This window comes from Shinella sp. HZN7 (assembly GCF_001652565.1).
Lineage (GTDB): Bacteria > Pseudomonadota > Alphaproteobacteria > Rhizobiales > Rhizobiaceae > Shinella > Shinella granuli.
Window position 1 is genome coordinate 1007821 of the sequence record NZ_CP015736.1, and the last position, 112882, is coordinate 1120702.

A 112882-nucleotide genomic window follows, 5' to 3' on the forward strand; every position below is an offset into this window, starting at 1 on the left:
GGACTATGCCGTCATTGGCGGCGAGCGCACAAAGCTGCAGGTCGCGCATATCAAGCTATCGCACAGTCGCGCGTTTTTGGTCAGGGCGTATCTGCTGCAGACGCACGAGATGCTGTTTGACGCCCATTGGCACGGCTTCCGTGTGTTCGGCGGCGTCCCTGCTCGCGGCATTTACGATAACATGAAAACCGCGGTCGATCGCGTCGGTCGTGGCAAGGAGCGACAGGTCAATATCCGTTTCCTCGCGATGACGAACCACTACGTCTTTGCGCCTGAGTTTTGCAATCCTGCCGCGGGCTGGGAGAAGGGCCAGGTCGAGAAGAATGTCCAGGATGCCCGGCCGCGACTGTGGCAACAGATGCCGGACTTTCCTGATCTGGCGGCATTGAATGCCTGGCTGGAACAGCATTGCCAGGACCTGTGGCGCGACACAGCACACGGCACCTTGCCCGGCACGATCGCGGACGTCTGGTCCGCGGAACAGCCAGCATTGATGGCGCTCCCCGCTGCGTTTGACGGCTTCGTCGAGCAGGGCAAACGTGTCTCTCCGACATGCCTGATCACCTTCGAGCGGAACCGCTATAGCGTGCCTGCATCGTTTGCGAACCGGCCTGTCAGCTTGCGAATCTATCCCGAGCGACTGGTCGTTGCGGCCGAGGGTAATGTCCTATGCGAACATCCGAGGGTGATTGAGCGCAGCCACGACAAACCGCCGCGGACGATTTACGACTGGCGACACTACCTTGCCGTCATTCAGCGCAAGCCCGGTGCCTTGCGCAATGGTGCGCCTTTCCTGGAATTGCCGCTGGCCTTTCGACAGTTGCAGGACCAGATGCTGCGTCGCCTGGGCGGCGATCGTGAGATGGCCGATATCCTTGCTCTGGTGCTTCATCACGACGAACAGGTCGTCGTCAGGGCTGTGGAGCTGGCTCTGGATCAAGGCGTCGCGACCAAGACGCATGTGCTGAACCTGCTGCATCGTCTGATCGATGGGAAGACGACTGACGGCCCCGACATCGACACGCCACAGGCGCTGACCTTGTTGCGTGAACCCAAGGCCAACGTCGAACGCTACGATGGCTTGCGTGTCCGGATCGTGGGAGGTCGCCATGCGTCATGATCCCGCAAGTGCCGCCGTCGTCATCATGCTGCGGAGCCTGAAGATGTATGGCATGGCCCAAGCCGTCACAGACCTGATTGAGCAAGGGGCTCCAGCTTTTGATGCGGCCGTGCCGATCCTGTCCCAGTTGCTGAAAGCCGAGATGGCCGAACGTGAGGTTCGCTCGATTGCCTATCACATGAAGGCTGCTCGCTTCCCAGCCTATAAGGACATCTCCGGGTTCGACTTCGCCGCCAGCGAAATCAACGAAGCGACGGTGCGCCAACTGCACCGATGCGAGTTCATGGACGGGGCGCAGAATATCGTGCTCGTCGGTGGGCCGGGCACAGGAAAAACACATGTCGCGACTGCCCTTGGGGTCCAGGCGATCGAGCATCACCGCCGGAAGGTCCGCTTCTTCTCGACCATCGAATTGGTCAATGCGCTCGAGCAGGAGAAGGCAAAGGGCAAGGCAGGTCAGATCGCCGAGACGCTGGTCCGTCTCGATCTGCTGATCCTCGATGAACTAGGATACCTTCCGTTCAGTGCTTCCGGCGGAGCGCTGCTCTTCCACCTGTTGAGCAAGCTCTATGAGCGCACCAGCGTCGTCATCACCACCAACCTCAGCTTCAGCGAATGGGCAACCGTCTTCGGCGACGCCAAGATGACGACAGCTTTGCTCGATCGCCTGACCCACCGTTGCCACATCCTGGAAACCGGTAACGACAGCTTCCGCTTCAAGGCCAGCTCGGCCGCAGCAGCACAGAAGAGAGGAGAAAAGGCCAATCCCTTGACCAAACCCTGATCAGAAAACCATACTCAGAGGTGGCTCACTTCTCGGTGGAAAAACCGGCTCAGTTCTGCGTGGAAACCAACAGTGGAAGGCCAACCAGCGGCCATTAGCTTCAGGTGTGGCCGCGCTACTTCTTCAGAACCCGATCGCGCAGAATGCTGTGTCCTTGCTCGTGCTTACTAAAACCAGCCATCATCATCTTCATCAATGCTCGGTTGTCGAAGATATCGAGATTGGAAGGCCGTACCACGGTGGCACCCCGGCGGAGCAGCGCTGGATCTTGTCGACGCAGTAGACTCAATCGCGGGATGAAGATTTCAAAGAGGAAACCGATCATGGCGAACTGCCACGAGTGCTTTCCATTCGGGTGACGCTGGAACACAGGGGCAAGAACGAGGCTGGAAAGCGAGTGCCCATCGAACCCATCTGAACCAGAACCGTCAACGAGATTTCGGACGCTGAAGGAGGCGATGTCAAATAAACCGACGGCATCCTCAGTCAGTATCCTGCGGATCATCTCTTTGGTCCTCGGGGTCAATGCCACATTGGCGTACATCGGATCGGATGACAGGGCCGCGCGCCATATCACCGACATCAGGAAGGCAGCCAGCACATTATTGTCGAAGTGGCCAATGACTTTGCTCCGGGCCGTATTCAACTCTGAACGGAAGGAACGAAGGAAATTTATGGTTGGCGCGTCGAATGCGATGTTCAGTCGGCCATCACATTCACCGCACAAAATACGATCTTGGCCACTCTTGCCGGATCGGTGAAGCTTTCGGTGGTCATCGGAAATGACGACGGCACTTCCGCCATTATCCCGATGAATATCGCGGAATACGGCATGGGGGATCGCATGAGCCTGAATAAGCGGCTTGCCCTCGTTGCACATCCCGCAAGTGCCGATCATTTTATTCATGCCATCCCACCTACCGTGAACGGACATTTGTAAGCTGAGAGTCATGATGAATTCTGTATGCGGCGTCCACGCCCCATGGATTTTTCGGTTGCAGCGATCTGACGACGATATCGGCCGTCAAATGAGCTCACCGAATAGTACCTGGCGAGCTCATTGTGAGGCCTTGCCGCGGGCGGCGTAAGCCCAAGGCATCAGAGCATCGATGTCTTTGGCGAGGTGGCCGTTCGCGAGGCGGGTGAAGAGGTCGCACAGGTAGGCGTAGGGCTCGACGCCGTTTATTTTACAAGTGCCGATGAGGCTGGCAAACCGAGCCCAATTGCGGCCCCCTTCATCGTGCCCGGCAAAGAGCGCATTGCGGCGATTCATGGCCGGTCGGCGGATCGCGTTTTCCACGAGGTTGGAGTCGATATCGACGTGGCCATCGTCCAGGAACAGCCGGAAGCCGTCCTGCCGCGTCAGCATATAGGCCAAGGCTTTTCCAAGGTCAGATTTGCGTGAGATGCGCTTGGCTTGCGCTGCCAGCCAGGCGAAGAACGCGTCCACCAGCGGGAGGGACAGGTCCTGTCGAACTGCCCGGCGATATTCGGGATCTGAGCCCCGGATACTGTCTTCGATCTTGTAGAGCGCGGCGATGCGAACCAGCGCCTCGTCGACGATGGGCGATCCGCTCTTCGGTGTGGCCTTGATCAGCTTCCTGCGCCCGTGTGCCCAACAGAAAGCCAGCTTCAAGGGCTTGCCACCGATGCGGTCCGATGTGGCGAGGTGAGAGTAGCCACCGTAGGCATCGACCTGGATCGTGCCGTTGAACCCGTTGAGGATTTCAGCGGCATATTCGCCTTTACGCCCGGGCCGGTAATGGAACACCACGCCCGGCGGCGCCGAACCATTCCAGCCGCGGTCGTCACGCAACACGGCCCAGAGATAGCCGGTTTTTGTCTTGCCTCGCCCCGGATCCAACACCGGAGCCGTTGTCTCGTCGACATAGAGGCGCGTGCTTTCCCACAGCAGTCGTTTGGCCATGTGGTCGACCACCGGTGCGATTTCGCGACCCGTACGCCCCATCCAGTCGGAAAGGACCGTGCGGTCGATCGGCACCCCGTGTCGCGCCATGACCTCAGCTTGCCGGTTGAGCGGCATATGTTCGGAATGCTTGGAGACGGCAATCTCAGCCAGAAGGGCTTCCGTCGGCCAGCTCCCTTCCAAAAGATGTGCCGGCGCTCTGGCCTGGACGACGCCCGTTCGACCCTTGGGACAGGCGTATTTCGGGCGGATCGTGACGATCACCTGATAGCGTGCCGGAATCCGGTCGAGCCGTTCCGTCCGGTCTTCGCCGATCCGGACCATGTTGCCACAACCGCAGGGACAAACGATGTTCTCGGGCTCGATCACTCTCTCGACCCGCGGCAGGTGTTCGGGAAGTGCACGGACCTTACGCTCCTTGCGAGGAGCAGCCTTGCCCGGATCGGGTGCGCTGGCTTCGATCTTTTTCTCAACGGCGGCGATCCGCGCCTGTGTCTCGGCAATCGCCGTTTCAAGGTCTTCCAGCGCCAGTTCCATCTGCGCCGGATCGAGCTTTTCCGATTTCGGCCCGAACTTCGTGCGCCGATAGTCGTGAACCTGACCTTCAAGCTTCTCGACCAGTTCCTTCAGCTCTGCGATGAACGCATCCTTTTCGGCCACCACAGCCTGCTCATGCTGACGGGCAGCACGCTCGACCGACAGCTCGAACTGCATCGCATCGAACGCCTTCACCACCTCTGGCGGAAGGTCCGGGAACAGGCTGAGATCAAGCGGCGATGACATGCTATCTTATAGCAAGACAGCACAAAAAAACCAAACAAAACAATGCAAAGACAACCGGATGCTCACCCTGCCGCCAACGGCGCCGTCACCCGTTGCGCCATGACCCGTCGCCAGTCGAGACCTTCGAACAAAGCTTCATACTGAGCCCTGGAAAGACGCATTGTTCCATCCTGCACCTTGGGCCAGGCAAAGCTTCCCTGTTCAAGGATTTTGTAGATCAGCACCATTCCGGTGCCATCCCATACCAGGATCTTCAAGCGATCCCCGCGCTTCGACCGGAAGATAACCGTCACCCCGGAATGCGGGTCGAGCTTCAATTCGGTCTGCACCATCAAAGCCAGCGCCTGATGCCCACAGCGGAAGTCCACCGGACGCGTTGCGATCAGGATTGGCAGTCGCTGGCCAGCGACGATCATGTCGTCCCTCGTACTGCCTGCACCAGAGCCGCTACGCGCTCAACCGGCACATCGCCAGGAACCCGCATCACAACGTCCGGGCCGATCTCCAGCGTCAAGACCGGCAAAACCGCCGCCGGCAGCGGCGGCGCCAAAACATTCACAGTCTCGCTCGGCTCCACCGCAATCGCCAAAGGTACAAAGGCAGGCTCGCCATCCCCGATCTCCGACGGGCCCGACATAGCCTCAAAAGGCAGGGCCAGAATGCCCTCACGCGCTTGCCGGCGCCAGAAGGAAAGCTGGTGCGGAACAACGTCGTGACGGCGTGCGACATCAGCAACTCGAACACCAGGCTCAAAGCTTTCCGCGACAATCCGCGCCTTCATATCATCCGGCCAACGCCGGTTCCCACGACGCGGCTCGACAACCTCGTAGCGCCCAACAAATCCATCATCTGCCATGCCAATCTCCAGATAGTCCTGGAAACCTTCTCGCACACGCAGAAAGCCTCAAAATATAGCCAACCCAATGGGACGCAGACGGCGCTTACTGAATTCTCAGCTTACGCGATCAAAGATGCCGTGCGTTACCCATAAAATGCTGCTATTTCTTACATGATAGCGCAAGCCGCCGCTCGGCCTCTGGTGCCATTGTCGGCTGGAAAGGGCGGCAAGCGGACGCGACTTTGTTGTGAAATCTGCCCCTCAGAACTTCCGCTGACGCATATTGTCCAACTCCTCGACTATGAAATTCACTGGTATCTCGTAGAACTCAAACAGTTCATAAAGTGGCTTAAGCAGAGGGTGCAGCACCTCAACAGTGTTCTCGGCGATTTCTCTGGCCGTTGCCTCGCCTTGGAGCACGATTTTGTCGGTGTGGCAGACACGGGGGTCCATGCCCCAGCGCGTACCGAGGTAGGCTCCCAGAACACGATCTTCGAGGCCCGAGTATTCGATACGGATTGAGATGCGCGGATTGTCTGCCCATTCGCTGGCGAGCCGAGAGACAAACAGGATCGTCTCCCCCACTCGCCATATCGGCAGCGTAATGTCGAGGGCTTTTCCCTGCTTGAGCTTGGAGTGGTAGTCTTCATCAATTGCCCGGAGGACGTAGAGGCGACCGTCCGGTGATACCCGCCAAAAGTCCGCGTGGCGAGGATCGCTCACGCCATCTTTCGGATTTCCAAGCCAGGCCTCAATTACCCCGTTTGCCGGGACTGGCGCGATCGGCGCACGCGATAAACTCACGAACGGCCCCCATCCGGTCAATTTCTCGGAATTGGCCTTTCCGAGTTTCCTGCTCAACTCTGCCAGACCAATGCCTGACACATCCTGGATTTCAAATGCGCACTCGTAACTGCCTATCAAATGCCGTTCCGGCGCGTCCGGCGGCAGGACCGCCACGCGCTCCTGAAACCGTGCCCGCGACTCTTCGACGAACTCCAGGAGTTTGTCTGGCATAGCAGCCGGCGTAAGAGCGTTGCCAGACAAAATAATGCGGATGTTGTCGAGCAATGCATCCCGGCCATTCTGTACGCAACGATTCATCAGGGCGCGCCATTCGTCCGCGGTAAAAGGTTCCTCGCTTTTTGGCCCGGCCTTTCGGATATAGACCTTTTGGCTTTGTATCTCGCCGTCGGTCCCACGGGAGGCCATGACCGGAATAGCATGTCCGCCAGGAACCACGATAAAGGCGTGCTCATTGCCCGTCACGGGATGTACCAGGTGGACAACATCGCAATGAAGGTGCGGGTCCGCGTAACGATTGACTGCGGCGTTCACGTCGTCGACCGTGTACCGCTTCATGCTGTCTGGCCGCACATGGGAGCCTATCGGCCCGTTTGCCGCTTCGCGCATGCCCATCACTATGGTGCCGCCGCCGTGGTTCGCGAGGGCGATGGCAGCTTTGGCGAGGGGCGCGCGACCGGCGGGAGCGTTTAGGTCGAGCCAGAACTTGAACTCAGTCGCAAGCGTCTCAGCCTGAAGCTCAAACAGTTCTTGCAGATCATCTATCGTCGCCATGTGAGTTGCCCCTATTGGCGTAGTGGGATTGTTGAGCAAACAACCTTGTTGCCAGCATCTGGCACACCGGCCTCTATTAAGAGAGCCATCGTTGCCTTGCGCAGTTCAGCGGGGAACTCGGTTGGTCCTATGATAACGCGATTGATGAGCTTTGGCAGCTCAGCTCCCATAAAGCCCTCTTCCGGGAAATCCTGAAACGGGATGCTGTGCACAATTTGTGGTGTGCCTCGGATAATCTCTACACTCTCTTCGATGCGCTCCGAACGGTTAATGTGCGGCGCATAGACAATTCGCCATTCCCGCTCCTCTCTAAAACCTGGATGCTTGGTGCAGAGCATGGCGAGGCGAAGCGCATGAAATAGCGAGTCGACGAGTTCTTGCCGTCCATTTTCCTTTAGAAATTCGAGGTTTGCAGCCACGTTATCCGTGACCCGTCCAAACTCACGCTCAAAGTCGGCTTCTGAGAGATAGGCCACTGGCGATGTAAATGCGGGCAGCGCGTCAGCCTGAGTAAGGAACACACTGGGGTTCAGTACTATTGCGACGCCGGACGTTCCTCCGTACGCCCGCCACATCGATAAACGACCTAGCTCGTCCTCATCATCGTCGTGTTCAGAAAGGCAGGTGATGAAGGTGTCGGAGCGGAAGGATGGCACCCAGCCGTCTATGAGCTTTGCGACCTCTTTGCTGACGTCAGGGAACAACCCGTCAATCAGCCCGATCAGACGCCTTCCTGTTTCGCTATGCCACGCATGAGCGAGGCAGGCAGAACCGTGCTCAATCTCCATAAAATCGTTCATCACCGCGGCATTACGTAAACGCATGCGCCTCGACTTGATAATGTGAAACGCAGCCTCCGCGCTGCAATAATGGACGAACCGCCCGCCTTTGGCGACCATCTGCTGGTATTTTTCGAGGGCGACGGGGTGGAAGATGGCAAAATTTCGTAGAGCTTCAGGCGATATATTCATTCAATCCCCCATCGCGATTCGCTGAGCCGCCTATTTTATAAGGAATTCATCCCTGCCGCGACCCAGTGGAAGTAGTAGCCCGATGAAGTCGGCTCGTTAGGTGGCCTTGTTCATCGCATTGCTAATGGTTTCGACTGTATGCTTGCTGGGTGACTATCCAGGATTGAAGGTTGATTTCCGGGAATTCGCTCAGTAACAGCGGCTTCTGAAAGCCGTTGGTAGCCTTGGACGACTGACATGAGGTGGCGGCGGAGTGGCAACTATATGCTAGGTCTGATTGACAGCGGAATGGCAGCTATCGGCCCCTTTGGAGACCTTATTGCCGAGGTCCGAGCAATGGCAGTGCTGCCTACGAGGCAGGCCGATTGAACAGGAAGGGCCTCTTTGGAGGGTCTTTTCGGTTCGACCGTCACGGACCGGCGAGGGGGTTTCTGTCAGAGTTTCTGTCAGTTTTCATATCGGGAAGTTTTTGTCAGCCCTCGGCATGGCTGTAAATCCTTGTTTTAAAAGGATTTTCGCTGGTCGGAGTGGAGTGATTCGAACACTCGACCCCCACGTCCCGAACGTGGTGCGCTACCAGACTGCGCTACACTCCGTGACCAGCGGCGCCTCTATAGAACAGGCTTTTCGTTTCGACAAGCGTAAAATATCAAAAAAAATCGTGCTGTTGGGGAAAGTGCCGGAAAGCCGGGCGATTTTTGCTTGCGGGGCGCGCGCGGCGGGAACCGGTGTGTGGTTTTCGCGTTTGCGCGCCATGGAACAGATCATCGCCGACCTCTTTCCACGCACCGCGGTGCCCTATCCCGTGCTCCTCGCCCGCATGACGGGCGCGATCCTGCTCGGGGCGGTGATCGGGGCGGAACGGGAATACCGCGCCCATGCGGCGGGGCTGCGCACCCATATCCTCGTCGCGCTCGCGGCCTGCGTCTTCGCCATCCTGTCCATCGAGAGCGTGCACATGGCGGACTTTTCCGACGAGCAGGTGCGCATCGATCCGCTGCGCGTCATCGAGGCGGTCACGTCGGGCGTGGCGTTCCTCGCCGCGGGCATGATCGTCTTCTCGCGCGGCGAGGTGAAGGGGCTGACGACGGGGGCGGGCATGTGGCTTGCCGGCGCCGTCGGGCTTTCGATCGGCCTCGGCTACTGGTTCGTCGCAGCCGTCGCGACCGGTGCGTGTTTCCTCGTGCTCTTCATTCTCGCCAAGATCGAGATCAAAAGCGACGGGCAGGAAGCGCCGACGCGCGACAAGAAAACATGACTGTTTGGGTTATGTTTTGATCGCTTCGTCGGAATTCTGTTGATTTGTGAATAAATCGGGCCCTATACCGTCTTCAAACGAGGACGCGCGCAGCCATGCGGGCGGCCCCCGCATCCGGCCGGTCGCGGCGGGGTGGTCGAGTGGCCCTTCGCCGCCCGGATGACGGTCGTCCCATCGGCCGGCTTCCGGCGTCGATCTTTAAAGAGACATTGTCATGCTTCCATCGGGCAAGGCCGGTGTAGAGGAACTCAGGACGGCGCTGAAATCGAGCGCCGCGGGCTTTCTCGCCATAGGGCTCTTCAGCTTCTTCGTGAACCTGCTCGTGCTGACCGGGCCGCTCTTCATGCTGCAGATCTACGACCGGGTGCTCTCCTCCCGCTCGGAGGCGACGCTGGTGGCGCTGACCGGCCTCATCATCGGCCTCTATTTCGTCATGGGCGTGCTCGACCATATCCGCAGCCGCGTCGCCGCGCGCATCGGCGCCCGCTTCCAGGCCCGCTTCGACAAGCGCGTCTTCAACGCCGTGCTCGACCGCACGAACCTGCATGCCCAGGGCATCTCCACCGTCACCGGCATGCGCGATCTCGACGCGATCCAGAAGGTGCTGTCCTCGCCCGCGCTCTTCACGGTCTTCGACATTCCGTGGACGCCCTTCTTCCTCTTCGTCATCTTCACCTTCCATCCCTGGATGGGCGTGCTCGGCATCGTCGGCGGCCTCATCCTCGTCGGGCTCACCTGGCTCAACCAGAACGGCACGAAGGAAGATCAGGAGCGGGCGATGATCGCCGGCCGGCTCAGCGACGAGATGACCCAGACGCTGCAGAAGGAGAGCGACACGGTGCGCGCGCTCGGCATGCGCCGCGCCGTCGCCGGCCGCTGGCAGCTTTTGCGCGACAAGGCGCTCGAGGCCAATATCCGCTATTCCGACAGCAACGGCTTCTATTCGATCAGTTCGAAGACCTTCCGCGTCTTCCTGCAGTCGGCGATCCTGGCGCTCGGCGCCTATCTGGTGCTGCAGAACGAGATCACCGCCGGCGCGATGATCGCCAGCTCCATCATCATCGGCCGGGCGCTGGCGCCCATCGAGGGCGCGATCGGCCAGTGGTCGCTCATCCAGCGCGCCGGGCAGGGCTGGCGCAACCTCGCCCAATTGCTGTCGCGCGTGCCGGAGGAGGATCCGCGCACCGCGCTGCCGAAGCCGCGCGCGATCCTGGAGGTCGAGCAGGTCACGGTCGTGCCGCCCGGCGAACAGGTCGCCACGCTGCGCATGCTGAATCTGGAGCTGCATCCCGGCCAGGCGCTCGGCGTCATCGGCCAGAGCGCTTCCGGCAAGTCGACGCTCGCCCGCGTGCTGACGGGCATCTGGCCGCCGGCGGCCGGCAAGGTGCGCCTCGACGGCGCCTCGCTGGAGCAGTACGGCACGGACGGCCTTGCCGAACATGTCGGCTACCTGCCGCAGGATGTCGTGCTGTTCGAGGGCACGGTGGCGGAGAACATCGCCCGCATGGCGCTCGATCCCGACCCGGTGAAGGTGGTGGAAGCGGCCAGGAAGGCCGGCGCGCACGACATGATCCTGCGCCTGCCGGACGGCTACGACACGAAGCTGCCGGCCATGGGCGGGCGGCTGTCCGGCGGCCAGAAGCAGCGCGTCGGCCTTGCCCGCGCGCTCTATGGCGATCCGGTGCTGATCGTGCTCGACGAGCCGAACTCCAACCTCGACGCCGAGGGCTCGATGGCGCTCAACCTTGCCATCCGCAACCTGAAGGCGGAGGGCAAGTCCGTCGTCATCATGGCGCACCGCCCGGCGGCGATCGAGGAATGCGAGCTCATCCTCATCATGGAAAACGGCCAGCGCCTGGCCTTCGGCCCGCGCGACGACGTGCTGCGCGCGCATCTGCGCAACCACACGCAGGTCGTCGCCGGCACGGGCGGCAGCAACAAGTAAGGGTTTACAGCCATGGTTCGCGAAACGGGCGCCAAGGACAAGAAGTGGACCAGCCGGGGCTATGCGATCGCCGGCTATGCGACGGTCTTCGTGCTGCTCGGCGGCATGGGCGCCTGGGCGGCGCTGACGCGCATCAACGGCGCGGTCGTCGCCGGCGGCATCATCGAGGTCGCCAGCAACCGCCAGATCGTGCAGCACCTGACGGGCGGCGTGGTCGGCCAGATCCGCGTCAAGGAGGGCGACACGGTGAAGGCGGGCGATGTGCTGATGCGCCTCGACGACACCTTCGACCGCTCCGAGCTCGCCGTCATCGAGGGCCAGCTCTTCAGCCTGCTCGGCACCGCCGCGCGCCTCCAGGCCGAGCAGGACGAGACGGCCGAGATCAGCTTCGATCCCGAACTGCTGAAAGCCGTCGCCACCGACCCGGGAGCGGCCGAGATCGTCGCCGGCCAGAAGCGGCTGATGGCGGCGCGCGCCGAAACGCGCGGCAAGCAGGTCGCCCAGCTCCAGGAGAAGAAGGCGCAGATCGCCAAGCAGAACGAGGGCCTGGAAAGCCGCATCAAGGCGCTGGAAACCCAGCTCGGCCTGATCGGCAAGGAACTGGAGGCCCAGAACAAGCTGCTCGCCCAGTCGCTGACCAATGCCAGCCGCGTGCTGGCGCTGCAGCGCGAGGAGGCGGAAATCCTCGGCACGATCAGCCAGGCCCGTGCCAACATCGCGGAAAATGCCGGCCGCGTCGCCGAAATCGAGATCGCCATCCTCAACATCCATTCGACGGTGCGCGAGGAGGCGACGACGGCGCTGCGCGAGATCGAGGCGAAGGTCGCCGAGCTCAAGGAGAACCGCAACGCCAAGCTGGAGACGCTGAGCCGCATGGACATCACCGCGCCGATGGCCGGCGTCGTGCTCGGCATGCAGGTCCACGCGCTGCGCTCGGTCATCCGCCCGGCCGATCCGCTGCTCTACATCATCCCGCAGGAGCAGGACCTCGTCATCACCACGCAGATCCCGCCGACGCAGATCGACCAGGTCCATGTCGGCCAGATGGCGCATATCCGCTTCGCCGCCTTCGACCACCGCTCGACGCCGGAAATCTTCGGCCATGTGACAAAGGTCGCCGCCGACGTGCTCGCTGACCAGCGCACCGGCGCCACCTACTACAAGGCCGAGATCAAGCCGGATGCCGGCGAGATGATCAAGCTCGGCGACAAGCATGTCATGCCCGGCATGCCCGTCGAGACCTTCATCCAGACCTCCGAGCGCTCGCCGCTGGAATATCTGGTCAAGCCGCTCGCCGACTATTTCGCCAAGGCGTTCCGCGAGCGGTGAGGCGGCCTTTCACCAACTGCTGATGGAACAATTTGGCGCCCCGGCCATTTCCCGATCGACACAACGGTTTGGGAAAGGAAATTTCGATGGCTCGGGCTTTGATCCTCTGGCTGATGGGCGTTCCGCTCTTCGTCGTTCTCCTGCTCTGGTACTTCTTCTTCTGAGCGCACGACACATGAAAAAAGGGGCCGCGTGGCCCCTTTTTTGTTCTCGAAGCTGACGCGGCCCCTTATCCGCCAGCGGGATGAGGGGGCAACCTTGCGTCGAAGCCCTATTCGTCCAGATCCGCCAATATCTCCGCCGCCCGGCCCGCGCTGGTGTGGCGCACGTCCACGTCCTGGCGGCGGTTGGCGAAGAGTTCGGTCGCCATGATCTTTTCGGCGAGGTCGGCCGGCAGGGAGAGCAGCACGCGCTGATCGTCCTTGTGGATGCCGCCGATCTCCGAGCGGCGGCCGGTGATCATGCCGCCGGCCACCGTGTTGTTGGTGTCGGGATCGATCAGGATGAAGGCGCCGGTCGTGCGGTTCTGCTCGTAGCTGTCGAAGATCGCCTGCTCGTCGAAGGTGAGGTGCACCTTGCCGATGGCGTTCATGCCGAGCTTGTCCGTGGCGCTCCACTTGGAGCTTTTCAGGTCGAGCTGGCTCACCGGCTCGACGCTGACGCGCTGGCGGCGCGAGCCGCTTTTCAGCCAGTAGCGCTTTCCGGGCTCGATGCCGTCCGGCTGGAGGGCGACGAGCTGGGCGTCGAAGCCGCGGCCGGTCATCGGCTGGCTGTCGATGGCAACGATCATGTCGCCGCGCGCCACGTCCACCTGGCGGTCGAGCACCAGCGTGATCGCATCGCCCGCGACGGCGGCGTTGCGCACGAGGTCGAAGGTGACGATCTTGCTGACATTCGCCACCATGCCGGAGGGCAGGATGACGACGCTGTCGCCCGGCTTCACCGAGCCGCCGGCGACGGTGCCCTGATAGCCGCGGAAGCTCTCGCCGGGGCGCGAGACGCGCTGCACCGGCAGGCGGAAGCCGACCGTCTGGTTGGAGCGCGTGGTGGCCTTCTCCAGCGTCTCGACAAGCGTCGGGCCGTCATACCAGGGCATGGCGGCGCGCCCGTCATAGACGACATTCTCCCCCTTCAGCGCCGACATCGGGATGGCGACGATCTGCTTGACGCCGAGCGTCAGGGCGAATTCCTTGAAGTCGTGCGTGATCTGCTCGAAGCCGGCGCGGTCGTAGTTCGTCAGGTCGATCTTGTTGACCGCCAGCACGAACTGGCGGATGCCCATCAGCGAGGCGATGGTGGCGTGGCGGCGCGTCTGTTCGAGAATGCCGGCGCGGGCATCGACCAGCAGCACGGCAAGGTCCGCCGTCGAGGCGCCGGTCGCCATGTTGCGGGTATACTGCTCGTGGCCGGGCGTGTCGGCGACGATGAAGGAGCGGCGGTCCGTCGAGAAGTAGCGATAGGCGACGTCGATGGTGATACCCTGTTCGCGCTCGGCCTGCAGGCCGTCGAGAAGGAGGGCGAAATCGGGCAGGCCGAGATCGTTCTGCTTGCCGCTGTCGCGGTGGAGGGTCGCGGCCTGGTCTTCCTTGACGGCCTTGGTGTCCCAGAGCAGGCGGCCGATCAGCGTCGACTTGCCGTCGTCGACCGAGCCGCAGGTGATGAGGCGAAGCGGGCGGGAATCGCGGATGGCGCGGGCGTGTTCAGGGGCCGTTTCTTCCAAGGAAAATACCTCGGCGGTTGCAGTGGCGGAAACGGTCATCTCAGAAATACCCTTCGCGTTTCTTCTTTTCCATGGAGCCGGACTGGTCGCGGTCGATCGCGCGGCCCTGGCGTTCGGAGACGGTGGCCGTCTCCAGCTCGGCGATGATGTCGTCGAGCGTCGTGGCGTTGGAGCGGATGGCGCCGGTCAGCGGGAAGCAGCCGAGCGTGCGGAAGCGGATGACGCCTTCCTGCTTCACTTCGCCGGGAAGCAGTTCGAGCCGCGGGTCCTCGGCGAGGATCATCATGCCGTCGCGCTCCACATAGGGGCGTTTTTCCGCGAAATAGAGCGGCACGATCGGGATATCCTCGGCCTGGATGTAGCGCCAGATGTCGACCTCGGTCCAGTTGGACAGCGGGAAGGCGCGCACGCTCTCGCCGTTGCGGATCATGCCGTTGTAGATGTTCCACAGTTCTGGGCGCTGGTTGCGCGGGTCCCAGCGGTGGTCGGGCGTGCGGAAGGAATAGATGCGCTCCTTGGCGCGCGAGGCTTCCTCGTCACGCCGCGCGCCGCCGAAGGCCGCGTCGAACTTGCCGGCGTCGAGCGCCTGGCGCAGCGCCTCGGTCTTCATGATGTCGGTATAGAGCGCCGAGCCGTGCGTGAAGGGCGTGACGTTCTCCGCCGCGCCGCGCGGGTTGATGTGCTCGATCAGGTCGAGATCGTAGTCCTTCACGACCTTGTCGCGGAAGGCGATCATCTCGGCGAACTTCCAGCCCGTGTTGACGTGCAGCAGCGGGAAGGGCACGCGGCCGGGATAGAAGGCCTTGCGCGCAAGATGCAGCAGGACGGAAGAGTCCTTGCCGATCGAATAGAGCATGACCGGCCGCTCGAATTCGGCGGCGACCTCGCGGAAGATGTGGATCGCCTCGTTTTCCAGCGCCTTCAGATGCGGATCGAGCGGCGGCTTCTGCGTTGCACTGTGCTTCGCTTCCGCTTCGGGACGGATATCGGACATGAAAGGGGTAACTCCGGAGTACTGCGCCCCTCGGGGCGGATGAACTTTAAAGGGCGCTCGATTCGAGGGAGGGGATCGCCGATTCCGGCACATGCAGGCCGCATTCGCGTTTCTCGTCGTTCTCCCACCACCAGCGGCCGGCGCGCTCGGGCTCGCCGGGCTTGATGGCGCGCGTACAGGGCTCGCAGCCGATCGAGGGATAGCCGCGCCGGTGCATCGGGTTCACCGGAACCGCATTGTCGGCGACATAGGCCTTGATGCGCTCGATGTCCCAGTCGGCCAGCGGATTGATCTTGATCAGGTTCCGCTCGGCGTCGAACTCCGCGAACGGCGTGTCGGCGCGGTTGCCGGACTGGCCGCGGCGCAGGCCGGTGATCCAGAAGGATGCCCCTTCGAGCGCGCGCGCAAGCGGCTTCAGCTTGCGCACGCCACAACAGGCGTGGCGCGCCTCGACGCTTTCATAAAAGCCGTTGAGGCCATATTGCGCGGCATAGGCGTCGATATCCTCCTGGCGGGGATGATAGCGCGTGATGGTGATGCCGTACTGGTCCTCGGTCTCGCCGATGAGGTCGACGGTCTCCTGGAAGAGACGGCCGGTCTCCAGCGTCACGACGTCGACGCCGAGGCGCTCCGTGCCGATGGCCGCCGTGATCACCTGGTCCTCGATGCCGAGGCTGGTGGTGAAGACGGAACGCCCGCCAAGCCCAGCCACCAGCGCCAGCCGGCCGGCGAGGTCGAGTTCGGCGAGTTTGTCATTCAGGGCCTGCGCGGTCCCGTTTCCGGTGAGAGCAGTCATTCCATTTCATGCCTTTGCGAGAAGTTGCCGGATTATCGCAGCCTTGTCCGGCGCGAGACAGCAAAACGGATTTCGGAAATGTCGGCACGGGAGCAAATATCTCTCCAACTCGCGCCACGGGCAGAAATCCTGCCGCCTTGGATGAGCGCGCAGGGGCGCTCAAAAAACTTGACACCAAAAATCAGATTTAATAGCTGAGTATTGAATTCAAGTATCAGGGCGCGTGGGCGCCTGTCAGGAAGGAACGAGAAATGGCGATCAAGATTGCGGTCAAGGATGCGAACAAGGATGGCAAGGGCATCAATTTCGGCGCTTACCTTGCCAGCTTCGACAAGACCTATCTTCGCGACGGCTACGGCTCCTTCAACAGCACCGACCCGATGGCCATGAGCGGCACGCAATATGCCAGCACCAATGTCAAGGACTTCGGCGTCGTGCTGACCTCCGGCAAGGCGAAGTGGGAATACGACCTTGCGACTCACAAGATCAGCGGCTCGCTGAACGTCGTCACCTTCGGCAACAAGGTCGAGCTCGTCGGCTCCCGCTTCAAGTCGGTTTCCGACATCGACATCACCGGCCTCAACGTGACGGACAAGACCCTTGCCAGCAAGATACTGAGCGACATCATGGGCGGCAAGAACACCGATGGCGGCGCGACGACCAGCCTCCAGAAACTCCTCAAGGCCAACGCCATCGAGTTTTCGGGAAGCACCGGCAACGACACGTTCACCGGCTTCGGCAAGGCCGACAAGATCTCCGGCAACAACGGCAACGACACGCTGAAGGGCGGCGGCGGCAACGACACGGTTTCCGGCGGCGCGGGCAATGACAAGCTCTACGGCGATGCCGGAAACGACAAGCTTTCGGGCGGAACCGGCAACGACACGCTCGACGGCGGGGCCGGCAACGACAAGCTGACCGGCGGCTCCGGGAACGACGTGTTCATCTTCAAGAAGGGCCAGGGCAACGACACGATCACCGACTTCCAGGCCGGCAGCGCCAAGGGCGACGTGATCCGCCTCGACAAGTCGGTGCTGAAGAATTTCAACGGCGTGCTCTCGCACGCCACGGAAAAGTCCGGCGATCTCATCATCGACTACGGCAAGAACACCATCAAGCTCGAAGGCATCGACAAGGCGGACCTGCACGCCAACGATTTCTTCTTCTTCTGAGCCTCCGGTCGGAAGCAGACAGGAAGGCCGGGCGATTGCCCGGCCTTTTCATTTGGGCGTGCCGTTCAACTATCCTTGAACGGCCTCGCCGGCGCGGGCGCGTATCCTATCTGTCGGGGCAGAAGAGACAGAGGAGAACGCCATGCAGGCCGCAACAACACGAATGACCGTCCTCGCCGCCGCCGCGTCGATGACCGCTTTCGCCGCCTTCGCGCATCACGGCTGGACCTGGGCCGAGGAAGAGCAGACCGAACTCACCGGCACGATCCGCACCGTCTCGATCGCGCCGCCGCACCCTTCGCTGGAGGTCGAAACGGCGTCGGACGGCGTGTGGAACATAGAGCTCGGCAATCCGCGCCAGACGCAGCGGTCCGGCTTCGTCGAGGGCTCGGCCAAGCCGGGCGACACGATCGTCGTTCTCGGCAACCGCTCGCTCGATCAGAACGAGAAGCGCATGAAGGCCGTGCGCATCACCGTCGCCGGAAACGTCTTCGACATCTATCCCGAGCGCATCGAGACGAATTGACGGGGCGGGGATGGAGGCGCTTGCCTGGCTCTCGACGACGCCGGTCGCCGCCGCGCTGAAGGCGTCCGGCACGCTCTATCTCGTCGTCAACGCCGCCCATGTCCTGGCGATCGGCCTCATCGTCGGGGCCATCCTGCCGCTCGACCTGCGGCTCGCCGGCCTCGTCCGCGCCGCGCCGATCGCCGCCGTCGGCCCGCTGCTCTCGCGCACGGCGGCGATCGGCGTCGTCGCCGCGCTCGCGACCGGCCTCTGCCTCTTTTCCGTGCGGCCGCAGGAATATGCGGCGAACCCCGCCTTCCTCGTCAAGGTCGCGCTCGTCGCCCTCGGCATCGTCAATGCGCTTGTCCTGCATGCGCGCGGCGCCTGGCAGGCGGCGATGGCGACGGACAGCGCGCCGCCCGCCTTGCGCATGCAGGCGCTGCTTTCGATGGTTATCTGGCTCGGTGCGCTGCTGGCGGGGCGCTGGATCGCCTTCATCTGACGTTTCGTTCGGGATGCGGCGCGAGCGTGCCCCAGCGCTCGTCCCACAGGTCGTCCTCATCGACGATGACGATGTCGCGCGGCCTGGGCTCGCCGGCGATCACCTGCCTTGCGCCGGCGAGCGCCTCCTCCACGGGAATGGGGATCGTGTCGCGGCCCTGCGCCGGATCGGTGATGAAGGCGCAAGGACCGCCGATGCCCTCGATCAGCGTGACGACGAGGTCGGTCTCCTTGCGGATATGACGATGCGAAACCTTTTTGTACGTTGCCACAGGGTCCCCCTTTGAGGCGAATGCCCGCCTCAATTCCGTGCAGCCGTCAAGGTTCCAAACTTTTCAGCGGTCGCTGATCGCCGCGCGCGGGTTCGTCCACGGTTCCTGGTTGGAGCGGGCGAGGGGCTGCCTGCCCAGAATGTGATCGGCCGCCTTCTCGCCGGTCATGATCGACGGCGCGTTGAGGTTGCCGTAGGTCACGTGCGGGAAGATCGACGAGTCGGCGACGCGCAGGGCCTCGACGCCGATGACGCGGGTCTGGGGATCGACGACCGCCATCGGGTCGCTGGCCGCGCCCATGCGGCAGGTGCCGCAGGGATGGTAGGCGCTTTCCAGGTGCTCGCGCAGGAAGGCGTCGATCTGATCGTCCGTCTCGACGGCGGCGCCCGGCTGGATTTCCGGCCCGCGGAACTCGTCGAAGGCCTTCTGGCCGAAGATCTCGCGGGTGAGGCGCACGCAATGGCGGAACTTCACCCAGTCCTCCTCATGGCTCATGTAGTTGAAGCGGATGACGGGATCGGCCATCGGATCGGCGGACCGCAACGTCACGTTGCCGCGCGATTTCGACAGGTTGTAGCCGACATGCACCTGGAAACCGTGGCTCTTGGCCGCCGCCCGGCCGTCATAGGAGATCGCAACGGGCAGGAAGTGGTATTGAATGTCCGGCTGCCTCAGCCCCGGTCCCGAGCGCAGGAAGGCGCAGGCCTCGAACTGGTTGGAGGCGCCGAGCCCGCCCTTGGAGACAAGCCACTGCGCGCCCGCCACCCCCTGCCAGAACCACGGCAGCCAGGAATAGAGCGAGACGGGCTTCGTCGAGATCTGCTGGAAGTAGAACTCCATGTGGTCCTGCAGGTTGGCGCCGACGCCCGGCCGGTCGACCTTCACCTCGATCCCCATGTCCTTCAGGTGCTGCCCCGGACCGATGCCGGAGAGCATCAGGAGCTTCGGCGAGTTGAAGGAGGAGGCGGAGACGATGACCTCGCGGTTCGCCTTCACCACCTCGATCCTGCCGCCCCGCTCGATCTCGACGCCGACGGCCCGGCCGTTCTCGATGACGATCTTCCGCGCGAAGCAGCGCACGAGCGAGACGTTCGGCCGCTTCATGGCGGGGCGCAGATAGGCGTTCGCCGCCGACCAGCGCCGGCCGTTGTGGATCGTCTGCTCCATCAGGCCGAAGCCTTCCTGCTTGGAGCCATTGTAATCGTCCGTCAGCTCGAAACCCGCCTGCTGCCCGGCCTGGATGAAGGCGTGGAAGAGCGGGTTGGTCACCGGCCCGCGCCGCACGTGCAGCGGCCCGTCGGTGCCGCGCCAGCCGGTTTCCCCGCCATGCGAGGTCTCCATGCGCTTGTAGTAGGGCAGCACGTCCGCATAGGCCCAGCCCTGCGCGCCGAGTTCCTCCCAGCGGTTGAAGTCTTCCGCGTGCCCGCGCACATAGACGAGGCCGTTGATGGAGGACGACCCGCCGATCACTTTTCCACGCGGCGCCGTGATTCTGCGATTGTTGAGGTTCGGCTCGGGCTCGGAGAGATAGCCCCAGTTGTAGCGCTTCATGCTCATCGGCCAGGCGAGCGCGGCCGGCATCTGGATGAACGGCCCGATATCCGACCCGCCATATTCCAGCACCATGACCGTATGCCTGCCGTCCTCCGAGAGGCGATAGGCGAGCGCCGATCCGGCGGAGCCGGAACCGATGATGATGTAGTCTGCGTTCTGCATGACCGTTTCTTTCCCTGGGTGGGGTTTGCCCCTCATCCGCCTGCCGGCACCTTCTCCCCGCAGGCGGGGAGAAGGTGCCGGCAGGCGGATGAGGGGCATTCACCATCAAATCAATACGGCGCCTCGACCTTGCCCATCGACACGTACACCGTCTTCAGCTCGGAATAGTGCTCCAGCGCGGCCAGCGAGTTTTCGCGGCCGAAGCCGGATTGCTTGGAGCCGCCGAAGGGGATTTCCACGGGGCAGAGGTTGTAGGTGTTGATCCAGAGCGTGCCGGCTTCGAGCTGGTCGACGACGCGGTGGGCGCGGGTGATGTCTGCCGTGAAGACGCCGCCGGAGAGGCCGAATTCGGTGGCGTTGCCGCGGGCGATCACCTCGTCTTCGCCGTCGAAGTCGAGCACGCACATGACGGGGCCGAAGATCTCTTCGCGGGCGATGGTCATGTCGTCGGTGACGTCGGCAAAGACGGTCGGCTGGATGTAGGTGCCTTCGCCCGACACGTCGTTCGGAATGCCGCCGCCGGTCAGAAGCCTCGCGCCCTCCGCCTTGCCCTTCTCGATATAGTCGAGAACCTTGTCGCGCTGGGCCCTGGAGACCATCGGGCCGAGCTGCGTCGCCTCGTCCATCGGGTCGCCGATGACGATCCTTTCCGTCCGCTCCTTCAGGCGCGACAGGAACCTGTCCTTGATGCCCTTCTGCACGAAGACGCGTGTGCCGTTCGAGCAGACCTGCCCCGTCGAATAGAAGTTGCCGAGCATCGCCCCGCCGATGGCGCTTTCGAGGTCGGCGTCGTCGAAGACGATGAGCGGCGACTTGCCGCCGAGCTCCATCGTGACGTGCTTGAGGTCGGCGGCGGCGGCGCCCGCCACTTGTCTGCCCGTCGGCACCGAGCCGGTCAGCGAGACCTTGGCGACATCGGGATGGTTGACGAGCAGCGGGCCGGTCGACCGGTCGCCCTGGATGACGTTGTAGAGCCCCTTCGGCAGGCCGGCTTCCACGAGGATTTCCGCGATCTTCAGCGCGCCGAGCGGCGTGTTTTCCGAGGGCTTGAAGACCATGGCGTTGCCGCAGACGAGCGCCGGCGCGCCCTTCCAGCAGGCGATCTGCTGCGGATAGTTCCACGCGCCGATGCCGACGCACACGCCGAGCGGCACGCGCTTGGTGAAGGCGAAATCCTGGCCGAGCGGGATATAGTCGCCGTTGAGGCCGGCGGCCGCGATGCCGCCGAAGAATTCGAAGGCGTCGGCGCCCGAGGTCGGATCGGCGACGATGGTCTCCTGGATCGGCTTGCCCGTGTCGAGCGTCTCCAGCTTGGACAGCTCGCGGTTCCTCTCGCGCATGATCTCGGCCGCCCGCTTCAGGATGCGGCCGCGCGCCGTGGGGCTCATCGCCGCCCATTCCTTCTGGGCGCGCTTGGCCGAGGCGATGGCCTTTTCGACGATGGCGGGCGTTGCGGCGTGGAGGCGCGCGATCACCTCGCCGGTGGCGGGGTAGATGCTGTCGAAGGGCGTGCCGGCGGCGTCTTCCACATAGTCGCCGTCGATGAAGTGCGAGGCTTTCGGTTGGGCTTTCATCTCATTCTCCCCGCGGATAGCGTTTGGATTCTTCCAGATTGTCGAGGTTCATGTGGTTGCGCATGTAGCGCTCGGAGGCCTTCTGCAGCGGCTGGTGGTCCCAGGGATAATAGGCCCCGTTGCGCAAAGCCTCGTAGACCACCCAGCGCCGCGCCTGGCTCTCGCGTACGCTCGCGTCGAAGGCGGCCATGTCCCAGCGCGCCTCGCGCATCTGCCGGAAGCCTTCCAGCGTCGCCTTGATGACAGGATCGTCCGAGGCCGCAAGGTTGGTGAGTTCGAGCGGATCTGCCTCCAGATCGTAAAGCTGCTCCGGATCGAGTTCGCAATGGATGTATTTCCACTTGCCCTCGCGAATGCCGACGAGCGGCGCATAGGAGGCCTCGGCCGCATATTCCATCAGCACCGGCGCCGTCCGCTCCGCGCCGTTGATGACGGGCAGCAGGCTTTCGCCGTCCGTCCAGGGCATCACCTCTTCCATGGAGATGCCGGCGAGGTCGCAGAGCGTCGGCGTCACGTCGAGGTTCGACGTCGGTGCGAGATGCAGGCCGGGGGTGACGCCCGGGCCTGATATCATCAGCGGCACGCGGGCCGAACCCTCGAAGAAGTTCATCTTGAACCACAGGCCGCGCTCACCGAGCATGTCGCCATGGTCCGAGCAGAACAGGATCAGCGTGTCGTCCAGCATGCGGGTGCGCTTGAGCGTGTCGACGAGGTCGCCGACCTTCTCGTCGAGATAGGAGATGTTGGCGAAATAGGCCTGGCGCGAGCGGCGCACGTCCTCGCCGCTGATGGCGAACTTGGCGTAGTCGCAGGAATGCAGGATGCGGGCGGAGTGCGGATCCTGTTCCTCCAGCATGCCGACCTCGGGCAGCAGGTGCTCGCAGTCCTCGTAGAGGTCCCAGAACTTCCGCCGCGCCACATAGGGGTCGTGCGGATGGGTGAAGGAGACGGTGAGGCACCACGGGCGCCGCGCCGCGTCGTCGTTCTCGCGCGAGAGCTGGTAGAGCTTCTGACCCGCGAGGAAGGCGACCTCGTCGTCATATTCCATCTGGTTGGTGATCTCGGCGACGCCCGCGCCCGTCACGGACCCCATGTTGTGATACCACCAGTCGATGCGCTCGCCCGGCTTGCGGTAATCCGGCGTCCAGCCGAAATCGGCGGGATAGATGTCCGTCGTCAGCCGCTCCTCGAAACCGTGGAGCTGGTCCGGCCCGACGAAGTGCATCTTGCCCGACAGCGCCGTGTAGTAGCCGGCGCGGCGCAGGTGATGCGCGAAGGTCGGGATCGAGGAAATGTATTCGGCGGCATTGTCGTAGACCCGCGTGCGGCTCGGCAGTTGCCCGGCCATGAAGGAGGCGCGGGCGGGCGCGCAGAGCGGCGAGGAGGTGTAGTTGTTGCGGAACCGCGCCGAGCGCGCGGCGAGCGCCTTCATGTGCGGCGCATGCAGGAAGTCGGCCGGCCCGTCCGGGAAGAATTTCCCGTTGAGCTGGTCGACCATGATGATCAGGATGTTGGGCTTGCTGGCAGTCACGGGCGGATCCTTGAAGGGGGAAACGAAGCTCTGGACGGTTCTACCTCGGCGCGGTGGCGGGAGGCCGCCGCCCTGCGGCGGGCGGGGGCGATCCTGCGACGGCGCCGGCCGCACCCGCCGCCGCCAGTTGCGCCTGCACGTAACTCTCCGTCAGCGCGATCGAGGATTCGATGCTGACGGGCGCCGATTTCAGGCCCTGCCGCAGATAGAGCCCGTCGATCATCGCCGCCGCCCCGTCGGCGATCTCCCCGGCGGTCCCGGCCGGGCAGAGCGGCTTGAGGCTCGACAGCAGGTTGGAGTTCAGCCGCCGCGCATAGACGACGAGGAGGCGGCGCACCGCCTCGGAGCGCTGCGCCTCGGTATAGAAGGCAAGCCAGGCCGCGACCGTCTCGGGTGCGAACTGGTGCGCCTGGAAATTCACGCGGATGACCGCCGAAAGGCGTTCACGCGGCGTCGTCGCCGCCGCCAGCGCCGCCACCACATCGGCGCGCAACTGGCGCAGGAGGCTGCGGATCGTCTCGATGACGAGCTGTTCCTTGGAGCCGAAATAGTGATGGGCAAGCGCCGGGGAGACACCGGCATGGCGGGCGATCTCCGACATGGTGACGGCCAGCGAGCCATGGTCGCCGACCGCCCTGAGCGTCGCGTCCACCAGCGCCTTGCGGCGCACCGGCTCCATTCCAACTTTCGGCATGGCGTTTCCCTGGTTTTCCGCAAGCGTATTTTTAATTGAGTGATCAATCAATAAAAATCTTCGTGGCGCGCGCTGCGTCGATTGGCCGTCGCGAAGAGGGGGCGTTCCATGCTAGCCTGCCTTTGTTTTCATTCTTTTTTCGAGGTGCACCATGGTCCTGTCTCCCGGAATGAACCCTCTTGCGGACGTGCGCGCCAAATGGGGCTGGTTCGTCGCCCTCGGCGTCGTCCTGCTTGTCTTCGGCGGCATCGCCGCGGCCAATCTCTTCTGGGCGACGGTCGCCTCGGTCTATTATGTCGGCATGCTGATGATCGTCGGCGGGGCGGTGCATCTGGCCCATGCCTTCCAGGTGAAAGCCTGGCGGGAGACGATCGCCTGGGCGCTGAGCGCGCTGCTCTATCTTGCCGCCGGCGTGCTCGCCTTCGTCAACCCGGTGCTGACCTCGGCCGTGCTCACCCTGCTGATGGCCGCAGCGCTCCTCGTCGCGGGGCTCTTCCGTATCTTTGCGGCCATGCGCGTCCGGCCGGAAAAGGGTTGGGGCTGGCTGCTTGCGGGCGGCATCGTCACGGCGCTCGCGGGCCTCGTCTTCCTCCTCGGCTGGCCGGTCAACAGTCTCTGGCTGCTCGGCCTCTTCCTCGCCTTCGACCTTGCCATGCAGGGCTGGGCGCTGATCGCCTTCGGCCTGGCGCTGCGAACGTAGGCTTCATTGCCGCCGCTCCGCCGGATGCCGGCGGGGCGGCGTTTGACAGGCGCGGCGGCAGCGCCTAGAAAAACCGTGTGGGATGGGGATGGAGCTCCCCGACAACTGCCGTGTGACCGGCTGATAGCTCCTGCCAAGACTGGCCAGCGATGGCCGTCGACGGCGGGAGCGTGTTCTGCGACCGCCCGAGGGCGGTTTTTTGTTGTCCGGAGGTCGCACCAACGGATTGTGAGGGCAACGGACATGAACTATCTGATCGTCTTTCTCGGCGCGGGCATCGGCGGTGCCGGGCGCCATGGGGTGAACGTGCTGGCCGCCCGGCTGCTCGGCACGGCCTTTCCCGCCGGCACGCTTCTCATCAACGTGCTCGGCTGCCTGCTGATGGGGCTCATCGCCGGCGCCTTCGCCTTCCGCGGCCACCTGCCGCAGGAAATGCGGTTGTTCCTGACGACGGGCATCCTTGGCGGTTTCACCACCTTTTCCGCCTTCTCGCTCGATGCGGCGCTGCTCTGGGAGCGCGGCGAGGCAGGCCTGGCGGCGCTTTATATCGGCGCGTCGGTGATTTTTTCGCTGCTCGCCGTGGCGGCGGGACTTGCAGTTTCGCGCCTTATGCTCGCAGGAGGTGCAGTGTGAAAGCGTTCCTGACGTCCTGGCAGGTCTGGGCGCTCGGCTCGGCCGTCTTTGCCGCGCTGACGGCGATCTTCGCCAAGATCGGCATCACGGAGATCAATTCCGACTTTGCCACCTTCGTGCGCACGGTCGTCATCCTCCTGGCGCTCGCCCTCATGCTGACGCTGGCCGGCAACTGGCAGGCGCCGGCCTCGGTGCCGGCGAGAAGCTGGATTTTCCTCGTTCTCTCGGGCCTTGCGACCGGCGCCTCCTGGCTTTGCTACTTCCGCGCACTGCAGATCGGCAAGGCGGCCCAGGTCGCGCCGGTCGACAAGCTCTCCGTCGTTCTGGTCGCCGTCTTCGCCGTCCTGTTCCTCGGCGAGCAGCTTTCCACGGCCCATTGGCTGGCCGTTCTGATGATCGGCGGCGGTGCCTTGCTGCTGGCGCTGCCTATATGAGGGAAACCTTTTTCAACTCCTTGTAGTCATTGAGATTTCATCGAACTGTCACAGTACGGAAACGGTTTTTTCAGGTCTCGGCGGAGAAACTTCGCGGCAATGTCCATGTCTCGGAGCCGCGCATGTCCGCCGCCGAATTGCTTGCCCTTCGCCGCTTCGGAGATGGCGAGATCGTCACGCTCGCCAAGCTGGTGATCGAAACGGCCTTCCAGCCGATCGTCGAGGCCGCCACGGGGGCGGTCTTCGGCTACGAGTCGCTGATGCGCGGCTTCGATCGCCTCGGCTTCCGCTCGCCGCTCGACCTGATCGACCGGGCGCACGAGGCGGGGCAGTTGCTGGCGCTGGAGCACATGGTCAACAGCCGCGCCATCGCCGCCTTCGCCGCGCTGCCGGATTTCCGCTCGCGCACGCTCTTCGTCAACCTCGATTCCCGCCTGGTGCCGGAAGGCGCCGATCTCGTCGAGCGCCTTGCCGGCCATCTTGCCCGCGCCGGCATCCCGGCCTCCTCGATCTGCTTCGAGATCTCCGAGCGCTTCGACAACGACACCTTGCCGGAATTCGCCCTCCTTGTGCGGAAACTGCGCCTTGCCGGCTTCAAGCTCGCCATCGACGATTTCGGCGTCGGCCACAACGGCCTGAAGCTGCTTTGCGACCACCCGGTCGACTATCTCAAGATCGACCGTCATTTCATCTCGGGCATGGAGGCGGATGCCCGCAAGCGCCACCTCGTGCGCAACACCGTCAACGCCGCCCATGTGCTGGGCATCCGCGTCATCGCGGAAGGGGTGGAGAGCGAGGCGGAGTTCATCGCCTGCCGCGATGCCGGCTGCGATCTCGTGCAGGGCTGGTTCGTCTCGCGCCCCGTCACGGATTTTTCCGCGCTGGGCCCGGTCTATGCGCAGGTCGCGCGCGCCGGCGGGCGCCGCCGCTCCTCCCGCACGCTCGACAGCATCCTCATCCGCCGCGAGATCGAGCAGGTCGCGGTGCTGCGCGAGAACGAGAGCCTGGAATCGGTCTTCGAATTCTTCCGGCGCGATCCCAAGCGCACCTTCTTCCCGGTGCTGAATGCCAATGACGAGCCGCGCGGCATCCTGCACGAATATCACGTCAAGGAACTCTCCTATCACCCGTTCGGCCGCGATCTCCTGAAGAACAAGCTCTACCAGAAGAGCCTGTCGCATTTCGTCACCATGGCGCCGATCGCCGATCTCGACACGCCCGCCGAGCAGTTGCTCGACGTCTTCACCGGCATGGGCGGCAATGAATGCGTGATCCTGACGGAGAACCTGCGCTATGCCGGCATCCTGTCGGCCTCCTCGCTTTTGAAGATCATCAACGAGAAGCGGCTGAAGACGGCGGAGGACCAGAACCCCTTGACCGGCCTTCCCGGCAACCGTTCGGTCCGCGACTACCTGCAGGACAAGGCGCTCGATGGCGACCAGATCCGGTGCCTGTGCTATTTCGATTTCGACAACTTCAAGCCGTTCAACGATCACTACGGCTTCCACAAGGGCGACCTCGCGCTCTCGCTCTTCGCCTCGCTGATGCGCCGCGACTTCGTCGGCGAGGACGTCTTCATCGGCCATGTCGGGGGCGACGATTTCTTCGCCGGCATTTCCGGCCGTTCCGTGGAGGCGGTGCGGACGATGCTGGAGCGCCTTTTGGCCGATTTCGCCCGCGAGGTGCGCCTGCTCTATTCGCCGGAGGACCAGTTGGCCGGGGAGATCCGCGGCCGCGACCGCGCCGGCCAGGAAACGACCTTCCCGCTGATGCGCTGCTCGGCCGTCGTTCTCGTCCTGCCGGAAGGGGAGGTCATCGGCGAGGCGGGGCTGATCAGCAGCCGCATCGCCGGCCTGAAGGCGGATGCCAAGGGCAGCGACGCGGGGCTCGTCCTGTCCACGGGATGCGCGGATGCGGGGCCGCAGGCCGGCCTGCATTGACACGGAGGGGGCAGGCCCTTCGAGCCGAAAGCCATCGACGTTTCTGTCGCGCAAACGGCCGCAGGCGATTCAAAAGAGTCGCGCTTTCGGCTAGAATCGCCGCAAGACAGCGCCACCTCACACCTGCCGGGAGATACGCCCATGTCACTTCCCTCATCCATGGCCTATGTCGGGCTCAGCGAGCATGGCGGCCCCGACAATCTCGTGGTGATGGAGGGCCGCACGCCGCAGCCGAAGAACGGCGAGATCCTCGTGCGCGTCGCGGCCGCCGGCATCAACCGGCCGGACGTGCTCCAGCGCAAGGGCGACTATCCGCCGCCGCCCGATGCCAGCCCCATCCTCGGGCTCGAAATCGCCGGCGAGGTGGTGGCGCTCGGCGACGACGTCACCGGTTATGCGCTCGGCGACAGGGTCTGTGCGCTGGCCAATGGCGGCGGCTATGCGCAATATTGCGCGGTGCCGGCCGGCCAGGCGCTGCCGTTTCCGAAAGGCTTCGACGCGGTGCAGGCGGCGGCCCTGCCGGAAACCTTCTTCACTGTCTGGGCGAACCTTTTCATGATGGCGGGCCTCAAGCCCGGCGAGAGCGTGCTGATCCACGGCGGCACCAGCGGCATCGGCACGACGGCGATCCAGCTCGCCAGCGCCTTCGGCGCGCGCGTCTTCACCACGGCGGGCACGGCGGAGAAATGTGCCGCCTGCCTCGATCTCGGCGCCAGCTGCGCGATCAACTACCGCAGCGAGGACTTCTGCGCCGTCATCGCCGAGGAGACCGGCCGGGCCGGCGTCGACGTCATCCTCGACATGATCGGCGCGGCCTATTTCGAGCGGAACCTGAAGTCGCTCGCCCGCGACGGGCGCCTGTCGATCATCGCCTTCCTCGGCGGCACCTTTGCGGAGAAGGTCAGCCTTGCGCCGATCCTGCAGAAGCGCCTGCACCTGATGGGCTCGGCCATGCGCCCGCGCACGGCGGCGGAAAAGCAGGAGATCCGCGACGCGCTGCTGGAGAACGCCTGGCCGCTGCTGGAGGAGGGGCGCATCGCCCCCGTCATCCACGCCGTCATGCCTTTCGGCGAGGCGGCGGCCGGCCATCGCATGATGGAGCACGGCGATCACATCGGAAAGATCATGCTGACCTTCGAATGAGGGCTCAGGGTGCCTGCTCGATGCGGTCGCGGCCGAGGCGCTTGGCGCTGTAGAGCGCGCGGTCGGCCCGCTCGAACAGGTCCTCCACCCCGTTGCCGCAATATTCCGCGACGCCCGCCGACATGGTGTAGGCGCAGCCGGGGCCGGCGCGGTCTTCCGCCCGTGCCACCTGGCGGCGAAGGCGCTCCAGGGCATGCATCGCCTCGCGAAGGCCGGCCCCCGGCAGCAGCATGAGGAATTCCTCCCCGCCGATCCGGGCGAAGATATCGCCGCCGCGCAATTGCCGCCGCCCGGCTGCGGCGAAATGGCGGAGCACCGCATCGCCCCTGGCATGGCCGTAGCGGTCGTTGATCGCCTTGAAATGATCGAGATCGATGAGCGCGAGCGAAAGCCGCGTGCCGTCGCGGAAGGCGATGCGCATTTCCGCATCCAGCCGCGCCATCGCCGCGCGGCGGTTGAGGAGGCCTGTCAGCGGGTCCGTATCGGCGGCAAGCTGCGCGGCGTCGCGGGCGATCTGCAGCATGCGCTCGTTGGATTTGAGCATGGTGATGTCGGTGAAGACGCTCCACAGCCAGCCGTCGGCCAGCAGCGTCTCGTTCACCAGGAACCAGCGGTCGTCGCCGATGTCGATCTCGAAGGCACGCTGCGGGCGGCTGCGCCGCTTGGCATGGGCCATGTCCAGGAAGGCATCGATCGGCCCGCTCATCTTCGGGCCGACGCCGCTCGCATGGCAATGGCGCATGATGTCGGCGAAGGTGCGGGCGCCGGGCTGCACGTCGAAAAGCGCGCGGAAGGCGGCGGAGGCATAGGACAGTTCATCCTCCGGCGAGAACAGCGCGAAGGCGACGCCGGATGCGTCGAGCCCGGAAAGGACGAGATCGGTTGTCGCCCGGTCCCGGATGAGCGCAAGCGGCAGGATCGCATCGACATGCGTCATGCCGCTCCCGTCCGGCCACCTGTGCCCGTCGTTGCGTTTCACCAGCCGTTTCCTTCTCAAGACCGAATCGCCGGGGTTCGCAGCGGGCGATTGCCGTTGTTTGTGGCAGAAGACGGCGGGGTCGCAACGAAGACCCTCGGTTTCCCTTAACAGATCCTTAACCCGCCGGGTCGCCCTTTCCGGCCGGAAGGCGCAGGGCAAGGAGGATCGCCAGCGCCGCCGGCAGGGCCAGCAGCGCATAGAGCCAGCGCGCCGCCGTCAGCGCCCCCTCGATCCCGCCGGGGCTTACCAGCCCGGTCGAATTGACGATGATGCCGGCAAGCGCCGCCCCGAAGGCCGCACCGAGCGCCTGCATGGTGGTGATCGCCGCCGAGGCCTTGTCCGTCTCGCCGGCCGGCGCAAGATGCAGCACATGGGTGACGAGATGCGCCCAGCCCATGCCGATGCCGAACCCCATGAGGAAGATGAAGAGGGTGGCGACCGCGAGCAGCACGAGGCCGCTTGCCGGATTGTGCCGGGCGAGCGTGACGACGAGGAGGGCGGTCGCCAGCGCCTCCATCAGCGCGCCGGCGACGATCACCCGGTTGGCGCGCTGCCCCTTGAGGCCGGCGGTGGCGAAGGCCGCGACCGTCCAGCCGAGCGCCAGCAGCGCCACGAGATAGCCGGCGACGAGCGGGCTCACGCCATGCAGCACCTGCAGGAAATAGGGGATGTAGATATCCGAGCAGATCGTCACCAGCAGCATCAGCATAATGAGATAGACCCGGGCAAGCGGCGAGCCGAGGCTGATCGTGCCCGCCGGCAGTAGCCGTCCCTCGGCGCGGCGCTCGATCGCCACCGTCGCCAGCATCGCAAGCACGGCGGCGGCCGCGAAGGCGCCGCGCAGCAGGGGCGCCGTGACGGAACTGGCGAAGGACAGCACCACCACGGCGGCGACGAGCAGCACGATCTGCAGGAAGGGCGTCTTCGTCGTCACGCGCTCGCCGTCACCCGGCGGCAGCAGCTTCGGCGCGGAAGCGGCCATCAGCACCGACAGCGGCACGAGCAGCGCGAAGGCCTCGCGCCAGGCGCTGCCGGCCGCGAAGATCCCGCCGATCGTCGGGCCGAGGAAGGTGGCGATGCCCCAGGCGGCGGCATAGAGCGTCGAGGCCGTGCTCCACAGCGGTTCGGGATAGACATGGCGGATGAAGGCATAGCCGAGCGCCACCAGGAAGCCCGCACCGAGCCCCTGGATCGCCCGGCCGATAAGCACCGTCTCCATGCTGGGCGCGATCGCGCAGACGAGGCTGCCGATGCCGAAGAGCAGCGCGCCGGCCCTGTAGCAATGGTTGAGCGTCACCCTTTCCGGCCGCACGGCCACGAAGGTGGAGCCGAGCACGGAGGCCGCGACATAGATCGTCGTCGCCCAGGCGAAGAGCGGCAGGCCGCCGATATCGCGCACGATCGAGGGCATCAGCGTGGCGGTGATATAGGTCTCCACCGCATGCAGCATGATGCCGCCGCCGAGCATCAGCGTGCCGAACAGATAGGCGCGGGAGAACAGGCTGGAAAGCCGCGGCACGGTTTCCTTGGACGATACGATGCTCTCGGACATGGAAACGGGCCTTGATGCAGAATGCGGTGGAAACAGACGTGGCATGGCGCAAAACGGAGTTCAAGCCGTGACTTTTCACTCAAAATGCGGCCGCGAAGGCCCGAAACTGCGCCCAGACGGCGCGCCATGCGCATGCCCTTGCTGTAAGGTGAGTGCGGGCGAGGCCCGACGCGATCTCGACCTTGTGCGCATTGCGGGTTCGCGGTGGATCATCTGTCAGAAGGCTTGCGGCGAAAGCACGCCTCCCGCTCCTCCGTTTTGCTCAGGCCCGACCCGAGCGCGACGGAGGAGCGGCATGCATCCGCGGTGGAACGCTACACGCCGATGCGCCCGATGGCGGGGATCTTGATCGCCGGCCGATAGAAATCCACGCCGGCGACGAGGCCCATGATGTGCAGCTCCAGCCCGGAGCGCAGCCCCGCCGAGATGCCGACGAGGCCGTAGAGCGTCGCATGCACGTCCCAGCCGTCGGGATCGACCGCGAAGATCCTTCCTTCCGGCAGGTAGTCGCGGCCCACCGCATCCGGCGGCAGCACCACGCCAAGTTCCGGCACCGAGCGCAGCACGTGCGCGACGAAGGTGTTGGAATTCGGTCCCGGCCAGATGCGGTAGCCGCCCGGCTTGGAATAGGGATAGGCGGCGATGGCCGTCTCGATCTTCGGGATCAGCCGCGCCGCCTCCTCGCCGCTGACGCTGACCACCACGCGCGGCGTGTTGGAATACCAGAAGGCATCCGGCGCATAGCCGTTCTTGCGCACCGGCGTGCCCCAGCCGACCTTGTCGTAGCGGTTGTAGCTCCCGTTCGCCGCCTTGGTGACGATCCAGGCATGGCTCGCCACCGCGCCCTTCAGGCCGCCCGTCGCGGCGGAGAAGACGTGGATCGTCGCCTGCGGCGTGTCTTCGGCCCTGGGCAGGATGCCGGCGGATTGCCAGTTCGCCTCCCGCCAGCTCTGCGGCCGGTCCCTGATGTACCAGTAGCCCGCCGAGGCGAGCGCCGGCATGAGGTAGATGACGAGGAAGAGGACGAGGACGTTCCTCAACAGTTTCATGCGCGGCGCCTCCGAAATCGCGTGTGCGGGGTGAGGTTTTCGGATAATACCGCACCGGAAACCGGAAATTTGAGGGCATGAACATGGCAAACCCCGTCCTTGTCGAGGTCACCCGCGGCAATCTCGTCGAAAGCCGCCATCGCGGCATGGTCGTCGCGGTCGACGGCGATGGCAAGGTGGTGTTTTCGCAAGGGGAGATCGAGGCCGGCATCTTCCCGCGTTCGGCCTGCAAGGCCATGCAGGGCCTGCCGCTCGTCGAAAGCGGCGCGGCGGATGCCTATGGCTTCGGTAACCGGGAACTGGCGCTCGCCTGTTCCTCGCACAGCGGCGAGCCGGAACATGCAAGCCTTGCCGGCGCCATGCTGGCCGCTGCCGGCGTCGACGAGAGCGTGCTGGAATGCGGCGCCCACTGGTCCTTCGAGCAGCCGGTGCTCGTCAGCCAGGCGCGCGGCCTCGAGCGGCCGACCGCGCTGCACAACAACTGCTCGGGCAAACATGCCGGCTTCGTCTGCGCCGCCTGCCACACCGGCAAGGACCTCAAGGGCTATGTGCGCTACGAGCACCCCGTCCAGGCGGAAATCCGCGGCGTCATGGAGAGCCTGACGGGCGCCGTGCTCGCCACCGACAATTGCGGCGTCGACGGCTGCTCGATCCCCACCTATGCCGTGCCGCTGAAGAGCCTCGCGCACGGATTTGCCAGGATGGCGACCGGCACCGGCCTTGGCCCCGAGCGCGCGAAGGCCGCCCGCCGCCTGATCGAGGCCTGCATGGCCGAGCCCTTCTACGTCGCCGGCACCAGGCGCGCCTGCACGAGGCTGATGAAGACGGCCCCCGGCCGCATCTTCGCCAAGACCGGCGCCGAGGGCGTCTTCTGCGCCGCCATCCCGGAAAAGGGCATCGCCATCGCCCTCAAATGCGAGGACGGCACGACCCGCGCCGCCGAAAGCATGGTCGCCGCCACGCTCGCCCGCTTCTTCGCCGACGAGCCCGAGCTCCACGCCGCCCTGATGGCCGAGGCCAACCGCTCCATGTCCAACTGGAACGGCATCCATGTCGGCGACGTCCGCGTCACGGATGCGTTCGCGGCCTGATCAGGCCCGTCGCGGCGTGCATGGCCCCTCATCCCGCTGCCGCGACCTTCTCCCCGCAAGCGGGGAGAAGGGGAGTGCCGCGCCGTTTTCCCGAAACGGTGCCGTATTGTCCGGACGTTCCCATCCGTTCCGTCTCCCCGCAAGCGGGGAGACGGTGTCGGCAGGCGGATGAAGGGTGTTCGATGCCCGCCGCCTTGAGTGCGGGCGTCTCTTCAGGCGGATGAGGGGATCAGAGCGGCCGGGGGCCGCTCCCGGCCCGGAGCGCCGGGGTGCGGAAGAGCCCGAAGGGCAGGTCGCCGAGCGCGCGCGAATCCATCGTCTCGATCGCGGGATGGGCCAGCGGATCGCGCAGCCAGACGGGCGTGTCCGCAGCGTCGGCCTCGGCGCGCAGCGCTTCGGCCACTCTGGAGAAAATCTTGAACATTGCCTTCTCCTTGCGGTTGGTTACCATGAGTGATGGCTGATAATCGCGCTGCAAGGCCGTTTCGGCAATCGAGTAGTTCAGGATGGCGGTGTAGAAAAACTATATGAGAAACCTCAACCTCGTGCATCTCAACGGCCTGCGTGCGCTGGAGGCGGTGGGCCGGCTCGGCTCGCTGCAGGCGGCGGCGGAGGAGCTCGGCGTGACGGTCGGCGCAGTGAGCCAGCAGATCATCAAGGCGGAAGACCAGCTCGGCCGGGCGATCTTCGAGCGCATCGCGCGGGGCCTGCGGCAGACGGCCTTCGGCACGCCGTTCCTCGCGCGGCTCTCGGCGGGCTTCGGCCAGTTGTCCGAGGCGGTCGCCACCACGCAGCGCCGTGACGATGCGATCCTGACGATCTCCGTCGCGCCGATCTTCGCCTCGCGCTGGCTCATCCATCGCATCGACCGCTTCGCCGCCGCTCATCCCGATATCAGCCTGCGCATCGAGGCGACGACGACGCTGGTCGACCTGGCGCGTTCCGATGTCGACCTGTGCATCCGCGTCGGCCCCGGCACCTGGCCGGATGTGGCGGCGGAATTCCTGGTGCCGCAGGTCGTCTTCCCGGTCTGCGCGCCGGCGCTGGCGGCGGGGATCAGGACGCCGCAGGACCTGTCCGAGCAGCCGGCCGTGGTCGACGGCAACGACGCCTTCACCTGGGAGCGCTGGCTGAAGCTCGCCGGTTTCGCCGTGCCGGCGCCCAAGGCGCGGCATGTCTTTTCCGATGCCTCGCTCTGCCTCGATGCGGCCCTGGCGGGGCAGGGGGTGCTGCTCGCCTATCCGGTGCTCGCCTCCTGGGCCTTGAAGGAGGGGCGGCTCGTCGCGCCGTTCCCCATCCGGGTGGAGACCGGCATGGGCTATTATTTCGTGACGGCGCCAGGCGTGCCGGAGCCGCGCAAGGTCTCGCTGTTCAAGCGCTGGCTGCGCGCGGCGCTGGCCGAGGACGAGGACGGCTTTGCCGGCGCGGTCATTCCGGCTCGGAAAGCCGCGCCGCCATCATCGCCGTGAAGGCCGGCCGCGCCTGGCAGGCTGCCAGCCAGGCCTTGACGTTCGGCGCCGCGTCGAAGAGCTGCGGCTGGCTCATCGCATAGCGGAAGACCTCCGCGAGGTTGAGGTCGGCGACGGTGAATCGGTCGCCGACGACATGGCCGGTGGCGGCAAGATGGGCGTCGAGCCGCTGGAAGCGTGTCTTCAGCGCCGTGGCGGCGGCGCGGATGACAAGGCGGCCCTGCTCGCTCTCGGCGGCCTTGGCGTCGAGCGTCTGGATGATCTTCACCGCATGCGGCTCCACCTCCGTCGCCGCCCACATCGTCCATTGCAGCATCTCGGCCTCTTCCGTCACCGTCCGGCCGGCGAGCGGGCCGCCGTGCTTGCGGGCGAGGTAGAGGTTGATTGCCAGCGATTCCGTCATCACGTAGCCGCCGTCGTCGATGCAGGGGATGAGGCCGGTCGGGTTGACGGCGAGGAAATCCGGCGAGCGGGTGTTGAGCGGCGCATCGGCCGCCAGCGGATCGTCGAGGCGGCGCGCCTGGATGACCGGCACGCTGGCAAAGGGCAGGCCGAGTTCGCCGGCAAGCCAGTAGTTGCGCGAGGCGCGCGAGCGGTAGACGCCGTAGATGGTGAGCATGGATCCTCCCTGGGACGCCCGGCTGGCGCGGGCTTGCGTCAGAACAAAGAGCCGGCGCAATCCCCCGGCTAAATGGAGGGCGAGACTGCACGGGCCTTGCCGGCACCATAGGCGGCGGTTCGGGGAAGCGGTAGGGCGCCGGCCTGATCGATCGATGAATTGTCGTGATGATCCCGGGCCTGCTTTGTCGCATTGACCTTCCGCCGGTCCGGGGCTAAGGCGAAGGGTCCGCGCGGATCGCGGATGAGGACGACCGATGACACGACGCATGACACGCTGGGCCGCCTGCCTGCGCATTCTCTGCGCGGTCGCCCTGCTGTTCGTCGGTTTCTCCCACCAGCCGGCCTCGGCCACGGCGCCGACCGCGCTGGAACTCACCCAGTATGTGCTTCCAGACGGCACCCTGCCGGACATCTGCCTCAACGACATGGTGGGCGGCAAGGCCAAGCATGTCGGGCCGGTGAAGTGCGAGGCCTGCCGCATCGCCGGCGCCATGCTGATGCCGGAACCGGTCGATCTCGATGGCGCCGTGCTCGCCTTCCGCCGCCTCGCCGCGCTCCCCCTCGTCGAGGAGGCGCTGCGCCCGCGGCGCGAACGCCCCGGCGCGCCGCCCCGCGCGCCTCCCGTCCTGTCCGCCTGATTGTTGCGCCCGCACGCCGGTTCGCCGACGTGTGCCGAAGATCCAGCCTGACAGGACCCTTTCATGTCCGTGATTTCCGATGCGCCGGCCGTTGCCGCCGCCGAACCCTCCGCGCTCGCACAGCGCCTCTACCGCGCCATCTGGCGATGGCACTTCTTTGCCGGCCTGCTCGCCGTGCCCTTCATGATCAGCCTTGCCGTCACCGGCGGGCTCTATCTCTTCAACGACGAGATCGACGCCAGCCTCTTCCGCTACCGCAACTATGTCACGGTCGGCGGCGTGGAGCTGCCGCCTTCGGCCATCGTGGAGAAGGCCGTCGCCGCCGTGCCGGGCGGAACGCTCTCCTCCTACCGCACGCCGGCCGGCGCGGACCGCTCGGCCCGCGTGACGGTCTCCACCGGGGCCGGCAAGGTTCTGGTCTTCGTCGATCCCTATGACGGCGCCGTGCTCGACACGGTCGGCGCCAAGGAGGAGTTCAACCAGGTCGTCGAGGACCTGCACAGCCTCGATTATTTCGGCACCTCCTGGGAGCGCCTCATCGAGGTCGTCGCAGGCTTTGCCGTCGTGCTCGTGCTCACCGGCATCTATCTCTGGTGGCCGCGCAGCCAGACGGGCGGCGTCGTCAGCGTGCGGGGCACGCCGGCCCGGCGCGTCTTCTGGCGCGATCTTCATGCCGTCACCGGCATCTTCGCCAGCATGCTCATCCTGTTCCTGGCCTTCAGCGGCCTGTTGTGGACCGGCTTCTGGGGCAGCAAGGTCAACGGCTATCTCACGGCGAACGGCATGGGCTATCCGGCCGAGCTGTGGGACCAGGTGCCGCATTCCATGCTGGTCACCACGGATGTCCTGCCGAAGACCGCCTGGCTGATGGAGAATGCGCCGGTGCCGGCATCGACGCCGCCGGGCGAGGGGCAGGCGGCGCTGCCGCCCATCGGCCTCGACAATGCCGTGACGATCGCCAATGCCGCCGGCATGCTGCCCGGCTACGAGCTCTCGCCGCCCGCAAGCGAGACCGGCGTCTACACGGCGGCGATCTATCCGGCCGATCTCCAGTACGAGCGCACGCTGCATATCGACCAGTATACCGGCGAGCGCCTCGTCGACACCGCCTATGCCGACTATCCGGCGACGGGCAAGCTGATCGAATGGGGCATCAACGTGCACAAGGGGCAGGAATGGGGGCTCTTCAACCAGCTCCTGATGCTTTCCACCTGCCTCGTCGTCATCGCCATGAGCCTGTCGGCCGTCGTCATGTGGTGGAAGCGCCGGCCGAAGGGCCGCATCGGCGTGCCGCCCGGCCCGCGCGAGGGGCGCATCTATGTCGGCCTGTGGGCGATCGCCGCCGTCTTCGGCGTGCTCTTCCCGCTGACGGGCCTCACCATCCTCGCCATGATCCTCCTCGACCAGTTCGTCATCCGCCTCGTGCCGCCGCTGCGGCGCATCTTTTCCTGAACACAAAGCCAGAAAGGATTTTTTCCATGAAACGCATCCTCGCCTCCTTCGTCGCCCTGGCGCTCTCGGCCTCGGCCGCCTTCGCCCACGACTTCACTCTCGGCAACCTGGAGATCCACCACCCGGCCTCCCGGGCGACGCTGCCCGGCCAGCCGGTCGGCGGCGGCTTCATGACCATCACCAACAAGGGCGCCGAGGCCGACCGCCTCGTCTCCATCGCTGCACCGGACGTGTCCGACGACGTGCAACTGCACGAAATGGCCGTCGAGAACGACGTGATGAAGATGCGCCAACTGCCGGACGGCATCGAGGTCCCGGCCGGCGCCAAGGTCGAACTGAAGTCCGGCGGCCTGCACGTCATGTTCATGCGCATCAAGCATCCCTTCACGGAAGGCGAGAAGTTCAAGGCGACGCTGACCTTCGAGAAGGCCGGCAAGATCGACGTGGATTTCAGGATCGAGGCCGCCAAGCCGGGCGCCAGGTCGGGCGAAGGCGCCGCCGACCATGGCAGCCACGGCGGCTGAGACGGCGGGAGGAGCGGATGAGGGGGCGATGCGGCAGTTGCCCCCTCATCCACCATGGCGCCTCTCCGTTCGGGCAAGAAGAAGAGACGCGTCGCGGGACGGGCTCAGCCCGTCCGGTTCCGTTCGATCGTCAGATGCGCGAAGGTCGGGCCTTCCCTCGCGAGGTCCCCGGTGGTGCGCTCGTTCCAGCGGTAGCCGGCAATGGCGCCGTTCGGGGTCTCCTCGAAGATGTTGCCGGAGATGAGGGCCGAGCCTGCCTCCTCCACCACGGTCACGGCGCAGCCGACCGGGCTGCGGCGCACCAGGTTGCCGCTGACGACGAGGCCGCGCATATAGGGCCCCCAGCCGAGCATCAGCCCCCATTTCGGGGCATTCTCCACCGTGTTGCCCGAGACGACCGTATCGGCCTCCACCGCGATGCCGAAGCCGAAGCCCGCGCCGTCGTGGATATAGGGGCCTTCGAGCCGGAGGTTGCGCACCACGTTGCCGGTGACGCTTGCAAGCCGCCCGCCCTCGTCGAAATTGACGATGAGGATGCCGTTGGCCGCGCCGTCGACGAGGTTGCCGTTGACGAGGGCGCCCTCGAAGCCGAATTCCGAGTAGATCGCCGTCTCGCCGCTGTCGAGGCAGGTATTGCCCGATATCTGCACGTTCGAGCCGGCATTGGCGCGGATGGCGGAAAAGGCGCAGCCGGAAATGTGGTTGTTGCTGATCATAACCGCGTCGGCGCGGAAGATGTTGATGCCGTTGCCGTATTGGCCGGTGCCGCCACGGGTGGCGGAAATGCGGGCGATGCGGTTGCCCGAGACGATCGTGCCGTCGTGGCCCTTCTCCCAGCGGTGGATGAGGATGCCGCCATTGCCGCAGTCGAAGACGTGGTTGCCGGTGACCGACAGGTCGCGGCTTTCGACGGCATAGAGCGCATATTCGGCAGCGCCCGAAAGCCGGTTGCGCTCGATGCGCCCGCCGCAGCGCTGCAGGCTGACGGCCGTCTTGGAGGAGCCCTGGATCTCGCAGTTCTCGATCGTCACATTGGCGACGTTGCTGAAATGCACGAGGCCGTCGACCGTATCGCCGAGCCAGCGGTTCGCCCCGTCGATGACGAGATTGGCAAGCTCGATCCGCCCCGCGCCGTCGGCGGCGAAGAGGTGCCCGTCGCCGCCATAGACGATGCGGGTGGCGCCTGGCACGCCGGTAAGGCGCGTGTTGTCGGGCAGCGTGATGTTGGAGACGGTATAATCGCCCGGTGGCAGGAAGACCGGCGTGTTCTTCGCCGCCGCCTCCTTCAGCAGCTTGGCGAAGGCCTTGCTCTTGCGGTCGTCCGCGCCGGGGCGGATGCCGTGCGCCGAGGCGTCGATGCTGCCCCGAAGATCGACGTCGACGACCGGCAGCCGCTGCGTGCGGGCAAGCGCCGGGGCGGCGATGCCGGCCGCGCCGAGACCGAGGCCCGAGAGAAATAACCGTCTGCTAACCATGAAAGCTCCTTGCCGGTGAAGGAGCAGGAACCGTGCCAGGTGCTGTTGTGCCGAAACGGCACGACCGGGCTGCTGCGCGCCAGGGTTGCCGCAAAGGGCTGGAAGGCCCGCATTGACAGCATTTCGCCGGTTTCCTTTAGGGTTGGATAACGACTCCAGGTGTATGGTCGGGTCTTCCGAGAGGGGAGGCGGCCGGCATTGTCTTTCCTTGCGCTTGGGACTTGCAGGGATTCATGTCGACGAAACTGTCTCACCTTGGCAATGACGAGGCCGACCCGACGGCACGATTGATCTCCGCCAGCCAGCGCCTTATCAGCGAGGCGGCGCGGCTCTTCCCGCTCGCCTCCGCGCAGAGCGAGCGCACGATCTGGCTCGAGGCCATGATCGACGAGGTGCCGGACTACCTCTACTTCAAGGACAGGAACAGCCGCTTCGTCGTCGCCAACCGGGCGATCGTCAACGACAACCGCCGCGAGGGGCTGGAGAGCCTGGAAGGCCTCTCCGACTTCGACATCCATCCCGAACATGTCGCGCGCGGCTTCTTCGAGACCGAGCAGGAGATCATCCGCACCGGCCGGGCCATGCTCGACATGGAGGAACTGATCCGCGATTCCGCCGGCCGGCTCAAATGGCTGCTCACCTCGAAACTGCCGGTGCGCAATGGTGAGGGCGAGGTGATCGGCCTCGTCGGCATCGCGCGCGACATCACCGAGCGCAAGCGCTCCGAGAGCCTGCATGTCGGCCAGGCGCATCTTCTGAAGATGATCGCGCTCGGCGCGCCGCTGGTCGAGGTCTTCTCCTCGCTGATCCTCCTGATCGAGGCGCATGTGCCCGACGTCCTCGGCTCCATCCTGATGCTCGCCCCCGACGGCAAGCGCATGCTGAGCGGCGCCGCGCCCAGTCTCGATCCCGCCTATAGCGCGCTGATCGACGGCGTCGAGATCGGCCCGAAGGTCGGCTCCTGCGGCACCGCGATGTGGCGGGGCGAGCCGGTCATCGTCTCCGACATCCAGACCGACCCGCTCTGGGAGGATTTCAAGGCGCTCGTTGCGCCCTACGGCTTCCGCGCCTGCTGGTCCTCGCCGATCCGCTCCTACCAGGGCAAGGTGCTCGGCTCCTTCGCCCTCTATGCCAAGAGCGCCGGCGAACCGACGGCCGAATGCATGAAGCTCGTCGGCATGGCGACCCACATTGCCGGCATCGCCATCGAGCGCAAGGAGGCGGAAGACAGCATCCAGTTCATGGCCCATCACGACACGCTGACGGGCCTGCCGAACCGCAGCATGCTCGACGAGCGCGTCGCCTCGGCCATCGAGGCGGCGGACGAGTGCGGCGGCGGCATGACGCTCGCCTTCCTCGACCTCGACAATTTCAAGCTGGTCAATGACAGCCTCGGCCACCATGCCGGCGACGAGCTGCTGAAGATCGTCGCCGCGCGCATGCAGAATTGCGTGCGGGCGAGCGACAGCATCGTGCGCCTCGGCGGCGACGAGTTCGTCGTGCTCATCAACGGCGCGATGCGCAAGGGCGAGAGCGTGGAGGACCGGCTGCGCGCCGTGCGCGAGGCGGTCGCCGAGCCCGTTGTCATCGAGGGCCGCTCGTTCCAGATCACCTGCAGCATGGGCGTCGCCGCCTATCCCGAGCACGGCCGCAACGCGACCGAGCTGATGGCCCGCGCGGATGCCGCCATGTACCGCGCCAAGGAGATCGGCCGCGATGCCATGCAGGTCTTCACCGCCGAGCTGGCCAACCGGGCGCATGAGAAGCTGGAGCGCCAGGAGGAACTGCGCCGCGCGCTCGCCCAGGGCGAGCTCTTCCTGCAGTACCAGCCGCAGATGGACCTTGCGACCGGCCGCATCTTCGCCGTCGAGGCGCTGATCCGCTGGCGCCATCCCGAGCGTGGGCTGATCGGCCCGGGCGATTTCATCCCGCTTGCCGAGGAAACCGGCCTGATCGGCCCGATCGGCGACTGGACGCTGCGCGCCGCCTGCCGGCAGAACAAGGCCTGGCAGGAGAGCGGCCTGCCGCCCATCGTCGTCAGCGTCAATGTCTCGGCCCGCCAGTTCCAGGAGAAGGACTGGGTCGAGCGCGTCGCCGCCGCCCTTGCCGAAAGCGGGCTGGAGGCGCGCTATCTGGAACTGGAGCTGACCGAAAGCCTGATCATGCAGGATGTGCAGCAGGCGGTGGAGACCATGCATCGCCTCGAAAAGCTCGGCGTGCACCTTGCCATCGACGATTTCGGCACCGGCTATTCCAGCCTTGCCTCGCTGAAGCGCTTCCCCGTCGGCCGCCTCAAGATCGACCGCTCCTTCGTGCAGGACCTGCCGGACGACGGCGACGACGCGGCCATTGCCCGCGCCGTCATCTCGCTGGCCCATACGCTGCAGCTTCGGGTGATCGCCGAGGGCGTGGAGACGCGCGAGCAGATCGACTTCCTGCGCGAGGCCGGCTGCGACGAGATCCAGGGCTATTATCTCTCCCGCCCCATCGACGCCCGCGCGCTCCAGGCGATCCTCTGCATTCCCAATCTCTAATAATCCTTGCCGTCCGGGCCTTTCCGCTCTTGACAATACTATGTTGATATCAACAGTAAGGGCATGAGCGATGAACCCTTGATTCCCTACGAGACGACCCTCTTCGTGCGCGACACCTGCCTGTGCCTGCATGCGCAGCGCGCGGCGCGGGCGCTCGCCCGGCGTTTCGACGATGCGCTGCGCCCCCTCGGCCTCACCAACGGCCAGTTCTCGCTGCTGATGGCGCTGAACCGCCCGGAGCCGCCGCCGATGGGCCCGGTCGCCACCGTGCTCGCCATGGATCGCACGACGCTGACGGCCGCGCTGAAGCCGCTGGAACGCCGCGGCCTCGTCGCCGTCGAGGCCGACCCGCGCGACCGGCGCGGCCGGCTCCTGCGCCTGACGGTCGAGGGGCGCCGCCTGCTGACGCGGGCCTTCCCGGTCTGGAAGGAGACGCACGAGAAGATCGACCGCCAGCTCGCCGCCGTCGACATGGCCGCGCTGCGCGCCGGCATGCTGGCGATCGCCTGAGCGGACGCCCGGCGCGGCAGCCCCCGTTTAAAGCGTGCCGTGCGGGTGGATCCTCGGGTCGAGCCCGAGGATGACGGTGGGGAGGAGGGGCTTCCAAGCGCATTGACCGGTGCGGCAGGGGAGCCGTCGCGTCGGTTCGCCTTCACTCCCCTTCTTGCGTCATCCTCGGGCTCGACCCGAGGATCCACCCGCACGGCACGCCGCCGACGGCTGCCACTGGCACCGCGCACAAAACCCTCTATCTTCCCCCGCATGAAGCCAGACCAGCTCCTCCATCCGGCGCCCGCCGGCCTCTATTGCCCTGCCGGCGATTTCTACATCGATCCTGTCCGTCCCGTGGCAAGAGCGCTGATCACCCATGGCCATTCCGACCATGCAAGGGCCGGGCACGGCGCGGTGCTGGCGACGCGCGAGACGCTCGACATCATGGCCATCCGCTACGGCGCGGATTTCTGCGGCGCGATGCAGGCGGCCGCCTTCGGCGAGCGCATCGATCTTTCCGGCGTCACCGTCTCCTTTCATCCCGCCGGCCATGTGCTCGGCTCGGCGCAGATCGCGGTGGAGAAGGCGGGCCTCACCATCGTCGCCTCCGGCGACTACAAGCGCGGTGCCGACCCGACCGCAACCCCCTACGAGCCGGTGCCCTGCGACATCTTCATCACCGAGGCGACCTTCGGCCTGCCGGTCTTCCATCATCCCGAGCCGAAGGGCGAGATGGGCAAGCTGCTGACCTCGCTCCGCCAGTTCCCCGAGCGCAGCCATCTGCTCGGTGCCTATTCGCTCGGCAAGGCGCAGCGCGTCATCCGCCTGCTGCGCGATTGCGGCTATGATGCGCCGATCTACATCCACGGCTCGCTCGCCCGTCTCTGCGATTATTATGTCAGCCGCGGCATTGCGCTTGGCGACCTGCGCCCCGCCACGACGGAGAGAAGCAGCCCCGCCGATTTCCGCGGCGCCGTCGTCGTCGGCCCGCCCTCGGCCTTCGCCGACCGCTGGGCGCGCCGCTTCAACGAACCGCTCGTCGCCTTCGCCTCCGGCTGGATGATGGTGCGCCAGCGTGCCAAGCAGGGCGGCGTCGAGCTGCCGCTCGTCATCTCCGACCATTGCGACTGGCCGGAACTGACCGGGACGATCCGCGAGCTCGCGCCGCGCGAGGTCTGGGTGACGCATGGCCGCGAGGAGGCGCTGGTGCGCTGGTGCGAGCTCGCCGGCATCCCGGCCAGGCCGCTGCATCTCGTGGGCTATGAGGATGAGGGGGATTGAGGATGCAGCCTGCTTGTCCTTCGCCGGCTCCGTCTTCAGGGCTGCAACACACCCCTCTGGCCTGCCGGCCATCTCCCCCTCAAGGGGGGAGATTGGATGGAGCAACGTTTCGCCTATCGCTGGCGCTGCTGATCGAGCAAGGTTCCTGCTTCTTACCGATCTCCTCCCTTGAGGGGGAGATGCCCGGCAGGGCAGAGGGGGGTGCCGCAGCGTACGCCCCAACCACGGGCCCATCGCATGCAGGCGGAAGGCACTCCCCATGAGAGCCTTCGCCACGCTGCTCGACCGCCTCGTCCTCACCCCCTCGCGCAACGGCAAGCTAAAGCTGCTCGCCGATTATTTCCGCGACACGCCCGATCCCGACCGCGGCTACGGCCTTGCCGCCATTGCCGGCACGCTGGACCTCAAGAGCGTCAAGCCGGCGCTGCTGCGCGAGCTCGTGCTGGAGCGCATGGACGAGGTGCTGTTCCGCTATTCCTACGATTATGTCGGCGATCTCGCGGAAACCATCGCGCTCGTCTGGGACGAGGAGCGCAAGGAGCGCGTGCCGGATGAAGCGCAGCCCCGGCTCGGCGCCGTCGTTTCCCGCATGAACGCGCTCGGCCGCACGGAGGTGCGCGGCGCGGTGCGCGATCTCCTCGACCGGCTCGATCCCTCCGCCCGCTTCGCCTTCCTCAAGCTTGCGACCGGCGGCCTGCGCATCGGCGTTTCCGCGCGCCTTGCCAAGCAGGCGCTCGCCGATTTCTCCGGCAGGGACGTCACCGAGATCGAGACGCTGTGGCACGGGCTGTCGCCGCCCTACGAACCGCTCTTCGCCTGGCTGGAGGGTCGGGCGGACCGCCCGGTGCTCGCCACCCCCGCCATCTTCCATTCCGTCATGCTCGCCAATCCGGTGGGGGAGGGGGATCTCGACGCGCTCGACCCGGCCGATTTCGTCGCCGAATGGAAGTGGGACGGCATTCGCGTGCAACTGTCGGCGGCCGGCAGCACGCGCCGCCTCTATTCCCGCTCCGGCGACGACATCTCCGCCGCCTTCCCGGATGTGCTGGAGGCGATCAGCTTCGAGGGGGTGGTGGACGGCGAGCTGCTCGTCGGCGGCACGGCGCGCATGAACAGCCCGACGCGCACCTTCTCCGATCTCCAGCAGCGCCTCAACCGCAAGACCGTCACCCCGCGCATGCTGGAGGACTATCCCGCCTTCGTGCGCGCCTATGACGTGCTCTTCGAGGGCGAGGCGGATGTGCGCCCGCAGAGCTTTTCCGATCGCCGCGCCCGCCTCGGCGAAATGATCGAGAAGGCGCCGCACGATCGTTTCGACCTGTCGCCGCTGGTGCCCTTCGGCTCCTGGGCCGAGCTGGAGACGATCCGCCGCGATCCGCCCGATCCGGTCATCGAGGGGGTGATGATCAAGCGGCTGGACAGCCCCTACCAGGCCGGCCGCATGAAGGGCCCGTGGTTCAAGTGGAAGCGCGATCCCTTCAACATCGACGCCGTCATGATGTATGCCCAGCGCGGCCACGGCAAGCGCTCGAGCTACTATTCCGACTTCACCTTCGGCGTGTGGACCGACGGCCCGGACGGTCCCCTGCTGGTGCCCGTCGGAAAGGCCTATTTCGGCTTCACCGATGCCGAGCTCGAAGTGCTCGACCGCTACGTGCGCAACAACACGACCGACCGTTTTGGCCCCGTGCGCGCCGTCAGGGCCGAGCCCGGCTACGGCTTCGTGCTGGAGGTCGCCTTCGAGGGCATCAACCGCTCCACCCGCCACAAATCCGGCGTCGCCATGCGCTTCCCCCGCATCGCCCGCCTGAGGCAGGACAAGCTGCCCGCCGACGCCGACCGGCTGGAGACGCTGATGGCGATGGTGGAGGCGAAGGAAGGGTAGCGGTTGCCGCTCAAAGCCCCAGCGCCGAAAGGTCCGGCCCGAGCGGCACGATGCCGTTCGGGTTCAGCGACCTGATCGAATAATAGCCGTGCTTGATATGGTCGATGCTGACCGTCTCGCGCACGCCCGGCAGGTCGAGCACGCGCTTCGTATAGGCCGAGAGCGCCGCGTAGTCGGCAAGCTGCCGGCGGTTGCACTTGAAGAGGCCGTGATAGGCGGCGTCGAAGCGGATGAGGGTGACGAAGAGGCGGATGTCGGCCTCGGTGAAGGCCCCGCCGGTGAGGAACGGCCCACCGGCGGCAAGGCGCGCCTCCAGTTCGTCCAGCATGGCGAAGACGCCATGGAAGGCTTCCTCGTAGGCGACCTGCGTGGTGGCGAAGCCGGCGCGGTAGACGCCGTTGTTGAGCGCGGGATAGATGCGCTCGTTGAGCGCGTCGATCTCGCCGCGCAGGGCCTGCGGGTAAAGGTCGACGCTCTCGTCCGCCAGCGCGCCGAAACCGCTGTTCAGCATGCGTATGATGTCGGCGGATTCGTTGTTGACGATCGTCTTCAGCGCCTTGTCCCAGAGCACCGGCACGGTGGCGCGGCCGGTGAAGGTGGGTGCGGCGCGGGTGTAGAGTTCGTGCATGTAGGTCGCGCCGTTGAGGTCGTCGCGGTTTGCGCCCGGATAGTCGCCGAAGCGCCAGCCCTGGTCGGTCAGCGCCGGCTCGACGACCGAGACGGAGATCACGCCGTCGAGCTTCTTCAGCCGGCGGGCGATCAGCGTGCGCGAGGCCCAGGGGCAGATCAGCGCGACATAGAGCTGGTAGCGCCCGGCCTCGGCCGCAAAGCCGCCTTCGCCCGTCGGGCCGGCGCTGCCGTCGGGCGTCACCCAGTTGCGGAAGCTCGAAACCTGCCGCACGAAGCCGCCCTTGGCATCCTTCGCCTGGACGGGCTGCCAGTCTTCCGTCCATTTGCCATTGACGAGCATCGCGCTATCCCCGTTTCGGTTGAAGTTGCCATCCGGGATAATCCGCGCGCGCGAAAACGGCAATTCTCCCGGCGATTGACACAGCGTTCACAAAGTGGCCGGGCGGTGACAGGGACGGTGAAAAGCCGTCGCGCAAGCCTGAGGCCAGCCGCAATTGCCACAATTGCGGCAGGGTTATGGACCTAATTTGCCGTTCGTTAGTTAGTGATTCAGCCTCTCGCCCCATTCTACGTTTCCGCATAACGGATTTTGACGATCTCCATGACCGACACCGCGCTCTCCCGCCGCCGCTTCCTGCAGTTTACCGGGCTTGCCATGGCAAGCGGCCTGGCCGGCTGCACCTCCTCCATGAACACGGACCGGTTCCGCTACGAGACCCGGCCCTATTTCCGCAATCCCGCGCTGGAGGGCCGGCCGGAATATATCGACGGCGCGCGCAGCGATGGCCTCGGCGGCCGGTCGCCGAGCGGGCTCCTGCCGGAATCGTCCTATTACGCCTCGATCTACGGCCCGCTGTCCGACGGCGGCTATCAGGTGCCGGCGGTGCCCTACCAGCAGATCGACGCGCGCTACTATCGCCAGGAGGTCGAAAGCCCGTTCGGCGAGCGGCCGGGCACGATCATCGTCGACACGGGCAACCGCTTCCTCTACCTCATCCTGCCGAACGGCCGCGCCATGCGCTACGGCGTCGGCATCGGCCGGCAGGGCTTTTCCTGGTCGGGCCGCGGCGTCATCCAGTGGAAGCAGGCCTGGCCGAAATGGACGCCGCCGGACGAGATGGTCGCGCGCCAGCCGGAGCTCGTCAAATATTCCGCCGCCAATGGCGGCATGCCCGGCGGCCTCAACAACCCGCTCGGCGCGCGCGCCCTCTACATCTTCCAGAACGGCGAGGACACGCTCTACCGCCTGCACGGCTCGCCGGAATGGAAGTCCATCGGCAAGGCCGTCTCCTCCGGCTGCGTGCGCATGCTGAACCAGGATGTCATCGATCTCTACGATCGCGTGAAGGGCAAGGCGCCGATCCTGGTGATCTGAGCGCAAGCCGTCTCCCGCCAACCTCGCTTCCGCAAACCTCTCTTTCGTCATCCTCGGGCTTGACCCGAGGATCCACCGCCGCACCCCGCGCGTGGATGGTCGGGCCAGGCCCGACCATAAAGGAGAGGTTTGCGGAAGAGAGGTTGGCGGGAGACGGCCGTCGCCACCGGCGACCTGCGCGGATCGACGGCGCGTACCTGATCCTGCTGGCGGCGGTTAACGCCTTCGCCTGCCCGCGCCTTCGGGCAGACCTTCACCCCACCCACCAACGTCATCCTCGGGCTTGACCCGAGGATCCACCGCCGCACCCGCGCGTGGATGGTCGGGTCAGGCCCGACCATGACGGAGGAGAGGTTTGCGGGCCTTTACAGGTCGGGTCTAATCCGCCGCCGGCGAAATGAGATGCGCGCCGTCGATCAGCGGCAGGTCGCCGGTGGCGACGGCCTTGCCGCCCTCCATGCGCACCTTGCCTTCGGCAACGAGCCGCAGGGCCAGCGGATAGCTCCGGTGCTCGACCGTCAGCACGCGCGCGGCCAGCGTGCCCGCCGTATCGTCCGGCAGGACGGGAACCGCGGCCTGCACGATGGCCGGGCCTTCATCCATGCCCTCGGTCACGAAATGCACCGTGCAGCCGGCGATGCGCATGCCCGCGTCGATGGCGCGCTGGTGCGTGTTAAGGCCGGGGAAGAGCGGCAGGAGGGACGGGTGGATGTTGAGGATGCGGCCCTCATAGCGGCTGACGAAGGCGCCGGAGATCAGGCGCATGTAGCCGGCAAGGCAGATGAGGTCGGGCGAGAGCGCGTCGAGCGCCTCGATGATGGCCGCCTCATGGGCGTCCTTGCTGGTGAAATCCTTGCGCAGGAAGGTGCGGGTCGCAATGCCGAGCGCTTCCGCCCTGGCCAGCCCGCCGGCCTCCGCCTTGTCGGAGAAGACGGCGACGATCTCCGCCGGAAAATCCGGGTCCGCCGCGGCCTTCGCCAGGGCCAGCATGTTGGAGCCGCCGCCGGAGATGAAGGCGACGACGCGCTTGCGCGATCCGCTCATAGGGCGAGCGTGCCCTTGTAGATCGTGCCGGCGGCGCCCTCTTCGCGCGCGACCATGCGGCCGAGGCGGAAGACGGTTTCACCTTCGCGGGAAAGCACGGCGGCGACCTCGTCGGCCTTGTCGGCCGGAACGACGGCGATCATGCCGACGCCGCAGTTGAAGGTGCGCAGCATTTCCGTGGCGGCGACGCCGCCCGTCCCGGCGAGCCAGGAGAAGACGGCCGGCGCCTTGACGGCGGCAAGGTCGATCTCGGCGGCGAGATGCTTCGGCAGCACGCGCGGAATGTTCTCCGGGAAGCCGCCGCCGGTGATATGCGCCAGCGCCTTGATGGAACCCGTCTCGCGGATCGCTTTCAGGAGCGGCTTCACATAGATCTTGGTCGGCGTCAGCAGCGCCTCGCCGAGGCTCTTTTCGGCATCGAACGGCGCGGGCGCGTCCCAGGCAAGGCCCGAGAGCGCCACGATCTTGCGCACCAGGGAATAGCCGTTGGAATGCACGCCGGAGGAGGCAAGGCCGAGGATGACGTCGCCCTCGGCGATATCGCCCGAGGGCAGCAGCCTGCCGCGCTCGGCGGCGCCGACGGCAAAGCCGGCAAGGTCATAGTCGCCATGCGAATACATGCCCGGCATTTCCGCCGTCTCGCCGCCGATGAGCGCGCAGCCGGCCTGGCGGCAGCCTTCGGCGATGCCTTCGACGATCGCCGCGCCCTGGTCGGGGTCGAGCTTGCCGGTGGCGAAATAGTCGAGGAAGAAGAGGGGTTCGGCGCCCTGCACCACGAGGTCGTTGACGCACATGGCGACGAGGTCGATGCCGACCGTGTCGTGGCGGTTCGCGTCGATGGCGATCTTCAGCTTGGTGCCGACGCCGTCATTGGCGGCAACGAGCACCGGATCGGTGAAGCCGGCGGCCTTCAGGTCGAACAGCCCGCCGAAGCCGCCGATCTCGCCGTCCGCGCCCGGGCGGCGCGTCGAGCGCACGGCCGGCTTGATCTTCTCGACCATCAGGTTGCCCGCGTCGATGTCGACGCCCGCATCGCTATAGGTCAGACCGTTCTTTCCCGACTGGCTCATGGCTCTCGTCTCCGGCTTGAGGCCTCTGGAGGCCTGCTTGGGGCTTGTCGCGCCCGATTGGCATGGCGGGGGATGAAGTGCAAGCGGAATGCCGGGAATGCGGGGATTTTTTCACCGGTTTGCGGGGATGGCGGCGCTGTCTGCCCCTCACCCTGGCCCTCTCCCCGCAGGCGGGGAGAGGGCCAGGGTGAGGAGACGTGCCCCCGCATGATGTGGAAATAGGGGAAAACGGCGCGGCCCGTTTCCTTCGCCCCGCTTGCGGGGAGAAGGTGGCCGGCAGGCCGGATGAGGGGCAAATCCACGGAGAACGCCGTTTCCCCCACCGCCCCGCCGAGCCTTGACCTTTCTCATCCCCGCATCCTATCTCCTCATGCAATACGGCGAAACACGAGGAAAGAGCGCGATGGCAGCCCATATCAGCGGCGCGGGACTGAAGCGGCAGGTTGTCTTCTGGCTCATCGCGCTCGGCTTCTTCCTCATCTTCCTCCTGGTGTTCAGCGACATCCTGCTGCCCTTCATCGCCGGCATGGCGCTCGCCTATTTCCTCGATCCGGTCGCCGACCGGCTGGAGCGCTGGGGCCTCAGCCGCCTGATGGCGACGGTGGTCATCCTCATCGCCTTCGTCATCCTCTTCGCGCTGTCCCTGATGATCGTCATCCCGCTGCTCGCCACGCAGGCGGCGGACTTTCTGCAGAAGCTGCCGGGCTATGTCACCCAGTTGCAGGAGCTGGTGGCGAGCTTCAATCCCGACCTGCTGCCCACCTGGATCAGCAGCCAGATGGGCACGATCAAGCAGAGCTTCTCCTCCATCCTCGCCGAAGGCGCGGGCTTCCTCGGCACGGTGTTCAAGCAGCTTTGGAACTCCGGCATGGCGCTGGTCAACATCGTCTCGCTGCTCGTCATCACGCCCGTCGTCGCCTTCTATCTGCTGCTAGACTGGGACCGCATGATCGCCAAGGTGGATAGCTGGGTGCCGCGCGACCATGTCGCCAACGTGCGCCGGATCGCGAGCGAAATGGACGCGGCGATTGCCGGCTTCGTGCGCGGGCAGGGCTCCATCTGCATCATCCTCGGCCTGTTCTACGGCGTCGGGCTGTCCTTCGCCGGCCTCAATTTCGGCCTGCTGATCGGCCTCTTCGCCGGCCTCATCAGCTTCATCCCCTATGTCGGCTCGCTGGTCGGCCTGGTGCTGGCGGTCGGCGTCGCCGTCGTGCAGTTCTGGCCGGATTACTGGATGGTCGTCCTCATCGCCGCCATCTTCTTCGCCGGCCAGTTCGTCGAAGGCAATATCCTGCAGCCCAAGCTCGTCGGCTCGCGCGTCGGCCTGCATCCGGTCTGGCTGATGTTCGCGCTCGTCGCCTTCGGCGCGCTCTTCGGCTTCGTCGGCCTGCTGGTCGCCGTGCCGGCCGCCGCCGCCGTCGGCGTGCTTGTCCGCTTCGGCCTCCAGCGTTACCTTGACAGCGACCTTTATTACGGGGCGAGCAAGCCCATCCTGCTCGAAGAGAGCACGCCGGAAGAATGACGGGCAGTCCATAGTATCCGAGTAGCACCATGACATCGCGCAAGACCGCCGAACAGTTGCCGCTGGCCTTCGGGCACGACCCCGCGACGGGGCGTGACGACCTTCTGGTCGCCGAGCCGGTCAATGCCGCCGTGGCGATGATCGACGCCTGGCCGCACTGGCCGTCGCCCGTCGTCGTCATCGCGGGCCCCGTCGGCTCGGGAAAATCGCACCTTGCCGCCATCTGGCGCGAGAAGGCGGGGGCCGAGGCCATCGAGGCGAAGGCGGGCAGGGGCGCCGAGGCGGCCGCCGAGCGCGGGCCCGTGCTCATCGAGGACGCCGACCGCGCCGGCTTCGACGACCGCACGCTCTTCCACATCATCAACAATGTGCGCCAGCACGGCCACACGCTGCTGATCACCAGCCGGCTCTGGCCGATGTCCTGGCCGGTCGAGCTGGCGGACCTGCGCTCGCGCCTGAAGGCCGCCACGGTGGTGGAGATCGGCGAGCCGGACGACGAACTGCTCTCGCAGGTCATCATAAAGCTCTTCGCCGACCGCCAGCTCTTCGTCGACGAAAGGCTCGTCGCCTATATCGTCGCGCGCATGGAGCGCTCGCTGGAGGCCGCCCAGACGCTGGTCGAGCGCCTCGACCGGCTGGCGCTCGCCCGCGGCAGCCGGATCACCCGCACGCTGGCGCAGGAAGTGCTCGGCGACATGGTCGGCGGCGAGGAGTGAGCCGGAGATTTCAAGCCGGCATCCGGCGATCCCCCAAGGCTATCGCCTATATTCCACCACAGGTGATCGCCTTGTCCGCAGGGCGGGATGGCCTGCCTGCCAGGAGGAACACCCGGCGATTGCTCGGCGAATTCCACCGACCCCGGATTGACTGTCACAGTTCCGTCGTCAAACTGCGCTAAGCGGTTCGGGGAAAAGTGGAAATCGGTTTCCGTCCGGGCCGCGTGGAAAGCATGCGGCCGATCCGGCGGCAAAGTGGGGCGGACTCTCCAATGGATACAGCGACTTCGGAACATGCGCAGGAAAAGCCCGTCGAGCAGGTGCCGCCGCCGGAAGGGGCGAGCGTCGATGTCGCGGCCCTGATGGCAAGCCCCGAACGCTTCATCAACCGCGAATTCTCCTGGCTGCAGTTTAATCGCCGCGTGCTCGAGGAGACGCTGAACACCGCCCATCCGCTCCTGGAGCGCGTGCGTTTCCTGTCGATCTCGGCCGGCAACCTCGACGAATTCTTCATGGTGCGCGTCGCCGGCCTCGAGGGCCAGGTGCGCCAGGGCGTCGGCATCCGCAGCCCCGACGGCAAGACCTCGGCCGAGCAGCTCGACGGCATCCTCAAGGAGATCGACAATCTCCAGATGGAGCAGCAGGCCTCGCTCGCCGTGCTCCAGCAGTATCTCGCCAAGGAGGATATCCTGATCGTCCGCCCGACGGCGCTCACCAGCGACGACAAGGTCTGGCTGCAGCAGGAATTCATCCAGTCGATCTTCCCGGTCCTGACGCCGCTCTCCATCGATCCGGCGCATCCGTTCCCGTTCATCCCCAATCTCGGCTTCTCGATCGGCCTGCAGCTCGAAAGCACGACCGGCAAGGAGCCGATGACGGCGCTGCTGCGCCTGCCGGTGGCGCTCGACCGCTTCATCCGCCTGCCCGACGCCAAGGGCGCGATCCGCTACATCACGCTGGAGGATGCCGTCGGCCTCTTCATCGGAAAGCTCTTCCCCGGCTATATCGTGCGCGGCTCGGGCACCTTCCGCATCATCCGCGACAGCGATATCGAGGTGGAGGAAGAGGCCGAAGACCTCGTGCGCTTCTTCGAGACGGCGCTGAAGCGCCGCCGCCGCGGTTCGGTGATCCGCATCGAGACCGATTCGGAAATGCCCGAATCGCTGCGCCGCTTCGTCGTCGGCGAACTCGGCGTGCCGGACAACCGCGTCGCCGTCCTGCCCGGCCTTCTCGCCCTCAACACGCTGTCGGAAATCGCCAAGGCGCCGCGCGACGATCTTCGGTTCGAGCCCTACAATGCCCGATTTCCCGAACGCGTCCGCGAACACGCCGGAGACTGTTTCGCCGCCATCCGCGAAAAGGACATGGTCGTCCACCACCCCTACGAAAGCTTCGACGTGGTGGTCCAGTTCCTTCTCCAGGCTGCGCGCGATCCTGACGTTCTGGCGATAAAGCAGACGCTCTACCGCACCTCCAACGACAGCCCGATCGTGCGCGCGCTGATCGACGCGGCCGAGGCCGGCAAGTCGGTGACGGCGCTGGTGGAACTCAAGGCCCGCTTCGACGAGGAGGCGAACATCCGCTGGGCGCGCGACCTCGAACGCGCCGGCGTGCAGGTCGTCTTTGGCTTCATCGAACTGAAGACCCATGCCAAGATGTCGATGGTGGTGCGCCGCGAGGAGGGCAAGCTGCGGACCTATTGCCACCTCGGCACCGGCAACTACCACCCGGTCACGGCGAAGATCTACACGGACCTTTCCTTCTTCACCTGCAACCCGACGATCGCCAGCGACATGGCGAACATCTTCAACTTCATCACCGGTTACGGCGAGCCCGAGGCCGGCATGAAGCTCGCCTTCTCGCCCTATACGCTGCGCCCGCGCATTCTCCGCCACATCGAGGAGGAGATCGCCCATGCCAAGAACGGCGCGCCGGCGGCGATCTGGATGAAGATGAACTCGCTGGTCGATCCTGATATCATCGACGCGCTCTACCGTGCCAGCCAGGCGGGCGTGGAGGTCGACCTCGTCGTGCGCGGCATCTGCTGCCTGCGCCCGCAGGTTCCCGGCCTTTCCGACAATATCCATGTCAAATCCATCGTCGGCCGCTTCCTCGAACATTCCCGCATCTTCTGCTTTGGCAACGGCCACGGGCTTCCCTCCGACAAGGCGCTGGTCTATATAAGCTCCGCGGACATGATGCCGCGCAACCTGGACCGGCGAGTCGAGACACTGGTGCCTTTGATCAACCGGACGGTGCATGAGCAGGTTCTCTCGCAGATCATGCTGGGCAATCTCATCGATAACCAGCAGAGCTACGAGATCCTTGCGGACGGAACGTCCCGGCGCATGGAAGTGCAGCCCGGTACTGAGCCGTTCAACGCTCAGCACTACTTCATGACCAACCCCAGCCTGTCCGGCCGGGGCGAAGCCCTGAAGTCCAGCGCACCGAAGGCGATCGCGGGCTGGCAAGGCCGCCGGAAGAAGTAAACTGGATATGCATGGTTGAGTCTGAAGCCCAGGGGCGTTTGCCTGGAATTGCCCCGGTGTCAGTCGTGGATATCGGTTCGAACTCGATTCGCCTCGTTATCTACGAGGGCATGAACCGTTCGCCGGCCATCCTGTTCAACGAGAAGGTCATGTGCGGCCTCGGCAAGGGGCTTGCCAAGACCGGCCGCATGGACCCGGCAAGCGTCGAGCGGGCGCTCGCCGCCCTTCATCGTTTCAAGGCGCTCTCCCGGCAGGCCCGTGCCTCCACCATGTTCGCGCTGGCGACCGCCGCCGCGCGCGAGGCGGAGAACGGTCCCGATTTCATCCACCAGGCGGAAATGATCCTCGGCCAGAAGGTCCGCGTGCTGACCGGCGAGGAGGAAGCCTATTTCTCCGCGCTCGGCGTCGTCAGCGGCTTTCACGATACGGACGGCATCGTCGGCGACCTCGGCGGCGGCTCGCTGGAGCTGATCGACGTGACGGGCGCCGTGATCAGCCGCGGCATCACGCTGCCGCTCGGCGGCATCCGCCTGTCGGAAGCCTCCGGCGGTTCGCCCGCCCAGGCCCGCATCGTCGCGCGAAAATACCTGCGCACCGCGAACCTCCTGAAGAATGGCGCCGGCCGCGCCTTCTACGCCGTCGGCGGCACCTGGCGTGCCATCGGGGCGCTGCACATGGAGGTGCAGAACTATCCGCTGCACATGATCCAGGGCTACGAGCTCGGCTTCTCCGACGCCATGGATTTCCTGACGGACATCGTGACCGCCAAGGACCAGAAGGATCCCGCCTATGCGGCGATCTCCAAGGGCCGCCGCAACCTGCTTCCCTTCGGCGCCGTCGCGCTGCAGGAGACGATCGCCATCATGAAGCCCTCGCGGATCTTCTTCTCCGCCCAAGGCGTGCGCGAAGGCTATCTCTATTCGCTTCTGCCCGACCGGGAAAAGGCGCGCGACCCGCTGATCGCCGCCGCCGGCGAACTTGCCATCCTGCGCGCCCGCTCGCCCGAGCATGCGCGCGAGCTTGCCGAATGGACCGGCCGCATGATGCCGCTCTTCGGCATCACCGAGACGGAGGAGGAGCGTCGCTACCGCGAGGCCGCCTGCCTTCTGGCCGACATAAGCTGGCGCGCCCATCCCGATTACCGCGGCCTGCAGGCACTGAACCTCATCGCCCACGGCACCTTCATCGGCATCACCCATCCCGGCCGCGCCTTCATCGCGCTCACCAACTACTACCGCTTCGAAGGCCTCAACGACGACGCCGTCAGCAGTTCGCTGGCCGGCATCGCCACACCCCGGTTGCGCGAGCTGGCAAAACTTGTCGGTGCGCTGCTGCGCGTCGTCTATCCGTTCTCGGCCTCGATGCCCGGTGTCGTGCCGCATCTTTCCATCCGCAAATCGAGTGCGCCGGATACCGATCTCGAATTCGTCGTGCCCGCCGATTTTGCCGAACTTGCCGGCGAACGGCTCGACGGCCGCCTCCAGCAGCTTACCAAGCTGACGGGCAAGAAACTCGCCTTCCGGTTCCTGTGAGGCCCGGGATGAGAGCCGCGCTCCTTCTCGCAGCCCTGTTCCTTGCCGGAAGCGCGGCGGCGCAGGACTGGCAGGCGGTCGAGCGTGTCGAGCCCTACAGCGTCACGGGTTCGACGGGCCTCGAAATCTACCAGTCGATCGGCGCCCGCGGCCCGAAGCTCGGCGTCGCCCGCGTCATCGCCCATACCGGCTTCAAGCTCACCTGGACGCGCAAATACGAGCGCCAGGGCAATGCCTGCACCATCACGGTCAACAAGCCGAAGCTGATCATCACCTACACGCTGCCCAAGCTGAAGACCAAGCTCTCCGAGCCGCTGAAAAGCCGCTGGGACACCTTCCTCGCCGGCGTGACCGCGCATGAGAAGGTGCATGGCGACTTCATCAAGGACATGGTGAAGGAGATCGAGGCGGCAAGCGTCGGCATGACGGTCGAGAACGACCCCGACTGCCAGAAGATCCGCCCGCAGCTCCAGGCCAAGCTCGGCGAGCTTTCCCAGGCCCAGCGCGCCCGCAGCCGCGATTTCGACCAGGTCGAGCTGAGCGACGGCGGCAATGTGCACCAGCTCATCCTGCAGCTGGTCGATCCAAGTTAGGGTGGAGACGGCGCCGGCCTCATATCCGTGCAAGCCGTCTTGACGACCCGCCACCATAAGCCGCTATCAAGTCCGTTCACTTCTCCTCCGTCATCCTCGGGTCAAGCCCGAGGATGACGGAGGAGAAGGCAGACACCCAAAGAGCAATGCCGCCAAAACCAAAACGGCAGCGCCCGCAGCCGCTGCCGTCTCTCACGCCCAACCGTCACCGATCACTCGGCCTTCAGCAGCTCGCCGACCTCAAGGAGCACGAACTCGTTGTCGTCGGCCTTGTCCAGCGCGCGGCCGGCGGAGAAGGGCAGGTTGTTGTCGTTGCCGACGATGATGTGGGTCTCGTCGACGCGGTCGACGTTCTCGATCGTCACGAACGGCATGTCGTAGAAGCCGTCGCCGCCGCCCTGGCGCTTCCGGTTGTCGGGATCGGCGATCTTCAGGAGATCGATATAGCCGATCTTGCGCACGGCCTTGCCGGCATTCTCGTCGGTCATGGCGATCTTGTAGATGCGCTTGACCTTCGAGGCGGTGGCGAAGCAGTCGGGCTTTGCGTCCTTGGCGTCGGCGCAGGCCTTGTCGGCGGTGCCGGCGCCGTTGTCGCGCTCGATCACCAGCGCGGTCGTCTCGTCCAGCATGTTGAAGTCGCCGATCGCCTCGCCGCCCTCGGCGAGCGGGTAGAGCCAGCTTCGGCCCGTCCAGGCCTTGGAGGCGGTGTCGAGCTCGATGATGCGCAGCGCCGGGTGGCCGTCCGCCTGCTCGACGCTCTCGCTGTCGACCCAGAGCGGGCCTTCCAAGAGGCCGTAGAGCTTGGTGCCGTCCTTCGAGAGCGCCAGGCCCTCATAGCCGCCGGAGCGCTTGAGGTTGAAGGCCGGCATCTTCTTGGAGGGATCGGCCTGCACGGCGAGCGTCGGGTTGTCCGGCGAGGTGACCGGCTTGCCGTCCACCTCGGTGGCGATGACGTCGGTGAGCTTGCCGTCGCGGTCGAATTTCAGGATGTAGGGGCCGAACTCCTCACCGATCCAGAAGCCGTCCTCGACCGGCTGGATGGATTCGACGTCGAAGTCGCCGCCGGTCAGGTAGCGCGTCTCCGCGCCTTCCATGACGATCGGGAAGGGCGCCTTCCGGTCCGGGTCGGAGAGGAAGACGGTCCTGACCGGCTCCATCGTGCCCTTGTCCCAGTCGAAGCGCACATTGTGGATCATCAGCATGGCGTCGGTGGAGTTCAGCTTGTTGCCGAAGCCGTTGTCGGAAAGCGTCCAGAACGAGCCGTCCTCCATGGTCTTGATGCCGGAGAAACCCTGCATCGGCTGGCCGTCGAAGGGCAGCGACAGGCCGGTCTCGCGCACGCCGTCCTTGCCCATGACGGTGCCGAGCGCCTCGGTGCGCTTGCGGTCGGCGGTGGTGAACTTGCCCGACGTCTTCAGGTAGGCGGCGGCGTCGGCCGGGGCGGCGATGATCGTGTTCGCCGGCAGGATCGCATGGGCCTTCAGCGTGGCCGGAAATTCCTTGTCGTCGGCCTGGGCGGCGGTCGCCAGCAGAACCGTAAGAGCGGCGGTGGTGAAAAGATGTTTGGTCATGAATGTCCCCATCGGGTTGGCAAAGCGAGGCCGTTGATAGGCGGCGCACATGACCGCCGGTTGACAGTTGCTTGTCGCTTTCATGACGGGGCTGAGGGATTTGGGGATTAGACCGCGAGCGCCGCGAAGCGCCCCGGCGTCATGCCGAGCGCCTTCTTGAAATGGCGGTTGAGATGCGCCTGGTCGGCAAAGCCGCTGGCGACGGCGGCTTCCGCGATGCGCTCCCCCGCCGCGATCAGGGTTTTGGCCCGCTCCAGCCGGCGCATGACGAGGTAGCGGTGCGGGCTGGTGCCGAGAAGCTGGCGGAACTGCCGGGAAAGCGCGAAGCGGTCGAGCCCCGTCACCTCTTCGAGGTCGGCCGAGCTGACCTGCCGGGAGAGGTTTTCCCTGAGGAAATCGCAGGCCCGGCGCACCTCGGCATGGGCGAGCCGGCCCATTCCCGCCTGCGGCGCGCCGGCATGGTCGAGCAGGGCGGCGGCGATCTCCCCCACCAGCTCGTCGAGCTTCAGCGGCTCGATCGCCGCATCCATGCTGCCGATGGCGTCCAGCAGCAGGCCTGCCAGCCTGGGATCGTCGACGACCGGTGCGGCGACGAAGGGCAGCGTGCGCCCGCGCGCGGCGGTCGCCGGCAGGAAGCGCTCCGGCGGGATGTAGATCATGCGGTAGGTGAGGCCGTCCTCGGTGGCGGCGCCGCCGTCGTGCATCTCGTCGGGATGCAGCACGATCACGTTGCCGGGTGGGCTGAAGCGGGTCTCGCCGCGATAGGAGAAGGTCTGGATGCCGGCCATGGTGACGCCGAGCGCATAGGTGTCGTGCCGGTGCGGCTCGAAGCCCTTGCCGTGGAAGCGCGCCTCGATGCGCTCGATGCCGGCGAGTTCCGGCGCCACGACGATGCGGTCCCTTTCGGTGCACGAACGTTCAAGCGGGCCCTCGACCGCGCCTGCTATCGCATTGGCCGCGGAATGGTCCGCAGCCTTTTCCCGGGAGTATACCTGCATGTTCGATACCAAGTTCGCCATCGTCCTGCGCGAGGACCTGGAGGTCTGGCAGAAGCTGAACGTGACCGCCTTCCTGTCCGGCGGCATCATCGGCCGGAAACCGGAGCTGATCGGCGAAGCTTATCGCGATGCGGCCGGCAATGTCTACAATGCGCTGAGCGTCCAGCCGGTCATCGTGCTTTCGACGGACGGCGCGACGCTGTCGAAGATCCATGCCCGCGCCCTCGAGCGCGACGTCCCGGCCTCCGTCTATATCGAGGAGATGTTCGCGACCGGCCATGACGCGGCCAACCGCGCCGTCTTCGCCGAATTCGGGCCCGATGACGCGAAGGTCGTCGGCATCGCGCTGCATGCCGACAGGAAGACCGTCGACCGCATCACCAAGGGGGCGAAGCTGCACGCCTGATTAAAGCGCGACCGCCTCGATCTTCCTGTCGACGAAGCGCAGCGCCACCTTGCCGCCGATGAGGTTGAGGGCCGTTTCGCCGAAGAGCTCGCGGCGCCAGCCGGAGAGCGCGGCGACATCGGCCGCCTCGCCGTCGACGGCGATCTTTTCAAGATCGTCGCTGTTGGCGATGATCTTGGCGGCGACGCCTTCCTTCTCCGAGACGATCTTCAGGAGCACCTTCAGCATCTCGCTGGCGGCCGCGGCGCCCTCCGGCACATGGGCCTGGCGGGGCAGGCGCGGCAGGTCGGCCTTCGGAATGGCGAGCGCCTCGTTGATCGCCTCCAGCAGGGCTGCGCCGGATTGCGAGCGCTCCCAGCCCTTGGGAATGGTGCGCAGGCGCGCCAGCGCCTCGGCATCGGCCGGCTGCTGCTGGGCGATCTCGTAGATCGTGTCGTCCTTGAGGATGCGCGAGCGCGGCACGTTGCGGCCGCGCGCCTCCCGCTCGCGCCAGGCCGCGACCTTCTGCAGCACGGCCAGCTCGATCGGCTTCTTGACGCGCATCTTCAGCCGCCGCCAGGCGTCGTCCGGATGCAGGTCGTAGGTCTCGCGCGCTTCCAGCACCGCCATTTCCTCGGTCAGCCACAGCGAGCGGCCGGCGGCCTCCAGCTTCTCCTTGAGCGCGAGATAGACGTCGCGCAGGTGCGTCACGTCGGCCAGCGCATATTCGAGCTGCTTTTCGGTGAGCGGCCGGCGGCTCCAGTCGGTGAAGCGCGAGGACTTGTCGATGTGCACGCCCTTGATCTTCTGCACGAGCTGGTCGTAGGAGACGCTGTCGCCGAAGCCGCAGACCATGGCGGCGACCTGCGTGTCGAAGATCGGATGCGGGATGAGGTCGCCGCGGTTGACGATGATCTCGATGTCCTGCCGGGCGGCATGGAACACCTTCAGCACCGCCGGGTTCGCCATCAGGGCGAAGAAGGGGGCAAGGTCGAGGCCCTTGGCGAGCGGATCGACGATCACCTCGGTCTCGGGGCCTGCGAGCTGGATCAGGCAGAGTTCCGGCCAGAAGGTGGTTTCCCGCAGGAACTCCGTGTCGATGGTCAGATACTCGGAACGGGCGAGTGTCTCACAGGCTTCGGCAAGGGCTGCGGTGGTCTCGATGATCTGCATGATGGCTCGGGCGGACTTTCTGGTTTTTTGATCGGGCAGCTTTAGACGGTCCACGGTTTTGCCACAATCGAAAACTTGAGCGGGAGGGATATGGCAAAGGCAGGGCACGCACTCTCCTCCGTCATGCTCGGGCTTGACCCGAGCATCCACGCCCCACCCGCGGCTTGGATCCTCGGGTCAAGCCCGAGGATGACGGGGGAGGCAAAGTTTTCTAGCCCGTCAAACGGCACGGCATGCTGCACCGTTCCTTATGTTCGTCCTATGTTTCTTCTTGCGTCATCCTCGGGCTTGACCCGAGGATCCACGAGCCGCACGGGAGGGCCGTTCGGTCGTCCTTACGTCACCCGCACATAGCTCGTCATGCCGGTCTTCTGGTGCTCGATGATGTGGCAATGGAACACCCAGTCGCCCGGATTGTCGGCGACGAGGGCGAGTTGCACCTTCTCGTCCGGCAGGATGAGGTAGGTGTCGGAGAAATGCGGGCGGATCGCCTGCTTGTTGGAGTTCATCGGCCGGAAGACGAGGCCGTGCAGGTGGAGGGGGTGGACCTGCGGCGTCGGGTTCTCGACGTTGAAGATGTAGGTCTTGCCCGCCTTCATCTCGGCGAGCGGGGCGGTCGGGTCGCCCGTGTCGTCGGCCCACGGCACCTTGTTGATGGCCCAGAAATTGTAGCCGAGCGAGCCGCAGATGCCGTCCTTCGGCCGCTCCTCCGCCGAGGCGCTGAGGATGAAGGGGATTTCTGTGGCGGCGGCAAGGTCCGGCTCGGGCAGCGGATTTTGCGCAAGAGGCGGCAGGTCGCGCGCATCGCGCTTCAGCGAGGCGCCGACGGCGCGGAAGGTGGCGAGCGTCGCCGGCTTCGTGCCGCGCAGGTCCTTCAGCGCCGCGACGGCGCCCTCCGTGTCGGGCATGCGCAGCACGAGGTCGAGCCGCTGGCCGGGGCCGATCATCAGGTGGTCGAGCGCAAGGCGCGTCGCCGCCGGATTGCCGTCGAGGGCGATGACCGTGGCTTCGGCGCCCTCCATCTGGAGGGCGAGGATGCGGGTGACGTCGGTTGCGGCAAGGCGCAGGCGCACGAGGCCGCCGGCCGGCGCGTCATATTGCGGCGATTGCCGCCAGTTGGCGGTGCGCACCGTGCCGAAGGTGCCGGCGCGGGCGGCGTCGCGCGGCTTGAACTGGGCGATGAACTGGCCGTCGCCGCCGAGCCGCCAGTCGCGCAGGTTGAGCACGATCTCGGCGTCGAAGACGGGATCCGCCGGGTCCTCCACGACGACGAGGCCGGCAAGGCCGCGGCCGATCTGGGTGAGCGTGTTGCAATGGGGGTGATACCAGAAGGTGCCGGCATCGGGCGGGGTGAAGGCATAGTCGAACGCGTCGCCGCCATAGACATAGGGCTGCGTCAGGAAGGGCACGCCGTCCATCCTGTTGTCGATGCGAAGCCCGTGCCAGTGGATCGTCGTCGGCTCGTCGAGCCTGTTGTCGAGGCGCAGCGCAAAAGCCTCGCCGCGCCGCATGCGCAGCACCGGCGGGATCTCGGCGTCGCCATAGGTCATGACGCCCTTCGTCGGCCCCTTGTCGGTGAGCATCGCCTCGCCGGGGCGGGCAACGAGCGTTGCCGCCGCCTCGGCCTTCGCCAGCCCGCCAAAGCGCCCCGCAAGGCCGACGCCGCCGGCATAGGCCCCGGCGACGAGTGCGCCCTTCATCAGCGTGCGGCGTGTCAGCATGGCGGTCCCTCCGGTGCGTCCCCTTGCTTTTAAACCTGAGCACATGGCTCAGCAATAAGCCCCGCCCGACCAGATTGCCGCAGGCTCACGGATCGCCGTTGCGGTCCTTGTCGGCGAGCTTGTTGAAGAAGAAGGAGGTGCGCAGGAGGTTGCGGAAGCGGCTGCGCCGTTTCCCGGCGGGCACGGCGGGACGGGCGCTCATGCGCAGCGCCGTATAGGCCATGAAGGCGACGAGGATGACGGCGGTGTAGAGGAACAGCGCCTGCGGGCCGAAGAACTGCAGCAGCACCGAGGCGAAGAGCGGGCCGATGATCGCCCCGCAGGACCAGAAGAACAGCATGCCGGCGGAGACCAGCGCATGTTCGCCTTCGCCCGCATGGTCGTTGGCATGGGCCGAGCAGAGCGAATAGAGCGGCATGGCGAAGGCGCCGAAGACGAAGATGCCGACGAGGTTCCTCACCTCGTCGCCGCCGGCGAAGAAGGCGAGGTAGAGCGCGGCGAGCGCCGAGCCGAGCGTGGCCACGAGGATGATCAGCCGCCGGTCGAGCCGGTCGGAATAGAGGCCGAGCGGATATTGCAGCACCACGCCGCCGACGATGCCGGCGCTCATGAAGCTGGCGATCGCCGTCACCGAGAGGCCGATGTCATGGGCATAGATCGGCCCGAGATTGCGGAAGGCGGCATTGGTGAGGCCGACGACGATGCAGCCGACGGTCGCCAGCGGCGAGATGTTCCAGAGCTTCTTCACGTCGAAGCGGATCGCTTCCGGCACCGTCGGGCTGGAGCGGTCGGCCAGCGAGATCGGCACCAGCGACAGCGACAGCGCCATGGCGACGATGGCGAAGAGCTCGAAGCCGCCGATGCCGATGCCGGGGATGAGATACTGCGCCGCCGTGACCGAGCCGAGGTCGACGACGCGGTAGACGGAGAGGGTGCGCGCCCGGTTGGCATTGGTGACGGCGGCGTTCAGCCAGCTCTCGACGGTGGCGAACAGGCTGGCGAAGCAGATGCCGGCGACGAGCCGCATGGCGAACCAGAAGATCGGGTCGATGATCAGCACCATGGCGATCGCCGAGGCCGAGGCGATGGCCGCCATGGCGGAGAAGGTGCGGATATGCCCGATGGCGCGCAGGACCCGTGTCACATAGATGCAGCCGATGGCAAAGCCGATGGAATAACCCGCGCCGACGAAGCCGATCACCGCGGTGGAGAACCCCTCCTGCGAGGCGCGCAGCGCGATGAACGTGCCCTGCAGCCCGTTTCCTCCGATCAGGATGCCAGCGGTGACGAGGAGGGGAATCAGGGGGCGAATCGTGGACATGCGGCCACTATGGCGAAGGATTTTCCGAAAGGGAGAGGGAAAGCGGGAGGGAGGCTAAATTGTGGGGGAGTGTGGTGGTTGCGGCGCTTCCTCCGCGGCTCTCTTCTGGCCTGCGCGGCGCTCCCCCACAGGGGACAGGGCCATCGCATATGGAAGGAAACCGTTGCCCCCATCCCCTTCTCCCCCGCGGGGAGAAGGTGCCGGCAGGCGGATGAGGGGGATGGCGAAGGCGCAAAGGCTCTATCCGAGCCACCCCCTCATCCGACCCTTCGGGCCACCTTCTCCCCGCGGGGGAGAAGGGGAAAACGGGACCGTCGAACCCCATATGCGATGTCCCTGTCCCCTGTGGGGAGCGCCGCGTAGACCAGTGGGAAAGGCGCCGGATGCCATCACTGCGCCTCACGACTATTCGTCGAGCAGTTCCGCCATGATGCGCAGGTGATCGGCCTGCAGGGGTTTTTCGAAATAGCTCTTCACGAAGCTGTACTGCATCGCCCGCTCGCGGTCCTTGCCGAGATGGGAGCTGGTCAGCATGGCGACGACGGGGGCGTGCACCTCGAACTCCTCGGCATAGCGGTCGAGGAACTCGAAGCCGTTCATCACGGGCATGTTGATGTCGAGGATGATGGCGTCGGGCGTCTCGCGGTGCAGGATGTCGAGCGCCTCCGAACCGTCGAACGCCTTCAGGATGCGGATCGACGGATCGTATTTGCGGATGGTGTATTCACAGATGAACTGGTCGTTCTCGTCGTCGTCGACGACCAGGATCGATTGGATATTCATGCTCGGTCCCCGTCGGGCAGTTCTATGATGAACCGGCTGCCCTTATCTCTAGCTTCATAGAGCGCCGTGCCGCCGAGGGCTTCCGCGCTCTTTCTCAATATGTAGAGGCCGAGCCCGCTGCCGAAGGACCGGTTCGGGTGCAGCCGTTTGAACATCTTGAACAACAAATGGCGGCTTGCGGGCGGAACGCCCAGGCCGTTGTCTTCCACCGACAGCCGCAGCTTGCCGGCATAGCGGAAGGCGCGGATGTCGATCGCCGGCTCGGCTTCCTTCGGGTCGTGATATTTGACCGCGTTGGAGAGCATGTTGCCGACGATGACCTGGAATTTCGACGGCTTGCTGACGATTGTCAATTCCGCCGGCACATGATTTTCGATGCGGATCCGCTTGGAATCCTCCAGATGCGACAGCGCGTCGATCGCTTCGGAAACGAGCGTCCGCAGCGCGATCGGCCGCTCCTCCTCCTCCATCAGCCGGTTGCGGGTGATGGTGATGATGTTCTGGATGAGATGGTCGAGCCGGCGGAAATTCTGCTCCATGCGCCCCAGCGTCTGGCCGAGCGCGGTAAGCTCGCCGTCCGCCAGCATGTCCTTGGAGATGGTGAGCAGGCCGAGCGAGGAGGCGATCGGCGAGCGCAGGTCGTGCGAGGTGCGGTAGGCGAATTCCTCCAGCTCGGCATTGGCCTCGATCAGCGCCTGTTCGCTCGCCTTGCGCTCGGAAATGTCGCGCACGACGCCGCTGTAGATGACCGTGCCGTCCAGCTCCAGCTTGGCGACGGCAAGGTCGAGCGGGAAGACGGTGCCGTCCTTGCGCCGGCCCTCCACCTCGCGGCCGATGCCGATGATCTTCGCCTCGCCGCTGTGGTTGTAGTTGGAAATGTAGCGGTCGTGCTCGCTGTGATAGGGCTCCGGCATCAGCATGTTGACGTTGCGCCCCGTCATCTCCTCCGGCGAAAAGCCGAAGATGCGCCTGCAGGCGGCATTGGCCGACAGGATGATGCCGCGGTCGTCGATGGTGATGACGCCGTCCACGGCATTGTCGATGATGGCGGTGAGCCGGGCGCGGCTTTCGGCGAGATCCGCCGCCATGCGCCGCGCGCGGCGGGACGAGACGTAGAGATGGGCGACGAGGCCGCCATAGAGCGCGCCGGAGATCAGCACCAGCGAGGAGAGCGTCGAGCGGGCGTTCGCGCCGTCCCGCGAGAAGGTGATGCCGAACGAGGCTTCGTAGCGCCCCAGCTCGTAATAGCTCATCGCGAGCAGCAGGAGGTAGGTGGCAAGGCCGAGCATGCCGGCAAGCGTCACCCGTTGATAACCGGCCGTCTCCGTCCCGGCGAAGATGAGCGCGATGCTGACCGCGACGAAACAGCTTGCGCTCTGGAAGGACATGCGCGTGAAGCGGATCCAGTCATGGGCGAAATCCAGCGCGATCGCATAGCCGATCAGGGCGGCGGCGGCGATGATGAAGGCGATGAAGCCGAGCGCCACCTGCAGCATGCCGCTCCTGCCGCTGTGCGCGCGCAGCGCCAGCGCCAGGCTGACGAGCATCAGGCAGAGCGCCGTGTTGGGAGCGATCCGCCCCGGCAGGCTGGTGCCGATGTCGACGAAGGGCCTGTGCAGCAGCGTGTCGATGCCGGCATCGATGCCGAAGAGATGCTGGGACAGCGCGAGCGCGCCGTAGAGGAAGACCGGCACCGTCATCAGCGCCGGCAGGCGCTTGTGGCCGCGCGCGGCAAGGCCGAGCGCCGTGCCGATGACGACGAAGGCGAGCGCCGCATTGAACTTCATGCCGAACAGCCAGGGATGGCGCGCCGCAAGGCCGGCGGGCTCGGCCAGCCAGAGCGCCATCATGGCGAGGCCCACGGCGATGCACCAGAGGCTCGCCGCGACGTTCGCCCTTTGCCAGGACCATGCAGAAACCAAGAATGCCCCCTTCGCGGTTCGACCGCCGCGCGCACTCTAGCGCGAAGGTTGAATCGCGAACAGGTGCCGTAAGGGGAGGATACGGTAAAATCCACCTTTTCAGGTGTCGTCGTCCCGCGTCGTGCCGCTGTCGAGCCGTCCGGTGAGGGCCTGCAGATCGGCGGTCAGGGCCTGCAGGGTCTCGATCGAGCAGCCGGTCGCCTTGCCGATCTGCAGGCGGATGCCCACGGCCTCGCGCCTCATCGCATGGCCCTTGTCGGTGAGCGTGACGAGGACCTGCCGCTCGTCGCTCCTGTCGCGGGCGCGGTGGATGTAGCCGGCCGCCTCCAGCCGCTTGAGGAGAGGGGAGAGCGTGCCGGAATCGAGGCCGAGCGTCGTGCCGAGCCCCTTCACCGTGCGCCCGTCCTCCTCCCACAGCGTCATCAGCACGATATATTGCGGATAGGTGAGGCCGTAGGGATCGAGCAGGGGCTTGTAGGTGCGGTTCAGCGCATGGGCGGCGGAATAGACGGCGAAACAGAGCTGCTGGTCCAGCGCCAGCATGCCCGCCGGAATGTCGTCCGTCTCAGCTTCGTCACGTTTGTCGGTCATGCTGGCATTGTCGCACAAATGGCCGAAATTGCAATTTGCAAAATCATATTGCGCGCAATCTAATTTTGCGCTATCTAGGTTCCATCACCAACGAAACCAGGAAGGAGACAGTCCATGCCCATTCTCTACAGAACCAAGGCATCTGCAACCGGCGGCCGCGCCGGCCATGGCGCAACCGAGGACGGCACCGTCGACGTCACGCTCACCGTGCCGAAGGAGCTCGGCGGCGACGGCGCGGCCGGCGCCAACCCGGAAAAGCTGTTCGCCGTCGGCTATTCGGCCTGCTTCCTCGGCGCGCTGAAATTCGTCGCCGGCAAGGAGAAGGTGAAGATCCCCGATGACGCCAAGGTCACGGCGACCGTCGGCATCGGCCCGCGCGAGGACGGCGGCGGCTTCGGCCTCGAAGCCTCGCTCGAAGTCTCCGTGCCCGGCGTCGACAAGGCCGTGGTCGAGGACCTCGTCAAGAAGGCCCACGTCGTGTGCCCCTACAGCCACGCCACCCGCGGCAATCTCGACGTCAAGACCACCGTCGCCTGACCGGTCCCTGCCGATCGAAAAACAAGGCCGTCCGGAAAAAGCTCCGGGCGGCCTTTTCCTGTTCCATCCGGAACAGCGCGGGGCGAGGGGATGTGAGACCTTCTGATCACCGGATGAGAGAGGCTCATCCCCAACAAGAGATCAGGAGAGACCCCATGCGCAAGATCATCGTTTCCGCCGCCATCGCCGCCGTTGCCGCCATCTCCTTTGCCGCTCCCTCGCAGGCCGGCTACTACAGCTACGGCTACAAGCCGCACTGCTTCATCAAGAAGGTCAAGGCCTACGACTACTACGGCAATGTGATCTTCAAGACGATCAAGGTCTGCAAGTAAGCGTCCCCGGCACAGACCTTTGAGCGAAAGGCCCGGAGCCCCAGCCTCCGGGCCTTTTGTCATGCGCGAGGACGGCCCGCCCCGGCTACCCGCCAACCTCGGCCGCCCCGATCTGAGGGGAATGATCTCTTGTCTTAGGAAAAAGAGTTGCTATATTCTTTCTCATGAAAGGAGATCGTGCTATGCAGCGCAAGCCCATCATCAATGCCAATGCCGAAGGCGCCGTGCTCACCAAGGCGGCCGTCACGGCGGCGGAGCGGCTGGGGCTGACGGCGCGCATCCTCTCGGCGGTCATCGGGGTCTCGGAGGCGACCGTGTCGCGGCTGAAGCGGCAGGACGTGCTCCTGGAGCGCGGCACCAAGCCGTTCGAGCTGGCGGTGCTGCTCGTGCGCCTCTTCCGCTCGCTCGATGCCATCACCGGCGGCGACGAGGGTGTCGCCCGCGCCTGGATGACGGCGGACAACAGCGTGCTCGGCGCGCGCCCCGTCGATCGCATCGTCTCCATTTCCGGCCTTGTCGATGTCCTTGCCTATCTGGACGCCCGCCGCGCTCTCGTCTGAGGCGCGGCCCTTCTCAGGGCCCGTCTGGCGTTTCGTCGAGGCGCAGCACCGCGTCTCGACGCTGAAGCTCGTCGACACGCTGGACGAGCAGGCGCTGCTGGAGGAGCTTCTGGAGGAAAGCAAGCCGGTGCTGCCGCCGGAATGCGCCGGCCTCGACTATCTGCTCGCCACCCCCTTCCGCTACGGCGCGGTCTATCCGCACGGCTCGCGCTTCCGCCGCGCCGGGCGCACGCTCGGCGTCTACTATGCCGGGCTTTCCGTCGAGACGGCGCTTTGCGAAATGGCCTTCTACCGGCTGCTGTTCTTCGCCGAATCGCCCGCAACGCCGCTCCCGGCCAATGCCGCCGACTACACCGCCTTTTCCGCCCTCATCGACACCGGCGCGGCGATCGACCTCACCGTCCCGCCGCTCGACCAGGACGCCGCCCTCTGGACGCACCCGACCGACTACGCCGCCTGCCAGTCGCTGGCCGACGGCGCGCGGGCGGCCGGCCTTGCCGCCATAATTTACCGCTCGGTGCGCGATCCGGCCGGCGGCGCCAACATGGCGCTCCTCACCGCCTCCGCCTTTGCTGTGCCAAGGCCGGTGGAGCGCCAGACCTGGCGCATCCGCCTCTCGCCGCTCGGCGTGCAGGCGCTGTGCGATCACCCGGCGCGCCGGATCGGCTTTTCCCGCGAGGATTTTCGCGGCGACCCGCGCATCGGCTGACGACCGCCATTTCCGGGCAGGGGCGGGCGATCGCATATGGAATTCGCCGGTGCCGTTCTCCCCTTCTCTCCCGCTGGGGAGAAGGGGAGGAGGCGACGGGTTCCTTTCACAAGCGATAGTCTTGTCCTCAAGGGGATGCCCGGCAGTCAGCGGACGGCTCACCCCGGCAAGGCTGCCTCGGCGAAGAAGGCCTCGGGCCCGTCCACCTCGATGAGCCGGCGCTTCTCGATCAGCCAGAAGCGGTTGGCTACCGCCCGCACGAAGGCGCGGTCGTGCGAGACGATGAGGCAGCTCGCCTCGTTTGCCGTCAGCTCCCGCTCCAGCGCCTCCTGGCCCTCGATGTCGAGATGGTTGGTCGGCTCGTCGAGCAGGTAGACGTTCGGGTTGGCCAGCCGCAGCACCAGCATGCCGAGCCGCGCCTTCTGCCCGCCGGAGAGCTGCCTCACCGGCCGGCCCTGCATCTCGATGGAAAGCCCGGCGCCGGCCAGGAGGCTGCGCGCCCGCTGGTCGCCGATGTCGAAGCGGTGGATGATCGTGCCGTGCGGCGTCTCGGCGTCCGCAAGGTCCGACAGCGCCTGGTCGCCATAGCCGAGCACCAGCGAGGGTGTCGCCTTGATGCCCTCATGGCCGGCACCCGCTGCCGCGATCGCGTCGCGCAGCAGCCGGACGAGGCGCGTCTTGCCGGTCCCGTTGAGGCCGAGCAGCACGATGCGGTCGCCCTGGCAGATGAATTTCCGGCCGGTGCGGAAGAGGAGGGTGCCGTCGGGCGTCCCGACGGCGGCGTCCTCCAGCGTCACAAGCACCTTGGCATGGGTGCCGCGGTTGGCAAGGCGGATGGCGCCGGCCGAGCGCTCCTGATGGGCGGGCCGCGCGGCGTCCTCGATCCGTTCGGCCCGTTCCTTGAGCTGCTTGGTCTTGACCACCAGGAGGTCGCTGCCGGAATTGATGCCGATATTGTTGAGCTTGGCCGCCTGCTGGCGCAGTTGCTGGGCCGCCTTCATGTCCTTCTCGAAGCGCCGCTCCTCGGCCGCGTCCGCTGCGTCTAGCGCCGCGCGGGCGCGCGAATAGGGCAGCGCGAAGAGCTGCGATCGCTCGGGGCGCAGGAACAGCGTGCGGTTGGTCACGGCGTCGAGGAAGGCGCGGTCGTGGCTGGAGATGACGACCGGCATGTCGCGCGGCAGGCTCGCGAGCCACCCCTCCAGCCGGGCGATCTTCGAAAGGTCGAGATGGTTGGTCGGCTCGTCGAGCAGCAGCACGTCCGGCTCGCCGACGCGCACGCGGGCGATCAGCGCGATGCGCTGCCAGCCGCCGCTGAGCTGGCCGAGCGGCCGCTCGCGCAGCGCCTCGGGCACCTCCAGCTCCTCCAGCGTCACATCGGCCCGCCAGCTTTCGCTCTCCTGCTGTTCGAAAGAAAGCGCGCCGAGCACCGCCTCGCGGAACGTGAGCGCCTCGAGGCCGTCGGGAAGGTCCTGCTCCATATGCCCGACGGTGAGGCCGCGGGCGCGAAAGATCTCGCCCGTCGTCGGCTCGAATGCGCCGGTGATGCATTTGAGCAGGGTGGATTTCCCCCGCCCGTTGGCCGCCACGAGGCCGATCCGGTCGCCGGCGGCGACGGAGAGGTTGAGATTGGCGAAAAGCGGGGTGGAAAGGGTGACGCCGAGGGCGCGGATAGTGATGAGCGACATGGAACGATCTCTGGTCTTCGGAGCCCCGCGGCGCGGCATCGGCCGTCGATCACGCGAAATGGCTCAGGAAAGATGGATGCGGCTGAAGCCGCACCCGCCGGTAAGGCGGACCAGAAGAAGAGTGTGTTCGTTCCGATCAGTCCTGCAAACGCATCTGCAGGGCAAGATCAGGACCATGCGTGCGGTTCGGCAGGAAGTCGGTCTTCACGCGCAGCCCTCTGTTACGTGTTGCGAACGGGGAAGGGATAGCATCGGCTTGCGGGGTTTGGCAAGCGGGGCGGAAGCATCCCCCTCTGGCTTGCCGGCTATCTCCCTCAAGGGCAGGTCATCGCCTATGGAAGGAAATCGTTGCCGCATCCCCTTCTCCCCCGGGGGGAGAAGGTGCCGGCAGGCGGATGAGGGGGAGGCCGAAGGCGCAAACGATCCGCTAGAGCCACCCCCTCATCCGACCCTTCGGGCCACCTTCTCCCCGCGGGGGAGAAGGGGATGTGCGGCACCGTCGAATTCCGTAGGCGATGACCTGCCCTTGAGGAGAGATGCCCGGCAGGGCAGAGGGGGTATCTGCAGCATCGGTAGGGCCAAACAGCCCTACCGCCGCAAGCTCCCCAGGATGCCGCGCACCAGCGCCCGGCCGAGCGAGGAGGCGACGGTGCGGGCGACCGACTTCATCGCGGCTTCCGCCACGGTCTCGCGCTGGTAGCCGGAGCGGGCCTTCGGCTGCTTGGGGGCGGGCTGGGCGGCGGGTTCGTCGTCGCCGAAGCCGGGCAGGGTCCAGCGGCTGCCGCCGGAGGATTGCGGGCTCGCCTCCTGGGCCTCCGCCTGTTTCTGCGCGGCCTCGGCGGCCTTCTTGGCGCGGGCGGTCAGGATCTCGTAGGCGGATTCGCGGTCGAAATCCTCGTCATAGAGACCGGCGACGGGGCTGACATTCATGATCTCCCTGCGTTCGGCCTCGGTGACCGGGCCGAGGCGCGAGGCCGGCGGGCGGACCAGCGTGCGCTCCACCATCGAGGGCGCGCCCTTGCCTTCGAGCGTCGAGACGAGCGCCTCGCCGGTGCCGAGCTGGGTGATGACCTCGGCGCAGTTGAAGTCCGGGTTCGGGCGGAAGGTGTCGGCGGCGGTCTTCACCGCCTTCTGCTCGCGCGGCGTATAGGCGCGCAGCGCGTGCTGCACGCGGTTGCCGAGCTGGGCGAGCACCGTTTCCGGCACGTCGAGCGGGTTCTGCGTGACGAAATAGACGCCGACGCCCTTGGAGCGGATGAGGCGCACGACCTGCTCGACCCGCTCGGTGAGCACCTTCGGCGCGTCGTTGAACAGAAGATGCGCCTCGTCGAAGAAGAAGACGAGCTTCGGCTTGTCGGGATCGCCCACTTCCGGCAGCACCTCGAACAGTTCCGAGAGCATCCAGAGCAGGAATGTGCCGTAGAGGCGCGGGTTCATCATCAGCTTGTCGGCGGCGAGCACCGAGATCGCGCCGCGCCCGTCATTGGTCGTGCGCATGATGTCGGAGATCTTCAGCGCCGGCTCGCCGAAGAACTGCTCGGCGCCCTGCTGTTCGAGGATCAGCAACTCGCGCTGGATCGAGCCGACCGAGGCCTTGGAGATGAAGCCGAACTGGCTGGAGAGCGTCGAGGCGTTCTCGCCCATATAGTTGAGCAGCGCCTGGAAATCCTTCAGGTCGAGCAGCGGCAGGCCGCCCTGGTCGGCGATCTTGAAGGCGATATTGATGACGCCTTCCTGCGCGTCCGTCGCGTTCATCAGGCGCGAGAGCAAGAGCGGCCCCATCTCGGAAATGGTGGTGCGGACGCGATGGCCCTTCTCGCCGTAGAGGTCCCAGAAGATCACCGGAAACTGCTGGAATTCGTAAGGCGTCAGGCCGATCTGGTCGGCGCGCTTCTGCAGGAAATCCTTGGCCTCGCCGATGGCGCCGATGCCCGAGAGGTCGCCCTTCACGTCGGCGCAGAAGACCGGCACGCCGGCATTGGAAAAGCCCTCGGCGAGGATCTGCAGCGTCACCGTCTTGCCTGTGCCGGTGGCCCCCGTCACGAGGCCGTGGCGGTTGCCGAACTTCAGCTCCAGATATTCCGGCTTGTTGTTGGTATCGTCCGGCTTGCGGCTGGTGCCGATATAGAGTTTTCCGTCCTGAAGAATGGATTCCGTCACGTTGAAACTCCCTGGCGCCGTTCTGACCCGATCGCTGCCGGCGGGCGGATCGCCGCGCCGGGCAGGTTTTCATTGAATCGTCTCAGGCAGGTTATAAGGATAGTCCGGCACGGGAACAACACGCTTTCAAGGGGCGGCCAACCGGCCATGAAAGCCTCGCGCGGCCGGCTTGAGTTTGCCGGAGATTTCATTTACCTTGACGTTAACGTCAATTCCTTTCGGAGGGTTTTCCATGAACGAACTCGTCACCCGCGTTGCCGATGCCGTCGGTATCGATGCCGCCCTGGCGGAAAAGGCCATCGGCATGATGCTCGGCTTCCTGCAGCGCGAGGCCGCCGACGGCCCGGTCGCCCGCATGATCGAGGCCATTCCGGGCGCCTCCGAACTGGTCGCCAAGTATAATGGCGAAGGCGCGGGCGAAGGCCTGCTCGGCGGGCTGATGAGCGCGATCGGCGGCGGCGGCGTCATGGGCCTCGGCCAGCAACTGATGAGCCAGGGCCTCGGCATGGGCGAGATCACCGGCCTTGCCAGGGAAACCATGGCGGTCGCCCGCGAGCATGCCGGCGCCGAGGTGGTCGACGAGGTCGTCGCTTCCGTACCGGGTCTCAGCCAGTTCGTCTGATCGGGCGGCGCGGCCGTCGCCTATGCGGTGAAGCCTCCTCCACACAAGGGCCTTGCCGTGCAGCACTCCCGGCCGGAAAATTTGCCTTGGGAGCAAGCCTCTCTCCTTCTCCCCCGCGGGGAGAAGGGAATGGGGCGACGGTTTCCTTCCACAGGCGATAGGCACAGAGATAGAGGTCCTGCAGGCCACCCTACCGCCGCCGCGCGATCATCAGTGCCGCGGTGAAGACCGTCAGCCCGATGCCGACGGAGAGCGGCCCGGCCTTCGGCCCGCCGGCCTCCATGATCGCGCCCGTCAGGGCCGAGCCCGCGCCGCTGCCGGCCGCATAGGCGAGCGCGAAGGCGGCCGAACCGGCCACCAGCATGGCGCTGCTGTAGCGCTCGCCGAGCATGGTCAGCGCGCAGGTATAGAGCGAGAAGGTGGCCGTGCCCATCAGCGCGAAGACCGAGAGGATGGCGATTTCCGACTGCATCGACGGCAGGGCGAGATAGCTCGCCGCCGCGGTGCTGACGGCCGCAAGGGCGACGCGCTCGCGCGGCAGCTTGTCGAGCAGGAGGCCGATGAAGGGCTGGGCGATCGCCGTCGGCAGGGCCAGCACGGTCACGCTGATCGCCGCGAAGGCCTCCGTATGCCCCATCTTCACGAAATAGACCGGCATGGCCGAGATGGCCGCGATGTCGGCGAAACCGAAGACGAAGACCATGCCGACGAGCAGCGGCGCGGCCTTGAAGAAGCGGAAGACGTCGCCCGTGGAGGAGGGCTCCGGCACCGTCCTGGTCGAGAACATCAGCATGGCGGTCGCAAAGGCGACGATGGCGAGGTAGACGGCGGTCAGTGCGAAACCGAGCCCGCCCTCGCTGCCGAGGAGCGGAATGGCGAGCGGCCCGGCGGCAAAGCCCGCGCACATGCCGGCGCCGTAGATGCCGGAGACCCGGCCGCGCAGCCGATCCGGGCAGGCGGCGTTGAGCCAGGCCTCGCCCAGCATGAAGATGAGGCTGGCGAAGAAGCCGAGCAGGAAGCGGGCGACGAACCAGACGGCGAAGGAGGACGACGCCGCGAAGGTGGCAAGGCACAGCGAGCAGCCGACGAGGCTGGCGATGATCAGCCGGTCGGCCCGCCAGCGCGCCGTCAGGCTGCCGAGGAGCAGCGTCGAGGCGGCAAGGCCGGCGGCGAAGGCGAGCGCGTTGACGCCGATCAGCGCCGGGGAGAAGCCGCGCGCCTCCAGCGTCAGCGAGATCAGCGGATAGGTGAGCCCCTGCGCCACGGAAAAGGCGGTGACGCCGAGAATGACGGCGGCAATGGCCGGCCAGTCCGGCGAGAAGACGGTTGAGGATGAGGACTGCATGAAGGGCTCCCGGCGCCGCACCGGGCGCGCACCCTCCATATCGGATCGGGACCCTGTTTGGGAAGGGGCGGGCGAACCGGGTGCATGATGAGGCGCGGGCAGGCAAGCCGCGCCCGGGCGGTTGCCGAGCGGGCGCATCCGCACTCGCTCGGCTCTGGCCGTCCCGGGCGTCTATCGCAGCAGGCTTGCGTGATCTAGTGTTTGCAGCCGCATGCGGCTTCCGGAAGCGACGCGGCCTGGCTTGCGACCAGGGGGATGTGCACGCAGGCATCCCAGCACTTCTCGATCCCCCATTTGCCCACGCAAAGCCGCACGCAAAGCTCGGACGGCGCGCGGAAACAGGCTTCGATTTTCGCAATTTCTATCGACCAGATCGGATAGCACCCCTGCAGGGGGATGCAGAGCGGAACCCGCTCGTTAAAACCCACTTTCGCGCCAAATATCTCGATCTTCGCCCAGGCATGGATCGTCGCGCAAAGCCTTCCGTTCTCGAAACGCGGATTTTCGATATTCAATCCCCCGTCGACGCCCCTGGTGCTGATTTCATCGAGGATCTCGGATGCTTTGCCCTCTTCAATCGAAAGGGCCGTGATGCTGTCGTCCGGCGACAGGCTCCAGACCTTCTCGTTTTCAAGCCTGTTCGCGCAATCATCGTCCTTGGAGACGACCTTGCCGGGGCCCACAAGCAGGAGAGGCATCGGGATCGTCAGCCTCCGGCAAAATTGCCCCATGGAAAAGGAATACACCATCGCGAGTACGGGGGCTTTCACCGTCTCCACGCCCAGTGCCTTTACAACTGCGTCTCCGTCCGAAATTTCGAGCCCGTATACCTTTATGGCGAAACGGCTCTTCATTGCCTCATTCAAGGTAATCGACATTTTTTCCTCCATCCCGCGCCTTGGTGGCAGCGTTCGGAGCGTAATGTTTCCTGAAGAAAATGCAAGTATAAGTTACATTTTTGCAACTTGATGAAATTTTAGATTGTATTCGAGGCGGCCGCATACGGTCTGCAACACGGATCGGTCGGATCATCGCTGCATCAGGTTGTTCCTGCCTCCCGCGGTTGCTCGCGGGAGGGGCCTGGACAATGTCAGGCGGCGCGGTCCCAGGCCGGGGCGAGGCCGTCGGGGCTGACGATGCGGCCGTCCGGGCGGGCAAGCCGGTGGATGCGCATCATCTCGTCCGGTGACAGCACGAAGTCGAAGATGGCGAGGTTCTCGGCAATCCGGCTTTCGGTCGCCGTCTTGGTGAGCGCCACGACGTCGGGCTGCTGGATCAGCCAGCGCAGCACGACCTGCGCCGCCGATTTCCCATGCGCCGCGCCGATCTCCTTCAGCACCGGATCGTTCGGCACCTTGCCGTCGGCCATCGCGTAATAGGCGGTGAGCGCCATGCCATAGGTCTCGGCGGCTTCCAGCACCTTCATCTGGTCGAGATAGGGATGGTATTCGACCTGGTTGGTGGCGAGCGGCGCCGTGCTGAGGCGCACGGCCTCGGCCATCAGGGCACTGTTGAAGTTGCTGACGCCGATATTCCTGGCAAGGCCGCGCTCGCGCACGGCGTTGAGTTCGCCGATCTGCGCCTCCAGCGACACCGCCTCGTTCGGCCAGTGCAGGAGCAGGAGGTCGACATGGTCGGTCCCCAGTTTCTTCAGGCTCTCCTCCACCGAGGCGGCGAACCTGTCCCGGCCGTAATTGTCGACCCAGACCTTGGTGGTGAGGAAGAGGCTGTCGCGCGCGATGCCGGATTTCTCGATGGCCGCGCCGACGGCGGCCTCGTTCTCGTAGATCTGGGCGGTATCGACATGGGTGAAGCCCTCGGCGAGTGCCTTCGGCAGGATCGCGAGGACTTCGGGTTCCGGCATGCGGAAGGTGCCGAAGCCGAGCTCAGGGATGTGGGCGCCATTGGCGTTGACGGTTTTCATTGGAATTCTCCTTTCAGGTTGATGGCCCGCCGGAGCGCAGGCAATTCCAGCAAATCTGCGTGGCGGTTTTGCGTTCGGAACTGCCGGGAATGGGTTGGTAACGCCCCGGCGGGGGCAAGGGTTTCAGGCCGGCTGGCAGGCGGCGCCCGGCCGGGCGCGCTCGCGCCGGTCGAGGGCGCCGCTGAGAAGCGTCAGGCCGAGCGCGGCGGCGACGAGGACGGCGCCGACTGCGGGCGTCGCGCCGAGGCCGAGCGGCGAGGCGACGACCAGCCCGCCGATCCAGGCGCCGGCCGCGATGCCGAGGTTGAAGGCGGCGATGTTGAGCGCCGAGGCGACGTCCACGCCGGCCGGGCGATGGCGCCGCGCCATGTCGACGACATAGAGCTGCAGGCCCGGCACGTTGGCGAAGGACAGGAAGCCGAGCGCGGCGAGGGTGACGAGCGCGAAGGCCGGGGCGGGCGCCGTGAAGGTGAAGAGCACCAGCACGCCGGCCTGCAGCGCGAAGAGCACGACGAGCGCCTTCACCGGATCGCGGTCCGCCACCTTGCCGCCGACGATGTTGCCGAGGGCGATGGCCGCACCATAAAGCACGAGCACGAGGCTGACCGTGCCCGCCGGAAGGCCGGTGACCTCCTGCAGCAGCGGCGAGAGGAAGGTGAAGGTCACGAAGGTGCCGCCATAGCCGAGCGCCGTCATGGCGAAGACGATGATGAGGCGGCCGGAGCCGAGCACGCGCACCTGCTCCACAAGCCCCGCCGGCTTTTCCCGCCGCAGGTTCGACGGCAGCAGCAGGGCGATGGCGGCGAAGGCGACAAGGCCGAGCCCGGCGACGGCCCAGAAGGTGGCGCGCCAGCCGAAACTCTGGCCGATGACGGTGCCGAGCGGCACGCCGGTGACGATGGCGACGGTGAGGCCCATGAACATCATGGCGATGGCCGAGGCGCGCCGGTCGGGCGAAACGAGGTCGGCCGCGATGGTGGCGCCGACGGAAAAGAAGACGCCGTGCGCGAAGGCCGAGAGCACGCGGCCGGCCAGAAGCACGCCGTAGCCCGGCGCCAGCGCCGCCAGCGCATTGCCGGCGACGAAGAGCGCCATCAGGCAAAGGAGCAGCGGCTTGCGGCCGACCCGGCCGGTGAGGGCGGTGAGCACGGGCGCGCCGAAGGTGACGCCGAGCGCGTAGACGGAAACGATGAGGCCGGCGAGCGGCAGGGTGATGGCAAGGTCTGTCGCGACGGTCGGCAGCAGGCCGACGATCACGAATTCGGTGGTGCCGATCGCATAGGCGGCGACCGTCAGGGCGAAGAGGGCAAGTGGCATGGCATATCCCCGCGTCCGGCTTAGGCGGACGGCTTGGCTGGGTTGCGTTTCTGGTTCGCCGCGGAATATGGCGCCGGGCCACTTGCGTGTTAATCCGGTCAAGTGGATAAGAATATGTGAATTGAATTCAAAGGTGGCGCATGGACAACCGGGCCGGCGAAATGGATGTCTTCGTGCTGGCGGCGGAGCTGAAGAGCTTTTCGGCCGCCGGCCGCAAGCTCGGTCTGTCGCCCTCGGCGGTCAGCAAGCTCGTCACCCGCATCGAGGACCGGCTGGGCGCGCGCCTTCTCGTGCGCACCACGCGCCGGCTGGAGCTGACGGCGGAAGGGGAGGTCTATCTCGGCCGGGCGCGGCGCATCCTGGCCGAGATCGCCGAGACGGAGCGCATCGTGGCGGCGGGCGCGCGCGTCGTGCCGCGCGGGCCGCTGAGGGTCAATGCCTCCGTGGGCTTCGGCGAGCGCTACATCCTGCCGCTGGCGCCGGCCTTCCTGTCGCTCTATCCGGAGATCGAACTGGACCTGACGCTGACCGACGGCGTGATCGACGTGATCGGCGAGCGCGCCGACGTCGCCATACGCTCCGGCCCCTTGCGCGTTTCGTCGCTGAAGGCGCGCAAGCTGCTGGAAAGCCGCGAGGTCGTCGTCGCAGCGCCCGCCTATCTCGACCGCGCCGGCACGCCGCGGTACCCGGACGAGCTTGTCGCCCACAATTGCCTGCGCTTCAACTTCCGCCGCAGCATGGAGGGTTGGCCGTTCCTGTCCGGCGACGGCAAGGCGGTCGCGGTGCGCGAGGTCTCCGGCAACATGCTGGTCTCCAGCGGCGCCATCCTGCGCCAGCTCTGCCTCGACGGCCTCGGCATCGGTCGCATCGGCCGCTTCCATGTCGAGGAGGACATTGCGGCCGGAACGCTGGTGCCGTTGCTGGAGGACTACAATCCCGGCGAGGTCGAGATCGTGCATGCCGTCTTTGCCGGCCACGAGCACCTGGCGGCCCGCATCCGGGCCTTCATCGATTTCCTTGCCGGGAATATCTGACGGCGGACTATTCCTGCCCGGCCTCGTCCACCGTCTTGTTGTCGCCCGTCTTGGCCCGTTCCGCCGCCGCCGCCTCGCGCTCGCTTTCGCGCACCACATGCAGGAATTCGGCCGCAATGGGCGGGGAGACCTCCACCGTCTTCTTCTGCTTGTCGTAGACGCAGAGATAGGTGATCTGGCTCTTCGATTCCGGTGAAAGCCCCTCGATCGCGGCAAGGCCGAAGGACGGCGTGCCCGTCGGCTCGACGAAGACGTTCGGCGTGCCGAGCGCTTCCGGCAGGCTCGCCAGGCAACTCTTCTCCACATCGGCGCGGAATTCCTCCCAGGCATCGGGCGAGGAGGCATGGGCGAGCGGGGCGGCAAGCAGGAGCGGAAGGGCGCAAAGCAGGCGAAGATGCATGGACAGGCTCCGTGTCGGGGGTGTCGGACAAAATGTTTCAGATCGAATCCGGTTCCATTTGTCATTGATCCGACATGGAAAACGGGAAGGATTTTGTCGCATGTCAGGAAAAATTGGAACCCGGGCGGTTGCCTCTTCCGGTTGCCGCTCCTATGTTCCGCTCACGGATTTCATTGAAAAAATTCCGTCGCCAAGAGGAGACACCACGATGGCTTTCGAACTTCCGCCGCTTCCCTACGATTACGATGCGCTCGCGCCCTTCATGTCGCGCGAAACGCTCGAATATCACCATGACAAGCACCACAAGGCCTATGTCGACAACGGCAACAAGCTGGCCGAGGAAGCGGGCCTTCAGGACCTCTCGCTGGAAGAGATCGTCAAGAAGTCCTACGGCACCAACCAGGGCCTCTTCAACAATGCCGGCCAGCACTACAACCACGTGCACTTCTGGAAGTGGATGAAGAAGGGCGGCGGCGGCAAGAGCCTGCCGGGCGCCCTGCAGAAGGCGATCGACAGCGATCTCGGCGGCTATGACAAGTTCAAGGCCGATTTCGTCGCCGCCGGTACCACGCAGTTCGGCTCCGGCTGGGCCTGGCTCTCCGTCAAGGACGGCAAGCTCGCCATCTCCAAGACCCCGAACGGCGAGAACCCGCTGGTGCACGGCGCAAGCCCGATCCTCGGCGTCGACGTCTGGGAGCACTCCTACTACATCGACTACCGCAACGCCCGCCCGAAATACCTCGAGGCCTTCGTCGACAGCCTGATCAACTGGGACTACGTCCTGGAGCGCTACGAAGCCGCCACGAAGTAAGGCGTTTTTCCCGTTCGAGTTCAGGAAACCCCGGCTGGAAACGGCCGGGGTTTTCCACGTCTTGGAGATGGCGCGCCATTTGTGCTAGGATGTACACAAGCGAACACAGGTGGCGGATATGGGCAGCACGACAATGACGATCCGCGTCAGCGCGGACCTCAAGGAAAAACTAGACCGGCTGGCCGCGGATACGCGGCGCAGTCGCTCCTTTCTCGCGGCCGAGGCGGTTTCCGCCTATGTCGCCCGCGAGCTTGCGATCGTCGAGGGCGTCAACCAGGGCCTGGAAGACGTTCGCCACGGGCGCACGGTTCCCCATGAGGAGGCCATGTCCGAACTGGCGTCCCTCATCGAGGCGGCTGAGCGCGATCGCCCGTGAAGCGGCCTGTCCGCTGGTCGCTGTCCGCTCTCGACGATCTCAAACGACAGATAAGCCATATCGCGCGCGACGATCCCGCGGCCGCCCGTTCGGTCGCCGGCCGCATCGATGCCGCCGCCCTCCTGCTCGGCGAGCGGCCCATCGGACGACCGGGGCGTGTCGGCGGAACCTATGAGAAATCCGTGGGTGGACTGCCCTATATCATCGCCTATGGCCTTGAGATGAAGGACGGCCGGGAAACGCTGTTCATCCTCCGCGTCATCCATACGGCCCGCAACTGGCCGGCGGAGGAATGGCCGGAATAGGCCTCACCCCGCATCCCGCCGGCTCTCCGCCCAGCCGGAAATCCAGAGCTGCCGCAGCCTGTCGCCCTCGCCGCGGAAATGCCTGCCGGTCGTTTCGCAGGCCTCCACCCGCTCGGCGCGGAAATTGCGGATGGCTTCGCGCAGCTCGCACCAGGCGACGATATTGGCGGTCTCGGAATAGTAGATGAGGGCGATGGGGCGGATGGTGCGCTCGCTGCCGCGGCCATATTCGTCGCGGTAGTCGATCATCAGCGTCTCCTCGTCGCGGATCGCCCGGCGCACGGTGGCAAGGTCGATGCCCTCGGGCTGGCGCGGCGTCGTGCCCCAGGCGTGCAGGGCGCGGGCGGAGAGCGTCTGGCGCAGCGGCGGCGGCACGGCGCCGGCGATCTTGTCGCCGACCCGCCGGGCGGCGGCCTTCAGCTCCGCGTCGCCGGTGCGCTCCAGAAGCGCCAGCGCCAGCACCACGGCCTCGGTCTCCTCGATCGAGAACATCAGCGGCGGCAGGTCGAAGCCGGGGCGCAGGATATAGCCGATGCCCCGCTCGCCCTCCACCGGCACGCGCATCGCCTGCAGGGCGGCGATGTCGCGGTAGATCGAGCGCACCGTCACCTCCAGCCGCCCGGCGATCTCGGCCGCCGTTATCGGGTGGCGGGCGAGGCGCAGGATCTGGATGATCTCGAACAGCCGCGAAGCCTTGCGCATGGTCGTTCCCCTCACAACTGACACAACCCTGTCAGTTGGTCTCCATTATAGCACGCTTCAAGCGCTTGAAACACAAGGAGGCAGCGGGCTTCCGGGCGCATATCGGCAATGGACAACTGACATGACCTACAGCGAAAACCTCTGGCTCTTCTTCCTGCTCGTCTCCGGCATCATCATCGTGCCGGGCATGGACATGGTCTTCGTGCTGGCGAGTTCCCTCTCCGGCGGGCGCAGGGCGGGGCTCTCGGCGACCTTCGGCATCATGGCGGGCGGCCTCGTGCACACGCTCTATGCCGCGCTCGGCGTCGGCATGCTGCTGCATTTCGCGCCGGGCCTCTTCAACGGCCTGCTGCTCCTCGGCGCCGCCTATGTCGCCTTCATCGGCTGGCAGCTCTTCCGCTCCTCGATCGTCGTCGATGCCGTCGGCAGCCTCGACCGGCGCGGCCTTGTGGCCCGCTTCCGCCAGGGCGCGCTGACGAGCCTGATGAACCCGAAGGCCTATCTCTTCATGCTCGCCGTCTTCCCGCAGTTCCTGCGCCCGGAATTCGGCCCGCTCTGGCGCCAGACGCTCGTCATGCTGGCCATGATCTGGGCGACGCAGCTTGCCGTCTATGGCGGCCTTGCGCTCGCCGCCGCCCGCAGCCGCGATGCGCTGACCGGCAGCCCTGCCACCACCCGCCTCGTCGGCCGCGCCGCCGGCGTGCTGCTCGTGGCGATCGCGGTGGTTACGGTGTGGCGGGGTTGGGAGACGTGACCACAGCGGCGGCGGGCATCGGCAGGCGGTTCGCAAAAAGCCGTTTCAAGCCGACATGAAGGAGCCCGACGACGACGATGGAGACGTAGCCATCGATGGCATAGTGCCAACCGAAGAGGACGGAGCTGAGGGCAACGATGCCCAGATAGATAAACCCGATGGTGCCGGCCTTGCGGTTGATGTCCCAGAGCAGGAACGCATTCATCGCCGCAACGCCCACATGGACGCTTGGAAAGGCCGAAATGCCGGTTCCGATCCCGATGGTTCCGTTTACGTAGCTTTGCCAGAGATAGGGCTGGTGTGTCGGCCCTATCCGTTCGAGCAGGACCTGCATCTGGCCGCCGAAGCGCGCGGCATCCCCGGTGACATCCGCATAGAAGACGGGCCCGGCCGAAAGGAACAGGCAGGCCAGCAGGCTGCCGAGCACCACCCATACGGAGACGAAGGTCAGGAAGTAGCGCAGCCGGATGGCGCTCGCATCCTTGCGGGTGGCGATGAAGAAGGCCGGGATGAAGGCCAGGGCCATCCAGCCGACCATGTAGTTCCACTGCAGGATGTTCAGGAGGAACGGATAGTCGAGAGCCTGCAGCAAGGCGGGCCCGGGATCCATGCCGCCATGAAGCCATGCATCGATATCGGCTTGCGCACGGTCATGGGGAAACCCGTCCATCAGAACCGGCATGAGGGTCTTGAACGTGGTGAACGATCCCATGAACAGGATCAGCATCGCCAGCGTCACCGCGGCCGAGGCGATGTTGCCCGACAGGGTGGGCAAGGCCGAAACCATCGTCCGCAGGCCGGGCCTGTCCGATCGCAGGCACCACAGGAGCACATGCGTGATGGTGGTGACCAGCGGCAGGCCGATGAAGTAGAGGGGGCCGAAATTCGCCAGGTATTGCTGGTAGGATGCCGCAACGAGCGCCCCCTGCGATGCTGCGACAAGAAGCACCGCCGCGGTATAGGCGATGACGACACCATGGAACGGCGCCATGGCTTTGACATTGGCACAAAAGGCGGTTGTGAACGCACGCATTGCTGACTCGGCGCTGCCCAATCCTCGACGATCCCTCTGGTCTGCACGCAAAGCGTCAAGGAAGAGTGAAGAACGGCCGGTATGCGGCTGTATGGCGGGCCATCAAAAAGATTTTACTGTCTGGAATCGTTCAAAATGCAAAGATGCCCGCGCATCGTAAACCGGCGGCGCGGAGGAAACCGCCCGCCAGCAACCGGGAGAACCCGATGAAGTTCAGGACTTTGGCGGCCGCGGCCGCTCTTGCGGTCATCGGCGCAGGGGCCGTCGTGGCGGCGGACGAGCCGCAGGTCGTGCGCCAGGAGATAATGAAGAAGGTCGGCGGGGCCATGGGCGCGCTTGCCGGCATCGCAAAAGGCGAAAAGCCCTATGATGCGGACGTCGTCAAGGCGTCCCTGACCACCATGAGCGAAGCGGCGAAGGCCTTCCCGGACCAGTTCCCGGCCGGTTCGGAGGCGGGCAGCGAGACCGAAGCCAGCCCGAAGATCTGGGAGGCGATGGACGACTTCAAGGCCAAGGCCGCCAAGCTCGGCGCGGATGCCGACACGGTGCTCGCCAGCCTGCCGGCGGACCAGGCGGCGGTCGGGGCTGCGCTCGGCACGATCGGGCCCAATTGCGCAGGCTGTCATGAGGTCTACCGCGTCAAGAAGTGACCGCGGTAGACCCTTCCAACCGAAACCGATGCAGATCGCCCCGGCGCACCGCCGTGGCCGCGATCCGTGGCATTCCCGGCCGGGGCGAAATCGCCTCGGCCGGGAATGCCGAAGAACAGGGCTTTCCGGATGCCGCGATGACGGGGCTCGCGCGGCTGGCGAGAGGGAATTCTCATGGCACTCAAGAAGCTTCTCGGCGGGGTCGTCGTGCTCGGCGCGATCGGTGCCGGCGCCTTCCTCTTCATCACCGCGCCGGAGCGGCTGCCGGCCGAGACCTGGGCCGCGGCGGGCGCGCCGGACCTGGCGAACGGCGAGCGCATCTTCCATGCCGGGGGCTGCACGAGCTGTCATGCCGCGCCGGGCGCGGCCGATGACCAGAAGCTGGTGCTGGCGGGCGGCCTTGCGCTGAAGAGCCCGTTCGGCACCTTCCACGCCCCGAACATCTCGCCCGACGAGACAGCCGGCATCGGCGCCTGGACGCTGGCGCAGTTCGGCGACGCCATGAAGCGCGGCACCGGCCGCGACGGCGAGCACCTCTACCCGTCCTTCCCCTATGCCTCCTATGCGCGCATGACGGTGAAGGACATCGCCGACCTCTACGGCTACCTGAAGACCCTGCCGAAGAGCGGCAATGTGGCGCCCGGCCACGATCTGCCGTTCCCGTTCAACATGCGCCTGACGCTCGGCGGCTGGAAGTTGCTCTATCTCGACGAGACGCCGCGGGTGGCGTTTGCGAGCGCCGACGAGACCGTCAGGCGCGGCCAGTATCTCGTGGAAGGGCCGGGCCATTGCGGCGAGTGCCACACGCCGCGCGACGTCCTCGGCGGGCTCAAGACGGACCTCTGGCTGGCCGGCGGGCCGAACCCGGAAGGCGAGGGGCGCGTGCCCAACATCACGCCGGCCGAGGGCGGCTTCGGCAGTTGGAGCGCGGGCGACATCGCCAGCTATCTCGAAACCGGCTTCACGCCGGAATTCGACAGCGTCGGCGGCGCCATGGTGCCGGTGCAGAAGAACATGGCGCTGCTGCCGAAGGAGGACCGCGAGGCGATCGCGGCCTATCTGAAGGCGATCCCGGCGCATTGAGGCGGGGTGCGGGGGCAATGCCCGGTTCCGCAGCGTCAGCCCACCTTACCCCACCCCACCCCATCCACTGTCGTCATCCTCGGCCTTGAGCCGAGGATCCAGGCCTCACCCGGAGCGTGGATGCGCGGCTCAAGGCCGAGCATGACGGAGGAGAGGCGGCAGTGACGCCTCCGCGCCCGAAGTGGAGACGTACCGCGCATGACGGAGGAGGGGCGATCATGCCGTCACGCCCGGCGCCTTGCGGTGCTCGTCGCCATACAGCGCGAGATAGTCGAACAGGTCGGCGGAGCCGAGGCCGATGGCGTCGAGGATTTCCCGTGCGAAGGAGACGGGGGCCGTGCCCGAGGCGGTGATGACGGCGCGGTCGCTGACGGCCTGCGGCTGGTCGCGATAGAGCGCCGCCCCGCGATAGCCGGGCACGACTTGCGGCAACTGCCCGCGATAGTTGCCGGTATGCGCCCGGTCGTCGAGCAGGCCGAGGCGGCCGAGCGCCAGCGTCGCGTCGCAGATGGCGGCGACCGGCTTGCCCGCCGAAACGAAGCGCGCGACCGGAGCCGAAAGGTCAGGCGCCTCGCCGGATTGCCAGATCGTGCCGCCGCACAGCACCAGCACGTCGAAGTCGCCGGGCGCGGCGTCCTCCGCCCTGCCGGCGGATCGGATGGAGACGCCGCCAAGCGAGGTCACCTCCGCGCCGCCGGGCGTCAGGACCACGGTCTCGGCCCCGCAGTCGCCCCGCGCCGTCGCCATCAGCAGCCCGCATTCCCAGTCGGCGTAACCCTCGGTCAGCACGATGGCCAGTCGCTTCGCCATGTCGATGTCCTCCCCAGCGTATTGTCAGCCCAGGGACTGGACATAGCGCATCCCGGTGACCGGGCCAGCCCGGAAGTTCATCTGCTCGTAGAAGCGGTGGGCGCCGAAATTGCCGGTCGCCGCGCTCACCGAGAGGTAGCCGCAGCCGGCGATGCGGGCGTGCTCGCGGGCGCGGGAGACCAGGTGGCGGCCGATGCCGTGGCCGCGATGGTCCTTGCGCACGAAGATCTGGTGCAGCTCCATGCCGCGCAGGCCTTCCAGCGCGCGGTACATCGGCACCAGCAGGGCGTAGCCGATCAGGCGTCCGCCGGCTTCGGCGACGAGCGCGGTGATCCAGGGATGGGTGCCGAAGAGGTCGCGGTCGAGGTCGGCGGCGGAAACCTTCGCCGTGTCGCCGTGGCATTCGGCATGCAGGGCGATCATGTCGAGGATCTGCTGCAGGTCGCCCGGGCGCGCGGCGCGGATGGTCAGCATCGGCGGGCGTTCGAGGGCGGCGGGGTCGAGTTTGATGACGGTATTCTGCATTTCGGGCTCCTGGGTTTTGTGCCATCAGGTGCCAGAAACAACAAAGCCGCCTGATGGCGGCTTGTTGACATGATCGAACAGCCGCTCCTTATCGGAACAGCCAAAAATACGTCGCGGCGATGGGTGCGTTCGTGATCATGGCGCGATATTCTCGAAATTCCGCCCGTTGTCAATCGGGCCTCGCAAGAAAAAGACGGATGAAAGCGGAGGTGGTCAGCCCTCCGCTTCCTCCGGGCCGGCGCCGGCGGCTTGCCCGCCCGCCCCGCCGGCGGTCTCGTCGACGCCGAGCTGTTCCTTGATGGCGCGGCGGATCTCCTCCTCGATCGCCGACCGCGTCTCCGGCGGAAGCTGCGCAAGGCTTTCCTCGGTGAGGCCCATCGTCTCCAGCAGTTCCTTGCGCAGCCGCTCCACGGCCGTCATCCTGGAAAGCTCCATGAACTCGGCGACGAGCCCGTCGCCTTCGACCTCCGTTCTGTCGAGTTTCGCCTGGGTCAGCCAGAGCGCGTTGGCAAAGCTGGAGGAGAGGGAGGTGGTGGGGGCGACGGTCGGCACGTTGCGGGCCGAGGCGTTGCCGCCCGCCCCGTTGCCGCCGGCCTCGTTATAGAGGCTGTCCTCGCTCGCCGCGCGTGGCTTGCTGAAGGCGTAGGCGGTGTAGAGGCTACCGTCGATCTTCATGAAGAGGGCTCCCTGAAACGATTTTCGGGAACCCTATCCGTCACAGCTTTTGCGAGACTTGCGCCCCCGGGACTCGCCTTTGGTGCGCTCCGCATGGAAGGGCAACCGCCTCCGAAAGCCCCCTCCGGCTCCTGTGCGGTTGCCCTGCTTCGCTACGGCAGCGTATAGGCGATGACGTAGTCGCCCGGCTTGGTGCCGACCGAGCCGTGGCCGCCGGCGACGATCAGCACGTACTGCTTGTCGCCAACGGTGTAGGTCATCGGCGTGGCCTGGCCACCGGCGGGAAGGCGGGCTTCCCAGAGCTGGCGGCCGCTCGTCAGGTCGTAGGCGCGCAGATAATCGTCCACGGCGGCGCCGAGGAAGGCGATGCCGCCCTTGGTGATCATCGGGCCGCCGATGCCGGGCACGCCGACCTTGAAGGGCAGCGGCAGCGGCGTCATGTCCATGACCGTGCCGTTCTTGTGCTTGTAGGCGATCTCGCCGGTGGCAAGGTTCGCGCCGGCGACATAGCCCCATGGCGGCGCCTGGCAGGGAATGCCGAGCGGGCCGAGGAACGGGCCCATGAAGACGCCGTAGGGCGCGCCCTCGTTGCGGTTGAGGCCCTGTTCGGAGCCCTTCTCGTCCTGGCCCTTCGGCGGGATCTGGTCACGCGGCACGAGGCGGGAGGTGAAGGCGAGGTAGGTCGGCATGCCGAACATCACCTGCCGCTCCGGATCGACCGCGACGGAACCCCAGTTGAACGTACCGAAATTGCCGGGATAGACGAGCGTGCCCTGCAGCGAGGGCGGCGTGTAGCGGCCCTCGTATTTCAACGACAGGAAATCGATGCGGCAGGCGAGCTGGTCGAACATGCTGATGCCCCACATGTCCTTTTCCTGCAGCGGCGGCGGCATGAAGGTGAGGCCGGAAACCGGCTGGGTCGGCGCGGTGAAATCCTCCGGAATCGCGCCCGTCGGCGCCGCCACCTCCTCGATGGGGATGATCGGCTCGCCGATGCGCCGGTCGAGCACGTAGATGTCGCCCTGCTTGGTCGGGCCGACGAGGGCGGGAATGGTCGCGCCGTCCTTCGTGATGTCGATCAGCGCCGGCTGGGCCGGCACGTCCATGTCCCACAGGTCGTGGTGCACCGTCTGGCGCACCCAGCGCACGGCGCCCGTCCCGATGTCGAGCGCGACGATGGAGGAGGAGTATTTCTCCACATGCTCGCTGCGGCCCATGCCGAGCTGGTCGGGCACGCGGTTGCCGAGCGGGATATAGACGAGGCCGAGGGCGTCGTCATAGCTGAAGACGGACCAGGAATTCGGCGAGTTGACCGTATAGACCTGCCCCTCGGGCAGCGGCGTCGTGACGTCGGGATTGCCGGAATCCCAGTTCCAGACGAGGGCGCCGGTATTGACGTCGAAGGCGCGGATGACGCCCGACTGCGACTGGGTCGAGTAATTGTCGTTCACCGCGCCGCCGATGATGATCTTGCCGTCGGTGATGACGGGCGGCGAGGTGGAATAGTAGTAGCCGGCCGGGTTGTAGGGCATGCCCTGTTCGAGCTGCAGCACGCCGTTCTCGGCAAAGCCGGTGCAGACGTCGCCGGTGGCCGCGTCGAGCGCGATCAGCCGGGCGTCCGAGGTCGGCAGGTAGACGCGGGTGGCGCAGGTCGTGCCGGCGGTCGCGGCCGGATCGGCATAATAGGTCACGCCGCGGCAGGTCTGGTGCTGGCGGTCGGGGTTCATGCCGGAGTTGGAATCGTATTTCCATTTCTCCTTGCCGGTCGCCGCGTCGAGCGCGATCGCCCAGTTGTGCGGCGTGCACATGTAGAGCGTGTCGCCGATCTTGAGCGGCGTCACCTGGTAGGTGGTCTCGCCGACATCGTCCGGCAGCTTCACGTCGCCGGTCTGGTATTGCCAGGCGACCTTGAGCGTGCCGACATTGTCCGTGTTGATCTGGTCGAGCGGCGAATAGCGCTGGCCGTATGGCGTGCGGCCGTACTGGTGCCATTCGCCGGCCGGCACGTTGCCGCCGAGGGCGGGGGTGGCGTTGACGACGTCGGTCGGCAGGCTGCCGGCCATGTCGTGCGGGTCCTGCGTCATCGCAAAGCCGGCAACGCCGATGGAGACGAGGACGGCAACGGCAAGCGGCAGGGCCGAGGCCGGGTAGGGCGTGCCGGTGGGGCTGGAAAAGCCGAGCGGACGGCGGATGGCCGGCAGCATCAGCCACAGGCCGATGAGCACGATGACGCCGCCGCGCGGGCCGAGCTGCCACCAGTCGAAACCGACCTCCCAGATCGCCCAGCCGAGCGAACCGAGGATGACGAGGGCGTAAAGCCAGAGCGCCGCGCCGGAGCGGCGCAGGAGCAGCACGGCCGTGACGAGGAAGGCGAGGCCGGTGACGAGATAATAGGGGCTGCCGCCGAGCGACAGCAGCCACCCGCCTCCGCCCGTCAGCACCAATCCGATGATGGCGATGAGGGCGGCGGTCAGCGTGAGCAACATGGGGATCTCCGTTGGTGCTGCCGGCCGGGGAGGAGGCCGACAAGACGTCCGGCTCAAGGAGGGACGCTGGAGAAATTAGGGCAGAACCGTGGCGCTTCAATCCCGGAAAAGGAGGAGGGAGAAATTATACTATTCTACTCATGTTTTTTGGGGGCGAGGCCGCCTTGGAAGGCGCTTGCCCCTCATCCGGCCTGCCGGCCACCTTCTCCCCGCAAGCGGGGAGAAGGAGATATGCCGTAGCGGCTTCCTCGATCATCACCGCTTCGTGGGGCAAGTCCCCTCTCCCCGCTTGCGGGGAGAGGGTTAGGGTGAGGGGCACGTTCCCCAGGCGGTGACCTTGCCTGCAAAGGAGGGAGAAGTCCGGAAAGGCTTTCCTCCTCCGCCCCTCACGTCCCGCAGAAGGTCGCGGTGATCTCCTCACCGGGCTTCGGCGGCACGGCATAGGCGGCGAAGGCCGGCTGGTCGTCGTAGGGCCGCGCCAGCACGTCGGTCAGCGCCGTAAACAGCGAGAAATCGCCATGGTCGACCGCCGCCGTCAGCGCCTCCTCGACCTTGTGGTTGCGCGGGATGAAGGCGGGGTTGACGCGGCGCATCGCCGCCGCGCGCGCCTCGGCCGTCCCGGCTTCCCGCGCCAGCCGCGCGCGCCAGAGGGCAAGCCAGGGCGTGAGCGCGCCGGGCGTTTCGAGGAGGTCTTGCAGCGCGTCGTCCGCCGCCTCGCCTTCGGCCGCGTCGGCAAGGCGCCGGAAGGCGAGCGTATAGTCGGCCTTCTGCTCGTAGAGCGTCACGAGCAGGTCGCGGATCAGGCCCTGGTCGTCGTCCTCCTCATCCGCGCCAAGGCCGATCTTCGCCCGGATCACCGCCTTCCAATGCGCCTGGAAGCGCTCCATGAAGCGGCCGACCGCCGCATTCGCCATCTCCACCGCCTTGTCCTGGTCGTCGCAAAGAAGGGCAAGCAGCGCCTCGGCAAGCCGCGCGATGTTCCACTGGCCGATCATCGGCTGGTTGCCGAAGGCATAGCGCCCGTTGCGGTCGATGGAGGAATAGACGGTGCGCGGGTCGTAGCGGTCCATGAAGGCGCAGGGGCCGAAATCGATCGTCTCGCCCGAGATCGTCATGTTGTCGGTGTTCATCACGCCGTGGATGAAGCCGACGCCGAGCCACCGGGCGATCAGCGAGGCCTGCCGGTCGGCGACGGCGTCCAGCAGCGCAAGATAGGGCTGCTCCGCGCCTTTCAGCGCCGGATAGTGCCGGTCGATGACGTGGTCGGCGAGCACGCGCACATTGTCCGTGTCGCCGCGGGCGGCGAAGAACTGGAAGGTGCCGACGCGGACATGGCTGGCGGCGACGCGGGTGAAGACGGCGCCCGGCAGCACGCGGTCGCGATAGACCGGCTGGCCGGTGGCGACGGCCGCCAGCGCCCGCGTCGTCGGAATGCCGAGCGCATGCATGGCCTCGCTGACGATATATTCGCGCAGCACCGGCCCGAGCGCCGCCCGCCCGTCGCCGCGGCGCGAATAGGGCGTCTGGCCGGCGCCCTTCAACTGGATGTCGCGCCGCCGGCCATTGCGGTCGATCACCTCGCCGAGAAGGATCGCCCGCCCGTCGCCGAGCTGCGGCACGAACTGGCCGAACTGGTGGCCGGCATAGGCCATGGCGAGCGGCAGCGAACCGGGCAGCGGCACGTTGCCGGAGAAGTAACCCGCGCCGTGCCGCTCCAGCGCATCCGCATCGAGGCCGAGCTCCCCGGCAAGCGCCCGGTTGAACGCGATGAGCCGCGGCGCCTCCACCGGGCTCGGATCGACCGGGGCGAAGAAGACGTCCGGCAGGCGCGCATAGCTGTTGTCGAAGGCAACGGGCCGGCCGTCGTCGCCGTGCTGCGGGTTGGTGGCGTTGCTCATGGCATCCTCTTGCGGCGTTCTCGTCTCCCTATAGGTAGCGACAAGCGGCTGGATTGAAAGGGCCGGCGGCGGGGCGCTCGCTTGCCGGGCCCGTGGCGCGGTGCTAGCGTCCGGCGAAAAGCCATGCCGGTTCAACAGTCGGGGTCCTGTCAGATGCGTGCGCTCGCCGTCCTTTTGCTGTTGCCGTCCGTCGCCTTCGCGGAAACCTGCGGCGCCTGGAGCGCCGGCATTTCCGAGGAGGAGGAGGGGCCGGTCATGGTGGCCTCGGTCTGCGTGGGGGCCGGGGCGCGGGAAAGCAACCTCCTCCTGAAATGCGGCCCCGAAGGCCGGCTCAGCCTGCGGTTCCTCGCCGCCGCGGCGCTGGATTTCCCGCCGGGCGACGGCGGGGACTTCTCCAGCCCGCTGCGCCTTTCCATCGATGGCGAGGCCTTCGACCGGCCAGCGCATCACGAGGCGATGGACGGCGCGATGGTCAGCGAATTCCCGATAACCGGCCCGCTGGCCGAGCGCCTCAAGGCCGGCAGGGCGCTGACGATCGCCTATCCGGCAACGGCATTCGAGCCGCTCGCCTTCCCCCTCACGGGGTCGAAGGCGGCGATCAGCACGCTGGCGGCGGCCTGCGCAGGCTCCTGATGCCCGTCGCCGGCCGGCATGGAATTTCACGGCCTTCTGAATAAGCGGGCGGCGCCGTCCGTCCCCTTCTTCAGGCATGCATTGGGTGAGCGAATGTCCGGTTGCCGGCGAGCCGGGACCGTGTCTCGGGAGGGTATCGTGCAGCGGAATGTCCATCGGTGGATCGCGGCGCTTGCCGCCTGTCTTCTTCTCCTCGTCGCGCCGGCCGCCGTCGCCGCCGAACGCTACGCGCTCCTCATCGGCAATGCCGAATACGAGGATGCCGAGCCGCTGGAGAACCCGCTCAACGACATCGACCTCGTCGGCGAGGCGCTGGAGCGGGTGGAGTTCGACGTGACGCGCGTCACCGATGCCGACCATCTCGGCATGCTCTCCGCGCTCAACAATTTCACGCGGCTGGCGGAGAAAGCGGAAGACCCGGTGCTCTTCGTCTATTTCTCCGGCTATGCGGTGCAGATCAACGGCGACAATTTCCTGCTGCCGGTCGATGCCTCCGGCCGCACCGTGACGGGCCTGCGCAACCGCTCGCTGCCCGTCTCCGAGATCACGAAGACGCTGCGCGGGCTCGGCAAGGGCCTCAAGGTCGTGCTCTTCGACGCGGCGCATGAAAACCCGTTCCTCACGCTGCGCGACATCCCGGACGGGCTTGCCGAGCCGAAGGACGCCGAGGGCGTGCACTATGCCTATGCCGCCGCGCCCGGCACCGCCTACGACTACGAGGGAACGCCGATCAGCCCCTTCGCCTCGGCTTTCGTCGATGCGATCAGCATTCCCGGCATCGTGCTGGAGGAGGCCTTCCGCAAGGTCGGCGAGATCGTCAAGGAGCGCAGCAAGGGCAGGCAGGAGACCTGGCAGAGCGACGCCGACTACGGCAAGTTCGCCCTGAGCCCGAAGGACGACAAGGTCGACGAGGCCGAGATCGCCTTCTACGAATTCGCCGCGCTCGCCGACAACCGCGAGGCCTACGACCGCTATCTCGGCCGCTACCCCGAGGGCGTCTTCGCCTATGTCGCTAAGCGCAAGATCGACCTTCTCGCCGGCCGCTTTTCCCGCGACCACGAGGATGGCGGCGAGATGCCCTATCTGACGGTCTCCAACGACCGGCGCGATCCCTGCGGGCGCATCACCTTCGGCGATTACGCGCAGGACCGCCGGCTCTCCGACGTCTACAAGGACGGCCAGCTTGTGCTGATCGACGTGCGCTTCTGGTATCCGCCGGAAGGCTGCGACTATCTCTCCTACTTCACGACCGTCTATTCGCACGAGCGGCTGCGCAACGTCATCACCGCGGCGAGCATTCCCGAACGGCGCATCTATGTCGCGAGCCGGGACGATCTCAGCCCCAGCGAGGAACGCGCGATCTACGACTATTTCGACGAGGATCGCCGCGGCTACGCGCAATCCCTGATGTTCCGCGCGATCAACGAGGAACGCCGCCACAGCCTCGGCGTCGCGATCAAGACGCCGGACGACAGGGCCCGCGAATATGTCGACGAGGTGGAATGCGGCGACGGGTGCCTGCGCGTGCGCGGCCTCGTGCGCCTGCGCGACAACAGCGTGCGCGCGCTGGAGGACTACGAGTTCGACTTCGTCGACGTGCGCCGCCTCGGCCTCTACGACAAGTATCGCGCCGCGCTGCGCGACTTCCCGGAGGACGAGCATGCGGGGAGCAGTGATGTCGCCCTGGGTGTGAAGGCGGACGATTATGCGGCGGCGGGCGGCGCCGTGAGCCACGAGACGAACGCCTATGGCGAAACCGCCGCCTCCGGCCATGACGACGGCTACGGCAAGGACGCCGACCCCTACCGCGCCGTGCGCACGGTCGGCGGCTGGGAGGTCGTCGCCGACTTCTCCGGCGACCGCCGCTTCCTGAACTGCCGCGCCACGCGCCGCGGCGAGGGCGGGCGCCACGCCGCCTTCCGCTGGTACGACGACGGCCACGTCACCTTCGGCTTCCAGGACACGGCCTACGACTACCGCGACGACTACACGAGCGATGCGCGATACTGGATCGACGACGGCGAGGGCTACGACATCAAGGGCAAGGCCTACGGCCGCCAGGAGATCGCCTACGACCTCGGCCGCGATCGCTCGGTGATCGACGCGTTGAAGCGGGGCAACCACATCCGCATCGGCGACGTGCGCACGAGCCTGAAAGGGTCCAGCGCGATGCTGAGCGATCTGCAGGCCTGTGTGGGGGCGTTCCGGTAGGGGCGAAGCTGCAACCGCCCCTCATCCGCCCGCCGGCACCTTCTCCCCGCAGGCGGGGAGAAGGGATTTGCTGCACTGGTTTCCCACCAGGAGGAGATGGTCGAATGCAGGAAAGCCTCACGGCTTGCTTCCTTCTCCCCGCTTGCGGGGAGAAGGTCGCGGCAGCGGGATGAGGGGCTAAACCTCCGCCCGGACCGCCGTCACATCTTCCCCGCCACCTTGATCGCGAAGGCATATTCGAAGGCGATTTCCTCCAGGCGCTGGAAGCGGCCCGAGGCGCCGCCGTGGCCGGCGCCCATGTTGGTCTTGAGGAGGATCGGTTCGGTGCCGGTCGTCTTTTCGCGCAGCCGGGCCACCCATTTGGTGGGCTCCCAGTAGGTGACGCGCGGGTCGGTGAGGCCGGAAAGCGCGAGGATGGCGGGATAGGGCTTCGCCTCCACATTGTCGTAGGGCGAGTAGCTTGCCATGAGCTGATAAAAGTCCTTGCTCTCGATCGGGTTGCCCCATTCCGGCCATTCCGGCGGGGTCAGCGGCAGCGTGTCGTCCAGCATGGTGTTGAGCACGTCGACGAAGGGCACGGCGGCGATGATGCCGCCGAACTTTTCCGGCGCCATGTTGGCGACCGCCCCCATCAGCATGCCGCCGGCTGAGCCGCCCTCGGCGACGATCTTCGCGTAGGACGTGAACTTCTCCTGATTCAGATAATCAGCGGCGGCGATGAAGTCCTTGAAGGTATTGGTCTTCCTGTCCATCTTGCCGTTCTCGTACCAGGCAAAGCCCTTGTCCTTGCCGCCGCGGATATGGGCGATGGCATAGACGAAGCCGCGGTCGACCAGCGACAGGCAATTGGTGTTGAAGGAGGCGGGGATGGTGATGCCGTAGGCGCCGTAGCCGTAGAGCAGGCACGGCGCGGAACCGTCGAGCGGCGTATCCTTCCGGTAGAGCAGGGTGACCGGCACGCTCTCGCCGTCCGGGGCCGGCGCGAAGACGCGGCGGGTGACGTAGTCGTCGATCGTGTGGCCGGATGGCACTTCCTGCGTCTTCAGGAGCGTTCGCTCGCGCGTCGCCATGTTGTAGTCGAAGAGCTGCGAGGGCGTCGTCATCGAGGAGTAGGAGAAGCGGATGACGTCGGTGTCGTATTCCGCCGCGCCGGAAAGGCCGAGCGAATAGGCCTCCTCCGCAAAGGCGATGGCGTGTTCCTCGCCGCTTTCCCGGTCGCGTACGACGATGCGCGGCAGGCCCTCGTGGCGCTCCAGCCAGACGAGGTGGCGGGCAAACGCCATGTGGTTGAGGATCAGCGTGCCCGGGCGGTGCGGCACGACCTCCGTCCAGTTCTCCCGGCCCGGCGCCGTCACCGGCGTCTGCATGATCTTGAAGTCCTTGGCGCCGTCGGCATTGGTGAGGATGTAGAAGACGTCGCCGCCCTCGGTCATCGAATATTCGAGGCCGGTCTGGCGCGGCGCGACGACGACCGGGTTGGCGAGAAGGTCCTTGGTGGAGAGCAGGCGGTATTCGCTCGTCTCGTGGTCGTGGATGTCGATATAGATGAAGTCGTCGATCAGCGAGCCGCCGACCGACATGAAGAAGCCGGCATCCTTCTCCTCGTAGACGAGGCGGTCGTTCTCCTGACGCTCGCCGAGGATGTGATGGAAGATCTTCGACGGGCGGTGGTTCTCGTCAAGCGCGGTGTAGAAGAAGCTCTTGGCATCCGGCGCCCAGACACCGTCGCCGCCGGTATTGGCGAGCTCGTCGCCGCGGTCCTCGCCGGTCGCAAGGTCGCGCACCTTCAACGTGAAATATTCCGAGCCCTTGTCGTCATAGCCCCAGATGCCGAGCGAATGGTCGGTGGAATGGTCGATGCCGGACAGGCGGAAATAGTCCTTGCCCGCCGCCTCCTTGTCGCCGTCGAGCAGGATGGTTCGTTCGCCGCCCTCGCGCGGCTCGCGGAAATAGCGCGGCTGCTCGCCGCCGGTGACATAGGCGGTGCCGTAGGCGAAGGGACCGTCCTTCATGGGCACGGAGCTGTCGTCCTCCTTGATGCGGCCGCGCATCTCGGCAAACAGCGTCTTCTGCAGCGCCTCCGTATCGGCCATCGCGGCCGTCATATAGGCGTTCTCCGCCTCCAGATGCGCGCGGATCTCCGGCTGCAGGATCGAGGGGTCCTTGAACATCGCCTGCCAGTTCTCGTCGCGGAACCAGGCATAGTCGTCGGTGCGGGTGATGCCGTGGCGGGTATCGGAGACCGGCTTCTTGGCGGCGACGGGGGCGGCGGGCAGGTTTTTGAAGACGGGCAAGGGATCACTCCGGCAAATCGGTAGGCGGGACCAGAGAGATAGAGAGCCCGGCGGCCCGCATCAAGCGCTCAGCCCGCGCGGCGGGCGAAAAGCCGGTCGTGCAGCACCATGCCCGCCACCATGCAGGTAACAAAGACGAGGGGTTCTGCCCGGCCGAGCGAAAGGGCGGCCAGCGCCGGGCCGGGGCAGAAGCCGCCAAGCCCCCAGCCGAGGCCGAACAGCGCCGAGCCGAGGATCAGTCTGCGGTCGACGGGGCGGGTGTCGGGCAGGTGGAAGCCCTCCGCGAAGGCCGGGCGTGCCAGGCGGCGGACGAGGACGAGGCCGAGCGTCATGACGGCGACGGCGCCGCCGAGCACGAAGGCAAGGCTTGGATCCCAGGCGCCGGCAAGGTCGAGGAAGCCCTGCACGCGTGCCGGGTCCAGCATGCCGGAAAGGGCAAGGCCGAGGCCGAAGAGCGCGCCGCAGGCGAACGCCGACAGGATTTGCGGGAGAAAGCGGGTCACAGGCCGGAACTCCGCAGGAGCGCGACGGCGAGCACGCCGGCAACGAGGAAGCTGGCGACGGCGGCGAAGGAGCGCGGCGAAAGCCGGGCAAGGCCGACGACGCCGTGGCCGCTGGTGCAGCCGGAGCCCATGCGCGTGCCGAAGCCGACGAGGAGGCCGGCGGCGGCGATGAGCGGCAGCGGCGCGGTAATGGTGACGGCCGGCCAGCCGCCGGCAAGGCCGCGGTAGAGGACGGGGCCGAGAAGGAGGCCGGCGACGAAGGCGGCGTTGACGGCGACATTGCTGCCCTCCGCGAGCCGGCCGACAATGCCGCTGATGCCGGCGACGCGGCCGTTGAGGACGAGCAGCAGTGCGGCGGCAAGGCCGATCAGCATGCCGCCGAGAAGGGCGGGAAGATAGGCGGTCATGGGCTGTCCCCGTCCGTGCAGAAGATCGTGTAGAGCGCGCCGACGAGCCTTGCGGCCTTTTCGGCGGTGAGGCGGTAGAAGATCTGCTTGCCCTCGCGGCGCGTCTCGACGATGCCGGCCTCGCGCAGCACGTTGAGCTGCTGGGAGAGCGTCGGCTGGTGGATGCCGAGCCGCCGTTCGAGGTCGCCGACGCAGAACTCGCCCTCGATGAGGGTGCAGACCAGCATCAGCCGGGCCGGATGGGCGAGCGTCTTCAGCAGGCCTGCGACCTCCGCCGCCCGCGCTTCCATGGCCTGCGGCGGCATGGTCCCGGCGCCGCCGGGCGGGTTGGTCGTACTCACGCGGGGTATCCTTCCAGTCATCGCCAAAACATTATACATTTTCATATAATGTATAATGTTCATGCGCAAGCGGGCTGGCGAGGGTGCGGCGGTTTGTCAGCCGGGCAGGCTGCGGCGGGCCTTGCGCTTGGCGGGGCGCAGCTCGTCGGCGATGGTCATGCCAATGATGGAGAGGGGCAGGGCGAGCATGGCGCCGGCCGCGCCCCACATCCAGGTCCAGAAGATGATGGCGGTGAAGATGATGAAGGCGTTGACCTCCAGCCGCTTGCCCATCACGGCCGGCATGATGAGGTTTTCCATGGCGAGGTGCACGAGGAAGAAGGCGAGCGCCGGCAGGAGGCCCATCATCAGCGTCTCGTGCGTGAGAAGGCCGGCGGTGGCGAGCGCGATGGTCATCAGCGTCACGCCGAGGAAGGGAACGAACGAGGAGAGGAAGGCGAACAGCCCCCACAGCACGGGCATGGCCAGCCCGCCGCCCCAGGTGATGAGGGCGGTGACGATGCCGAGCGCGCCGTAGACCAGCGCCGCGGTGGCGAAATAATAGCCGAGCGCGCTGTCGATGGCGTTCATGATGCGGATGGCGGCGAGCCGCTGGCCGCGGCGCGGAAAGGCCATGATGAGCATCTGGCGCAGCTTCAGCCGCGCGGAGAGGAAGAGCACCAGCGCCGCGAAGAAGATCATGGCCTGCAGCAGGGCGGGGGTGAGGCTGGCCGAGAGGATGCCGAGGATGCTGCCGGTGTTCTCCAGCACTTTCTCCATCGACATCTGGCCGCTCTCGAAGGTCTGCGGGCTGATGCTCAGCCAGCCGAAACGGGAGAAGAGCGGCGTGATGCGGTCATAGGCCCCGCGCACCAGGTCGGGCGCGTTGGCGGCGAGCTGGGTGATCGGGTCGGCAAGCAGGCCGGCGATGAAGAAGACGCCGGTCCCGAAGGCGCCGGCCAAAAGCAGCGCCGTCGGCAGCGGCGGAATGCCGAGTTCGGTGAGCTTTTCCGCCGCCACGCCGAAGATGAGGCCGGTGACGACCGCCAGCGACAGCGGAATGAGGATCGGCGCCATGAGATAGACGACGGCCATCGCCATGATGGCGAAGATGCCGATCGCCGCCCAGGCGGCGGCGATGTCGAGCGCGTAGCGGCGTGGCGCGTCTTCCGAAAGGTCCTTTTCGATGTCGATGCTGCCCCGCAAGAGCCGCCGTTCGGCCGGTTTTCCAGAGATGTCGTGCATGATGTAGCCCCTCTTTGGCGCCGGAAACGCGCGAGGCGTACGGAAGTTCCGCCCTGTGGGGTGAAACCTGCGGTGGGTTGCCAGCGTCGCGAAATCGACATATTGCCCGTTAACCCCGAATTAAGGTGTCGGAAATGACGCCACGAAGAGGAGGCCGACAGTTGAAACGACAGGCAGGCGGGCTTTTCATCGCCCTTTGCACCCTGGCGCTCGCGCCGCTCTGTTCATCGCCCGCGCTGGCGATCGATGCCCGCGTCCGCAGCCAGCTCCAGAAGCTGACGCCGGAAGAGCGGCTGGAACAGCGCTGCGACATCGAGGCGATGGACAAGATCAGCGGCGGCAAGGGCGGCTTTCGCCCGGACAAGGTGATCGCCTATGCCTTCGGCGATCCCAAGCTCGACGGCACGACGATCAGGACGAAGGGCGCCGTCTTCCGCAGCGGCGGCGAATGGTATCGCCTCTCCTACAAATGCGAGGCGAGCGCCGACCGGCTGGAGGTCAACGCCTTCAAGTACCGCATCGGCGACATGGTGCCGCGCGAGGACTGGGCCGAGCACTATCTCTACGATTGAGGGTGCGGGAGTATTATCTCGCACCGCTTCTTGGCAAGGCCTTCAGGCCGAGAGCCTGAGGCCGATGCCCCAGGGGTCGACGAGCGAGACGGTGTCGCCGCTGCGCGTCGTGGGGATCGCCAATGCGTCCAGCTTGTTCAGCGCCGTTTCCAGCCTGGCCGGTTCGGTGAAGCGGATCGTGTAGTCGGCAAGGCCGCTCATGCCGGGCTGGCGCTTCGGCTGGCCGTGCGAGTTCCAGACATTGGCGGCGACATGGTGGTGGTATTTCCCCGTCGCGAAGAAGCTGGCGCCCGGATAGGTCGCCATGATGTCGAGGCCGAGCACGTCGCGGAAGAAGGCGTCCGCTTCCGGGATGTCGGAGACCTGGAGGTGGATGTGGCCGATGGCGGTGCCGTTTTCCTGGCCGGTCCAGCCGTCCTTCGGCGCTTCGTCGTAGAGCGCCTGCAGGTCGAGCCGGTGCGTCGCCATCTTCACCGTGCCGTCAGGCACATAGGTCCATTCGGAGCGGTCGCGGTCGCGATAGACCTCGATGCCGTTGCCTTCCGGGTCGTCGAGATAGATCGCCTCGCTGACGAGGTGGTCGGAGGCGCCGGTGAGCGGCACGTTGTTGTGCGCGACATGGGCGAGCCAGCGGCCGAGCTCCCTGCGATCCGGCACGAGGAAGGCGGTGTGGAACAGGCCCGGCGCATTGCGCGGCGCGCGGGCGGCATTGCTGCCCGTCGTCAGCGTCAGAAGCGGCCGGCCGGCAACGCCGAGCGTTTCGCCCGAGGCCGACTTTTCGAGCACCGAAAGGCCCATCACCTGCTGGTAGAAGGCCGAGAGCATCGGCAGGTCGATCACCGTCAGGTGCGAATGGTCGACGAAGGCCGGCATGTCGACGGCGTGGCTGGTCGTGGTGGTCGTATCGTTCATCGGGGCGGTCTCCGCGCGGCTGGGGCCGGCCCTGGTGGCGGCGATGCCCGCGGCGGCGGCGCCGAGGAATGTCCGTCTGTCGAGGTCCGTCATGGTTTGATCCCTGTCTCGGTTTCCCCTGGAAACCGTTCTGTCGGAAGGGAATATGGCGGAGCGGCGGCGTTCACGAAAGGTGGGATTTCGGCGATTTACTGTCAATGCAGTGTTGACGGTGCCGGCTCGGAAACTTGATTCCGATCAATGTCGTTTCTCGGGTACGATGCCATTTTCGGCGCATGATCGACAACGAAGGGAGACCGGTATCGTGACGGACCTGGCGCAGTACAAGGACATTCTGGAGACCCGCAAGCGCGAGCTCTACCGCCGCCTCAACAAGATCGAGAAGGATCTCGACACGCTGAAGAGCGGCGACAGCGCCGACCGCGCCATCGAGCGGGAGAACGACGAGGTGCTGGAGGAATTCGGCACGACCGGCCTCAAGGAACTGGGCGCCATCGACGCCGCGCTCGACCGCATCGCCGCCGGCACGTTCGGGCTCTGCGCCAAGTGCGGCGCGCCGATCTCCGAGGCCCGCCTCGCCGCCGTGCCGCATGCCGCGCTCTGCGAGGAATGCATCGCGCAGCAATGAGGCGCCGCCCGCCGTTGGTGGGATCCGCGGGCTCGACCCGAGGATCCGTCTCACACGGCAAACTTTTGTGATCCGGGCACACCCTTGCCCCCCGCCTCCAAACGCGCCACCATGGTCGAAAGGACAAGGCAGGATCGGTCGTGGAGATCAAGGGCGTCAAATGGAACTATGACCGGGTCGAGGTGATCGCCGACGGCATCGTGCATGGCGTCGGCGTGGTCTTCGCGCTGATCGGCGTGACGGCGCTGATCTTCTATGCCACCGTCTGGGCGACGAGCGGACAACTGGCGGCCGCCTGGGTCTACGGCATCGGGCTCGTCGTCGCGCTCGCCACCTCCTTCGCCTACAATCTCTGGCCGGTCTCGAAGGTCAAGTGGCACCTGCGCCGCTTCGACCATGCGGCGATCTTCGTGCTGATCGCCGCCACCTACACGCCCTTCCTGCAGCGCGGCATCGACGATCCGCTGCTGGCCGGCATGCTCGTCGGCATCTGGCTGATGGCGGCGGGGGGCGTCGCGCTGAAGTTCCTCTTTCCCGGCCGCTACGACCGGCTGGCGATCCTCATCTATCTCGCCATGGGCTGGAGCGGTGCCCTTGCCGCCGGGCCGCTGACGACGCATCTTTCCGCCGCCACGCTGACGCTGATCGTCGCCGGCGGCGTGCTCTATTCGGTCGGCGTCATCTTCCATGTCTGGGAGAAGCTGCGCTTCCAGAACGCCATCTGGCACGGCTTCGTCGTCGCCGCGGCCGCCGTGCATTATTCGGCGGTGCTGACCAGCGTCGTCTCGGGCGCCTGACGGCGTGTTCCGCCGCAAGACCGCACTGCCGAAACTGCTCTATTGCGCCGGTGGGGCGGCGCCCTGCGCGCTCGTGCAGCCCTCGGCCGGCCGCAGCGATTTCACCAGTCGCCCGACGAGCGGCGACATCTGCGCCTTCATCGACTGCGGATATTCCAGCACGAAGGAGGCGGCGGCGTCCTCGCACAGCGCGATGATCCGGTGATAGAGGATGGAATCGACGAGCGTGCCGGAAAGGCTCGCCCAACCGGCCGTCTGCCGGTCATAGCTGAGGTCCCAGCCCTCCTGCAGATAGGTCTCGCGCCGGCCGGCGACCTCCTCCTCGAACGGTCCGGTCGCCAGGTGGTTCGCCCAGACGGAGAGCTTCGCTTCGCCCTTGGCATAGGTCCGCCCGTCGCCATTGCCGGCTTCCTGCACGAGCGAGAACCCGGGCGGGATCTCCATCGTGAAGCCGAAGCGGGCTTTGACATAGGGCTCCCAGCCCTGCGCGAAGGCGGCGACGGGGAGGGCGAGGAAAAGGAGAAGGAGAAAGCGTTGCACGATCGGCTCCTCGTTGATGGCGTCCCCGGGGAACGGACAAAGAGGGGTGTTTCTTCGCCCGGCAATCGCTGCCGAAATCGCGAAGCGATTCCGTTTCAAGGAATTGAGCAGCGTTTTTTAAACTGTTGCAGCAACCTTTGCGCGTCAAGTTTGCCTAAAGCAGGCTGGACAGCTTTCCTGCTCCTCCTGTATGGCACGAGGCAAAACCGGGGGAAACCATGGACATCACGATACGCGACGCCGTGGAGGCGGATCTTCCGGGCATCATGGAGATCTACAACGACGCCGTCGCCAACACGACGGCGATCTGGAACGAGGCGGTCGTCGACCTCGACAACCGCAGGGCCTGGTTCTCCGCCCGCCGCGAGCGCGGCTTCCCGGTGCTCGTCGCCGTGCGCGGCAAGCAGGTGATCGGTTACGCTTCCTATGGCGACTGGCGGGCCTTTGACGGCTACCGTCACACGGTCGAGCATTCCGTCTATGTGCGCGGCGATGCCCGCGGCAGCGGCACGGGCAAGCGCCTGCTCAAGGCGCTGATCGACCGGGCAAGCTTCAACGGCATCCATGTGATGATCGCCGGCATCGAGGCGGAGAACACCGCCTCGATCAAGCTGCACGAGAATCTCGGCTTCCGGGTTGTCGGCCGGTTCAGCGAGGTCGGCATCAAGTTCGGCCGCTGGCTGGACCTGACCTGCATGGAGCTCAAGGTCCCCAAGCGGTAGGACCGGTCGGCCCGAGACCGCCTTTCCGCGCGCCTCAATCCGGATCGAAGCTGAGCGCCACGCCGTTCATGCAGAAGCGCAGGCCCGTCGGCGGCGGGCCGTCCGGGAAGACGTGGCCGAGATGGGCGTCGCAGTCGGCGCAGCGGATCTCCGTGCGCGTCATGCCGTAGGAATAGTCGGTATGGTCCGTCACCGCGCCGGCTTCGATCGGCTCGTAGAAGCTCGGCCAGCCGGTGCCGGAATTGAACTTCGCCTCCGACCGGTAGAGCGGCCTGTCGCAGCAGATGCAGTGATAGGTGCCCTTCTTGGAGAGATCGAAGTCGGGGCTGGAAAAGGCGCGTTCCGTGCCGTGCTCGCGCGTGATGCGGAACTGCTCCGGCGTCAGGATCTCCCGCCACTCGTCCTTCGTCTTGTTGACCTTCAATGTCTTCGTGTCGCTCATCGCGTCCTCCTGTCGGTGCATAGATAGGGTGCCGGTGGCGGCAAGACAATCGTCGGCTGTGTTCCATTGCGGGATTGGCAATCGTGCGGTTTGTGGCGTAGAGTAATACCGGTTTTCAACAAGGTATTACCGAGGTCTCATGAGCACGACGGTGACGAGCAAGGGGCAGGTGACGATCCCCAAGGCCGTGCGGGATTTTCTCGGCATCGGCCCCGGCAGCAGGGTCGAGTTCCGCCGGGTCGGGGACGGCAGCATTGTCGTGGTGCCGCTGGACGACGCCCGGCCGGAAAGCCGGTTCGCCCGCCTGCGGGGCCAGGCCGGCAAAGGGATGACGACGGACGAGATCATGGCGCTGACGCGCGGCGACGATTGACCATGTTTCTGGTCGATACGAACGTCCTGCTCGACCTCGTGACGGAAGACCCGGCCTGGGCCGCGTGGTCGCAGGCGGAGCTGGAAGCCGCCGCGCTGCTCGGTCCTCTCGGGATCAACGATGTCGTCTATGCCGAACTTTCGGTACGCTACCGGGATATTGCTGATCTCGATGCGATGATCGCGCTTGCGCAACTGGACCATCTGCCCATGCCGCGGCAGGCGCTTTTTCTTGCCGGAAAGGCCTTCCAGGCCTACCGCAGGACCGGCGGCAGCCGGACGGGCGTACTTCCGGATTTCTTCATCGGCGCCCATGCCGCGGTCGCGGGCCTGACCCTGATCACGCGCGATGCCGCGCGATACCGTACCTATTTCCCGAACCTTGCCGTACGCACGCCCGATGCGCGTGAAGGTGGGTAAAACGTCGCAGGTTTGCCGTTCGAGGGTGGCGGTTTTCCTTCCGGCGACGTAGAACCGGCGATCTGAAAAAAAAACACGGCACGACGGGCGAAGCCCGCGCATGAGGGAGAGGGGATGATACCAGACACGATGGGCTTGACCTTCCTTGCCTTCTGTCTGCCGTTTCTCGGCGCGCTGGTCGCGCCCGCGCTCACGCGGCTCCTCGGTCACCATGCGGCCTGGCCGCTGGCGCTGGTGCCGGCCGCGATCTTCCTTCACTTCCTCGGCTTCAATGCGGAGGTCTCGCGCGGCGAGATCGTCACGGGCGGCTATGCCTGGGTGCCGTCCTACAATGTCAGCTTCTCCTGGCTGATCGACGGCCTGTCGCTCGCCTTCCTGCTCCTGATCTCCGGCATCGGCGCGCTCATCGTGCTCTATGCCGGCGGCTACCTGAAGGGACATCCGCACCAGGGGCGGTTCTTCTCCTTCATCCTGATGTTCATGGGCGCGATGCTCGGCCTCGTCGCCTCCGACAGCTTCCTGATGCTCTTCGTCTTCTGGGAGCTGACCTCGATCACCTCCTTCCTGCTGATCGGCTTCGACCATGCGCGCGAGGCCGCGCGCCGCGCCGCGCTGCAGGCGCTGGTCGTCACCGGCGGCGGCGGGCTCTTCCTGCTGGCCGGCCTGCTGCTCCTGTGGAACGTCACCGACGTCACGCAACTGTCGCTCCTGATGTCCTTCGGCGCGGAGGTGCGGGCAAGCCCGTTCTACCTGCCGCTGCTCTTCCTCATCCTCGGCGGCGCCTTCACCAAGTCGGCGCAGTTCCCGTTCCATTTCTGGCTGCCGAACGCCATGGAGGCGCCGACGCCCGTCTCGGCCTATCTCCATTCGGCCACCATGGTGAAGGCCGGCGTCTACCTCCTGATGCGGCTCAATCCCGTGATGGGCGACACGCCCGCCTGGGAGACGATCCTGCCGGCCTTCGGCGGGCTGACGCTGCTCGTCGGCGCGGTGCTCGCCATCCGCCAGACGGACCTGAAGCTGATGCTCGCCTATACGACGGTCGCCTCGCTCGGCCTTCTCGTGATGCTGACCGGCTTCGGCTCGCAGCACGCGGTGGCCGCCGCCGCGCTCTATCTCGTCGCCCACTCGCTCTTCAAGGGCGCGCTCTTCATGGTCGCCGGCCTCATCGACCACGAGACGGGCACGCGCGACATCACCAGGCTCGGCGGGCTCAAGCGGGCGATGCCCGTCACCTTCCTTGCCGCGCTGCTTGCCGCGCTCTCCATGGCCGGCCTGCCGCCCTTCTTCGGCTTCCTCGCCAAGGAGGAGATCTATGCGGCGCTTGCCGGCGGCAGCCTGCGCGCCATCGCGTTCACCGCCGCGGCCGTCATCGGCAACGGGCTGATGTTCGCCGTCGCCTTCGCGGTGGCGCTGAAACCGTTCCTCGGCGCGCCGGTCGAGACGCCGAAACATGCGCATGAGGGGCCGGCCCTCCTGTGGATCGGCCCCATGCTGCTCGCCATCAAGGGGCTTGTCATCGGTCTCTTTTCCGCCGTCGCCCATGCCCTGCTGACGTCGCCGCTCGCCTCCGCCATCGCCGGTAAGCCGGAGACGGTCACCATTTCGGCCGTGCCGCATCTCGGCCTCGCGCTGGCGCTGTCCGTCGTCACCATTGTTTTCGGTGCCGCCGTCTTCCTCCTCATCGACAAGGCGCGCGCGGCGGCGAACCGGCTGGTCGAGGATATCGGCTGGGGACCGGACCGTGGCTTCGACCAGGTGATGACGGGCCTCGTGCGTGCCGCCGCGGCGATCACCCGCCGCGTCCAGCCCGGCCGCATGGAAATCTACATGACGGCGACCTTCGCGGTGATCGCGCTGGCGCTGCTCGTGCCGCCCGCCGTCTATGGCGAATGGCCGCGCCTGCCGGTCTGGCCGGCCGACATGCCGTTCCACGAACTGGCGGTCATGGCGCTCGCCGTCCTCGGCATCGGCGCGGTGCTGACGGCGAGCAACCGCCTGACGGCCATCGTCGCGCTCGGCATCCAGGGCTTCTGCGTCGCCATGCTCTTCCTGCTGTTCGGCGCGCCGGACCTCGCCTTCACGCAGTTCATGATCGAGACGCTGTCGGTCGTCATCCTCGCCCTCGTCATGACGCGGCTGAAGCTGACGCCGCGCGACCATCGTCCCCTGCGGGAGAAGGTCCCGGATGCGGTCATCGCCATCGCCTGCGGCCTCGGCTTCTCGCTCTATCTCCTGAAGGTCACGCAGGGCCGCTTCGACACGGCGCTCACCGATTTCTTCAATCTCTATTCCAAGACGATCGCGCATGGCGCCAATGTCGTGAACGTCATCATCGTCGATTTTCGCGGCACGGACACGCTGGGCGAGATCGCCGTCGTCATGGTGACGGGCCTGGCGATCCTCTCGATCATCCGCATCCGCAAGGGCAAGGCGGGAGGCAAGGTGTGATGGTCTGGGCTTGCAGCCACCCCCCTTCGCCTTGCCGGCCATCGTCCCCTCAAGGGGGAAGATCGGCCAGTGGCACGGTGTCGCCGCATCCCCCTTCTCCCCGCCTGCGGGGAGAAGGTGCCGGCAGGCGGATGAGGGGCGGGCAGGGCGCTGGGACCCTTTTGACGCCGGGTTCGATTGGCCGGCATTGCCCCTCATCCCGTTGCCGCGACCTTCTCCCCGCAGGCGGGGAGAAGGGGCAGGGGGCATGCTTTTCCGTTCATGAGCAGCCGTTCTGTTGCTCAGCCGCCTTCGTTGAAGGGCTTCACCCATGAACACGCTCATCTTCCGCACCGTCGCCCCGTTCCTCACCGCGCTCATGGTGCTGTTCTCGCTCTTCGTGCTGCTGCGCGGCCACAACGAGCCGGGCGGCGGTTTCATCGGCGGGCTGATCGCCGTCTCGGCCTTCGCGATCTACGGCATCGCCAACGGCATTGCCGCCGTGCGCAAGGCGCTGTGGTTCCATCCGATGACGATCTCCGCCTTCGGCCTCTTCATCGCGGCGATTGCCGGCCTGATGTCGATCTTTTTCGCCGTGCCCTTCATGACGGGTCTCTGGGTCTATCCGGTCATCCTCGGCGTCGAGATCCCGCTTTCCAGCGTCATGCTGTTCGATACCGGCGTCTATCTCGTGGTGGTGGGCGCGATCACCTCGATCGCCCTGGCGCTGGAAGCGGAGGAGGACGCCTGATGGAAGTGCCCTTCGTCCTCCTCATCGGCCTGTTCTTTTCCGCCGCCGTCTATCTGATGCTGTCGAAGTTCCTGGTGCGCGTGCTGCTCGGCGTCGTGCTGCTCGGCAATGCGGTGAACCTCCTCATCTTCACCAATGGCCGCATCCTGCGCGAAGTGCCGCCGATCATTCCGGTCGGCCATGACGTGCCGCAGGCGCTCACCGCCAATCCGCTGCCGCAGGCGCTCATCCTGACGGCGATCGTCATTTCCTTCTCCTTCTTCGCCTTCCTGCTGGTGCTCGTCTACCGCGCCTACCAGGACCTCGGCACCGACAACGGCAACGAGATGCGCCTGGCGGAGCCGGAAAACGATCCCCTTCCGCCGACCGGCTACTGACAGGACCCGACCCGCCAATGGCCGCCACGCCGACCGATCTCTCCGAAGCCCTCGTCATGACCCCGGTCGCCACCGCCGACTGGCTTGTCGTGCTGCCGCCCGCCTGGTGCATCCTGGCCGGCGCGGTGCTCCTGATGGCCCGCAAGTCGCTGCACCTGCAGGGCTTCCTTGCCATTCCCGCGCTGGCCGTGCTGGTGCTGCTCGATGCGCTACTGCTCGCCCATGTCGCGGCGAACGGCCCGGTCACCATGGTCATGGGCCGCTGGCTGCCGCCCTTCGGCATCGCGTTCACGGCGGACCTGACGGGCGTGCTCTTCGCCCTTGCGGGTGCCGTCGTGGCGCTTGCCGGCGCCGTGCACGCGCTGACCGATATCGACGGCAGCGGCCGGCGCTACGGCTTCTATCCGTTCCTGCTGCTGCTGATGGCCGGCGTTTCCGGCGCCTTCCTGACGGGCGACATCTTCAACCTCTATGTCTGGTTCGAGGTGCTGCTGATCTCGTCCTTCGGCCTCATCACGCTCGGCTCGGAGCCGCGGCAGATCGACGGCGCGATCAAGTATGCCTTCCTCAACCTCATCGCCACGACGCTGTTCCTGATCACGACCGGCTATCTCTACGGCATCTTCGGCACGCTCAACATGGCCGACATCGCCGCGAAGGCGGCAGCGAGCCGCGCCGAGCTGCCGCTGATGACGCTCGCCATGCTCTACCTCACCGCCTTCGGCATGAAGGCCGCGGCCTTCCCGGTGAATTTCTGGCTGCCGGCCTCCTACCATACGCCGCGCATCGTGGTGTCGGCGCTGTTCGCGGGCCTCCTCACCAAGGTCGGCATCTATGCGCTGCTGCGCACGCTGATCATGCTCTTCCCGGTCGAGCGGGAGGAACTGAGCTTCGTCATCGCGCTCACCGGTGCCGCCACCATGCTCCTCGGCGCGCTCGGCGCGCTCGGGCAGAACGACATCCGCCGGCTGCTCGGCTATCTCGTCATCTCGGGCATCGGCGTCATGCTGGCCGGCCTGTCGCTCGGCAGCCCGGGCGGCACCGGCGGGGCAATCTTCTATGCGCTGCATTCCATGGTCGTGATGACGGGGCTCTACATGGCCGCGGGGCTTGCCGGGCGGCTTTCCGGCACGTTCGACCTTTCCCGCCTCGGCGGGCTCTATGCGCGCTCGGCGCTGTTTTCCGCGCTGTCGCTGGTGCTGTTCTTCGCCGTCTCCGGCCTGCCGCCGTTCTCCGGCTTCTGGCCGAAGGTCATGGTGGCCAAGGCGGCCATGGATATCGGCGCCTGGTGGCTGGCGGCAGTGGTCTTCCTCAGCGGCTTCCTGACCACCATCGCGGTCGGCCGCGTCTTCCTGCTGGCCTACTGGCGGCCGGCGGGCGGCGCGCTTTCGGCCGAGACCATTCCGGCAAGCGCATTGCTGCCGCTTGCCGTGCTCACCGCGCTGACGGCGGTCTTCGGCCTCTTCCCGGAGGCGCTGCTCTCGACCATCCAGCTCGCAGCGCAGGGGCTGGCCGATCCGCGGGCCTATATCGGCTCCGTCTTTCCGGGGGGAACTGACATGCGGCCCGCCTTCACCGTCGCCCTCTTCGCGCTCGCCTGGCTCGCCGTTTCCGGCAGCTTCACCATCGCCAACCTGCTGCTCGGCCTTGTCGCCGGCGGACTGTCGCTCGCCCTCATCCGCGATCACATCCGGCCGGACGGACGGCGCGTCCGGCCCCTGAAGCTGCTGTCGCTCGTCCTGCTGTTCATCAAGGAACTGGCGCTCTCCGCCTGGAAGGTGGCGGTGCTGGTGGCGAGCCCGAAAATGGTTCTGAAACCCGGCATCTTCGCCTTTCCGCTGACGGTCGACCGGGATTTCGAGATCACGCTGCTCGCCAATCTCATCACGCTGACGCCGGGCACGCTCTCGGTCGACGTCTCCGCCGACCGCAAGGTGCTCTATGTGCACGCGCTCGACTGCTCCGATCCCGTCGGCGCGCGACGGGACATCGCCGGTGGTTTCGAGAAGAAGATCCTGGAGGCCTTCCGCTGATGGGCGCCGAAACCGTCATCTCCGCCGCCGCCACGTTCGCGCTCTTCCTGATGTGCGCGGCCTTCTTCCTGACGGCCTACCGGGTCATCAAGGGGCCGACGCTGCCGGACCGCATCGTCGCGCTCGACATGCTGGTGGCCATCGCCATCGGCTTCATTGCCGTCCTCGCCATCAGGACCGGCTTCAACCTCTATATCGACATCGCCATCGCGCTCGGCCTCGTCGGCTTCCTCGCCACCGTCGCCTTCGCGCGCTTCGTGCTGCGCCAGGGCATGGAAGCGGACGAACCGGCAGCGGAAGGCGAAAGCCCCGGCCGCAGGGGCGGGCGGCAGAGGAAAGCGGCCAAGGCAAGGAGGCGGCGCTGATGCTGGATCTCGTTCTCGCGGTCATCGTCGCCGTCATGCTGGTCGCCGGCGGCGTCTTCACCTTCCTGGCGGCCCTCGGCATCGTGCGCCTGCCGGATGTTTATACGCGCATGCATGCCGCCTCGAAGGCCGGCACGGTCGGCTCCGGCCTCATGCTCTTTGCCGCCGGCATCCATTCGCTGGATGCGGCGATCTTCACCCGGGCGCTCGCCGGCTTCGTCTTCTTCGTGCTGACGGCGCCGATCGCCGCCCATCTCATCGCCAGGGCGGCCCACGAGGCCGGTTATCGCCTTTCGCGTCATACCGTGCTCGACGAGATGCGCGACGCGCGCGAACGCAGCAACAAGAAGCGTTGATAAAGGGTTGAGGTGCAAACCCCAAGAAATTATAGTATCCACTAATTTTTATTGGTTTCTCTTTACCTCAAAGATTTCAGGGTTGTTTCTCTAAAATAATACTGGACAACGAATTGCGGAATGATATTCCAGACGAAGTAAAGCATTCGGGTTGATTTGGCTTGCGTGCGGCTTTCCTGTTTAAGTTGAGTTCGGACCGTATTTATGCCTAGAGGGGTATATGTCTCGGAAAGAGCTGCTGCATGACGCGATGGCCGCTGTAGTGGAAGTTATATTGACGGAAATGTCTGCATTTCGACCGGCGAGCATTATTCTGCCACAGGATCGCCCGACAAGGACGCTTTACGCCGAATTGATTGTCCAGGCCGGTGGATAGGGCCATCGACCTTCGCGTTGTCCGACAGGAGAAAGAAATGACCGAAACAACCCTTGGCGCCGGCTCCAATCTGCTTGTGGAACTGACTGCCGATATCGTCGCTGCCTATGTCGGCAACCATGTCGTTCCCGTCTCAGAGCTGCCGGGCCTGATCGCCGACGTGCATGCCGCGCTCAACAACACGACGCAGCCCGCCGCCGCCGTGGAAGTGCCCGTCGTCGCCGAAAAGCCGAAGCCGCCGGTGCCGGTGAAGAAGTCCGTGCAGAACGACTACATCATCTGCCTGGAAGACGGCCAGAAGTTCAAGTCGCTGAAGCGCCACCTGATGACCCATTACGGCATGACCCCGGAAGAATACCGCGAGAAGTGGGACCTGCCCGCCGACTATCCGATGGTCGCGCCCGCCTATGCGGAAGCCCGTTCGCGCCTCGCCAAGGAAATGGGCCTCGGCCAGCGCCGCAAGGGCAAGTAAACCCCGCATTCGGAATGCGGAATGAAGGCCGGTCCCGCATGGGGCCGGCCTTTTGCGTTTGCCGGCCGGTCCGGGCGCATATCGGAGGAGATTGAGGAATAAAAGCCTATGCGGGGAAGGCTGGCATAAATTTATAAAGAAATTCAATGCATGGTTGCGGGGTGATGCTTCATTCGTCCCCGTCGATCCTCTAGGGTGTATGAATAAATTCCTATCAACGGAGTGGCCAGTCATGCACCAGTTCATCGTTCCCCACCGGCGGGCGTCCTTCAAGACCGCGTCCGGCTCCGCCCTCGCGCCGGAGACCAAGAGCGCCGTGCCGGGTGCGGCGCCGGCCCTGCCGGTGGTGCCGGCCGGCGTTGCCTGCCGCATCGTGCGCCAGCTCGTCCTGGAGATGACGGCGATGGCGGGCGACCGCTCGCTCTTCCGGCGCGACAGCCGGCGCTCCACCTGCCATGTGCGCCAGATCGCCATGTATGTCTGCCACGTCGTGCTGCAACTGTCGCTGTCCGATATCGGCGCGGCCTACGGGCGCGACCGCACCACGGTCGGCCATGCCTGCAATGTGGTGGAGGATCGCCGCGACGATGCCGCCTTCGATGCCTTCGTCTCGGCGATCGAGCGTGTCGTGCTGT

110 protein-coding genes, 1 tRNA gene, 1 pseudogene and 1 riboswitch (2 of these 113 running past the window's edge) are annotated in these 112882 nt (G+C 66.0%); of the genes and pseudogenes, 58 read left to right on the top strand and 54 right to left on the bottom strand.

The window, feature by feature from the left end:
• Positions 1-1120: the 3' portion of an IS21 family transposase gene (gene istA / locus shn_RS04835; protein ID WP_145925847.1), read on the top strand. The gene continues 413 nt to the left of window position 1, outside the view; only the last 1120 of its 1533 coding nucleotides appear in the window; the start codon falls outside the window, past its left edge; the stop codon is at positions 1118-1120.
• Positions 1110-1904 carry an IS21-like element helper ATPase IstB gene (istB, locus tag shn_RS04840; protein ID WP_064328778.1) on the top strand — a complete coding sequence of 265 codons (795 nt, stop codon included), beginning with the start codon at positions 1110-1112 and terminating at the stop codon, positions 1902-1904. The genes istA and istB overlap by 11 nt, the downstream gene beginning before the upstream one ends.
• A gap of 115 nt (positions 1905-2019) precedes the next feature.
• On the opposite strand, the gene shn_RS04845 is transcribed toward istB, so the two are convergent.
• From shn_RS04845 to shn_RS04875, 7 genes are all read right to left on the bottom strand, one after another.
• On the bottom strand, positions 2020-2811 hold the full coding sequence (locus tag shn_RS04845) for a hypothetical protein (RefSeq protein WP_145925872.1): 792 nt from the start codon (positions 2809-2811) through the stop codon (positions 2020-2022).
• A gap of 150 nt (positions 2812-2961) precedes the next feature.
• A complete protein-coding gene (locus tag shn_RS04850) occupies positions 2962-4614 on the bottom strand; it encodes an IS66 family transposase (protein ID WP_064329396.1) in 1653 nt (550 codons plus the stop codon).
• A 62-nt stretch (positions 4615-4676) separates the two neighbouring features.
• Positions 4677-5030 carry an IS66 family insertion sequence element accessory protein TnpB gene (gene tnpB, locus shn_RS04855; RefSeq protein WP_064329397.1) on the bottom strand — a complete coding sequence of 118 codons (354 nt, stop codon included), beginning with the start codon at positions 5028-5030 and terminating at the stop codon, positions 4677-4679.
• Entirely contained in the window at positions 5027-5470 is a 444-nt protein-coding gene (locus shn_RS04860; protein ID WP_010891468.1) for a transposase, read from the bottom strand. Before shn_RS04860 ends, tnpB begins: the two co-directional genes overlap by 4 nt.
• A gap of 243 nt (positions 5471-5713) precedes the next feature.
• Complete coding sequence (locus shn_RS04865; RefSeq protein WP_064329398.1) at positions 5714-7030, bottom strand: helix-turn-helix domain-containing protein; 1317 nt, start codon at positions 7028-7030, stop codon at positions 5714-5716.
• 11 nt (positions 7031-7041) lie between these two features.
• Positions 7042-8001, bottom strand: coding sequence for a DUF2971 domain-containing protein (locus tag shn_RS04870; protein WP_084437774.1), 960 nt, complete (start codon positions 7999-8001; stop codon positions 7042-7044).
• 519 nt (positions 8002-8520) lie between these two features.
• A tRNA-Pro gene (locus tag shn_RS04875) sits at positions 8521-8597 on the bottom strand.
• A 158-nt stretch (positions 8598-8755) separates the two neighbouring features.
• Between shn_RS04875 and shn_RS04880 the strand changes: the two genes are divergently transcribed.
• The 3 genes from shn_RS04880 (at position 8756) to shn_RS04890 (ending at position 12533) form a co-directional block, all read left to right on the top strand.
• Positions 8756-9259, top strand: coding sequence for an MgtC/SapB family protein (locus tag shn_RS04880; protein ID WP_064329400.1), 504 nt, complete (start codon positions 8756-8758; stop codon positions 9257-9259).
• 214 nt (positions 9260-9473) lie between these two features.
• On the top strand, positions 9474-11204 hold the full coding sequence (locus tag shn_RS04885) for a type I secretion system permease/ATPase (RefSeq protein ID WP_064329401.1): 1731 nt from the start codon (positions 9474-9476) through the stop codon (positions 11202-11204).
• A 12-nt stretch (positions 11205-11216) separates the two neighbouring features.
• Positions 11217-12533, top strand: a complete 1317-nt coding sequence (locus tag shn_RS04890; protein WP_064329402.1) for an HlyD family type I secretion periplasmic adaptor subunit — start codon at positions 11217-11219, stop codon at positions 12531-12533.
• 271 nt (positions 12534-12804) lie between these two features.
• Here shn_RS04890 and cysN read toward each other — a convergent pair whose 3' ends face one another.
• Genes cysN through shn_RS04905 form a run of 3 tightly spaced genes read right to left on the bottom strand, consistent with a single transcriptional unit; the run spans position 12805 to position 16043 of the window.
• Complete coding sequence (gene cysN, locus shn_RS04895; RefSeq protein ID WP_064329403.1) at positions 12805-14292, bottom strand: sulfate adenylyltransferase subunit CysN; 1488 nt, start codon at positions 14290-14292, stop codon at positions 12805-12807.
• Position 14293: 1 nt separating this feature from the next.
• A complete protein-coding gene (cysD, locus tag shn_RS04900) occupies positions 14294-15247 on the bottom strand; it encodes a sulfate adenylyltransferase subunit CysD (protein WP_064329404.1) in 954 nt (317 codons plus the stop codon).
• A 46-nt stretch (positions 15248-15293) separates the two neighbouring features.
• On the bottom strand, positions 15294-16043 hold the full coding sequence (locus tag shn_RS04905) for a phosphoadenylyl-sulfate reductase (protein WP_064329405.1): 750 nt from the start codon (positions 16041-16043) through the stop codon (positions 15294-15296).
• A gap of 251 nt (positions 16044-16294) precedes the next feature.
• Here shn_RS04905 and shn_RS37510 point away from each other — a divergent pair, with 251 nt between their 5' ends.
• The 3 genes from shn_RS37510 to shn_RS04920 all read left to right on the top strand — a co-directional run bounded on the left by shn_RS37510 (position 16295) and on the right by shn_RS04920 (position 18222).
• Positions 16295-17215: a hypothetical protein gene (locus shn_RS37510; RefSeq protein WP_064329406.1), complete on the top strand. Its 921-nt coding sequence runs from the start codon at positions 16295-16297 to the stop codon at positions 17213-17215.
• Between the two features lie 163 nt (positions 17216-17378).
• Positions 17379-17741, top strand: a complete 363-nt coding sequence (locus shn_RS04915; RefSeq protein ID WP_084437777.1) for a DUF6152 family protein — start codon at positions 17379-17381, stop codon at positions 17739-17741.
• 10 nt (positions 17742-17751) lie between these two features.
• Positions 17752-18222, top strand: coding sequence for a DUF6644 family protein (locus tag shn_RS04920; protein ID WP_064329408.1), 471 nt, complete (start codon positions 17752-17754; stop codon positions 18220-18222).
• Here the strand turns inward: shn_RS04920 and shn_RS04925 are convergent.
• The 5 genes from shn_RS04925 to betI all read right to left on the bottom strand — a co-directional run bounded on the left by shn_RS04925 (position 18215) and on the right by betI (position 24008).
• Positions 18215-18493 (bottom strand): hypothetical protein, encoded by a 279-nt coding sequence (locus shn_RS04925; protein WP_064329409.1) that lies wholly within the window; start codon positions 18491-18493, stop codon positions 18215-18217. The two genes, shn_RS04920 and shn_RS04925, sit on opposite strands and share 8 nt — an antisense overlap.
• Positions 18494-18556: 63 nt before the next feature.
• On the bottom strand, positions 18557-20209 hold the full coding sequence (betA, locus tag shn_RS04930; protein WP_064329410.1) for a choline dehydrogenase: 1653 nt from the start codon (positions 20207-20209) through the stop codon (positions 18557-18559).
• Positions 20210-20319: 110 nt separating this feature from the next.
• On the bottom strand, positions 20320-21783 hold the full coding sequence (gene betB, locus shn_RS04935) for a betaine-aldehyde dehydrogenase (RefSeq protein WP_064329411.1): 1464 nt from the start codon (positions 21781-21783) through the stop codon (positions 20320-20322).
• A gap of 1 nt (position 21784) precedes the next feature.
• A complete protein-coding gene (betC, locus tag shn_RS04940; protein ID WP_064332445.1) occupies positions 21785-23314 on the bottom strand; it encodes a choline-sulfatase in 1530 nt (509 codons plus the stop codon).
• Positions 23315-23354: 40 nt separating this feature from the next.
• Positions 23355-24008, bottom strand: a complete 654-nt coding sequence (betI, locus tag shn_RS04945) for a transcriptional regulator BetI (protein ID WP_084437779.1) — start codon at positions 24006-24008, stop codon at positions 23355-23357.
• A gap of 151 nt (positions 24009-24159) precedes the next feature.
• Here betI and shn_RS04950 point away from each other — a divergent pair, with 151 nt between their 5' ends.
• The 5 genes from shn_RS04950 to shn_RS04970 all read left to right on the top strand — a co-directional run bounded on the left by shn_RS04950 (position 24160) and on the right by shn_RS04970 (position 28858).
• Entirely contained in the window at positions 24160-24708 is a 549-nt protein-coding gene (locus shn_RS04950) for an HdeD family acid-resistance protein (protein ID WP_064329412.1), read from the top strand.
• 75 nt (positions 24709-24783) lie between these two features.
• Positions 24784-24848, top strand: a riboswitch (Fluoride riboswitch).
• 103 nt (positions 24849-24951) lie between these two features.
• Positions 24952-25341 (top strand): fluoride efflux transporter CrcB, encoded by a 390-nt coding sequence (gene crcB / locus shn_RS04955; RefSeq protein WP_064329413.1) that lies wholly within the window; start codon positions 24952-24954, stop codon positions 25339-25341.
• Entirely contained in the window at positions 25338-25775 is a 438-nt protein-coding gene (locus tag shn_RS04960; RefSeq protein ID WP_064329414.1) for an EamA family transporter, read from the top strand. The genes crcB and shn_RS04960 overlap by 4 nt, the downstream gene beginning before the upstream one ends.
• A 122-nt stretch (positions 25776-25897) precedes the next feature.
• Positions 25898-27715 (top strand): bifunctional diguanylate cyclase/phosphodiesterase, encoded by a 1818-nt coding sequence (locus shn_RS04965; RefSeq protein ID WP_064329415.1) that lies wholly within the window; start codon positions 25898-25900, stop codon positions 27713-27715.
• 141 nt (positions 27716-27856) lie between these two features.
• Positions 27857-28858: an NAD(P)H-quinone oxidoreductase gene (locus shn_RS04970; RefSeq protein ID WP_084437783.1), complete on the top strand. Its 1002-nt coding sequence runs from the start codon at positions 27857-27859 to the stop codon at positions 28856-28858.
• 4 nt (positions 28859-28862) lie between these two features.
• Here the strand turns inward: shn_RS04970 and shn_RS04975 are convergent, their stop codons facing one another.
• The 3 genes from shn_RS04975 to shn_RS04985 all read right to left on the bottom strand — a co-directional run bounded on the left by shn_RS04975 (position 28863) and on the right by shn_RS04985 (position 32438).
• Positions 28863-29837: a diguanylate cyclase gene (locus tag shn_RS04975; protein WP_168168892.1), complete on the bottom strand. Its 975-nt coding sequence runs from the start codon at positions 29835-29837 to the stop codon at positions 28863-28865.
• A gap of 115 nt (positions 29838-29952) precedes the next feature.
• Positions 29953-31389: an MFS transporter gene (locus shn_RS04980; RefSeq protein ID WP_064329417.1), complete on the bottom strand. Its 1437-nt coding sequence runs from the start codon at positions 31387-31389 to the stop codon at positions 29953-29955.
• Positions 31390-31703: 314 nt separating this feature from the next.
• Positions 31704-32438, bottom strand: coding sequence for a DUF3750 domain-containing protein (locus shn_RS04985; RefSeq protein ID WP_064329418.1), 735 nt, complete (start codon positions 32436-32438; stop codon positions 31704-31706).
• 83 nt (positions 32439-32521) lie between these two features.
• Between shn_RS04985 and shn_RS04990 the strand changes: the two genes are divergently transcribed.
• Positions 32522-33529, top strand: a complete 1008-nt coding sequence (locus shn_RS04990) for an asparaginase (RefSeq protein WP_064332447.1) — start codon at positions 32522-32524, stop codon at positions 33527-33529.
• Positions 33530-33758: 229 nt separating this feature from the next.
• Here shn_RS04990 and shn_RS04995 read toward each other — a convergent pair whose 3' ends face one another.
• A complete protein-coding gene (locus shn_RS04995; protein ID WP_064329419.1) occupies positions 33759-33953 on the bottom strand; it encodes a hypothetical protein in 195 nt (64 codons plus the stop codon).
• Positions 33954-34056: 103 nt separating this feature from the next.
• On the opposite strand from shn_RS04995, the gene shn_RS05000 reads away from it, so the two are divergent.
• On the top strand, positions 34057-34998 hold the full coding sequence (locus shn_RS05000) for a LysR substrate-binding domain-containing protein (protein ID WP_064329420.1): 942 nt from the start codon (positions 34057-34059) through the stop codon (positions 34996-34998).
• On the opposite strand, the gene shn_RS05005 is transcribed toward shn_RS05000, so the two are convergent.
• On the bottom strand, positions 34958-35617 hold the full coding sequence (locus tag shn_RS05005) for a glutathione S-transferase family protein (protein WP_064329421.1): 660 nt from the start codon (positions 35615-35617) through the stop codon (positions 34958-34960). The two genes, shn_RS05000 and shn_RS05005, sit on opposite strands and share 41 nt — an antisense overlap.
• Before the next feature lie 256 nt (positions 35618-35873).
• Here shn_RS05005 and shn_RS36315 point away from each other — a divergent pair, with 256 nt between their 5' ends.
• The 3 genes from shn_RS36315 (at position 35874) to shn_RS05020 (ending at position 38233) form a co-directional block, all read left to right on the top strand.
• Positions 35874-36257, top strand: coding sequence for a hypothetical protein (locus shn_RS36315; protein ID WP_064329422.1), 384 nt, complete (start codon positions 35874-35876; stop codon positions 36255-36257).
• 72 nt (positions 36258-36329) lie between these two features.
• Positions 36330-37709, top strand: a complete 1380-nt coding sequence (locus shn_RS05015; RefSeq protein ID WP_371328599.1) for a PepSY-associated TM helix domain-containing protein — start codon at positions 36330-36332, stop codon at positions 37707-37709.
• Positions 37710-37735: 26 nt separating this feature from the next.
• On the top strand, positions 37736-38233 hold the full coding sequence (locus shn_RS05020; RefSeq protein WP_064329424.1) for a copper chaperone PCu(A)C: 498 nt from the start codon (positions 37736-37738) through the stop codon (positions 38231-38233).
• Between the two features lie 104 nt (positions 38234-38337).
• On the opposite strand, the gene shn_RS05025 is transcribed toward shn_RS05020, so the two are convergent.
• A complete protein-coding gene (locus shn_RS05025) occupies positions 38338-39708 on the bottom strand; it encodes a TIGR03808 family TAT-translocated repetitive protein (RefSeq protein WP_064329425.1) in 1371 nt (456 codons plus the stop codon).
• Positions 39709-39941: 233 nt separating this feature from the next.
• Here shn_RS05025 and shn_RS05030 point away from each other — a divergent pair, with 233 nt between their 5' ends.
• From shn_RS05030 to shn_RS05045, 4 genes are all read left to right on the top strand, one after another.
• Positions 39942-42242, top strand: coding sequence for an EAL domain-containing protein (locus shn_RS05030; protein WP_064329426.1), 2301 nt, complete (start codon positions 39942-39944; stop codon positions 42240-42242).
• Positions 42243-42305: 63 nt separating this feature from the next.
• Complete coding sequence (locus tag shn_RS05035) at positions 42306-42752, top strand: MarR family winged helix-turn-helix transcriptional regulator (protein ID WP_064329427.1); 447 nt, start codon at positions 42306-42308, stop codon at positions 42750-42752.
• A gap of 252 nt (positions 42753-43004) precedes the next feature.
• Positions 43005-44015, top strand: a complete 1011-nt coding sequence (locus shn_RS05040; RefSeq protein ID WP_064329428.1) for a ligase-associated DNA damage response exonuclease — start codon at positions 43005-43007, stop codon at positions 44013-44015.
• A gap of 259 nt (positions 44016-44274) precedes the next feature.
• Positions 44275-45900, top strand: a complete 1626-nt coding sequence (locus tag shn_RS05045; protein WP_064329429.1) for a cisplatin damage response ATP-dependent DNA ligase — start codon at positions 44275-44277, stop codon at positions 45898-45900.
• Between the two features lie 10 nt (positions 45901-45910).
• Here shn_RS05045 and shn_RS05050 read toward each other — a convergent pair whose 3' ends face one another.
• On the bottom strand, positions 45911-46870 hold the full coding sequence (locus tag shn_RS05050) for a glutathione S-transferase family protein (protein ID WP_064329430.1): 960 nt from the start codon (positions 46868-46870) through the stop codon (positions 45911-45913).
• Between the two features lie 261 nt (positions 46871-47131).
• Here shn_RS05050 and shn_RS05055 point away from each other — a divergent pair, with 261 nt between their 5' ends.
• Positions 47132-47905, top strand: coding sequence for a L,D-transpeptidase (locus shn_RS05055; protein WP_084438280.1), 774 nt, complete (start codon positions 47132-47134; stop codon positions 47903-47905).
• Positions 47906-48283: 378 nt separating this feature from the next.
• Here the strand turns inward: shn_RS05055 and purN are convergent, their stop codons facing one another.
• Both purN and purM read right to left on the bottom strand, forming a co-directional pair.
• A complete protein-coding gene (purN, locus tag shn_RS05060) occupies positions 48284-48949 on the bottom strand; it encodes a phosphoribosylglycinamide formyltransferase (protein WP_064329431.1) in 666 nt (221 codons plus the stop codon).
• Positions 48946-50019 carry a phosphoribosylformylglycinamidine cyclo-ligase gene (gene purM, locus shn_RS05065; protein WP_064329432.1) on the bottom strand — a complete coding sequence of 358 codons (1074 nt, stop codon included), beginning with the start codon at positions 50017-50019 and terminating at the stop codon, positions 48946-48948. Before purM ends, purN begins: the two co-directional genes overlap by 4 nt.
• Before the next feature lie 370 nt (positions 50020-50389).
• Here purM and shn_RS05070 point away from each other — a divergent pair, with 370 nt between their 5' ends.
• From shn_RS05070 to shn_RS05090, 5 genes are all read left to right on the top strand, one after another.
• On the top strand, positions 50390-51541 hold the full coding sequence (locus shn_RS05070) for an AI-2E family transporter (RefSeq protein ID WP_371328600.1): 1152 nt from the start codon (positions 50390-50392) through the stop codon (positions 51539-51541).
• A gap of 29 nt (positions 51542-51570) precedes the next feature.
• Positions 51571-52257, top strand: coding sequence for a DnaA regulatory inactivator HdaA (hdaA, locus tag shn_RS05075; protein ID WP_064329434.1), 687 nt, complete (start codon positions 51571-51573; stop codon positions 52255-52257).
• Positions 52258-52529: 272 nt separating this feature from the next.
• Positions 52530-54746: an RNA degradosome polyphosphate kinase gene (locus shn_RS05080; RefSeq protein WP_064329435.1), complete on the top strand. Its 2217-nt coding sequence runs from the start codon at positions 52530-52532 to the stop codon at positions 54744-54746.
• Positions 54747-54757: 11 nt separating this feature from the next.
• A complete protein-coding gene (ppx, locus tag shn_RS05085; protein ID WP_064329436.1) occupies positions 54758-56278 on the top strand; it encodes an exopolyphosphatase in 1521 nt (506 codons plus the stop codon).
• A gap of 8 nt (positions 56279-56286) precedes the next feature.
• Positions 56287-56871 carry a DUF922 domain-containing Zn-dependent protease gene (locus shn_RS05090; protein WP_064329437.1) on the top strand — a complete coding sequence of 195 codons (585 nt, stop codon included), beginning with the start codon at positions 56287-56289 and terminating at the stop codon, positions 56869-56871.
• Between the two features lie 212 nt (positions 56872-57083).
• Here shn_RS05090 and shn_RS05095 read toward each other — a convergent pair whose 3' ends face one another.
• Together shn_RS05095 and shn_RS05100 are read right to left on the bottom strand one after the other, a co-directional pair.
• A complete protein-coding gene (locus tag shn_RS05095) occupies positions 57084-58442 on the bottom strand; it encodes an esterase-like activity of phytase family protein (protein ID WP_064332449.1) in 1359 nt (452 codons plus the stop codon).
• 107 nt (positions 58443-58549) lie between these two features.
• Complete coding sequence (locus shn_RS05100; protein ID WP_084437787.1) at positions 58550-59440, bottom strand: AraC family transcriptional regulator; 891 nt, start codon at positions 59438-59440, stop codon at positions 58550-58552.
• Between shn_RS05100 and shn_RS05105 the strand changes: the two genes are divergently transcribed.
• Positions 59439-59846 carry a DUF2000 family protein gene (locus tag shn_RS05105; protein ID WP_064329438.1) on the top strand — a complete coding sequence of 136 codons (408 nt, stop codon included), beginning with the start codon at positions 59439-59441 and terminating at the stop codon, positions 59844-59846. The genes shn_RS05100 and shn_RS05105 overlap by 2 nt on opposite strands.
• On the opposite strand, the gene rnd is transcribed toward shn_RS05105, so the two are convergent.
• The 6 genes from rnd to shn_RS05140 form a co-directional block, all read right to left on the bottom strand.
• Entirely contained in the window at positions 59847-60992 is a 1146-nt protein-coding gene (rnd, locus tag shn_RS05110; protein ID WP_064332451.1) for a ribonuclease D, read from the bottom strand.
• 341 nt (positions 60993-61333) lie between these two features.
• Entirely contained in the window at positions 61334-62719 is a 1386-nt protein-coding gene (locus tag shn_RS05120) for a multicopper oxidase family protein (RefSeq protein ID WP_064329440.1), read from the bottom strand.
• Between the two features lie 85 nt (positions 62720-62804).
• On the bottom strand, positions 62805-64040 hold the full coding sequence (locus tag shn_RS05125) for an MFS transporter (protein WP_064329441.1): 1236 nt from the start codon (positions 64038-64040) through the stop codon (positions 62805-62807).
• Positions 64041-64445: 405 nt separating this feature from the next.
• Positions 64446-64823, bottom strand: a complete 378-nt coding sequence (locus shn_RS05130; protein ID WP_064329442.1) for a response regulator — start codon at positions 64821-64823, stop codon at positions 64446-64448.
• On the bottom strand, positions 64820-66745 hold the full coding sequence (locus shn_RS05135) for a PAS domain S-box protein (protein ID WP_133033113.1): 1926 nt from the start codon (positions 66743-66745) through the stop codon (positions 64820-64822). The genes shn_RS05130 and shn_RS05135 overlap by 4 nt, the downstream gene beginning before the upstream one ends.
• A gap of 99 nt (positions 66746-66844) precedes the next feature.
• The gene (locus tag shn_RS05140) at positions 66845-67336 is read right to left on the bottom strand and encodes a MarR family winged helix-turn-helix transcriptional regulator (RefSeq protein ID WP_064329444.1); all 492 of its coding nucleotides are present in this window, start codon (positions 67334-67336) and stop codon (positions 66845-66847) included.
• Positions 67337-67450: 114 nt separating this feature from the next.
• On the opposite strand from shn_RS05140, the gene shn_RS05145 reads away from it, so the two are divergent.
• The 4 genes from shn_RS05145 to shn_RS05155 all read left to right on the top strand — a co-directional run bounded on the left by shn_RS05145 (position 67451) and on the right by shn_RS05155 (position 69474).
• On the top strand, positions 67451-67873 hold the full coding sequence (locus tag shn_RS05145; protein ID WP_064329445.1) for an organic hydroperoxide resistance protein: 423 nt from the start codon (positions 67451-67453) through the stop codon (positions 67871-67873).
• A gap of 155 nt (positions 67874-68028) precedes the next feature.
• Complete coding sequence (locus shn_RS36320) at positions 68029-68205, top strand: hypothetical protein (protein WP_168168893.1); 177 nt, start codon at positions 68029-68031, stop codon at positions 68203-68205.
• Between the two features lie 182 nt (positions 68206-68387).
• Positions 68388-68765, top strand: a complete 378-nt coding sequence (locus tag shn_RS05150) for an MbcA/ParS/Xre antitoxin family protein (RefSeq protein ID WP_064329446.1) — start codon at positions 68388-68390, stop codon at positions 68763-68765.
• Positions 68725-69474, top strand: a complete 750-nt coding sequence (locus tag shn_RS05155; RefSeq protein ID WP_064329447.1) for an RES family NAD+ phosphorylase — start codon at positions 68725-68727, stop codon at positions 69472-69474. Before shn_RS05150 ends, shn_RS05155 begins: the two co-directional genes overlap by 41 nt.
• 158 nt (positions 69475-69632) lie before the next feature.
• Here shn_RS05155 and shn_RS05160 read toward each other — a convergent pair whose 3' ends face one another.
• Positions 69633-71159, bottom strand: coding sequence for an ABC-F family ATP-binding cassette domain-containing protein (locus shn_RS05160; RefSeq protein WP_064329448.1), 1527 nt, complete (start codon positions 71157-71159; stop codon positions 69633-69635).
• 588 nt (positions 71160-71747) lie between these two features.
• Positions 71748-73307, bottom strand: a complete 1560-nt coding sequence (locus tag shn_RS05165; protein WP_064332452.1) for a helicase HerA-like C-terminal domain-containing protein — start codon at positions 73305-73307, stop codon at positions 71748-71750.
• A 244-nt stretch (positions 73308-73551) separates the two neighbouring features.
• Between shn_RS05165 and shn_RS05170 the strand changes: the two genes are divergently transcribed.
• A complete protein-coding gene (locus shn_RS05170; protein ID WP_064329449.1) occupies positions 73552-73941 on the top strand; it encodes a hypothetical protein in 390 nt (129 codons plus the stop codon).
• Between the two features lie 190 nt (positions 73942-74131).
• Here the strand turns inward: shn_RS05170 and shn_RS05175 are convergent, their stop codons facing one another.
• The 4 genes from shn_RS05175 to shn_RS05190 form a co-directional block, all read right to left on the bottom strand.
• Positions 74132-75286, bottom strand: coding sequence for an MFS transporter (locus shn_RS05175; RefSeq protein ID WP_064332453.1), 1155 nt, complete (start codon positions 75284-75286; stop codon positions 74132-74134).
• A gap of 194 nt (positions 75287-75480) precedes the next feature.
• The gene (locus shn_RS05180; protein ID WP_145925875.1) at positions 75481-76164 is read right to left on the bottom strand and encodes a hypothetical protein; all 684 of its coding nucleotides are present in this window, start codon (positions 76162-76164) and stop codon (positions 75481-75483) included.
• 212 nt (positions 76165-76376) lie between these two features.
• Positions 76377-77210, bottom strand: coding sequence for an aldo/keto reductase (locus shn_RS05185; protein ID WP_064329451.1), 834 nt, complete (start codon positions 77208-77210; stop codon positions 76377-76379).
• Positions 77211-77333: 123 nt separating this feature from the next.
• A complete protein-coding gene (locus shn_RS05190; protein WP_064329452.1) occupies positions 77334-78527 on the bottom strand; it encodes an MFS transporter in 1194 nt (397 codons plus the stop codon).
• A 140-nt stretch (positions 78528-78667) separates the two neighbouring features.
• Between shn_RS05190 and shn_RS05195 the strand changes: the two genes are divergently transcribed.
• Complete coding sequence (locus tag shn_RS05195; protein WP_064329453.1) at positions 78668-79561, top strand: LysR family transcriptional regulator; 894 nt, start codon at positions 78668-78670, stop codon at positions 79559-79561.
• Between the two features lie 7 nt (positions 79562-79568).
• On the opposite strand, the gene shn_RS05200 is transcribed toward shn_RS05195, so the two are convergent.
• Positions 79569-79961 carry a hypothetical protein gene (locus shn_RS05200; RefSeq protein ID WP_064329454.1) on the bottom strand — a complete coding sequence of 131 codons (393 nt, stop codon included), beginning with the start codon at positions 79959-79961 and terminating at the stop codon, positions 79569-79571.
• Positions 79962-80169: 208 nt separating this feature from the next.
• Here shn_RS05200 and shn_RS05205 point away from each other — a divergent pair, with 208 nt between their 5' ends.
• From shn_RS05205 to shn_RS05215, 3 genes are all read left to right on the top strand, one after another.
• Positions 80170-80772 (top strand): superoxide dismutase, encoded by a 603-nt coding sequence (locus shn_RS05205; protein ID WP_064329455.1) that lies wholly within the window; start codon positions 80170-80172, stop codon positions 80770-80772.
• 118 nt (positions 80773-80890) lie between these two features.
• On the top strand, positions 80891-81148 hold the full coding sequence (locus shn_RS05210; protein ID WP_064329456.1) for a CopG family ribbon-helix-helix protein: 258 nt from the start codon (positions 80891-80893) through the stop codon (positions 81146-81148).
• Positions 81145-81453 carry a type II toxin-antitoxin system RelE/ParE family toxin gene (locus shn_RS05215; protein WP_064329457.1) on the top strand — a complete coding sequence of 103 codons (309 nt, stop codon included), beginning with the start codon at positions 81145-81147 and terminating at the stop codon, positions 81451-81453. Before shn_RS05210 ends, shn_RS05215 begins: the two co-directional genes overlap by 4 nt.
• A gap of 3 nt (positions 81454-81456) precedes the next feature.
• Here shn_RS05215 and shn_RS05220 read toward each other — a convergent pair whose 3' ends face one another.
• The gene (locus shn_RS05220) at positions 81457-82155 is read right to left on the bottom strand and encodes a YafY family protein (RefSeq protein ID WP_064329458.1); all 699 of its coding nucleotides are present in this window, start codon (positions 82153-82155) and stop codon (positions 81457-81459) included.
• Positions 82156-82276: 121 nt separating this feature from the next.
• Here shn_RS05220 and shn_RS05225 point away from each other — a divergent pair, with 121 nt between their 5' ends.
• Complete coding sequence (locus shn_RS05225; protein ID WP_064329459.1) at positions 82277-82909, top strand: LysE family translocator; 633 nt, start codon at positions 82277-82279, stop codon at positions 82907-82909.
• Here the strand turns inward: shn_RS05225 and shn_RS05230 are convergent.
• A complete protein-coding gene (locus shn_RS05230) occupies positions 82881-83942 on the bottom strand; it encodes a phosphatase PAP2 family protein (RefSeq protein ID WP_064329460.1) in 1062 nt (353 codons plus the stop codon). The two genes, shn_RS05225 and shn_RS05230, sit on opposite strands and share 29 nt — an antisense overlap.
• A gap of 206 nt (positions 83943-84148) precedes the next feature.
• Between shn_RS05230 and shn_RS05235 the strand changes: the two genes are divergently transcribed.
• Positions 84149-84592, top strand: a complete 444-nt coding sequence (locus shn_RS05235) for a cytochrome c (protein ID WP_064329461.1) — start codon at positions 84149-84151, stop codon at positions 84590-84592.
• A 168-nt stretch (positions 84593-84760) separates the two neighbouring features.
• Entirely contained in the window at positions 84761-85675 is a 915-nt protein-coding gene (locus shn_RS05240) for a c-type cytochrome (protein WP_371328601.1), read from the top strand.
• Positions 85676-85891: 216 nt separating this feature from the next.
• On the opposite strand, the gene shn_RS05245 is transcribed toward shn_RS05240, so the two are convergent.
• From shn_RS05245 to shn_RS05265, 5 genes are all read right to left on the bottom strand, one after another.
• Entirely contained in the window at positions 85892-86485 is a 594-nt protein-coding gene (locus shn_RS05245) for a DJ-1/PfpI family protein (protein ID WP_064329463.1), read from the bottom strand.
• Positions 86486-86509: 24 nt separating this feature from the next.
• On the bottom strand, positions 86510-87010 hold the full coding sequence (locus shn_RS05250) for a GNAT family N-acetyltransferase (RefSeq protein ID WP_064329464.1): 501 nt from the start codon (positions 87008-87010) through the stop codon (positions 86510-86512).
• 213 nt (positions 87011-87223) lie between these two features.
• The gene (locus shn_RS05255; protein ID WP_064329465.1) at positions 87224-87685 is read right to left on the bottom strand and encodes a hypothetical protein; all 462 of its coding nucleotides are present in this window, start codon (positions 87683-87685) and stop codon (positions 87224-87226) included.
• Positions 87686-87837: 152 nt separating this feature from the next.
• On the bottom strand, positions 87838-90171 hold the full coding sequence (locus shn_RS05260) for a glucose/quinate/shikimate family membrane-bound PQQ-dependent dehydrogenase (RefSeq protein WP_064329466.1): 2334 nt from the start codon (positions 90169-90171) through the stop codon (positions 87838-87840).
• A gap of 386 nt (positions 90172-90557) precedes the next feature.
• Positions 90558-92069 (bottom strand): YdiU family protein, encoded by a 1512-nt coding sequence (locus shn_RS05265; RefSeq protein WP_064329467.1) that lies wholly within the window; start codon positions 92067-92069, stop codon positions 90558-90560.
• Between the two features lie 153 nt (positions 92070-92222).
• Between shn_RS05265 and shn_RS05270 the strand changes: the two genes are divergently transcribed.
• Together shn_RS05270 and shn_RS05275 are read left to right on the top strand one after the other, a co-directional pair.
• Positions 92223-92702 (top strand): hypothetical protein, encoded by a 480-nt coding sequence (locus tag shn_RS05270; RefSeq protein ID WP_064329468.1) that lies wholly within the window; start codon positions 92223-92225, stop codon positions 92700-92702.
• 138 nt (positions 92703-92840) lie between these two features.
• Positions 92841-94913: a caspase family protein gene (locus shn_RS05275; protein WP_064329469.1), complete on the top strand. Its 2073-nt coding sequence runs from the start codon at positions 92841-92843 to the stop codon at positions 94911-94913.
• Between the two features lie 200 nt (positions 94914-95113).
• Here the strand turns inward: shn_RS05275 and shn_RS05280 are convergent, their stop codons facing one another.
• From shn_RS05280 to shn_RS05300, 5 genes are all read right to left on the bottom strand, one after another.
• Entirely contained in the window at positions 95114-97207 is a 2094-nt protein-coding gene (locus tag shn_RS05280; RefSeq protein ID WP_064329470.1) for a S9 family peptidase, read from the bottom strand.
• 68 nt (positions 97208-97275) lie between these two features.
• Positions 97276-97710 carry a DUF6691 family protein gene (locus shn_RS05285; RefSeq protein WP_064329471.1) on the bottom strand — a complete coding sequence of 145 codons (435 nt, stop codon included), beginning with the start codon at positions 97708-97710 and terminating at the stop codon, positions 97276-97278.
• Positions 97707-98117: a YeeE/YedE family protein gene (locus shn_RS05290; RefSeq protein ID WP_064329472.1), complete on the bottom strand. Its 411-nt coding sequence runs from the start codon at positions 98115-98117 to the stop codon at positions 97707-97709. The genes shn_RS05285 and shn_RS05290 overlap by 4 nt, the downstream gene beginning before the upstream one ends.
• Positions 98114-98422 (bottom strand): sulfite-sensing transcriptional repressor BigR, encoded by a 309-nt coding sequence (bigR, locus tag shn_RS05295; protein ID WP_064332454.1) that lies wholly within the window; start codon positions 98420-98422, stop codon positions 98114-98116. Before bigR ends, shn_RS05290 begins: the two co-directional genes overlap by 4 nt.
• A 132-nt stretch (positions 98423-98554) precedes the next feature.
• Positions 98555-99682, bottom strand: a complete 1128-nt coding sequence (locus tag shn_RS05300) for an AI-2E family transporter (protein ID WP_064329473.1) — start codon at positions 99680-99682, stop codon at positions 98555-98557.
• A gap of 161 nt (positions 99683-99843) precedes the next feature.
• On the opposite strand from shn_RS05300, the gene shn_RS05305 reads away from it, so the two are divergent.
• Positions 99844-100254, top strand: a complete 411-nt coding sequence (locus shn_RS05305) for a DUF930 domain-containing protein (RefSeq protein WP_371328590.1) — start codon at positions 99844-99846, stop codon at positions 100252-100254.
• 42 nt (positions 100255-100296) lie between these two features.
• Here the strand turns inward: shn_RS05305 and shn_RS05310 are convergent, their stop codons facing one another.
• The gene (locus shn_RS05310; RefSeq protein ID WP_064332456.1) at positions 100297-101166 is read right to left on the bottom strand and encodes a VOC family protein; all 870 of its coding nucleotides are present in this window, start codon (positions 101164-101166) and stop codon (positions 100297-100299) included.
• A gap of 304 nt (positions 101167-101470) precedes the next feature.
• On the opposite strand from shn_RS05310, the gene shn_RS05315 reads away from it, so the two are divergent.
• Positions 101471-101794, top strand: coding sequence for a TraR/DksA C4-type zinc finger protein (locus shn_RS05315; protein ID WP_064329474.1), 324 nt, complete (start codon positions 101471-101473; stop codon positions 101792-101794).
• A 140-nt stretch (positions 101795-101934) separates the two neighbouring features.
• Positions 101935-102591, top strand: a complete 657-nt coding sequence (locus tag shn_RS05320; protein ID WP_064329475.1) for a hemolysin III family protein — start codon at positions 101935-101937, stop codon at positions 102589-102591.
• A 39-nt stretch (positions 102592-102630) separates the two neighbouring features.
• Here shn_RS05320 and shn_RS05325 read toward each other — a convergent pair whose 3' ends face one another.
• Positions 102631-103131, bottom strand: coding sequence for a hypothetical protein (locus tag shn_RS05325; protein WP_084437798.1), 501 nt, complete (start codon positions 103129-103131; stop codon positions 102631-102633).
• Positions 103132-103349: 218 nt separating this feature from the next.
• Here shn_RS05325 and shn_RS05330 point away from each other — a divergent pair, with 218 nt between their 5' ends.
• Positions 103350-103853, top strand: coding sequence for a GNAT family N-acetyltransferase (locus shn_RS05330; protein ID WP_064329476.1), 504 nt, complete (start codon positions 103350-103352; stop codon positions 103851-103853).
• A gap of 34 nt (positions 103854-103887) precedes the next feature.
• Here the strand turns inward: shn_RS05330 and msrB are convergent, their stop codons facing one another.
• Positions 103888-104295 (bottom strand): peptide-methionine (R)-S-oxide reductase MsrB, encoded by a 408-nt coding sequence (msrB, locus tag shn_RS05335; protein ID WP_064329477.1) that lies wholly within the window; start codon positions 104293-104295, stop codon positions 103888-103890.
• Between the two features lie 139 nt (positions 104296-104434).
• On the opposite strand from msrB, the gene shn_RS05340 reads away from it, so the two are divergent.
• From shn_RS05340 to shn_RS36945, 11 genes and pseudogenes are all read left to right on the top strand, one after another.
• Positions 104435-104668 (top strand): AbrB/MazE/SpoVT family DNA-binding domain-containing protein, encoded by a 234-nt coding sequence (locus shn_RS05340; RefSeq protein ID WP_064329478.1) that lies wholly within the window; start codon positions 104435-104437, stop codon positions 104666-104668.
• 2 nt (positions 104669-104670) lie between these two features.
• Positions 104671-105087, top strand: coding sequence for a type II toxin-antitoxin system VapC family toxin (locus shn_RS05345; protein ID WP_064329479.1), 417 nt, complete (start codon positions 104671-104673; stop codon positions 105085-105087).
• Positions 105088-105201: 114 nt separating this feature from the next.
• Positions 105202-107538, top strand: coding sequence for a putative monovalent cation/H+ antiporter subunit A (locus shn_RS05350; RefSeq protein WP_064329480.1), 2337 nt, complete (start codon positions 105202-105204; stop codon positions 107536-107538).
• A 310-nt stretch (positions 107539-107848) separates the two neighbouring features.
• The gene (locus shn_RS05355; RefSeq protein ID WP_064329481.1) at positions 107849-108268 is read left to right on the top strand and encodes a Na(+)/H(+) antiporter subunit B; all 420 of its coding nucleotides are present in this window, start codon (positions 107849-107851) and stop codon (positions 108266-108268) included.
• On the top strand, positions 108268-108645 hold the full coding sequence (locus tag shn_RS05360) for a Na+/H+ antiporter subunit C (RefSeq protein ID WP_064329482.1): 378 nt from the start codon (positions 108268-108270) through the stop codon (positions 108643-108645). The genes shn_RS05355 and shn_RS05360 overlap by 1 nt, the downstream gene beginning before the upstream one ends.
• Positions 108646-108662: 17 nt before the next feature.
• Positions 108663-110198, top strand: a pseudogene (locus shn_RS05365) (Na+/H+ antiporter subunit D); the annotation flags it as partial.
• Between the two features lie 6 nt (positions 110199-110204).
• Positions 110205-110678, top strand: a complete 474-nt coding sequence (locus tag shn_RS36940) for a Na+/H+ antiporter subunit E (protein ID WP_245337397.1) — start codon at positions 110205-110207, stop codon at positions 110676-110678.
• Positions 110678-111043, top strand: coding sequence for a cation:proton antiporter (locus shn_RS05370; RefSeq protein WP_064329483.1), 366 nt, complete (start codon positions 110678-110680; stop codon positions 111041-111043). The genes shn_RS36940 and shn_RS05370 overlap by 1 nt, the downstream gene beginning before the upstream one ends.
• Complete coding sequence (gene mnhG / locus shn_RS05375) at positions 111043-111399, top strand: monovalent cation/H(+) antiporter subunit G (RefSeq protein WP_064329484.1); 357 nt, start codon at positions 111043-111045, stop codon at positions 111397-111399. The genes shn_RS05370 and mnhG overlap by 1 nt, the downstream gene beginning before the upstream one ends.
• 413 nt (positions 111400-111812) lie before the next feature.
• The gene (locus tag shn_RS05380; RefSeq protein ID WP_064329485.1) at positions 111813-112247 is read left to right on the top strand and encodes a MucR family transcriptional regulator; all 435 of its coding nucleotides are present in this window, start codon (positions 111813-111815) and stop codon (positions 112245-112247) included.
• 232 nt (positions 112248-112479) lie between these two features.
• Positions 112480-112882: the 5' portion of a helix-turn-helix domain-containing protein gene (locus shn_RS36945; protein ID WP_245337372.1), read on the top strand. Its footprint extends 38 nt past the window's final position; 403 of the gene's 441 nt are visible here — the first part of the coding sequence; its start codon is at positions 112480-112482; its stop codon lies off the right edge, out of view.

Bases quoted from the DNA above. Each gene is read 5' to 3' on its own strand.
- shn_RS04980 (WP_064329417.1), bottom strand. From the start codon at position 31,389: ATGTCCGAGAGCATCGTATCGTCCAAGGAAACCGTGCCGCGGCTTTCC.
- cysN (WP_064329403.1), bottom strand. From the start codon at position 14,292: ATGACCGTTTCCGCCACTGCAACCGCCGAGGTATTTTCCTTGGAAGAA.
- shn_RS05300 (WP_064329473.1), bottom strand. From the start codon at position 99,682: ATGCACGACATCTCTGGAAAACCGGCCGAACGGCGGCTCTTGCGGGGC.
- shn_RS05250 (WP_064329464.1), bottom strand. From the start codon at position 87,010: ATGCAGAATACCGTCATCAAACTCGACCCCGCCGCCCTCGAACGCCCG.
- shn_RS05340 (WP_064329478.1), top strand. From the start codon at position 104,435: ATGAGCACGACGGTGACGAGCAAGGGGCAGGTGACGATCCCCAAGGCC.
- shn_RS05380 (WP_064329485.1), top strand. From the start codon at position 111,813: ATGACCGAAACAACCCTTGGCGCCGGCTCCAATCTGCTTGTGGAACTG.
- shn_RS04850 (WP_064329396.1), bottom strand. From the start codon at position 4,614: ATGTCATCGCCGCTTGATCTCAGCCTGTTCCCGGACCTTCCGCCAGAG.
- shn_RS04995 (WP_064329419.1), bottom strand. From the start codon at position 33,953: ATGTTCAAGATTTTCTCCAGAGTGGCCGAAGCGCTGCGCGCCGAGGCC.
- shn_RS05185 (WP_064329451.1), bottom strand. From the start codon at position 77,210: ATGAAAACCGTCAACGCCAATGGCGCCCACATCCCTGAGCTCGGCTTC.
- shn_RS05290 (WP_064329472.1), bottom strand. From the start codon at position 98,117: ATGACCGCCTATCTTCCCGCCCTTCTCGGCGGCATGCTGATCGGCCTT.
- shn_RS05155 (WP_064329447.1), top strand. From the start codon at position 68,725: ATGTCCTTGCCTATCTGGACGCCCGCCGCGCTCTCGTCTGAGGCGCGG.
- shn_RS05035 (WP_064329427.1), top strand. From the start codon at position 42,306: ATGAGCGATGAACCCTTGATTCCCTACGAGACGACCCTCTTCGTGCGC.
- shn_RS05200 (WP_064329454.1), bottom strand. From the start codon at position 79,961: ATGCATCTTCGCCTGCTTTGCGCCCTTCCGCTCCTGCTTGCCGCCCCG.
- betB (WP_064329411.1), bottom strand. From the start codon at position 21,783: ATGAAAGCCCAACCGAAAGCCTCGCACTTCATCGACGGCGACTATGTG.
- shn_RS04845 (WP_145925872.1), bottom strand. From the start codon at position 2,811: ATGAATAAAATGATCGGCACTTGCGGGATGTGCAACGAGGGCAAGCCG.
- betA (WP_064329410.1), bottom strand. From the start codon at position 20,209: ATGCAGAACGCAGACTACATCATCATCGGTTCCGGCTCCGCCGGATCG.
- shn_RS05100 (WP_084437787.1), bottom strand. From the start codon at position 59,440: ATGCAGGTATACTCCCGGGAAAAGGCTGCGGACCATTCCGCGGCCAAT.
- shn_RS05125 (WP_064329441.1), bottom strand. From the start codon at position 64,040: ATGTCCACGATTCGCCCCCTGATTCCCCTCCTCGTCACCGCTGGCATC.
- shn_RS04985 (WP_064329418.1), bottom strand. From the start codon at position 32,438: ATGAAACTGTTGAGGAACGTCCTCGTCCTCTTCCTCGTCATCTACCTC.
- shn_RS36940 (WP_245337397.1), top strand. From the start codon at position 110,205: ATGCGGCCCGCCTTCACCGTCGCCCTCTTCGCGCTCGCCTGGCTCGCC.
- shn_RS05130 (WP_064329442.1), bottom strand. From the start codon at position 64,823: ATGAATATCCAATCGATCCTGGTCGTCGACGACGACGAGAACGACCAG.
- shn_RS05090 (WP_064329437.1), top strand. From the start codon at position 56,287: ATGAGAGCCGCGCTCCTTCTCGCAGCCCTGTTCCTTGCCGGAAGCGCG.
- msrB (WP_064329477.1), bottom strand. From the start codon at position 104,295: ATGAGCGACACGAAGACATTGAAGGTCAACAAGACGAAGGACGAGTGG.
- shn_RS05180 (WP_145925875.1), bottom strand. From the start codon at position 76,164: ATGTCGATTACCTTGAATGAGGCAATGAAGAGCCGTTTCGCCATAAAG.
- shn_RS05345 (WP_064329479.1), top strand. From the start codon at position 104,671: ATGTTTCTGGTCGATACGAACGTCCTGCTCGACCTCGTGACGGAAGAC.
- shn_RS05140 (WP_064329444.1), bottom strand. From the start codon at position 67,336: ATGACCGACAAACGTGACGAAGCTGAGACGGACGACATTCCGGCGGGC.
- shn_RS04920 (WP_064329408.1), top strand. From the start codon at position 17,752: ATGGAGGCGCTTGCCTGGCTCTCGACGACGCCGGTCGCCGCCGCGCTG.
- shn_RS05050 (WP_064329430.1), bottom strand. From the start codon at position 46,870: ATGCTCGTCAATGGCAAATGGACGGAAGACTGGCAGCCCGTCCAGGCG.
- shn_RS05230 (WP_064329460.1), bottom strand. From the start codon at position 83,942: ATGCGTGCGTTCACAACCGCCTTTTGTGCCAATGTCAAAGCCATGGCG.
- cysD (WP_064329404.1), bottom strand. From the start codon at position 15,247: ATGTCCGATATCCGTCCCGAAGCGGAAGCGAAGCACAGTGCAACGCAG.
- shn_RS05055 (WP_084438280.1), top strand. From the start codon at position 47,132: ATGACCGACACCGCGCTCTCCCGCCGCCGCTTCCTGCAGTTTACCGGG.
- shn_RS05310 (WP_064332456.1), bottom strand. From the start codon at position 101,166: ATGAACGATACGACCACCACGACCAGCCACGCCGTCGACATGCCGGCC.
- shn_RS05120 (WP_064329440.1), bottom strand. From the start codon at position 62,719: ATGCTGACACGCCGCACGCTGATGAAGGGCGCACTCGTCGCCGGGGCC.
- shn_RS05000 (WP_064329420.1), top strand. From the start codon at position 34,057: ATGAGAAACCTCAACCTCGTGCATCTCAACGGCCTGCGTGCGCTGGAG.
- shn_RS04880 (WP_064329400.1), top strand. From the start codon at position 8,756: ATGGAACAGATCATCGCCGACCTCTTTCCACGCACCGCGGTGCCCTAT.
- shn_RS37510 (WP_064329406.1), top strand. From the start codon at position 16,295: ATGGCGATCAAGATTGCGGTCAAGGATGCGAACAAGGATGGCAAGGGC.
- shn_RS05030 (WP_064329426.1), top strand. From the start codon at position 39,942: ATGTCGACGAAACTGTCTCACCTTGGCAATGACGAGGCCGACCCGACG.
- bigR (WP_064332454.1), bottom strand. From the start codon at position 98,422: ATGCCGCCGCAGGCCATGGAAGCGCGGGCGGCGGAGGTCGCAGGCCTG.
- shn_RS05045 (WP_064329429.1), top strand. From the start codon at position 44,275: ATGAGAGCCTTCGCCACGCTGCTCGACCGCCTCGTCCTCACCCCCTCG.
- shn_RS04890 (WP_064329402.1), top strand. From the start codon at position 11,217: ATGGTTCGCGAAACGGGCGCCAAGGACAAGAAGTGGACCAGCCGGGGC.
- tnpB (WP_064329397.1), bottom strand. From the start codon at position 5,030: ATGATCGTCGCTGGCCAGCGACTGCCAATCCTGATCGCAACGCGTCCG.
- shn_RS05255 (WP_064329465.1), bottom strand. From the start codon at position 87,685: ATGAAGATCGACGGTAGCCTCTACACCGCCTACGCCTTCAGCAAGCCA.
- shn_RS36320 (WP_168168893.1), top strand. From the start codon at position 68,029: ATGCGCAAGATCATCGTTTCCGCCGCCATCGCCGCCGTTGCCGCCATC.
- shn_RS05195 (WP_064329453.1), top strand. From the start codon at position 78,668: ATGGACAACCGGGCCGGCGAAATGGATGTCTTCGTGCTGGCGGCGGAG.
- istB (WP_064328778.1), top strand. From the start codon at position 1,110: ATGCGTCATGATCCCGCAAGTGCCGCCGTCGTCATCATGCTGCGGAGC.
- shn_RS04860 (WP_010891468.1), bottom strand. From the start codon at position 5,470: ATGGCAGATGATGGATTTGTTGGGCGCTACGAGGTTGTCGAGCCGCGT.
- shn_RS05260 (WP_064329466.1), bottom strand. From the start codon at position 90,171: ATGTTGCTCACGCTGACCGCCGCCCTCATCGCCATCATCGGATTGGTG.
- shn_RS05355 (WP_064329481.1), top strand. From the start codon at position 107,849: ATGAACACGCTCATCTTCCGCACCGTCGCCCCGTTCCTCACCGCGCTC.
- shn_RS05175 (WP_064332453.1), bottom strand. From the start codon at position 75,286: ATGCAGTCCTCATCCTCAACCGTCTTCTCGCCGGACTGGCCGGCCATT.
- shn_RS05270 (WP_064329468.1), top strand. From the start codon at position 92,223: ATGCGTGCGCTCGCCGTCCTTTTGCTGTTGCCGTCCGTCGCCTTCGCG.
- shn_RS05210 (WP_064329456.1), top strand. From the start codon at position 80,891: ATGGGCAGCACGACAATGACGATCCGCGTCAGCGCGGACCTCAAGGAA.
- shn_RS04870 (WP_084437774.1), bottom strand. From the start codon at position 8,001: ATGAATATATCGCCTGAAGCTCTACGAAATTTTGCCATCTTCCACCCC.
- shn_RS05070 (WP_371328600.1), top strand. From the start codon at position 50,390: ATGCAATACGGCGAAACACGAGGAAAGAGCGCGATGGCAGCCCATATC.
- shn_RS05370 (WP_064329483.1), top strand. From the start codon at position 110,678: ATGGGCGCCGAAACCGTCATCTCCGCCGCCGCCACGTTCGCGCTCTTC.
- shn_RS05350 (WP_064329480.1), top strand. From the start codon at position 105,202: ATGATACCAGACACGATGGGCTTGACCTTCCTTGCCTTCTGTCTGCCG.
- shn_RS04905 (WP_064329405.1), bottom strand. From the start codon at position 16,043: ATGACTGCTCTCACCGGAAACGGGACCGCGCAGGCCCTGAATGACAAA.
- shn_RS04950 (WP_064329412.1), top strand. From the start codon at position 24,160: ATGGTCCTGTCTCCCGGAATGAACCCTCTTGCGGACGTGCGCGCCAAA.
- mnhG (WP_064329484.1), top strand. From the start codon at position 111,043: ATGCTGGATCTCGTTCTCGCGGTCATCGTCGCCGTCATGCTGGTCGCC.
- ppx (WP_064329436.1), top strand. From the start codon at position 54,758: ATGGTTGAGTCTGAAGCCCAGGGGCGTTTGCCTGGAATTGCCCCGGTG.
- shn_RS05190 (WP_064329452.1), bottom strand. From the start codon at position 78,527: ATGCCACTTGCCCTCTTCGCCCTGACGGTCGCCGCCTATGCGATCGGC.
- shn_RS04915 (WP_084437777.1), top strand. From the start codon at position 17,379: ATGACCGTCCTCGCCGCCGCCGCGTCGATGACCGCTTTCGCCGCCTTC.
- hdaA (WP_064329434.1), top strand. From the start codon at position 51,571: ATGACATCGCGCAAGACCGCCGAACAGTTGCCGCTGGCCTTCGGGCAC.
- shn_RS05245 (WP_064329463.1), bottom strand. From the start codon at position 86,485: ATGGCGAAGCGACTGGCCATCGTGCTGACCGAGGGTTACGCCGACTGG.
- betI (WP_084437779.1), bottom strand. From the start codon at position 24,008: ATGCCGAAAGTTGGAATGGAGCCGGTGCGCCGCAAGGCGCTGGTGGAC.
- shn_RS05205 (WP_064329455.1), top strand. From the start codon at position 80,170: ATGGCTTTCGAACTTCCGCCGCTTCCCTACGATTACGATGCGCTCGCG.
- shn_RS04885 (WP_064329401.1), top strand. From the start codon at position 9,474: ATGCTTCCATCGGGCAAGGCCGGTGTAGAGGAACTCAGGACGGCGCTG.
- purN (WP_064329431.1), bottom strand. From the start codon at position 48,949: ATGAGCGGATCGCGCAAGCGCGTCGTCGCCTTCATCTCCGGCGGCGGC.
- shn_RS04865 (WP_064329398.1), bottom strand. From the start codon at position 7,030: ATGGCGACGATAGATGATCTGCAAGAACTGTTTGAGCTTCAGGCTGAG.
- shn_RS04990 (WP_064332447.1), top strand. From the start codon at position 32,522: ATGGCAAACCCCGTCCTTGTCGAGGTCACCCGCGGCAATCTCGTCGAA.
- shn_RS05105 (WP_064329438.1), top strand. From the start codon at position 59,439: ATGTTCGATACCAAGTTCGCCATCGTCCTGCGCGAGGACCTGGAGGTC.
- shn_RS05235 (WP_064329461.1), top strand. From the start codon at position 84,149: ATGAAGTTCAGGACTTTGGCGGCCGCGGCCGCTCTTGCGGTCATCGGC.
- purM (WP_064329432.1), bottom strand. From the start codon at position 50,019: ATGAGCCAGTCGGGAAAGAACGGTCTGACCTATAGCGATGCGGGCGTC.
- shn_RS05330 (WP_064329476.1), top strand. From the start codon at position 103,350: ATGGACATCACGATACGCGACGCCGTGGAGGCGGATCTTCCGGGCATC.
- shn_RS05170 (WP_064329449.1), top strand. From the start codon at position 73,552: ATGAACGAACTCGTCACCCGCGTTGCCGATGCCGTCGGTATCGATGCC.
- shn_RS05025 (WP_064329425.1), bottom strand. From the start codon at position 39,708: ATGGTTAGCAGACGGTTATTTCTCTCGGGCCTCGGTCTCGGCGCGGCC.
- shn_RS05360 (WP_064329482.1), top strand. From the start codon at position 108,268: ATGGAAGTGCCCTTCGTCCTCCTCATCGGCCTGTTCTTTTCCGCCGCC.
- shn_RS05005 (WP_064329421.1), bottom strand. From the start codon at position 35,617: ATGCTCACCATCTACGGCGTCTACCGCTCGCGCGCCTCGCGCAACTAC.
- crcB (WP_064329413.1), top strand. From the start codon at position 24,952: ATGAACTATCTGATCGTCTTTCTCGGCGCGGGCATCGGCGGTGCCGGG.
- shn_RS05145 (WP_064329445.1), top strand. From the start codon at position 67,451: ATGCCCATTCTCTACAGAACCAAGGCATCTGCAACCGGCGGCCGCGCC.
- shn_RS05160 (WP_064329448.1), bottom strand. From the start codon at position 71,159: ATGTCGCTCATCACTATCCGCGCCCTCGGCGTCACCCTTTCCACCCCG.
- shn_RS36315 (WP_064329422.1), top strand. From the start codon at position 35,874: ATGACACGACGCATGACACGCTGGGCCGCCTGCCTGCGCATTCTCTGC.
- shn_RS05020 (WP_064329424.1), top strand. From the start codon at position 37,736: ATGAAACGCATCCTCGCCTCCTTCGTCGCCCTGGCGCTCTCGGCCTCG.
- shn_RS05080 (WP_064329435.1), top strand. From the start codon at position 52,530: ATGGATACAGCGACTTCGGAACATGCGCAGGAAAAGCCCGTCGAGCAG.
- shn_RS05040 (WP_064329428.1), top strand. From the start codon at position 43,005: ATGAAGCCAGACCAGCTCCTCCATCCGGCGCCCGCCGGCCTCTATTGC.
- shn_RS04970 (WP_084437783.1), top strand. From the start codon at position 27,857: ATGTCACTTCCCTCATCCATGGCCTATGTCGGGCTCAGCGAGCATGGC.
- shn_RS04965 (WP_064329415.1), top strand. From the start codon at position 25,898: ATGTCCGCCGCCGAATTGCTTGCCCTTCGCCGCTTCGGAGATGGCGAG.
- shn_RS05150 (WP_064329446.1), top strand. From the start codon at position 68,388: ATGCAGCGCAAGCCCATCATCAATGCCAATGCCGAAGGCGCCGTGCTC.
- shn_RS05265 (WP_064329467.1), bottom strand. From the start codon at position 92,069: ATGAGCAACGCCACCAACCCGCAGCACGGCGACGACGGCCGGCCCGTT.
- shn_RS05095 (WP_064332449.1), bottom strand. From the start codon at position 58,442: ATGACCAAACATCTTTTCACCACCGCCGCTCTTACGGTTCTGCTGGCG.
- shn_RS05220 (WP_064329458.1), bottom strand. From the start codon at position 82,155: ATGCGCAAGGCTTCGCGGCTGTTCGAGATCATCCAGATCCTGCGCCTC.
- shn_RS05225 (WP_064329459.1), top strand. From the start codon at position 82,277: ATGACCTACAGCGAAAACCTCTGGCTCTTCTTCCTGCTCGTCTCCGGC.